The following is a 115343-nucleotide window of genomic DNA, read 5'->3' as shown; positions in this document are numbered from 1 at the left end:
GACTGGGGTTCGTGGGACGCTGCGTTCAACGGCATCACGCAGAGCGTCTGCAACGATCTTGTCGAGATCGTACACGGAGCAAATGAGTACGTCTGCGTGCCGCTTCAGGGCAGCGGCACGTTTTCCGTCGAAGCCGCGTTGGGCACGCTGGTGCCGCGCGACGGCCGCGTGCTGGTGCCGAACAACGGCGCGTACTGCGCGCGCATCATCAAGGTGCTGCAACGCCTCGGCATCGCGTGGGTGGAACTGCCGCTACGCGAGGACGAGCCGGCCAGCGCCCGCGCTATCGAAGACGCGTTCAACCGCGATCCGCGCATCACGCACGTCGCGCAAGTGCATCTGGAGACGAGCGCGGGCCTGCTCAATCCGCTCGACGAGATTGCGGCCGTGTGCAGGCACCACGGCAAGAGCCTGATCGTCGACGCGATGAGTTCGTTCGGCGCGCTGCCCATCGATCTGCGCAATGGCGGCATCGACGCGCTGGTGTCGGCGAGCGGCAAGTGTCTGGAAGGCGTGCCGGGGATGGGCTTCGTGATCGTGCGACGCAGCGTGCTGGAGGCATGCGAGGGCCGCTCGCCGTCGCTCGCGCTCGATCTGTACGATCAGTACGCGTACATGCAAAAGACCACACAATGGCGCTTTACGCCACCGACGCACGTGGTCGCCGCGCTGCGCAGCGCGCTCGACCAGTTCATCGCGGAAGGCGGCCAGCCGGCGCGCGGCGCTCGCTATGCGCGCAACTGCGCGGCGCTCGTCGACGGCATGAAGGGGCTTGGCTTCGACACGTTCCTCCCGGCCGACGTGCAGGCGCCCGTGATCGTCACGTTCCATGCGCCGCGCGATCCGAAGTGGCGTTTTGCGGAGTTTTATGCAGCCGTGAGGGAAGCGGGCTACATCCTGTATCCGGGCAAGCTCACGGAGGTGGAGACGTTCAGGGTCGGCTGCATCGGCTCGATCGACACGAACGAGATCCACAACGCCGTTGCCGCCATCGGCCGGACGCTGGCGCAGCTCGATCTCAGCGTGAAATGAAGCGACGCGCGGCACTCACGCGATCAGGAGTTCCGGACCGCGTGCGGTGATTGCCTTGGCGAGCGCGCGATCCGGTGCGAGTTCCGTCACGACGTAGCGCGCCTTCTCCAGCCCCTCGATGCGCACGGGCGTCACGCGGCCGAACTTCGAATTGTCGGCGACGACGATCACCGTGTTGCCGGCGTCGATCATCCGGCTGCGCACCTCGGCCGCCATGCGCGAATAGTCGGACAGCTGCGCGTCCGGCGTGATGCCGCCCGCGCCGATCAGCGCAAAGTCCGCGTGATAGTGCGAAAGCTGGTGAATCGTATCGAGGCCGAACGCGGCGTCTTCGTTGTCCGACAGCTCGCCGCCGAGCAGCGTCACGCGATTGTCGTTGCGGCGTCCGAGCAAAAGCGCGATGCGCCAGTCGTTCGTGTAGACGGCCAGCCGGTGGCGGTCCATCAGCGCGCGCGCGACGGCGTGCGTCGTGCTGCCGGAATCGATGATGACCGACGCGCCGTCGGGTACCAGTTGTGCCGCGCGCTCGCCGATTGCGCGCTTCGCGCTCGCGTTAGCGGCCTCGCGCGTGTCGAGATCGGGCTCGCGCCGGTCGCTCGACAGCGCGCCGCCATGCGTCGTCACGATCAGGCCGCGCTCGGCGAGCGCGTTCAGATCGCGGCGGATCGTTTCGCGCGATACGTTCAGCTCGCGAACCAGCTCGGCGACCGACAGTGCGCCCGTCTTGGTGACCTGAGCCAGAATGTATTGGTGACGTTGTTCTGCCAGCATCGGTTGGGGGCCGCCGCGAGGCGGCGAGCAGGGGTTCAGGGATGGGATCGGCCCGCCGGATTGTCGCCGGTATTGTATTACGCATGGGAATCCGACGCGGATGGAATGTAACGAAAGCCTTGCAGGCGGTGCGGCGCCTGTCGGCTGATCGTATGGCGATGTTCGCCGTATGCCGACCATGTGCCAATGCTCGCCGTATGTTGAGGCTGCCCAAATGCCGATGTTCGCCACATGCCGATGTTCGCCGTATGCCGATGTTCGCCATATGCCGACGCTGGCCGTATCCAGCGCCCGGCAATCGCCGTGCGGGTGTTCCCGGCGGCGCATCCCTGCTAATCTGAGCGGTCTTTTCACGCATCGCCGATGCGTCCTGCCGAACGATCCGCCGATGCCTCCCCTGTTTCGCCGACTACGACTGCTGTTCCATACGCTGCGCTACGGCGCGCGTCTCGTCTGGCTCGCCGCGCCCGAACATCACAAACTGCACTGGTTCATCACGCTCGCATCGCGTGTGCACGCGTCGCCGGGCGCGCGCGCCGGCGTGCATCGCGCGCTGCCCAATCTCGGCCCGCTCGCGAGCGCCTTCGCCGAAGCGCTCGCGCGCCGCCCGGAACTTGCGACGGGCACGCTGCACGACGCGATCGACGCCGTCGGCCACCTCGAAACGCCGCTGCCGCCGGACGAAGTCGAACAGGCGATTGCCGCTGCCCTCGGCCGTCCCGTATCGACGCTCTTCGCGTCGATCGACCTGACACCCGCGCGCAACGGCTTTGCCGAGCAGACGCATGTCGGCCGCCTCGCCGAGCCGATCAATGGACATCGCGACATTGCGATCAAGCTCGTGCGCGCCGCGCAGCTCCAGCAAATCGCCGATGAAGCCGCGCTGCTGCGCTGGGTCGCGCGCTGGATGGAGAAGCTGTCGAAGAACGCGCGGCGTCTGCAGCTGCGCGACATGGCGGACGCCTTCACGCAGGACATTCTGCGGCGCTTCGATCTGCGCGCCGAGGCCGCGAACCTGAGCCAGACCGCGCATCACTTCGCCGACGACAGGCGCCTTGCGATTCCCGCTGTGATCTGGGAGCTCTGCACCGACCGCACGCTCGCGATGCAGCACGTCGAGTCGCTGCCCGCGCTGGATCTCGCGGGGCTGTCGGCGCGCGGCGTGAAGCTCATGCCGCTTGCCGAGCACATCATCGAAGTCGTCACCGAACAGGCGTTCGAGCACGGCTTCTTCCACGCGACACTCGACGCGCGCCGCGTGCGCGTGAGCATCGAGCCGGATACGCTCGGCCGTATCGTGCTCGCGGATTTCGCGGTGATGTCGAGCCTGTCGACGCACGAGCGCGAGTTCTTCGTGCAAGGCGCGACGGCTCTCTTCGACCAGGATTACGGACGGCTCGCGCTTCTGCATCACGAAGCCGGGCACGTGTCGAGCGACACGCGCCCCGAGAAGCTCGAAGCCGAACTGCGCACGCGCGCCGAAGCGCACTTCGCGCCGCAATCGCACGAGCGCTCGGCGGGCGCGCTGTTCCATCATCTGCTGTTCGCCGTGCATCCGTTCGGCGGCGACGTGCCGCCACGCCTCGTCGCCGCGCAACGCACATTCGAGCAGGCCGAGATGCTCGCGAACGCGCTGCATCCGGGCGTCGATTCGTGGAAGATCGCGCGCTCGGTGCTGGCGACGCTCGCGCGCCGCGAGTTCGATCATCGCGGCTGGGTCAGGCACATCGCGCAGGAGATGCCGCATCTCGCGCATCTGGTGCCGCGCATTCCGCAGCTCGCCGTGCGTTATTTGCAGCATCAGCACGAGGCGGCGAACGTGAGGCAACAGGCGCAGCTTGTCAGCGACGTGCTGACCGAATATCGCAGGACGCGTGTGCTGCTGTGGGCATGCACGATTTGCGGCGGGGTGCTTGGCGCGGTGGCCGTGCTGCTCACGTATTGAGCGGTGCGTATCGATACACGCTGATCGGCGCATAGGTCGCACGCGGGCTACGGGACGCGCGGTTTGCGCGGGTCGCGCGGGTCGCGTGGGTCGCGTGGTTCGCTCGGTCCGTTCGGTCCGTTCGGTCCGTTCGGTTCGCTCGGTTCGCTCGGTTCGCTCGGTTCGCTCGGTTCGCTCGGTTCGCTCGGTTCGCTCGGTTCGCTCGGTTCGTTCGGTTCGTTCGGTTCGCTCGGTTCGCTCGGTTCGTTCGGTTCGTTCGGTTCGTTCGGTTCGTTCGGTTCGCTCGGTTCGCTCGGTTCGCCCGGTTCGCCCGGTTCGTTCGCACGGCTCGCGTGCCTCGCGCCGGCCGCGGCAATGCAGCCTCGAACAAGACGGCCCGCCCCTCTTGCATCGATACTGCGGGCTTCGTCCGCTTCCGATGCTTTCCGATGCTGGCTTTTCTCAATGCGGTTGTGTTCGTCGTCCTGTGGTCGACGGGTTTCGTGGTCGCACGTGCGATCACCCCTTACGCCGATCCGAATCTCTTCCTGCTCGCGCGCTTCGGCGGCACTGCGCTGCTGTTCATGGCAGCCGCGCTGGTGGCGCGCGTCGAATGGCCGACGGGCCGTGCGCTTGGCAAGCATCTGATCGCGGGCGCGCTGCTGCAAGGCGTCTATCTGGGCGCGGGCTACTGGGCCGTCGCGCAAGGCATGAGCGCGGGCATCATGGCGCTGCTCGGCGCGTTGCAGCCGCTTCTGACAGCCGCCGTCGCCGCGCCGCTGTTCGGCGAGCGTCTGTCCGCGCGCGGCTGGACGGGAATGCTGCTCGGCCTCGCAGGCGTCGCGCTCGTGCTGGAGCCAAAGCTCGCGGCCACGGATCTGAGCGTCGCACAAGGCGATGTGCCTCAGTGGCTGGTCGTCGCCGTGTCGATACTCGCCGTTTGCGCGATCACGGCGGGCACGCTGATCCAGAAGACGTCGCTATCGAAAGCCGATATCCGCAGCGCGAGCGCCGTGCAGAACTTCGGCGCGGCCATCGTCGCGCTCGTGTTCGCGCTGGCGCTCGGCGAGCACAAATGGATTCCGTCGCCGGCGCTGTGGGTGTCGCTGGCGTGGGGCATCGTGATGCTGTCGGGCGTGAGCGTCACGCTGCTCGTCTGGATGGTCCGGCGCGGCGACGCGTCGCGCGCGACGGCGCTGCTCTTTCTCGCGCCGCCGCTTGCGGCCGTCGAAGGTTACGTCGGGTTCGGCGAAACGCTGACAGTCGTGCAAGTGGCGGGCTTTGTCGCCGCGCTGATTGGCGTGTTGCTCGCGCGGTCGTGAATGGGCTGCTGTGATTGCGTGGTCGTGGATGTGTGGTCGTGGATGTGTGGTCGTGGATGTGTGGTCGTGGATGTGTGGTCGTGGATGTGTGGTCGTGGATGTGTGGTCGTGGATGTGTGGTTGTGATTGCGTGGTCGTGATTGTGAGGTCGTGATTGCGTGGTCGTGATTGCGTGGTCGTGATTGCGTCGTCGTGATTGTGAGGTCGTGATTGTGAGGTCGTGATTGTGAGGTCGTGATTGTGAGGTCGTGATTGCGTGATCGTGGATGCGCGGTCGCGACGGCGCGATCGTGAATGCCCAAAGCCGACCGCGATGCGCCGCCAAAGCGTCATCCGGCGTCAATCCGCCGTATCGGCGCCGGGCGGCACCTGCGCGCGGACCTTCCTGCTCGGCGGCGGCGACCAGACGGGCCGCGCCTTGCGCTGCGAATCGACGACGACGATATAGCGTCCCGCCCACGGCGTCGCGATTCGATCAGAATGCAGCACCCACAGCGACCTGCCGTCGTCGATGAGCGCCTCGTATTCTCGATCGAGAATGCCGTAGTGATCGAGAAACACGTTCAGCGAGGCTGGCATCCGCACGCAGCCTTTCGAGTGCCGGATGCCGAGAATCGGCTCGAGCTTGTCAGGATCGGTCGCGTGCATCTGAAAGCGCATCTGCGAGATGCCGCCCTTGCCCCAGCCGCGCTCGGCCTGCGCCCAACCGAGGTCGAAAACGCGCATGTCGTGCGCGCCGTAGCCGCGGATGCCGTTGTCGTTCATCGTGCCTTCCGCGCGGAAATCCATGTTGTCCGGCGTGTGCTCGAACACGCCGAGCGGCGTGATGAAGTGATCGTACTGGCCCGGCCGTCCCGTCGCGACGGGCGATGCGCCGATCATCTGCCATGTGTCGGCGGGTATCGCGCGAAAGTAGATGAAAAGCGCCTGCACGTTTTCATTGCGATCGACGAGCACCACATACTCGCCCGACAGATTCCCAAGCTCGTCGTCCTCGAGCGCCTGTTGCACGCGATTGCCATACGCGCGCTGCTCCGCGACGGGCACCTTCAGACGGCGCGTCACGTCGCGCGCGAACACGTCGCGCATCAGCAGCGCGCGACGCGGGTCCGCGCCACCCGCGGCATCGCGCGCCGCGACGGCCGACGCATCGACGGCGGGATTCGCCGGGTCTTGCGGCGCATCGGCAGCATGAGCGGCATGGAAGCTTGCGACGAACGCCGGCACGGCCAGCGCCGACGCAGAGAAAAAGCTCAACGCGAATCGCGCCGCGACGACGCGCGCACGCCGCCGCGCTCCCGCGATCTTCCCGCTTAGCCTCGCCCCGTCGGCACTGCGCACTTCATCGTCTTGTGATTCCGCCCTCTCTCGTGCAGGCGGACGAACTGCCATGTTCTCTTTTTTGCTGTTCATTGTGGTCGAACATCACTGCCTGTTGCCCAACCCGCACAGCCGCTTGTGGCGTGCCGCCGGGCGTTTCCGGATTCGGCGGCAACGCGCCCCGATCCCGCCTGCTGAAAAATGACAAACGTATAACGCAGGGCCTCGCGATGATTGACGGCCATACGCCATCGATTTAAAGCCTTAATCGTCGACACTTGATTATGGTTATTCGACATTAAACCAGACAACGCATGACGGCGCACCCAATCCGGCGCATTCATGCAATCATCGACGCTCATGTGAACGCGCTTTCCAGGGGGCTTCGATGGACCAGCACGAACGCGCCGCGCGTCAGCGGCGGATCGCAGCGGAACTGCACGTTGCCGGAACGTTCGATGCCGCGCACGAGATCGAGCAGCGCGTCGCGTTTCTCGCCGACTACCTTCGCGCAAGCGGACTGTCGACCTACGTGCTCGGCATCAGCGGCGGCGTCGATTCATTGACGGCGGGTCGCCTTGCGCAACTCGCGGTGGAGCGGCTGCGCAGCACGCAGTACGAAGCGCGCTTCGTCGCGATGCGTTTGCCTCACGGCGTCCAGCACGACGAGACGGACGCGCAGCAGTCGCTGGCGTTCATCCGCGCCGACGAAACGCTGACCGTCGACGTCCGTCCCGCCGCCGACGCGATGCTCGATTCGCTGCTAGCGAGCGGCTTGCGATTTGACGACGATTCGCAACGGGACTTCGTGCACGGCAACATCAAGGCGCGCGAGCGGATGATCGCGCAGTACGCGGCAGCGAGCGCGCGGCACGGCATCGTGATCGGCACGGATCACGCGGCGGAATCGGTGATGGGCTTCTTTACGAAGTTCGGCGACGGCGGCGCCGACGTGCTGCCGCTCGCGGGGCTGAACAAGCGGCGCGTGCGCGCGCTCGCGGCTGCGCTCGGCGCCAGCGACGCGCTCGCGCACAAGGTGCCGACCGCCGACCTCGAGATGTTGCGCCCTCAACGTCCGGACGAGGACGCGTACGGCATCCGTTACGATGACATCGACGATTTCCTCGAAGGCCAGCCCGTCAGCGAAGCGGTATTCGAAACCGTCATGCGCTTCTACGAAAGCACCCGGCACAAGCGCGCGCTGCCTTATACACCGTTCGGCTGAGCGCGCGTTTGACGGAAGCCGCATGCAGGCGCTATTCGCGACGCGGCGGCGTCGGCGGCGTTTCGTTGCTACCGAACGGCACGGCGCTGACCTGCAGCGGAACGCCGCCCAGGAGCTTGCCGTTGAACTGCTGCGCGATGATATCGGCGACATACGGTTCGTCGGCGTCGACGTCCACGTTCGCATAGGCGTTCGGCGTGCCCTGCTCGAACACTTCGATCTCTTTTGCATAGTGGCCGAGTTCGCGGCCGAGAAAATCGCGCACTTCCTGCTCGGAGCAGGACTCGGGAATGTTCCACACGATGATCTTCATACGCGCGACGCCCTCCGTTGATGATGGTCACGCACACCAGCGACGCATGGTTTTGCTGTCGACCAGAGTTAGTGCTTTAGCACTTACTCTGGTCCCACGCAAAGCGGTCGACCAGAGTTGGCACTTTAGCTGTCGGCTGGAGTTAGTGCTTTAGCACTCACTCTGGTCCCACGCAAAGCGGTCGACCAGAGTTGGCGCTCTGGCTGTCGACCGGAGTTAGTGCTTTGGCACTTACCCTGGTCCCATCCAAGGCTGCTGGCCTCGACTCACAGTCTCCCAGCGTAGCCACAATCGCGCCGCGCAGCAAACGACGCTCACAGCACGGCGCCTGCGAAATCAATCCGCGTCCTCGACGTTCGCCGCGCTCACCCACCACGCCATCTTGCCTCGCGGCACATGCACGAGCACGGCCGTCGGATCGGCGATACCGTCGTCGGCGATCTCGCATACGTCGAGCCCGTCAGGCAGACGCTTCACCGTGCCCGCTTCCTGAAAGAGCGCGAGACGCCGCGCCGTGAGAGGCCGCAGCTGGCTGTACACGTCGTAGCTGATCGCACCGGGCGCATCGCCGCGAATCTGCAATGCGTCGTCCTTGCCGCACGGCGGCGGCGACGCGGCGAACGCGGCGTGGCTGGCGGCAAGGCAGCCAAGCGTGGCCACGACGGCCGCGACGGTTGCGCGAAAGAGTTGCTTCATGTGGATTCTCCAGAAAGTGACGGTTCGCCGGCGTTCCGGCCGCCGGAAAGGCGGACTCGCATCCGGCAGCCGACGCAGCGAGCCTCAGGAGCCATCGTTGCCGCCGAGCGCGACGCCTCGATCGTCGCCGCAAGGCGCGCTGCCGAAGCCCGCATAGTGAGCGGACCAGTTGCCCGCGATGGCGGCCTGCGCGTCGCTCAGCGACATGCGCCCTTCGCAGACGCAGCGCTTGAGCTTCGCCGTCAGCAGCGCCTTGCGTCGCTCGCCGCGATGCCCGCCCCACGGCAGAAGATCGAGATTGTCCGGCGCATCCGGCGAGCCGCCGAGCACGACGGGCACGCGACGGTCCAGCGCATAGCGCGTGCCGTGGTCAGGATCGATGCCACGCTCGGAGAGCAGCCGGTCCTTGTGCGCCATCAGGTCGTCGAACGGCGGTGACACGGTGTCGGCGTAACCCGGCTTGCAGATCGTATCGGCGATGGTCTCCTGCGTGACGCGCTCGTCGAGCATCGACGCGTCCTGTGCAAACGCGACGGGCCCATGCAGATGCAAGCCCGCCACCATCGCGGCGAGCATGAGGCAACGCTTGTGCATCGTTTGCGCGACGTCCGCAGCACGCGTAGCGCGACGCGCGGGTGATTTGATTCCACTCGTGTGCGCCTCGTCGAGCGCGTTCTCCTTTGCTGCAGTCATTGATCAGCGCGCGTCGCCACGACGCGGAAGAGTTAATTCAGCAGACAATTAAAACACATCCAGGGTGCATGACGTAAATACACCCGCCTTGAATCACTTCGGCTTTTCAATTCCGCGGGGGTCAAAGACATCGCGGGCATCGCGAATCATTCCGCGATGCCCTTGCCTTTGCGCTCCAAACACGGCGCCGGCGCAGCCGCGCAGACGCCACGAGGCCGCTAGTGCGTGCCTGCTGTTCTCGACGCCGTTCGCGCCTGCAGTGCGCGCACGCGCCCGAGCGCCTCCGTATTGCTCACCGTCGATTCGTACATCGTCGCGAGATCGGCCTTGAGCGCGGTGCGCGAGCCGCCGTCGAGATACACCATATGCCCCGACGGATAGAAGCGCGCCGACAGGTTGTCCCGCACCTGCTGGCTGAGCAGCGGCATCTGCTGCAAGTCGATCACCGTCTGATAGAACGGCGTGACGAAATCGTAGAAGCCGTTCGCCGACAGCACCTTCAGGTCCACGTTGAGCGCCATGACGGCCGCGAGATCGCCCGCCGTATAGAGGATGATGTTGCCCTTGCTGTCGACGCCCTTCTGCTCGCCCGTCGGATCGATATGGCTGAAGTCCCAGTACTTGAACGCCTGGTCGTTCAGATCCGTGAACGCTGAGTTCGACGTGAATTTCAGCTGCTCGTTCAGATAGACGTTCCACATCGTCGTGTAGACGCCCGAGACGGCCGTCATGGTCGGATCGTTGCCGCCCGAGTTCGGGTCGATCTTGCCTGCAATGCCCGTTTCGATCGCGGTCACGCGGCCGTCATACGCGCCGAGCGCAAGCCCTTGCGACTTCAGCAGCGTGGTCAGGAACAGCGAATTGCCGCGGCTGTCGTAGCCGGCGATGTCGAGGCTCCACGCGAGCAGCGTCGCCTTGTCGATGCCCGTGTACTCGCTCAGTTTTTCGACCACTGCATTGTCGGTTGTCGGGAACTTGCGCAGCGCGTTCAGATAGTCGGTGCGCGCGAACTGCGCCACTTCTTCGACGAACTGGCCGAGGTCCGTCGGCCGTGGCGCGATGCCGAGTTTCTTGTGATACCACGCGTCCGCGGCAGCCGTGGGCAGCGCGCCGACAGGGTTGCCCGCCTGCGTGTAGTCGAGAATCGACGATTGCAGCGTGACGCCGTTCAGATCGACGCCGTCTTCATGCAGTTTGTACGCGAGCACGCAACTGCGCGCCGTGCCGTATGACTCGCCGAACAGGAATTTCGGCGAATTCCAGCGGTTGTTTTTCGTCAGAAAGCGTTTGATGAATTGTTTGATCGAGTCCGCGTCCTGGTCGACGCCCCAGAAGTCGCGGTTCTTGCGCGGCGCGACGGCAGCCGAATAGCCGGTGCCGACCGGGTTGATGAACACCAGGTCGCTCTTGTCGAGCAGGCTGTCCGGGTTGTCTTCCATCTGATACGGCGCGGGCGGCGTGAAGCCCGGCATCGACGTCTTGATGCGGCGCGGCGCGAACGAGCCGAGCAGCACGAACACCGACGACGACCCCGGCCCGCCGTTGTAGAAGAACGTGAGGGGTCGCGTCTCTTCCTTCTGGTCGTCCTGCGTGAACGCGACGTAGAACATCTTCGCGCTCGGCTGGGAACTCGACGGATCGACCGTCACCAGATGGCCCGCCGTTGCCGTGTAGCTGATCTTCTTGCCGCCGATCGTAACCGTGTGCTTCGTGATCGCGGCGCCCTCGCTGGTGTCGGTGACCGAGTCGTCGGGCCCGTTGCCGTAGGCGACGGAATCGAAGAACGGCTGGTCGCCGGTGGCGTGCGGCACGCTCGCAGCCGTCGACCCATGCGTGGCCTGAGAGTTGTGAGGCGACTGCAAACTGCCGGAAGCTGATTCGGTATTCGTCATGATCGCTCCATCGAATGCGTACACATGTTGCCTGGTCTTGTCTTGCGATGCGTTCATCGCCGCCCGAAGCATGGCGCCCGACATATGAGCGCCCGCTGATCAGACTATAAAGCCGCCGCCACCTTCACACCATTGGGACTACCCAATCCCGTGCAGGCGTCCCACCCCGTGGTTGCCGCATAACTGCCGTTGTTGCCCTGCGTGATGTCGTTGCAGGCGCCCGCCGCCTTGTACAGCTTCGGATTGACGAAGCCGACGGGCGTACCCTTCGCGCCGTTGATGCGCGCGATCAGCGCCGCCCACAACGGCGCGACGGCGCTCGTGCCGCCGACGACCGTGTTGCTGCCGTCGACGAGCACGTCGTAGCCGGTGAGCGGCGACGCATCGCCCGCGACATCCGGCACGCCGCGCCCGGTCAGCGCCGTCTTTCCGCCTTGGGTGCCCTTCGTGGACAGGCCTTCCTGCCAGGCGGGGACAGGGAATGTGCCGCTCACGCCACCGCCCGTGGAGCCGCCGTCCGCGCCATCGTTCCACACCACTTCATGCGTGACCTTGTGCCCCGAGCCTTGCACGCTCGTGCCGCCGCACGCGAGCACATAGGGGCTCGACGAGGGGAAATCGACGTGATCGCCGCCGTCGCCTACGCCGTCCGTCGAGCCGCTGTCGCCCGACGCCGCGCACACCGTCACGCCGATCGCCGCCGCCGACTGGAGCACGTCGTTGAAGGCCGTCATCGATTGCGCCGTCCACACGTTTTCGGGCGCGCCCCAGCTGATCGAAATCACGGAAGGCTTGTTCTTCGTGTCATGCACTGCGCGGCTGACGGCGTCGATAAAGCCGGCGTCGCTGTTGACCGTGAAGTACACGGCTATCGTAGCGGCGGGCGCGATTGCGCCGGCGATCTCGATGTCGAGCGTGACTTCGCCGTCCGGTCCGTTCGGGTCGCCCGTCGGATGGTTGCCGCCCTGGTCGACGCCGACGGCAACGACCTTCGGCGAGCCCACGCCAAGGCTCGAAAAATAGCTGGTCAGATCGGCCGTGCGATAGCCGCCGCCCAGTTCGATGATGCCGATGCATTGGCCGCTGCCGTCACCCTGCGGGAACTGATACATCGACGCGAGCTGCAGCGGCGTAAACGACGCCTGGCGCGCCTTCGCCGGCGCGAACGGCGGACGGATGCGGAAATGCGGCCTTGCCTGCGGACGGTTGTCGAGACCGAGCACGGCCGTCACGACGCCATGCAGGTCGTCGGGCACGCTGATCGCGCCCGTGCGGCCGCGAAACCGGCCCATCGAATGATGCTCGTAGTGCTGCAGCTTGACGTCGAACGCGGCCTGGAACTGCGCGATCGTGCCGCTCAGCACGACCGTGCGCGCCGAAGCATCCTCGCGCACGACGGTCAGCCCATGCTGCGACGCGAACGTCTTGAGCTTCGCGATGTCTTCAGCGGCCGCGCCAAACCGCTGCTCGAGCTCGTCGCGCGACAACGGCTTGGCATCCGGCGCGCCCGCCTCGATCTTCTTCATCAACTGCGTGAACTGCTGCTCGTCCTTGCGGCGCAGCACGACGACGACCTGAATCGTTTCCGACGGGTCGCACTGTGCGACGACCTTCGAACCGGCTGCGACCTGGCGTTCGCTGCCGGGCAATGGATGCTTCGTCATGGTTTCGATTCTCCCAGTGCATGGCGGGGCCACGGGTTAGACACACGACGGGCGCATGGCGGGCACATGCAGACGGGCACGCCGCAAAACCCGTCGCGCCGTGAACACGCCGTCGTCGTGAGACAGCAAACCAACCGTCCGACCAATCGATTCGAACACAGTTCCTGCACGCTCGACACCTGGCCGAACGGCTAGCTTTTGCCGTGCGTCGGAATCGCGGTACGCTGCTCCAGCAGCAAATGCGCCGTTGCGTTACGCTATGCGACCGCGTGCCGGAGGGCGCGCGAGAACCCCGAATTCGAGGACCACCCATGACCATCTCGATGTATCAGGCATCCATTCCCGTGCTGATTCGCGGCCTCACGAACCTGCAGGCAATTCTCGGCAAGGGCCAGGCGCACGCGGCGGAAAAACAGGTCGATCCGTCCGTGCTCACGGGCGCGCGGCTCTTCCCGGACATGCTCCCGCTGGCCCGTCAGGTGCACATCGCGACGGACACCGCGAAGGGTTGCGCGGCACGTCTTGCGGGCGTCGAAGCGCCGAAGTACGAAGACGTGGAGTTCGCTTTCGACGAACTGCACGCCCGCATTCAGAAAACGATCGATTATCTGAAGGAGTTCAATGCCGCGCAGATCGACGGTTCGGAAACGCGCGAAGTGACGCTGAAAATGCGCAGCGGCCCGGTCGAGTTCACCGGCATGTCTTATCTGCTCGGCTTCGCAATGCCGAATTTCTATTTCCACATCACGACGGCATACGACATCCTGCGTCACAACGGCGTCGAGCTTGGCAAGCTCGATTACCTCGGCAAGCCGAACAGCTAACGCTGATTCTTGCCACGGTTTGAAGCGCGAACCGGCTCGCCGCCCGTTCGCGCTCACATCATGAAGAGGCGGCGAACAGTGGCATTGAATGGGCGGCCGTCGAGGAGACGCGTGACGCGGGCCGTCAAACGAGCCGCAAAACGAGCCGCAAAACGAGCCCTCAGAAGTAACATTAAACCCGCGGCTGGAACGCGATGATCCCCATGCCCGCCAGCGTGAGCGCCGCGCCCGCAAGATCCCACGCGCTCGGGCGCACGTGATCGACGCCCCAGAGCCAGAGGATCGCGACGGCCACATACACGCCGCCATATGCAGCGTAGACGCGGCCGGCCGCCGTGCCATGAAACGTCAGCAGCCACGCGAACAGCGCGAGGCTCAACGCGCCCGGCACCAGCAGCCACGCGGGGCCGCCGTCCTTGAGCCAGCGCCAGGGCAGATAGCAGCCGACGATCTCGGCGATCGCGGTCACGACGTACAGCAACAGGGTCTTCATCGTCAGGTGTGGGAGTGATCGATCGACGCGCACGCGGCGTGCGCAAAAGCGTCGGCGAGGACTTCTGCCCCGCCGTCTATCGCTCTTATTAACACAATCACTTTGCCCGTGCCCGCAGCGCCGTGCGACAGTCGTCGCTCCCCGCCCCTTCAACGATCGCGAGCAAGCCAGCATGAGTATCAAATCGCCCTGTATCGACGTCTGCAAGTTCGACAGCAAGACCGGCTATTGTCTCGGCTGCCTGCGCACCCGCGGAGAGTGCAAAGGGTGGAAGAAGATGAAGGACAAGCATCGCCGCAAAGTCATCGACCAGAAGTCGGAGCGCGCGGCGATGATTCGCAAGTAGGCGGGAGCCGCGCGCGGCGGCGGCCGCCTAGTCGAGCGACAGCCGCACCGCGAAGCCGATCAGCGCCGCAGAAAATGTCCAGCGCTGCAGTGTCTGCGCAAGCGGATGCGAGCGCACCCAGCCGGAGATGCGCGCCGCGCCGACAGCATAGGCGGCATCGAAGCACGCGCCGATCACGACCAGTACGACACCCAGCTCGATCACCTGCCACGCGACGTGGCCCGCCTCCGGACGCACGAATTGCGGCAGCAGCACCGAGCAGAACAGAAGCGCCTTCGGATTCAGCAGGTTCGTCAGCAGCCCCTTGACGAACGCCGATCGCAGCGGACGGCTTCCGCCCAGCTGCGCGCCATCCGTCGGCATCGCAAACACGGGCGAGCGGAAAATCTGCACGGCCACCCACGCCAGATAAATCGCGCCGCCATAGCGCACGACTTCGTACAGCCACGGCGCGTTGCGCAACAGCGCGGCGACGCCGCATGCAGACAGCGTCACGTGCGTCGCGCGCGAAATGCCGAGTCCGGCGGCGGCCGCGAAGCCGGTGCGCGCGCCACGGCCGATGCTCGTCTGAAGCACGAGCGCCATGTCCGGACCGGGCAGCGCAAAGACCACGACGAGCGCGGCCACATACATGATCAGAAGATGAGCGGAAACCATGACGACCTCACATTTAGAGGCGTTCATAATGCCTTCGCCCGGCTAGCGGATACTGGCGATTTTCGGTCCGGCAGGCCCGTCGATTAGTGCAATGCCCTAAAATCCACCCACTCTCAACGGCATTCCACCCACCATGAACGACCTCGACAAAACAGACCTCGCGATCCTCGCGGCCTTGCAATCGGATGGCCGGATGTCGAATGCGAAGCTCGCCGAAACGGTCGGGCTCAGCGAAACGCCGTGCGCGCGGCGGCTCAAGCGGCTCGAAAGCGATGGCACGATCGAGCGCTATCGCGCGGTGCTGTCGCGTGCGGCGCTGGGACTCGGCGTCGTATCGTTCGTGTACGTGCGCTTCGCCGTGCACGATCGCGCGACGGCGACGCGCTTCGAGCGCGAGGTTCTCGCGATCCCGCGCATCCTCTCGTGTCACAACGTGTCGGGCAGCGCGGACTATATCCTGCAGGTGGTCGCTCGCGACCTCGACGATTACGGCACATTCATGCGCGACGAGTTGCGCAGTCTTCCGGGCGTGACGTCGGTGGAATCGTCGCTGTCGTTGCGCGAAGTGAAGGCCAACGGAGGCTTGCCGCTTCTTTGACGACGCATCGCAAGACGCGGTCAAAGCGAAAGGCCCAGCGACCGCGTCGGGAACTCGCGAACTCGTGGCATAGTGGGCGCCTCGCCATTGCGGCACACACCGAATCACGGAGCATGAGCATGGATCACGAAGCGGCGCGAGCCGAAGAAACCCGCGCGATGGAGCGCGTCCTGAACGCGACGAAGCAGGTGCAAACAGCGTTCGCCGCGCTGCAATCGCAGTTCCCTCCGGCCGGCAGCGGCCGGCCGTCACAGATGGCGCTGCAGACGTTCGACGCCGCGCTACAGGAACTCGAAGACGCGCAAGCCGAATTCGATTCGATGCTGAACGATCTGCTTGACGGCAACCGTTGAGCGGTCTATGCGCCGGACGTTGATGACGTTCGGCGTGTCTCGCGGGCGAGGGACGTGGCACTCGTCGAACGCCCGCCGCGGCGAAGGCGGGATTGCAAAGCGACTGACAGTTAGTTGCGCATACTCATCATCATGATGAATAGCTTCAGATTCACCAAATAAACTTCAGGAATGCACGACCCGCCGCTATGCTGGCCTCACCTTCTGCAAGCGAAGCAAGCGATGGCGGAACTCTATCTGGTACGGCATGGCCAGGCGTCGCTGGGCGCGGATGACTACGACCGGCTCTCGGCGATTGGCGAACGGCAAGGCATCTGGCTCGGCGAATACTTCGCGCAGCGCGACATCGCGTTCGACCGCGTGATGGCGGGCACGCTGCGACGCCACGCGCAAACCGTCGACGCGATCTGGCGCGGCCTGGGCGCGCCGCCCGTCGAATGCGAAGTCCACCCGGGTCTCGACGAATACGATTTTCACGCGCTCTTTCGCGCGCTCGGCGATCAGCACGCCGACCTCGCCCAACGCGCGACCGGGAGCTCGCGCGATTTCTTCAAGGCGTTGCGGCAAGTGCTGCATCTGTGGGCGGAAGGCGCGCTCGATGACTGCGCGCCCGAAACGTGGCGCGCCTTCCAGCAGCGCGTCGCCGATGCGCGCGCCGCGATCCAGCACGGCGGCGGACAGCGCGTGCTGGTGGTCAGCTCGGGCGGCGTGATCGCCGCGCTGACGCAGCAGATCCTGCATGCGCCCGCCGAGACGGCGATCGCGCTCAACATGCAGATCCGCAACAGCAGCGTGAGCCACTACTTCTTCAACCGCGACACGCTGCAACTGTCGAGCTTCAACGGCATCGGCCATCTCGATGATCCTCAGCGTCGCGCTTTTCAGACTTACGGTTAGCCCGGCAATACATCGAACGACATGACATCGAACGACATGACTCGTGATCGACACGACACCACGCTCGATATCGAGCGGCTTACGCAATATCTGAAGCAGCACATCGCGGGCTTTCGCGGCCCTGTGAGCGCGACGAAATTTGCAGGCGGCCAGTCCAATCCGACCTGGCTCATCGACGCACAAGGCGAACGCTATGTGCTGCGCCGGCAGCCACCCGGACAACTGCTCAAGTCGGCGCATGCCGTCGACCGCGAATATCGCGTGCTGCGTGCGCTCGCCGACACGCCCGTGCCCGTCGCGCGCGCGTTGCATCTGTGCGAAGACCGCGACGTGATCGGCAGCATGTTCTATCTGATGAGCTACGAGGAAGGCCGCATCTTCTGGAACCCCGCGCTGCCGGAACTTGATCGCGATGTGCGGCGCAGCTATTACGCGGCCATCGTGCAGACGCTCGCGGCGCTGCACGACGTCGATCCGCAAACGGTGGGGCTCGGCGACTACGGGCGCGCCGGCAACTACTTCGAGCGTCAGATCGGCGTATGGACGAAGCAATACCGCGCCGCCGAAACGGAGCGCATCGCGGCGATGGAAGCGCTGATCGACTGGCTGCCCGCGCACTGTCCCGCCGACACACCGGACATGCGCCCTTCCCTCGTCCACGGCGACTTCCGCATGGACAACCTGATCTTCGCGAACGACGCGCCACGCGTGCGCGCGATTCTCGACTGGGAACTGTCGACGCTCGGTCATCCCCTCGCCGATCTCGCGTACTTCTGCATGTGCCTGCGTCTGCCGTCGGACGGCCATATTCCGGGGCTGCGCAGCCAGGACCGCGCGGCGCTCGGCGTGCCCGAAGAGGACGAGATCGTCGCGCAATACTGCGCGCTGCGCGGCCTGCCCTCGATCGTCAACTGGCCTTTCTTTCTCGCGTTCAGCTTCTTCCGGCTCGCTGCGATTGCGCAGGGCGTGAAGGCGCGCGCGCTGCAAGGTAATGCGTCGAGCGCGCAGGCACATGACGTCGGCGCGATGGTCGAGCCGCTCGCGCAACTCGGCGCCGGACTGATCGCCTAGCCGTTCATCGCATTCATCCCGTTCATCGATAAAGACATGGAGGAGACACCTATGAGCACGAACCTTTTCGACCTCACGGGCCGCATCGCGCTCGTCACGGGCGCAAGCCGCGGCATCGGCGAAGCGATTGCGAAGCTGCTCGCCGGACAGGGCGCGCATGTGATCGTATCGAGCCGCAAGATCGACGAGTGCGAGCAGGTGGCGGCGAGCATACGCGATGCAGGCGGCCGCGCCGAAGCGCTCGCGTGTCACGTCGGCCGCATGGAGGACATCGCGGCGACGTTCGCGCATATCCGCGAAAAACATGGGCGGCTCGACATTCTCGTGAACAACGCGGCGGCCAATCCGTACTTCGGGCATATCCTCGACACGGATCTCGCCGCATACAACAAGACCGTCGAAGTGAACGTGCGCGGGTACTTCTTCATGTCAGTGGAAGCGGGCAAGCTGATGAAAGAGCAAGGACGCGGCGCGATCGTCAACACGGCGTCCGTCAACGCGTTGCAGCCCGGCGACATGCAAGGCATCTACTCGATCACGAAGGCAGCCGTCGTCAACATGACGCGAGCGTTCGCGAAGGAATGCGGACCGCTCGGCATCCGCGTGAACGCGCTGCTGCCCGGTCTCACGAAAACGAAGTTCGCGGGCGCGCTGTTCGACAACAAGGACATCTACGACCACTGGATCAGCAACATTCCGTTGCGCCGCCACGGCGAGCCGCGCGAAATGGCGGCCACGGTGCTGTATCTCGTGTCAGACGCGGCGAGCTACACGAACGGCGAATGCATCGTCGTCGACGGCGGCCTGACGATCTAGCCCACACAAAGAAACGCAAAGGACACACATCATGAATTTCGGCTACAGCCCCAAGGTCGAGGACCTGCGCCTGCGCGTGCGCACATTCATGGACGAGCACATCGTGCCGCGCCAGCGGCAATGGCTCGATGAAGTGCATGCGGGCCGCTACCCCGTCTCGTTCATCGAAGAGTTGAAGGCGAGAGCAAAAGCCGAAGGCCTGTGGAATCTGTTCCTGCCGCACCTGAAGGACGACGAGCCCGGCACGCGCCTGACGAACCTCGAATACGCGCCGCTCGCGGAGATCATGGGGCGCATTTCGTGGGCGTCCGAGGTCTTCAACTGCAACGCGCCCGACACCGGCAACATGGAGTTGCTGCACATGTTCGCGACGCCCGCGCAACGCGAGCAGTGGCTCGTGCCGCTGCTCGAAGGCACGATCCGCTCCGCGTTCGCGATGACGGAGCCGGACGTGCCTTCGTCGGACGCGACGAACATCACGACGTCGATCCGCCGCGATGGCGACGATTACGTGATCGATGGACGCAAGTGGTTCATCACGAACGCCGCGCATCCGAACTGCAAGATCTTCATCGTGATGGGCAAGACCGATCCGGATGCGGAAAGCCATCGGCAGCAAAGCATGATTCTCGTACCCGCCGACACACCCGGCCTGAAGATCGTGCGCAACATTCCCGTGCTGAACCACATTTCGCCGGAAGGCCATTGCGAGGTCACGTTCACGAACGTGCGCGTCCCCGCATCGAACCTGCTCGGCGAAGAAGGCGGCGGCTTCGCGCTCGCGCAGGCGCGGCTCGGGCCGGGGCGCATTCATCACTGCATGCGCTCGATCGGCGCGGCCGAACTCGCACTCGAACTGATGATCGAGCGCGCGCAGGAACGCAAGACGTTCGGCAAGTATCTGCATCAGCACGGCGCGGTCGGCGAGTGGATCGCGAAGTCGCGCATCGAAATCGACCAGGCGCGGCTGCTTGTGCTGAAGACCGCGTGGCTGATCGATGAAGTGGGCGCGAAGGCGGCGCGCAAGGAAATCTCGATGATCAAGGCGCTGATTCCACAGCTGCATACGACCGTCTGCGACCGCGCGATGCAGGTGTTCGGCGCGATGGGCGTGAGCCCCGATACGCCGCTCGCCGATCATTGGACCTGGGGCCGCGCGCTGCGTTACGCGGATGGTCCCGACGAAGTCCATCTGCAGGCGATCGCGCGCATGGAGATCAAGGCGAGCAAGGAGACGTTGGGCGCGTGCGCTGCGTATCTGAACGTGCCACCGCGCGATTGACCTTTGCAGCGCCGCAAGAGGACGCATCGCCCGCCACCCGTCGCTTATGATGTCGGGCGAAAGGAGACTGTGCGATGCGTCCACCGAAGCTCGATCTGAACCTGTTCGTCGTATTCGAAGCGATCTACGACAAGCGCAACCTGACGCGCGCAGCGGAGACGCTGTTCATCACGCAGCCCGCCGTCAGCAATGCGCTCGCGCGCATGCGCAAGGCGTTCGACGATCCCCTCTTCGTCAGCACGCCGTCGGGCATGGTGCCTACGCCACTGTCGGAAAACATCATCGGCCGCGTGCGCGAAGCGCTGCAATTGCTGGAGACGAGCGCGACGGAAGGCGACGTGTTCGTGCCCGCCGCGTCGGAGCGCACGTTTCGCCTCAGCATGCCCGACCTGATGGAAGCGATCCTGCTGCCCGCGCTCGGCGAAGTGTTGCAGCAGCAGGCGCCGGGCATGCGCATCGAAAGCTATTTCACGCCGCGCAGCGAAGTGGCCGCCGCGCTCGCAGCAGGCAAGATCGATTTCGCAATCGACGTGCCGCTCATCGACGATCCGCAGCTGCATCAGTCGCCGCTCGGCAGCGACCGTTACGCATGCATGCTGCGCCACGACCATCCATTTGCCGGCGACACGCTGACGATGGACGACTATCTCGCGCTCGGCCACATCCAGGTATCGAGCCGCCGCCAGGGCAGCGGGCTCGTCGACGCCGAGCTTCACAAGCTCGGCAAGCGCCGGCAGTTGCAGATGCGCGTGCAGCACTACATGGTCGCGCCGCTGGTCGCGCTGCGCACCGATCTCGCGCTCACCGCGCCCGTACAACTGCTGCAGCGCTACGACGCGCGCATTCTCGAACTGCCGTTTCCGCTTGCGCAGCTCGAATGGCACATGTACTGGCATCGCAGCGGCGAGCAGGATCAGGCGAACCGCTGGGTGCGCGGCGAGGTGATCCGGCTGATGGACGAAATGCGCGAGCCGCCGCGCGAATCAAACGTCCCCGCGCGTTGAGCTTCGGATCGGGCCACGCTTCCTGTTCCGCAAACCGTTTTATCGTTGCCGCCACATGCAGTGTGCGGGAACGCCTCAGCCACGAGTCGCGGCACGGTTTGTGCGAACCGACATGACGCTGAAGAGCGACGGGTTATTCGAGGCTTACCGGTAGCGTTGTGCAGCGTTGCGCACCGTTTTCATGCGCACCGCATCGCACGCTTTCGCATTGCGCAGCGATCGACGTCGCTGCCGGGAACTGTCTCCCGTTCTTCCGTTACGAAGTGAAGACGCGAGGACATTGCATTGATGCTTTCCTTTGACGACATCGAGCGCATCGTGGATGCGCCGATGCACTCCTGGCCCGGCGGCGCCGTCGTGTCGATCATCGCGATGGCCATCGCGCTCGCCGTTCAACGTATCGGCGCGCGCATCGTCACGCGCATTGCGCGCCCCTATCCGCTCGCGACCATCGTGCTGGCTCATATCGACGTGCCGACGCGCGTGCTGCTGATGATGCTAGGGCTCTTATCCGTGTTCTGGGTAGCGCCCGACACGCTGCGCTACATCGTCCCGTTGCGCGACGTCGCGGCTTTCGTGCTGATCGCAACCGTTACATGGCTGGCCATGCGCCTCGCCGCATCGATCGGCGAGGCGATCATCCAGGCGCATCCCCTCGACACCGCCGACAACCTGCAGGCACGCCGCATCCACACGCAGGCGCGGGTGCTCGCGCGCTCGGTGATGGTGGTGATCGTTATCGTCGGCGTCGGCGGCGCGCTGATGATGTTCCCCGCCGTGCGACAGATCGGCGCGAGTCTGCTTGCGTCAGCGGGAGTCGCGGGACTGGTCGCCGGTATCGCGGCACGGCCCGTGCTCGGCAATCTGATCGCGGGTTTGCAGATCGCGCTGTCGCAGCCGATCCGGCTCGACGACGTCGTCGTGATCGAGAACGAGTGGGGTCGCATCGAGGAAATCACGGGCACCTACGTGTCGGTGCGGCTGTGGGACATGCGGCGGCTGGTCGTGCCGCTTCAGTGGTTCATCGAGCACCCGTTCACCAACTGGACGCGCAGCAGTGCGCAGATCATCGGCACGGTGTTTCTCTATGTCGATTACCACATGCCGCTCGCGCCGCTGCGCGAAGAACTGGGACGGCTGCTGAAGGAGGCACCCGAATGGGATGGCAGCGTCCAGGTGCTGCAGGCGACGGATGCGACCGAGCGCGCGCTGCAGTTGCGCGTGCTGGTCAGCTCGATGGATTCAGGACTCAACTGGGACTTGCGCTGCCGCGTGCGCGAAGGACTGCTCTGTTTCATCCAGAACCGCTATCCGCAGTATCTGCCGCATGCACGCGCCGAAGTGACGGCCGAACTGGAGCGAAGCAGCGAGTTTCCGCCTGCACCGCAACCGCCCGCCCACGATGAGCCGGTCGCATCGAGCACGGCGGCGGACACGCCGGCTGATCCCGTTGCGGCCACCGGCGGTGCGCGAGTCCGGCGCAACAGTCATGGGAACGGTCAGCGCCACGTGGAGCGGCGCGTGCCGCCGAGTACCGACGGCGTGCATCGGGGACGCGCGCGCGCATCGCCCGCGCACTAGGCGCGCGGACAACTGCATTCACGCGCAGCGCGTGTCGCAAGCGTGGCGAATTGCAGAGCTCGCGACGGCGGCGCATGCATCGCTACCGGCCGCCGCGAGCTAACTACGTATCACTTGTAGAGAACAGCCGCGATCTTCGGATCGTCGATGTTGCCCTTGTCGTACCAGTAGAAGCCCGTGTCGATGCGCTTGGGCAGCTTCTTGCCCTGAAGCGCTTCGACGGCCGCCTGGACCGTGTCGTAGCCGATGCCGATCGGATTCTGCGTGACGGCCCCCGCCTCGTCGCCGCTGCGGATCGCGTCGAGTTGCTTCTCACCCGAATCGAAGCCGACCAGCACGATCTTGCCGTTCACCTTCATTTCGCGGGCACCGTTGACGACGCCGATCGCCGATCCTTCGTTCGTGCCGAAGATGCCTTTCAGATGCGGATGCGCGGTGATGATCGACTTCGTGATGTCCGTCGATTTCAACTGGTCTCCGCCGCCGTACTGAACCGTGACGACCTTGATCTTCGGGTACTTCGACTTGATGCGCTCGACGAAGCCGTCGCGACGGTCAATGCCCGTTCGGCTCGTCTGGTCGTGAGCCACGACGGCGACTTCGCCCTCGTTGCCGATCAGCGCGGCCATCTTGTCCGCTGCGACGGCGGCTGCCGCCTTGTTGTCGGTTGCGGCTGTCGAAAGAGGAATGTCGCTGTCGACACCCGAATCGAATCCGATCACAGGAATCTTCGCGGCCTGCGCCTTCTTCAGCAGCGGCGTCGCGGCCTGGCTGTCGAGCGCCGCGAGACCGATCGCGGACGGCTTGCGTGCGAGCGTCGCCGAGAGGATGTCGATCTGCTTGTCGACCATCGCCTCCGTTTCAGGGCCCTCGAACGACACCTTCACATGCAGGTCCTGCCCCGCCTTCTCCGCGCCTTTCTTCACGGCTTGCCAGTACTGGTGCTGAAATCCCTTCGACACCAGCGCGACATACGGAACGTCGGCCCATGCGCCCGTGGAAAATCCCAACGCCAGGCTCAGTCCGAGCGCCGCGCCGATCAGTTTCGGTTTGATCATCTACAAGTCTCCTCTATGGTTGAAAGTACGACACGCGACGATGCGCGCGCCGTCACCCGGTGCGAATGCGACGTAGGCGATACGTCGCGTTCGGCTTGACTCGCGGCTCGCCCGCCAGCGCATCGCGCAGCGGGCCGGCCTCACGTTCTTGCCACTGCTGCTCTTGCCACTTCTCTTACCGCTGCTTCTTCCGGCGCAACATGTCGAGATACACGGCGGAGATGATGATGACGCCCGTCACGACGATCTGCCACTCCTGATCGACCGACATCACGCGCAGGCCGTTGACGAGCACGCTCATGATGAACGCGCCGATCATCGTGCCCGTGATCGTCCCGACGCCGCCCGACAGCGAAGTGCCGCCGATCACGACAGCCGCGATCGCATCCAGTTCGTAGCCCTGGCCGAGGGCGGGCTGAGCCGAATTGAGACGCGACGACATCACGAGCGCGGCAATGCCGCAGATCGCGCCGCCCATCGTATAGACAGCGATCTTCCATCCGTCGACGTTGACGCCCGACAGCCGCACGGCTTCTTCGTTGCTGCCCAGCGCGAACGTGTAGCGTCCGAAGAGCGTCTTGTTGAGCGCGACAGCGGCGAAGATGGCGAGACCGAAAAGGATCAGCACCGAGTTCGGGATCGGCAGCGCAGGAATGAAATTGCCGATCAGCGAATCCTGCGAAATGCTCGTGAATCCCGGCGTGTCGTTGAAGTAAATGGGCCGCGTTCCCGAGATGACGAGCGCGAGGCCTTTCATCAGCATCATCATGCCGAGCGTCGCGATGAACGGCGGGATACGCAGCTTCGCGACCAGCACGCCCGACACGGCGCCGCTCAGCGCGCCGAAGCAGATCGCAGCCAGAATCCCGACATAGAGCGGCATGCCCCAGTTGGTCAGCACGACGCCTGTCATGACCGAACAGAACGCCATCAGCGTGCCGACCGACAGATCGATGCCGCCCGTGATGATGACGAACGTCGACGCAATCGCGAGCACGCCGTTGACGGCCGTGGCCTGCAGGATGCTGACGAGGTTATCGACTTGCAGAAACTGCGGCGACGCGACGCCGAAGAAGATGATGAGCACGACGAGGCTCGCGAACGCGAGGAGCTTCTGGCGCGCACCCGAATGAAACAGCTTCGCGGCGACGTTCGAGGCGTTGCGCTCGCGCGCGAGCGGCATCGCCTGCTCGGCCGACGGAATGGGGTTAGGTGTGTTGGTCATGGTCATCCTCGTGAATTCATTCAGTAACGACAGATTCGCGCTGCGTCGCGAGCTGCATGATTTTTTCCTGCGTGGCCTCGCCGGCCGCGAGTTCGCCCGTGATGCGCCCTTCGCACATGATCAGCACGCGGTGGCTCATGCGGAGAATCTCGGGCAGCTCCGACGAGATCATCACGATCGCCTTGCCGTCCGCCGCGAGCGCATCGATCAGCTTGTAGATCTCCGTCTTCGCGCCGATATCGATGCCGCGCGTCGGTTCGTCGAAAAAGAGAATGTCGCAGTCTCGCAGCAGCCACTTCGCGATCACGATCTTCTGCTGGTTGCCGCCCGACAGCAGGCGTACCTGCTGGTGCACGGACGGCGTCTTGATGCGCAACTGGCTGACGTATTGATCGGCGGTACGCTGAATCGCTGAATCGTCCAGAAACAGACCGAGCGACGAGAATCGGCCCATGCTCGCAAGCGCGACGTTGCTCTTCACGTCCATGCCCGTCGCGAGCCCGAACTGCTTGCGATCCTCGGACAGATAGCCGATGCCGTGACGCACGGCATCCTGTGTGGACCTGATCGATACCTTCTTGCCATGCACGCGGATTTCGCCGCGCTCGACGGGATCGGCGCCGAAGACGGCGCGCGCGACTTCCGTGCGGCCCGCGCCCATCAGGCCCGCGAGGCCGAGTACTTCGCCCTTGCACAGCGTAAAGCTGACGTCGCGGATCACCGAGCCGCGCGTGAGCCCCTTCACTTCCAGCGCGATCTCGCCGTTCGCGCGCTGCACGGGATGGCGCGGCGAAGTGTCGAGCTGGCGGCCGACCATCATGCTGATGATCGTCTCCATCGGCGTCGTTTCCGCCGGCACGGTGCCGACATACTGGCCATCGCGCATGACCGTGATACGGCCGGCAATCTGCTTGAGCTCGTCCATCTTGTGCGAGATGTAGACGATGCCGACACCGTTCGACTGAAGCTGTCGAATGATCCGGAACAGGTCGTCGATCTCGACGTTGTTCAGCGCGGCCGTCGGCTCGTCCATGATCAGCACGCGCGAATCGAAGGACAGCGCCTTGGCGATTTCCACCATCTGCTGCTTCGCGACGGTGAGCTGCGAAACGGGCGTACGCGGATCGAGCTTCAGATGCATGCGCTCGAAAATCTCCGCGGCCTTGCGATTGAGCGCGCGTTCGTCGATGAAGATGCCGCGGCGCGGCTCGCGCCCGATAAAGATGTTCTGCGCGGCGCTCAGGTGGTTCATCAGGTTCAGCTCCTGATGAACGATGCCAATGCCGAGCGCCTGCGCCGTGCGCGGATCGGGAATGTCGACGGGCCGGCCGTCGATCAGGATCTCCCCTTCGTCCTTCTGATAAACGCCCGACAGCACCTTCATCAGCGTCGATTTGCCCGCGCCGTTCTCGCCCATCAACGCGTGCACTTCGCCCGGCAGCAGCTCGAACTGGCAATTGTCGAGCGCCCGCACGCCAGGAAACGACTTGCTCAGATTGCGGATCGACACCAGCGCGCGACCAGGACGGCTGTCCTGTCGTGTTTCTGTCTCACTCATCTCTTCTCGTCCAGTTTTTGCGGCATGCAGGTCTCGACGCCGCGCGTTCCAGCGAAACGTTTAGTGAAACGTTTCGGCGAGAATGTAGATGGCTGAGTTGTCCGTGTCAACACGGTCTTTGGCAATATCGGGTTAACCATGCCGCGTCGCAAACGAAACGTTTCGCTAAACGCTTTACCAAGCGAATCGAAAGCGGATATGATTCGCTGACGCCCCATAAAAAGGGCATGCGGCTCATGTTGAGATTGCGCAAGATCGACGTGGGCATGACGACAGTTGTTGCAACAGCGTGGCGACGTTTCCCCGTTCGACGACGGGCGGCGTCAGGTGCGGCAGCCCGCGATGGCGGGCATTCATTGATATCGGAAAACGACGTGGCATCAACGATGAAGGATGTAGCGCGCCTTGCGCAGGTCAGTCTCGCGACAGTCTCCGCAGTGCTGTCGGGATCGGCCTATGTCAGCCCCGAGCTGACCACTCGCGTCAAGAAGGCTGTCGCCGCGCTCGGCTACGCGCCCAATACCGTGGCGAGCAGCCTCAAGAAAGGCGCGACCCGGATCATCGGGCTCGTCGTGCCCGACGTCACGAACCCGTTTTTCACGGAGCTCGTGCATTCGGTGCAAAAGCGCGCACGCGAGCAGGGCTACGCGGTCCTGCTATGCGACAGCGAACGCGATATCGAGCAGGAGCGCTCGTATCTGAAGATGCTTCGCGCGCATCTCGCGACGGGCACCATCATTTGCGCAGCAGGGCCCGACGCGTCATACAAGGACTTGCACAATGACGTCGGCATCATGCCGATCGTCACCGTCGATCACATCATTCGCGCCGACGACTACGATTCGGTCGTCCTCGACAACGTCGCGGCATCGCGGATGATCATGCAGCACATCATCGGTCTCGGTCATACGCGCGTCGCGATCATCGCGGGGCAGCAGCACCTCGTGCCCGGCCGCGATCGTCTGGCCGGATTCGCCGAAGCGCTGCGCGGCGCAGGTCTCGACGTGGTGCCCGAGTTCGTGCGGCACGGCGCGTTCAATGGAAACGATGCATTCGACTGCGCGCACGCCCTTCTCGCGCTGCCCGAGCGGCCTTCGGCGATCTTCGCGACCAACAACCAGATGCTGATCGGCGTGATGCGCGCGATCTCCGAGTCGGGCCTGTCGTGTCCGCGCGACGTGTCGGTTGCCGCTATCGACGATTTCCCCTGGGCCGCCGCATTCTCTCCCGCGCTGACCACCGTTCGCCAACCCGTCGATGCCATGGCCGAAGCCGCGTTCAACCTGCTGCTGGAGCGCATCAACGGAACGAACACTGCGCCCAAGCATCTCGTGTTCGCACCCGAGCTGGTGATCCGGCAGTCGTGCGTCGCGCCGCCCGCACCGAGCGGGCTTGCGCTTGCCGCACAGAAAGCGGCCGCGAAGCCCACAGCGCGGCGAGCGAAAAGCGCAGGCAAGGCGCAGCTTTCCGACGCGTAATTCGACATGAAGCGGCATGAGTCGGTATGAGTCGGCGCATACGCGCGGCGAGCGGGACCTATAACAACCTTGCGAGGCAATCCGTGAACAACAGGCAAGCCCTGATTCCGCCGGGACCGTTGGGTTTCGGCGCGGCCCCATTGGGCAACCTCTTCGCGCGCGTCAGCGAAGAAGCGGCTGAAGAGACATTGAGCGCGGCATGGGAAGCCGGCATGCGCTATTTCGATACCGCGCCGTTCTACGGCATGGGACTCTCCGAACAGCGTCTCGGCCGGGCGCTCGCGCATCGTGCGCGCGACGAATTCATCGTCTCGACGAAAGTCGGGCGCCTGCTGATTCCCGATGCGTCCGTTCCCGAAGTCCAGCACGGATATGTCGGCGCGCTGCCGTTCCGCGTCGAATTCGATTATTCGGCGCAAGGCGTGCTCCGTTCGATCGAAGCGAGTCTCAAGCGACTTTCACTCGATCGCATCGATATCGTCTATATCCACGACGTCGCCGAAGATGCGCATGGCGAAGACTGGCTGCGACAATACCGTATCGCCGTCGAAGGCGCGATGCGGGCGCTGAGCGATCTGCGCGATCAACGCGTGATCGGCGCGTGGGGGCTCGGCGTCAACCGGGTCGAGCCGTGCCTGATGACGTTGAACGACGTCGACCCGGACGTGTTTCTGATCGCAGGACGATACACGCTGCTCGACACATCGGCGCTCGATGCGCTGATCCCCGCTTGCGATGCGCGCGGCGTGCAACTGGTCGCGGGCGGTCCGTTCAACTCGGGGCTGCTCGTCGGCGGCACGACGTTCGAATATGCGGAGGCGCCGGCGGAGATGCTCGACAAGCGGCGCAGACTTCTCGCGCACTGCGAGCGCTTCGGCGTGGACCTGAAGGCGGCCGCGCTGCAGTTCACGCATGCGCCGCGAGCGGTCGCGTGCGTAATCGCGGGCGCGAGGAACGCGAGCGAGATCAGACAGAACTGCGCGGCAATGACCGAGCCGATTCCGTCGGCATTCTGGGCGGCATTGAAGGCTGATGCGCTGATTCCCGCCGATGCGCCGGAGCCTCTTGCTTCAGGTGGCGCACTCCACGCGACGACACACGAGCCTGTGTAATCGCGAGGGCTGCGGCACGCTCTTCGCGTTCGAGCGCGTGAATAACGTGTGCAGCGCGCCATCGACCAACAAACGCGCCGCCCTCACCGTTAATGCGCCGCTGCGTTGCCATCACGCGTGGGACTTCTCCGCGACCGAGCGCAAGATCGAAATGAACGCCTGCATCGGTTCCGACAGCAGCTCGTTCTTGCGCGTGACGATTCCATAGTGCGGCATCGTCCGGCGGATGGGTACATCCAGTCGCCCGAGCAACCCTTCGTCGACGTACTTTTCGACGGCCGCACGCGGCTGAAGCGACAGCATGTCGGTTGTCTGCAGCAGCGCCAGCGCCGAGAAGATCGACGGCGTCTCGACCATGCCGACCAGCGAACGGATTCCGGCCGCGGCCACGGTCTCCTCGAACAGATGCCGGATAGCCGTCGCTGGCGGATACAGAATCCACGGCCACCCGGCGAGATCGGCCACTTCGGGCCTCGCGAGGCCCAGCAACGGATGGCGTTTGCCGCAGACGACCCACACCGGCTCGAGCGACAGCTTCTCGAAATCGAACAGCGCCTGATGATGCGGTTCGGTCAGGCGCCCAACCATGATGTCGATCTTTCTCTCCTCGAGCCACACGACCAGCTGATCGCTACTCTGCTCGACGAGCCGGATTCGCAACAGCGGGCGCTCGCGCAGGATATCCCGCATCGCCTCGGCCACCACCCCGGCCGCCGACGCCGAGATCGCGCCGACCGTCAGATGACCGTGGCCGCCCATCCGCAACGCATCCAGCTCGTTCACGAACTTGCCGAGATCGGCGACGGCAGCGCCCGCGTAGCGCAACGCAAACGTCCCGAGTTCGGTGGGGCGCATCTCGCGAGGCAGGCGCTCGAACAGCCGTGCGCCCAATATGGCTTCCGTATCGCCGAGTATCTTGGTCGCGGCGGGCTGGGTGATGTGCATCTGCTCGGCGGCGATGCGCAGGTTGCGCGTGCGCCCGAGAATATCCAGCAGTTGCAGGTGCCGGAAGCGCAATCGGGTCAACACGGACACCGACGGAACGGCGGAAGCGGAATGTTTGGCCATACAGGTAAACCACGCCTTACTCATAACGAAACGGAATCGATATTACCGAATAAACGATTGGATGTTTATGGGAGCCGCGCGTACCGTTGCACCTTACCCTTGCACCTACTGGTACGCCGCCACGATGCTGGCGGGTGACCGGGCGACAACAAGAATCCATGGAGATAACGATGACTACCCCGCTAGTGCTGAACATCAAGGACACGCTTCCCGACGACGGCTTCACGGGCACGCTGGTCGGACGCGCATGGCTGCCGCCGACGGATACGACGCCGGGCGGCCCGGCCGTGGTCGTGCTGCGCGCCGATGGCGTTTTCGACATTTCCGACGTCGCGCCGACCATGAGCAGCCTGCTGGAACACGACGACCCGGTGGCGACGGTGCGCAATGCCGCTGGGCGCTGGATCGGCAGTCTCGAGTCGATCCTTGCGGGCGCGCCCGCGAGCGTAGGCGATACAGGCAGCGATACCAAGGCGCATCTGCTCGCGCCCTGCGACCTCCAGGTCATCAAGGCGGCGGGCGTCACGTTCGCGGGCAGCCTGATCGAACGCGTGATCGAAGAACAGACCAAGGGCGATCCCGCTGGCGCCGCGCAGATTCGCGCGAAGATCCAGGCGCTCGTCGGCGACAGCCTCGCGAGCATTCGCCCGGACTCGACCGAGGCGCGCGAACTCAAGGCCCTGCTGATCGCGCAAGGCATGTGGTCGCAATACCTCGAAGTGGGCATCGGTCCCGATGCGGAGGTCTTCACGAAGGCGCCCGTGCTGTCCGCGCTGGGCACGGGCACGGAGATCGGCTTGCATCCGAAATCGGAGTGGAACAATCCCGAGCCCGAAGTGGTGCTCGCGATCAACAGCCGTGGCGAGGTACTGGGCGCGACGCTCGGCAACGACGTCAATCTGCGCGACTTCGAAGGACGCAGCGCGCTGCTGCTCGGCAAGGCGAAGGACAACAACGGGTCCACGGCCATCGGTCCGTTCCTGCGTCTGTTCGACGAGAGCTTTTCGATCGATCACGTGCGGCAAGCGGAAATCGGCTTGCGTGTCGAGGGCGACGACGGCTTCGTGCTGGTCGGCACGAGCTCGATGAACCAGATCACGCGCGATCCGCTCGATCTCGTCGCGCAGACGATCGGCGCGATCCATCAGTACCCCGACGGCGCGATGTTGTTCCTCGGCACACTGTTTGCGCCCGTCGAAGACCGCGATGCACCCGGCGGCGGCTTCACCCACAAGGAAGGCGATATCGTGCGGATTGCCACGCCGTCGCTCGGCACGCTTGTGAACCGCGTCGGCCGCAGCGACCGTATCGCGCCGTGGCAGTTCGGCACGCGCGCGCTGATCAACAACCTCGCGCAACGAGGACTGCTCGGCAAGCCGCTCTGAATTCGACTTCTGGCAGCTCGCGATACGCGTCACTCGCATTTCAAAGTACGTCCACCGACCGCGCGCGTCGGCGGACTATCGATACGCATGACGTGGCCATGCACAGCGACCATCCTGCATGACACAGGAGACAAACAATGCAGACCCAGGCTTCAAATCACGACGCGCTCGCCAGCGCGATCAGGAAAGCGCGCAACCGGCTGGCGCCGTTCCTCGCGCTGATGTTCGCGCTGTCGATGCTCGACCGCTCGAACGTCGGCTTCGTCAAGCAGGCGCTGATGGTCGATGCGAACATCGGCGACGCGGCGTATGCGCTCGGTGCCGGCATCTTCTTCATCGGCTACGCGGTGTTCGAGATTCCCAGCAACCTGATCATGCATCGCGTGGGCGCGAAGGTCTGGATGAGCCGGATCATGGTGACGTGGGGCCTCGCGTCGGCGGCGATGATGTTCGTCCACAACGAAACGTCGTTCTACCTGCTGCGCTTCATTCTCGGCGTGGCCGAGGCGGGCTTTTCTCCCGGCGTGATCCTGTACTCGACCTACTGGTTTCCGGCGAGCCAGCGCGGCAAGGCGCTCGGCGTCTATTACTTCGGCCTGCCGCTCGCGCTCGTGCTGGGCAGCCCGCTCTCCGGTCTGCTGCTGGACGTGATGGGCGGTCAGCTCGGGCTGCACAACTGGCAATGGATGTTCATCATCGAAGGGATCGCGGCGACGGTGGTCGGCGTCATCGCGTTTTTCTATCTCGTCAGCAAGCCGCGTCACGCGAGCTGGCTCAGCGCCGATGAAAAGGCCGCGCTCGAAGCAGCCATCGCCGCCGAAGACCGTCACAAGGTCGCACACGGTCCCGCCAGCGCGCTCGCGGCGCTGCGCAACTGGCAGGTGATGCGCTTCGTCGCGATCTACTTTGCGATACAGGTCAGCGTCTACGGCGTCATCTTCTATCTGCCGACGCGCCTTTCCCAGTTGACGGGCACGGCCGTCGGTCTGAAAGTCGGTCTGCTAACCGCGATTCCCTGGCTGTGTGCGCTGATCGCGCTGCGCGTCGTGACGGGAATCGCCGATGCCAGCGGCAAACATCGGCAATTCGCGATCGCGATGCTGGTGATGGCCGCTACGGGTATCGCACTGTCGACGCTCGGACACGAGCTCGTCCCCGTGCTGCTGGCCTTCTGTGTCGCCGCCATTGGCTTCGTGGTCGTGCAACCGCTGTTCTGGACGCTTCCCACGGCTTATCTGAGCGGAACGGCAGCAGCAAGCGGTATCGCGCTGATCGGCGCGCTCGGCAATCTCGGCGGCTTTCTCGCGCCGACGCTGAAAACGGCAGTCGAATCGGGCTTCCATAGCCAGCAGGCCGGCATGCTGGCGCTCGCGATCGCGGGCGGCTGCGGCGTGCTCCTGCTGTTGACCATCGGCGCAGCGGCGCGACGTTCGTTTGCGATCGAGCAGGGTTCGTCCGGGTCCGAGAGGGCATGACGGCCTCGCTCTACAGATTTCACTTCCACGTTTTAATTCGATGATCCTTGGACACCATTACATCGCCGGAGAGCGCCATGCGGCCGGCACCCCGTTGCACAGCATCGATGCGATCACGGGCGAGCGCTATGCCGTCAGCTTCCACGAGGCAACGCAAGCCGAAGTGACCGCGGCCGCACAGGCGGCGCAGCAGGCGTTCCCCACCTTTCGCACGACGAGCCCGACCGTGCGCGCCGCGCTTCTCGAAGCGATCGCCGATGAAATCGACGCGCTGGACGCGTCGTTCATCGTCGAAGCGAATCGCGAGACGGCGTTGCCCGTCGCGCGTCTCGAAGGCGAGCGCAAGCGCACGAGCAATCAATTGCGGATGTTCGCCGCCACGGTTCGTCGCGGCGATTTTCTCGACGTTCGTATCGATCGTGCCCAGCCGGAGCGCACGCCGCTGCCGCGTCCCGATCTGCGGCAATATCGCGTCGCCGTGGGCCCCGTGGCCGTGTTCGGCGCCAGCAATTTCCCGATCGCCTTTTCCGTCGCGGGCGGTGATACGGCATCGGCGCTCGCGGCCGGTTGTCCCGTCGTCGTCAAGGCGCATCCGGGCCACATGGTGACATCCGAACTCGTGGCGGACGCGATCATGCGCGCCGTCGCGAAGTCGGGCCTTCCCGCCGGCATCTTCAACATGGTCTACGGCACGGCCGCGACGGGCGCGGCGCTCGTGAAGGCGCCGCAGATCAAGGCCGTGGGCTTCACCGGCTCGCTCGCTGCGGGCCGCGCGCTCTTCGATCTCGCGCAGGCGCGGCCCGAGCCGATCCCCGTCTTCGCTGAGATGTCCAGCGTGAATCCCGTCTTTCTGCTGCCTTCGGCGCTCGCCGAGCGTGGCGCGCAGATCGCGCGGGAACTGGCGGCATCCGTCACGTTCGGCTGCGGCCAGCTCTGCACGAATCCCGGCCTGGTGCTGGGCGTGCGCTCGCCTGCGCTCGATACGTTCAAGGCGGCGTTGCGCGACGCGCTCGAACAGACCGCGCCGCAACCGATGCTCGGCGCGGGCAGTCGCGACAACTTCATGCGCGGCGTGGCGGGACTGCGTGCGTTGCCGGGCGTCGAAGCGCTGCTGGCGGCCGGGCAGGATGAACGCGTCGGCGGACATCTGTTCGTTGCCGGGCGCGACGCATTGCTCGGCGGCGACGCGCTCGAAGAAGAAGTATTCGGTCCTTCGACGATCCTCGTCGAACTCGACGACGAGCGCGATTTCGTCGCCTTCGCCGACAAGATGCAAGGCCAGCTAACCGCGACAGTGCTCGCGAACGGGACCGATCTCGCGCAGCAAGCCGCGTTGCTCGCGGCGCTGGAGACCAAGGTCGGACGACTGCTCTTCAACGGCTATCCGACGGGCGTGGAAGTGAGCGATGCAATCGTCCACGGCGGACCTTATCCTGCTACGACGGATGCGCGCGGCACGTCGGTGGGCAGCGCCGCCATCGAGCGCTTCCTGCGCCCCGTGTGCTACCAGAACTATCCCGACGCCAGCCTTCCCCCCGCTTTGCGCGATGCGAATCCGTGGAACCTGCCACGCCTCGTCGACGGCGTAGCGACAAGCGGCACGATGTCCGTCGACACCTGCACGGAGGCCATCTGATGCCTACGACCACGGAATTTGCAGCGGGCGCACCGCTTGCCACGCTTGCCGCATCGACGGAGCCCATCATCCGGCTGCATCCCGCTGACGATGTCGTGATCGCGCGGCATCAGCTGGTTGCGGGCATGCGTCTGGGCGATGGCGTCACGGTGCGCGGCCTGATTCCCGCTGGACACAAGGTCGCGGTTCGCGCTGTCGAAACGGGCGCGCCCTTGCGACGCTACGGGCAGATCATCGGATTCGCGACGCGCGCCATTGCGTCGGGCGAGCACGTGCACACGCATAACCTCGCAATCGGTTCATTCGAACGCGACTATGCGTTCGGCGCCGACATCCGGCCGACCGCGCACATAAGGCCGCCCGCGCAATTTCAGGGCATCGTCCGCAGCGATGGCCGCGTGGCGACGCGCAACTACATCGGCATTCTCACGTCGGTGAACTGCTCGGCCACGGCCGCGCGTGCGATCGCCGATCACTTTCGGCGCGACATCAACCCGCAGGCGCTCGCCGACTATCCGAACGTCGATGGCGTCGTGGCCCTCACGCATGGCCAGGGCTGTGCGATCGATGCGAACGGCGAAGCACTCGACGTGCTTCGGCGCACGATCGGCGGCTACGCGCGCCATCCGAACTTTGCGGCTGTGCTGATCGTGGGGCTCGGCTGCGAGACCAACCAGATCGACGGGCTGATGCAGGGGCAAGGACTGGAAGGAGGCGCATCGCTGAAGACGCTGACGATCCAGAGCAGCGGCGGCACCGCGCGCACGGTCGCCGCGGGCATCGAGCAGATCAAGGCCATGCTCGCCGACGCGAATCAGGTACAGCGTCAAGCCGTCGACGCAAGTCACCTGGTGATCGGCCTGCAATGCGGCGGCTCCGATGGCTACTCGGGCATCAGCGCGAATCCCGCTTTGGGCGCAGCCGTGGACCGGCTCGTCGCGCACGGCGGCACGGGCATTCTTTCCGAAACGCCGGAGATCTATGGCGCCGAGCATCTGCTCACGCGCCGTGCCGTCTCGCAGGCAGTCGGCGAAAAACTGATCGCCCGCATACGATGGTGGGAAGCGTACTGCGCGCGGATGGACGCGAGTCTCGACAACAACCCGTCGGCGGGCAACAAGGCGGGCGGGCTGACGACGATCCTCGAAAAGTCGCTTGGCGCGGTGGCCAAGGGCGGCACGACAAATCTGGTTGACGTGTACCGCTATGCCGAGCACGTCGATGCACGAGGTCTCGTGTTCATGGACACGCCCGGCTACGATCCCGTCTCCGCCACAGGTCAGGTTGCGGGCGGCGCGAACCTGATCTGCTTTACGACAGGACGCGGATCGGCTTATGGATGCGCGCCGTCGCCATCGTTGAAGCTCGGGACCAACACGGCGCTCTGGCAGCGGCAGCAGGAAGATATCGATCTGAACTGCGGCGCGGTCGTCGACGGTACACGCAGCGTCGATGAGTTGGGCGAGGAGATTTTCCGGCTGATGCTCGCGACCGCTTCCGGCGAGAAGTCGAAGAGCGAGTTGCATGGCTATGGACAGAATGAGTTCGTGCCCTGGCAACTCGGGGCTATCACCTGAGTTTGGCTTTCGTCGGCGTTCGGGCGCTGTCCGAATGCCGATTGAAACCCGGTTTATCAAATAGCACGAGGTGAATCGAAAATGCTAAAGGGAATCTCTCCGCTATTGTCGCCGGATCTGCTCTTTACGCTAGCCTCGATGGGTCACGGCGACGAGATCGCGCTGGTCGATGCCAACTTCCCCGCAGCCTCTCACGCGCGTCAGTTGATCCGGTTGCCGTCTTGCACATCGGCGGAACTCGCGAACGAGGTGCTGCGTCTTTTCCCGCTAGACGAGGCAGTGCCCTGCGCCGCATGGATCATGACGCCGATCGATCCGTTGTCCGCGCCTCCGCCCGCAACGCTCGACCTTCAGCGCGTGTTGAAGCTCCACGGCGCCCCCGAAGCCGAGGGGCTAGCGCGCAATGAGTTCTACGCGCGAGCGAAAGCCGGCTTTGCGATTGTGCAGACGGGCGAGACGCGGCCCTACGGCAATCTGCTGCTCAAGAAAGGGGTCGTGCCGCCAGTGGCCGGTTGAACCTGTTGAGTCTCTTGCAAGCACACGACAAAGCCTGCACTCGAATTTGCAGCGTGCTGCAGCGCTTCAAGCGTGCCGGATATCACACGGAGGCCGCGGCATCGGCTCTTCGTCGACGAATGCGGTACCGCACTTCACGGCAAACGCGAATGCCGATTGCCGGTTCGCAAAATGCCCCAGATCGCCAAGCGAGGTGAGTTCGCCATCTTCCTCGAGAATGGATACGCGCGCGACAAAAGTATTGCCGCTTCTTGCAACCGCCGGTTGAATCGCTACACCGTGGTGATAGAAGTGCATAACGTCTCCTGGTAGGGGACAGCCTGGTAGAACCCGTTCAAACATCTCCATCGGGATTGCGGCCACCTGTTCCCAGGCGAGCATCACTAAGCTCCTGGGATATAGCGATCCGCATGCGGACGCTGCACGTCTGAGGCAAGCATCTCACTGCGGACGGTGTACGCAAAACCCATGATGCGCGCCGGAAGTGGCACGCACATGACGGGTGATTTTCAGGTGCTCAAGCGAGATTGGTTCGCTCGTCGCTCATCTTCGGAACACATCGCGCGTACAACGAACGGCGATACGCCCGCCGAAAACGCCTTGCGAGATGACTCCGCGGATAAGGGTCCGCGCGAGCTTAGTGTTTTCGGGCAATGGCCTGAAGGACCGATACCCCATGGACTGTGAGACGGGGACGCCGCACTTCGGACGCCAATTTTTCCAGCACTACCGGTTGACGCTCCAGAAGCGTATCCAGTTCTTCGCGACCAAGGTCGATCTGTTCGGGCGCAGCCTTGACCAGCATGAGAGTAGCGAATTCGTGAGGGCTCAGCATGTTTGTCTCGCTCCGTATTATCTGGACTAAACGTTACCTGCAAGCATTAATTACCCATCGATGCAAAAGGCCGTTTGATATTTCGGTAGTTTGTTCCAGTCTTTTATTGTCCGGCCTGCGACTTCGGTAGCTCGGGCCGGGCCCCAAATGTTAAATCGGAATTCCGGACGGCACCGCATGAAAATAATGCATTAGAACCACATCGTTGATAGAGCGTTTTTCGTCATACAAAGATCTGCTGCAACCGCTGCCCGACGCGCTTTTTGGGCTGCGCGACCAAGAAAGGCAAAGAGATCCCCGAGAACCTGAATACCCCTTCCCCACAATTCACTGAATTCCAGATTCAAAAGAAGCTCATTGATTTCGCGCGCTTTTTGCACTGAATTAATTCTTTCTTTTTCGAATTTTCGCGCAAGGCTCTGCCACCTTTAGTTATCCAGATTTTCTTGCGCACTCTGGCCTGGGTATATGGGTTTTCTCCAAATCGGTTCTCTCGCATCACGTCCCCACGAATCGCTCACCGAGTCGAGTCCGTCACGCGTGGGGCGCAGACCAGCTCTGTTGGATCGGACCAGACAGCGGGACCGGGAAGTGTTAGCCGGCAGCCGGATATCGGCACTCCTCGGGTTCGCCGGAAGAGGTTGCCATCGAGCCCGAATCTTCTTTATTTTTCAGGGCTTACGTTGCCCCCGAGCCCGATAGATCCCGCTTGGCACAACCCGTGCGTTTGCAGCGATGGGCGCGACAACGACCGGTTCCTTGCTTTCGCTGCGGCGTCAGCAATATTGCCTGGGATTCCAGCGATTGTTCGTTCAAGCCTCTCTGTCTGCGCGCGGCGGGCATTTGCATCATTCCATCAACGTTGAATCGCGCGCCCCAATGATCCTGATCCGGTTGCATTCGGGCATTCAATTATTCATATAGGACTACCTATGAACACGAAACTTATCGCCACTCTGCTGATTGCAAGCTCCGCCTCGTTGACCGCACCCGCTTTCGCAAGCGGCTACGGCCCCGCGCCGTACTATCGCCCCGATGACGGCGGACCTGCATCGCAACGCGGTCAAAGCGCTCAAACGTTGTCCGTGGAAGAAGCCCAGGCACGCATGATGGACGAACGCCATGGGGGTGTCGGCGGGAACGAGCCCGCTCAATACGAGTCGGGTGGCCCGTCGATGGCCGATAACGCCAACCCGATGTATCGCGGCAATTGATCAGCCGGTCGCGGGGCGCAGGTCCGCCAGCGCCCCGCACCGCACTGAACCGCACTGCTCAACACCCGTCACTTCGCGTCCGGGTACCGACTGTCGACGCCTGCGCGAAACCTGACTGCTTTCCCTGCAATTCCCGCTCGATCGAAACACCCGCCCGCCGTTCATTCGGCACAATGGGCCGCCCTCCCGCGCCTCGCTCTGACTGCACGTGATTTGCAGTTCAACCGGGGTTTGCCGCAAACGGACCAGGAGCATAATCTTCAAATAATGGCGCTCGGCATGGGACGGGAGTATGCGCTGCGCAAACTGCGGATTCGAAAATCTCACCGGGGCGCAATTCTGCGAAGCGTGCGGGGCCGTGCTGTCGCGCACATGTCCGCGCTGCGGCCATGAGGCGAGTCCCTCGGCCAGATTCTGCAATGCATGCGGCGCCCCGCTGACGGATGCATCCGCGGCGCCTGTCCCGCGTCCGCAGTCTGTCTCGTCGCCGTCTCCGGCGCCTATCCATTACACGCCGCACCACCTCGCCGAACGCATCCTGGCCGAACAGGCCGCGATGGATGCGCGGGGCGAAACGGCCGGCGAGCGCAAGACCATCACCGCGCTGTTCGCGGACATGGCCGGCTCCACCGCCTTGATCCACGACCTGGACCCGGAGGAGGCCCATCGCCTCATCGACCCCGTCGTCGCGCTGATGATGGAAGCCGTTCACTACTATGAAGGCTATGTGGCGAAGTCACTCGGCGACGGCATCCTTGCGCTGTTCGGCGCGCCCATCGCCCATGAGGACCATCCGCAGCGCGCGCTCTTCGCGGCGCTGCGCATGCAGGCAGCGATGCGCCGCCACGCCGACCGCATCCGTCTGGAGAAAGGGATTCCGCTGCAGATCCGCGTCGGCGTCCATACGGGCGAAGTCGTCGTGCGTTCGATCCGCACAGATGACCTGCACACCGATTACGATCCCGTCGGTCATACGATCCACATTGCGTCGCGGATGGAGGGCATTGCCGCCCCCACGTCCATTCTGGTCAGCGAGTCCACCCATAAGCTGGCCGAAGGCTATTTCGAGTTCAAGTCATTGGGAGCGATCCAACTGAAGGGCATCCCCGCGCCGCTGTCGGTGTATGAAGTTGTCGGCCCCGGCGCGCTGCGCACACGCCTGCAATTGGCAGCGCATCGCGGACTGGCCCGGTTCGTCGGCCGCGACGTCGAAATGGAGCACTTGAACAGGGCGCTTGAGATGACCCGTGACGGGCGTGGACAGGTCGTCGGCGTGGTCGGTGAAGCAGGTGTCGGGAAGTCGCGGCTGTTCCATGAATTCAAGGAGCGTTCGCGACACGGCTGTCTGGTGCTCGAAACGTTCTCGGTATCGCACGGCAAGGCTTTTGCCAATTTGCCGCTGATCGAGCTGCTGAAGAACTATTTCCAGATCACCGCGCGGGACGACGAGCGTCGATGTCGCGAGAAGATGATGGGCAAGGCGCTCATACTCCAACGCAGCTTCGAAGGTCTCGTGCCTTACCTGCTCTTTCTGCTGGGCATCGGCGAGCCCGGTTCGGCACTGGAGGAGATGGACCCCAGGATCCGGCGGGACCGGACCTTCGACGCGATCACGCAACTCCTCGCGCGCGAGAGCCAGGACCAGCCGATCGAGTTGCTGTTCGAGGACCTGCAATGGCTGGACAGCGAAACGGAAGCCTTCCTCGCCTACCTGATCGAACGCGTGCCGAAAACGCGCATTCTGCTTCTCGTCAACTATCGGCCCGAGTACCGGCCCGGTTGGCAACACGAGAATCAATACACGCGGCTACGGCTCGAACCGCTGGGTCCCGCCGAAGCACAGGGACTGCTTGCAGCGCTGCTCGGCGATGACCCGGGCCTCGCGCCGCTCAAGCAGCTGATCCTGGAGAAGACGGAAGGCAATCCGTTCTTCATGGAGGAAGTGGTCCAGACGCTCGCGGAGGAAAAATCGCTGCTCGGCGAGCCGGGCCACTACCGGATCGAGCGCCCCCCTGCCGCGTTGCATATTCCGACGACCGTCGAGGGCGTCCTCGCGGGCCGTATCGATCGGCTCCCCGTCGCCGAGAAGGAACTGCTGCAGACGCTCGCTGTGATCGGCAAGGAATTTTCGTTCAGCCTGGTGCGGCTCATCTGCGGCGATCAGATCGCGCGTGCGGACAACGATCTGCGCCAGCTTCTCTCCCATCTGGAGGCCGCCGAGTTCATTTACGAGCGGCCCGCGTTTCCGGAGGTGGATTATTCGTTCAAGCATGCGCTGACTCAGGAAGTCGCCGGGCACTCGCTGCTCACCGAGCGGCGCAGCGCGCTGCACGAGCGAACGGCGCAGGCAATCGAGGCGCTGTTTCCCGCCAGCATCGCCGATTACAGCAGCGAACTGGCGCACCACTACAGCTTGAGCGGAAACCTTCCGAAGGCCGTCGAGTATCTGCATCGCGCCGCGCAACTGGCGCTGCGCCATGCATCGCATCTCGACGCGATGCATCACCTGGAAGCGGCGCTGACGTTGCTCGAGCGTCTGCCCGACTCACCGGAGCGCAGGCAAAGGGAACTGGCGTTGCGGCTCTCATTGGGGCCGGCGTTGATGTCCGTGCGGGGCTACGGCACGCCGGAGGTTGCTGCGGCCTATACCCGCGCGCTGGCGTTATGCGAGCAGACGGGCGACGCGACGCAGCGCTTCGCAGCGCAACTGGGCCTGAGAATCCATTTCATGACGCACGGAGAGTACGCGAAGGCGCGCGAACTGGGTAAGGAGATGCTCGACGTGGCGCGGCATGCAAAGGACCCGGCCCTGCTCGTCGAGGCCCATGGCGCGCTTGGCGCATGCCTGTTCCTGCAAGGGGGCCTCGCCGATGCACGCAACCATGCCGAACAGGCGCTCGCGATCTACGATCCGGAGCAGCATCAGGCCCATGTGTTCTCGCACGGCGTGGACCCCGGCATCCGGGCGCTGAACTTCCTCGCGCTGACCTTGTGGCTTCAGGGATACCCCGATCAGGCGCGCAAGCGCTGCCAGGAGGCGCTTGCCCTCGCGCATAAGCTCGCCCACGGGCCGAATGTGGCATTCGCCCTCGCCTACGCGGCCGAGTTGCATCAGCTTCGGCGCGAATCGTCGCTGGCCCGCGAGCATGCCGAAGCCATCATCACGCTGTCGACCGAACAGGGATTGCCCTACTGGCTCGCGTGGGGAACCATTTTCTGCGGCTGGGTGATGAGCGAGCGGGGAAATATCCACGAGGGCATCGCCCAGATGCGGCGAGGCCTCGACGCCGACCGCGCGGCCGGTGGCGAAGACCATCGCTCGTATTTTCTGGCGCTCCTCGCCGACAGCTACGGGCGCGCGGGTGACACGGCGAGCGGCCTCGGCGCACTCGAAGAGGCAATGGCGATCGTCGAAAAGTCGAACGAGCATTGGTACGAGGCGGAACTGTATCGGCTCAAGGGCGACCTGTTGCTTCGCAAAAATGGCGACGATCGCACATCGGCTCGCCGTGACGAAGCCGAACACTGTTTTCGCAAAGCGCTCGACGTGTCTCGCCGTCTGGGCGCGAGATCGCTCGAGTTGCGCGCTGCGTCGAGCCTCGCCCGTCTGTGGCAAGACGAGGGCAAGGCGGACGACGCACGGCAGGTGTTGTCCCAGGTGTACGACGGCCTGTCGGAGGGCTTCGATACCGCCGATATGCGAGAGGCCAAAGCATTGCTCGATGCACTGGCGCCGGGCACAGGATGACGGACCCTGATCGAGCCTTGATCGGGCCTTGATCAGCCGATACCGCCGGCAAGTCGAGCGGCGCATCGGCGCGAGACTGGCTGGCGCACCGTGCCGGATGCGCAACACGATTCGCAGCGACCGACGAGACAGAAAATGACGACGAAGAACACAAGACCTCAAGGCGACGACACGGTCAAGCCGGTCGCGCTGGCGTTGCAGGGCGGCGGGATGCACGGCGCGTATACGTGGGGCGTGCTCGACCGGCTGCTCGAAGACGACCGACTGACGATCGAGGGCGTGAGCGCGACCAGCGCCGGCGCGATGAATGCCACGGTGCTCGCGTACGGCCTGTCGAAAGGCGGCGCGGACGGTGCGCGCAAGGCGCTGCACGACTTCTGGCGCGCTGTCTCGCATTCCGCCGACCGCTACAACCCGCTGCGCTGGGCGCCCTGGCTGAAAGGGACGCACAGCTTCGGGCTCGATCACTCGCCGCTCTACGCGTTTGCCGACATGATGCTGCGCGTCTTCTCGCCGTACCAGTTCAATCCAAACAATCTGAATCCGCTGCGCGAGGTGCTCGAAAACCAGGTCGACTTCGCCGCATTGCGCAAGCACTGCCCCATCCGTCTCTTCCTGTGCGCGACCAACGTGGAGACGGGGAAGATCCGCCTCTTCACGGGCGACGATGTCTGTGTGGACGCCGTGCTCGCGTCCGCGTGCGTGCCGACGCTGTTCCAGGCGATCTCCATCGACGGCGAGCACTACTGGGACGGCGGCTACATGGGCAACCCTGCCATCTACCCGCTGATCTACAACTGCAACACGCGCGACATCGTGATCGTCCACATCAATCCGCTCATTCGCCGGGGTGTGCCGACGTCGGCCGCCGAGATTCTCAATCGCATCAACGAAATCAGCTTCAACTCGTCGCTGATGCGTGAAATGCGAGCGGTCGCATTCGTGACCGAGCTGATCCAGCAAGGCAAGATCGAGCGCGGCGAGATGAAGGAAATGCTGATCCATTCCATTCGATCCGACGACGCGATGTGCACGCTGAGCGTGTCCAGCAAGTACAACGCCGATTGGGATTTCCTGTGCGGGCTGCACGACAAGGGAAGGCACGAGGCGGACATGTGGCTCATGCATCACTACCGCAACATCGGGCAACGATCGAGCATCGACATTCGCAGGGAGTTTCTTTGACCATCGCGACGCGTTCGCCGCAGGACAGCGACGCCGCGTTGCGTGCCGCACCGAACGAGTGCGCGTCGGTACATGACGGGAATCGAACGGAATGACGCAAACCCAGTCGCGCTTCATCGCATTGTGGTCACGCAGCGGCGGCGTGCGTGCCGAGGCCGCATGCGCGGACCTCGCGCAGCGCTATGCGGAACCGGCGCGTCGATATCACACGCTGCTGCACGTGCGCCGCTGCTTGCGCGATTTCGACCAGGCGCGCGACGCGATTCCGCATCCCGATTCCGTCGAGCTAGCACTGTGGTGCCACGACGTGATCTACGCGCCCGGCGCGCGCGACAACGAGCAGCGCAGCGCGAACTGGTTACGGCAATGGGCGGACGGCCGTATCGCGGCAAGTGAGCACATCTGCGACATGATTCTCGCGACGCGGCATACGAACATGCCGGCCGGCCTGGACGAACGTTTCGCATGCGATATCGACCTTGCCGTGCTCGGCGCTTCGCGCAGCCACTTTCGTCGGGACGGGGAACGCCTGCGCGCCGAGCGGCCGGACCTCGACGATCGCGCGTACGACCTGCACGAACGGGCGATCCTGGGCGACCTGCTGGCGCGTCCGCGCATCTATCTCACCGACTTTTTTCACGCTCGCTGCGAAACGCGCGCGCGCAGCAATCTGACATGGCGACTGGGCCTGCCGATGCCGCGATGAACCGGCAAGCCGCATTGCGGCACTTACGTCGTCACGCATTGGATAAGCAATCAGGTCAGCGGCGTGTCATGGCGAACTTACGTCAGGCTCACGCATGAGGCCGATGTCAGCGGGGAACGTGATTCGCCAGGTACCGTGCAGATGCGGGCAGGCGTCGCCGAAAGCCGGTACGGCATCCTCAAGACCGGCCAGAAGGTGCCATTGGCGTCGCGCGCGACGCTCAGCACGTCCGCGAGAAAATCGCCGTCTGTAATGACTTCGTGCACGCGTGCGACGGGCACCGCGCGTACGCCGGCATCAGCCAGCGCGGCAATGGCGGACGCTCGTGTCAGCGAAGCGCATCGCATCCGCTTTGCGCACTCGACGAGCGCATCCGCCGAAAGACGCTCGTCGCTCTCGATCCACACATGGCCGTCGATGCACATGACGACGATTCCCTCGCGCGCGGGATTGCCCGACGCAAACAGCGCGCACCACGCGGCAACGTCCTGCATCGAAATTTCAACGAACGTCCCCGGCTGTCGCGAAGGCCCGGCGAGATTCGCGACAATGGCGAAGAGCGCCGCCTGCCCGCCGAGAATATCGGCGCCCGATGCGCCGAGCTTGACGGGCTCGCCGTTGCTGCGCGTCAGATCCATCAGACCGCTCATCGCCTGAATGACGGTGTCGAAGGCAGGTCTTGCGCTGTGGCACTCGTCACCATTCTGTCGACCTGAACGGAAAGGTACGGGTGCACAGGGCTTACGCTCGCCGCCTGATGCAACGCAAGCGGCGCAGCGATCGATCAGGTTCACGCCGACGGTTGCGGGACTCGACGCGCACATGAGTCCCGCCCGTATCGCCGGGATACGGACGCCGTCTATGCGCGCATGCGCGATCATCCCGTCAGCGTCGCGGCGGGATTGCATACGCCTTCGCTTCACGACGGCCGTGATAGAGTCGAGTAACCTTCTCTATCGCGTAGCCTTATGTCGCCACGCATCATCGAACAACAGGACATGGAAAGCGCCGCCGAGGCGCACGGTATGGAGATGCCAATTCCGTCGATCGTTCCAGCACAAACCGCTCTGGTGGTCATGCACTATCAGACCGACATCCTTGCGCTATTTCCATCAGTCGCGCCCACTTTGCTCGCCAATACGCGCAAGCTGTGCGACGCCGCGCGGGCCAAAAGCGTCAGTGTCTATTTCGCCAAGATCCACTTTAGTCCGGGCTATCCGGAAGTCAGTCCGTTGAACAGGAACGGCCAGGGAATCAAGCAACTCGGTCTTTTCATCGACGACCAGATCGCGCCGGAACTCGGCCAGCAGGCTACCGAACCGCTCATCATCGCGCATCGCGCCAGCGTGTTCTTTGGTACCGATCTGCAGGCGCGGCTTTGCGCCCAAGGTATCGATACACTGATCATGGTGGGCATTGCGTCGACGGGTGTCGTGCTGTCGTCGGTTGCGTACGCGAGCGATGCGGACTTCCGCCTGTTCACGGTCAAGGATTGCTGCTACGACCCGGATCAGGTCGTGCACGATCATCTTTTTTCAACGGCGTTCGATTCGCGCACAACGGTGCTCTCGCTCGCCGATGCGTTGTCGTTGCTTGCCTAGCGTTTGCTGGCATTTTGATCGTCCTGCAAGCAAAGCAGCCGATGCACTTCGCGCTGTGCGGCTTCGTCAATGGCGGCCTCACGGTAGATCTCTGCCTCACGCCGCGCCGTGAAATCCACACTGCACCTGCCCGGCTACCCATTTGGGTGGTGTGCGCCCTCTCTTCTTCTGTCATTGTGAATCCGTCGTCACCACACTGTCCGCGCGGATAGCCGCGCGATCGATGACGCGACGCGCAAGCAGGTCGCATTGCAACTGGCAGGAGACTTGAAATGGAAACCACATCTTCGAGCGGAAATCCTTTGATGGATTTCTCGGACAATCTGGCAGACATTGCCGGGCGAATCGGAAGAAGTGTCGTGGCAGTACACGGCCGGCATCGCATGCCGTCAAGTGGGGTAATCTGGCGACATGGCGTGGTCGTGACAGCTGCACACACGATCAGGCGTGAGGACGGGATCAAAGTCACGTTGCCCGATGGACGTACAGTCTCCGCACTCCTCGCGGGCCTGGACCCGGGCACCGATATCGGCGTGCTGAAACTGGACGGCGTGGACCTGGACCCAATCGACTCCGGCGATGCACGCTCACTGAAGCCCGGTCATCTTGCGCTCGCCGTCGCGCGCGCGGACGAACTCGGCGTCAGCGCTGATTTCGGCGTGATCGGCAGCACAGGAGGTTCCTGGCGCACATGGAGAGGCGGACAGCTCGATGCGTTCGTGCGACTGGACGGCGGCCTGCGCCCGGGTTTCTCAGGCGCAGCGCTCGCGGATATGCGCGGGCAAGTCATGGGCATCTGCACATCGGCACTGATGCGCGGCGCCGGCATGGTGATTCCCGGCATGACCGTGGAGCGCGTCACCGATGAGCTGTTGGCCAAGGGGCGCGTCGCACGGGGCTATCTTGGCGTCGGCACGCAGCAGGTCAGCCTGCTCGACGCATGGGTCGACAAAATGAGCCTGCCGTTCAGCAGCGGATTGCTGATCAATTCGCTGGCGCCGGGCGGTCCTGCGGAACAGGCGGGCGTGCTGATCGGCGATGTGCTGATCGAACTGGACGGCAAGCCTTGCCGCGACATGAACGACGTGCACGCCGCGCTGGGCTCCGCAAGCATTGGACAGCAGTTGCAAATCGCGTTGATCCGAGGTGGCGAACGCCATGCGTGTTCTATAACGGTGGGCGAACGCCCTCAACGGAATGCGTGCAGATGAGGTCCGGGAAGCGGCGAAATGTCGAATGGACAGAGGGTACACATGGCGCCCGTGAGGGTCGCGGTGATTGCGGCATCGTCGCAGGTGCGCACGAGCCTGCAAACGCTTGTCAAAGCGCTTGTCGAGGCGAACCCGGCACTTGAGTTCCTCGGTAGTGCAGCCGATGCTGAAACACTCGTCGATTGCCTCGCCGGTTCGGTGCCGGATGTGGTCGTGATCGACATCGAGCCGGACGTGAGCGACGCGCTCAAGACGTTATTCGAACTCGCGCACGCGCCACCGGCGCTCGTCCTGTTGAGCGCCGAGACGGACAGTGACTGGATTCTCGATGCACCGCCCGCCGATGCGTTGGCGATCCTGCCGCGCAGTGCGATGCCGGCCGAAATCGTCGCGTCGATCGAAGCCGTCGCCGCGGGCCTTTGCGTGCTGTCGCCCGACATCCTCGCAAAGCTGCTGGCCGAACGAAAACCAGCGCGCGAGACGGCCTCCGGCGAACCGTTCGAAGCGTTGACGTTGCGCGAGATCGAAGTGCTGGCGATGCTCGCCGACGGACTCGGCAACAAGGAGATCGCGCGGCAACTCGACATCTCGGACAACACCGTGAAATTTCACCTCTCCTCCATCTTCGGCAAACTCGGCGCGACCAACCGCACGGAAGCGGTGATGCTCGGAATGCGGCGCGGATTCATCATGGTGTAGACAGACACGACAAGCCTGCCAGGCACATCGAGTCGATTGTTGCTGGCCGGAAACGTTGAACATTTGCACGTACCGTTATCGCGCGAACCGGTATTTGGCGTCTACTATTTCAACGGCGAAAAGCTGGTGCCGCGGCTTCAGTGAGAGGCGGTCGCGTTGTCCGAAGAGACAGGCAGATGGAAAGAAAACGGCGAAACATGGCGACGGCTGAAAGTCACGTTTCCGGACTCTTGTCACTTTTCACGGTGCGGCGGGAACCAGCCCGGCGCGCTATCTTGCCTGCTCCTGAGTCTCGCCTTGTCTCTTCTTCTGCCCACGGATCGTCGCCGCCGCGCACGCTGCGCCGAGCAACGCGCATGCTGCGGACGTCAACGCAACCGCTCGCAAGCCCGCATCGATCGCTTCCGCCTGCGCCTCGAGCATGCGCGCGGGCACGGCGTGTGCGCCCGCCAGCGTCGACGTGTCGGGTTCGAGCAGTTGCCCCGTGCGATGCAGGTCGGGCGGAATGTTCAGCCGTTCGAGGCGCATCGCGAGCGCCGCGCCATGCGACCACATGAACACGATGCCGAGCACGGCGATTGCCAGCAGGCTCGCGATGCGCGCAACGGCATTGTTGATGCCCGACGCGACGCCCGCGCGCGTGGCGGGAACGACCGTCATCACGGTCGTTGTCAGCGGAGCCACGGTGATCGTCATGCCGAGGCCGAGCACGACGAGCCCAGGGAAAAAGCTGGTCCAGTAGGTTTCGCGATCCGTCTCGAAGAGCGCAGGCAGCGCGAGCAGTGTGAAGCCGACAGCCGCGATCAATGGGCCGACGGTCAATAACGCGCGCGGCCCGAGGCGCGTCGCGAGCCCGCCTGTGAAGCGCGACAGAGTGCCCATCACGACGGGCAAGGGCAACAGCGCCGCGCCAGCTTCCGTCGCCGAGTACCCGTGCGCGCGAATCAGCGTGAACGGAAGAAAGAACAGCGCGCCACTGAGCCCGAAGTACAGCAGCAACGTGACGAGGTTCGCGCCGCTGAAGTCTCGCGAACGAAACACGTCGAGCGGCATCATCGGGTCTTCGCTGCGCGCTTCGATCGCGATGAAAACCGCGCAGACCAGGATTCCGGCGACGATCGAACCGATCACTGTTTCATCGTTGAAGCCATGCGAGGAGGCGCGCGTGAGGCCGTACGTGAGCGCGCCGAACCCGGCAGCCGCCGTGAGCGCGCCTGCCCAGTCAAGACGACGCGTGGCACCTTCGTTGCGGCTGTCCGGTACCGACCACAGCGCGAGCGCGATCGTCGCGGCCGCGAGCGGCACGTTCAGATAGAAGATCGCGCGCCACGAGAATGCATCGACCAGCCAGCCGCCCGCGACGGGACCTACGGCCGACATGACCGCGCCAACGCCGGCCCATGTGCCGATCGCACGGCCGCGCTCGCGCTCGTCGAAAACCGCGCCGATGATCGCGAGGCTGCCCGGCACAAGCAGCGCCGCGCCGACGCCTTGCACTGCGCGCGCGCCGATCAGCGCGCCGGAGCTGGGTGCCAAGCCGCACGCCACCGACGCTGCGGTGAACAACCCGATGCCCGCAATAAATATCGTGCGCCGCCCAAGCTTGTCGCCCATCGCTCCCCCCACCAGCACCAATGAGCCGAGCAGCAACAGGTACGCATTGACGATCCATTGCATCGCCGCGACGTCCCCGCCGAGTTCCCTCTGGATCGACGACAGCGCGACGTTGACGACCGAGCCGTCGATGAAGGCCATGCTGGAGCCGAGAATCGTCGCTGCGAGGGCGAGCCGCTTGCGGTGACACGGGCGATCGCCGGCGGGTTGCGCGAGAATCGCCAGACCGTCGCAGGGGGCGGCCTGAGCGGCGAACGCATGCCGCTCGTTGCGAGTTTTTTGGAGAGGCGGGGCGGCGTGATCGGCCATCAGACGTGTCCACTCGTTGCGGGCTGTCAACTATGTGATGGACAAGCAAAGCCGTCGGCCGTTCAGTGCGGGCTGAACGCGTTTGGGAAGTTGCGGCTTGGCCGTTGCAGAAAGCTGCCGGTCAGTGCGTTGGCACACTATACGCAGACTCGCGTAAGAACCATCGAACGTATTGAGTCTGACACTAAGCGGCAATCGATCTGTCACCCTCGCGTAGGCCTCGCTAATCGCTGTCGCACAATATTCAGAACGGCAGCAACGCGACGAAGATTTCGCGGATGGGTCGGCCCCAATCCGCGAAACCACAGCATCGACCTGCGCGTTAGTGACCGCTATCAGCGTTGCATTGAGGCAGGTGGCCACACGTGCCTTGTCCCCACCGGGTCAAATTGCCACTCGCACCGTTGCTCCCGGATACACCACCATACCCGGACGAGTCGCGAGACGCACTGGAAGATGCGCTGGCGCTGGTAGTGGTCGATGACGATTGAGCATCTTGCTGCGGGGACGTGTCCTGCGCTTGAGCGACGCCCGCCAACGAGAAAGCGCCCACGACCACCGCGGGCACGAGAAACGTTGTCTTCATGGCTTACTCCTTCAATTCGAAATCAGGTTTCAGGTTTTGCGCCCGCTTTCACATACGCAATGGGCGAAGCGTCCGGCACGCGCGCCAGGATGGCCGCTGCCAGCAACTCCGACTGCTGCGGGGGGAACCGGTTGCGGGAACGTTCTTTCTGGCTTTACCGGATGTATGGAAGAAGCTAACGCGGCAAATCCGCGAGTGGCGTTCGAGACGACAGGAGCATCCGAAGAACCGCCAAAGGGCCGGTAGGCCCGGTACGCAAAGAGAAAGCGCACGTCTTTACCCTATATCATCGCCCGGCAAAGGCTACTAAGTCTTTTGTAATATACGGGTTCACGATTCGCATTCGATACGGGGGTCACGCACTTTCTTTCGATTCGGCGAGCAATTACTCACGATTGAGTTTTATTGTTCTCCGACTTCGAACCGCTCTGCGCATAGAACGATGAGTAGATACATAAATCTCGAAGCGCGATTCCGTTGTTCATCCACGGTAATGAATCGGATAGTCGACGTTTCTTCATTGCGTATGTCCCTCTGCCATAGCGGCAGGCAAGTCGCAGACCACCGACATTGGCCATGTCCTTCACTCCCATGCGGCATCCCGCGACCGTTTTGCACAATGCGTGATGCAAAGAAGCATCGGCGCGATTTTCGATGAGGCGCAAAGCCTGGTAGCCGCTACAACCCCCACCTTAGCGACGGCGTATGCACGGGGCTATCCCAATGCCGCGTCATTTCATCGTCCAACACGCACAAGCTGATCGACGCACCCGCCATTTCCAGCGAGGTCGTTAGCGAACCGACCTGCACGCGCGAGATTTTCAGATCGCGCTGCTGCAACCATAAACGCGCGGAATTGAACAGCAGGTACAGTTCGCCGAGCGGCGTACCGCCCAACCCATTGATCAAGACCAGCAACTCCGAGTTGCTCCCTGGTTTCAGATCAGCGACGATCGCCGTCAGCAGTTCTTCCGCAATAGCATCGGCCGCGGCAAAACGCGCACGTCGCCGCCCAGGTTCGCCATGAATTCCGACGCCCACCTCGATTTCATCGTCGCCGATCTTGAACGTCAGCGTGCCCGCCGCGGGCACCGTGCAACTGGAAAACGCAACACCCATTGACGCCGTATGCTTGTTGATCCGGTCGCCGAACGCCTTGCATTGCTCGAGATCAGCGCCACTTTCTGCAAGGCTGCCCACCATCTTCTCGACGATCACGGCACCCGCCACGCCGCGCCGCCCCGTCGTGTAGCTGGAATTTTCGACTGCGACATCGTCGTTGATCAGCACCATCGCATTCGGCAACTCCGACATCTCAGATGCCATTTCGAAGTTCATGAGATCGCCGGAATAGTTCTTCACGATGAAGAGCGTCCCCGCGCCCGTGTCGACGGCCTGGGCGGCCGCCATCATCTGATCGGGCGTCGGCGACGTGAAAACCTGGCCAGGGCACGCAGCATCCAGCATCCCGTAACCGACAAAGCCGCTATGCAAAGGCTCGTGTCCCGAGCCTCCGCCCGAAATCAATGCAACCTTGCCGGTCTTCAGCGTCTTGCGCCGAACGAATACGGGCTCCTGGTTGAGTGTGACAAGATCGCTATGCGCGGCGGCGAACCCAGCGAGGCTCTCGGTCAGGAAGTCGTCGACGTGATTGATAAATTTCTTCATGGCTACGCTCCTTTCATTCTCTGTCCTGCGCGAGCCGCGCGCACACCGCCTCGATCATCAACTGGCTTGACCGCGCGCCCGGATCAATGTGGCCACGCGAGCGCTCGCCGAGAAACGACGCGCGTCCTTTTGTGGCCAGCATGTCGCGTGTGGCGAGCATGCCCGTTTCGGCGACCTGCGGCAACGCATCGAGCACGGTTTCCGGAGCCGCGTCGTCGTCAGCCAGTTCCGCAAAGCGCGACGCTACAGGGATCAGCACGTCCATCATCGTCTTGCTGCCGATGCCGGCCTTGCCGCGCTGAGTAACGGCATCGACACCTGCCGCGAAGATACGTGCCGCATCCTCGACGCTCATCGGGCCCGCGTTTTCCGATGCCTTCGCCATGCCGTGCAGCAACGAAAAGAACAACGGCCCCGACGAACCGCCAACCGTCGACAGCAGTTTGGACGCGGCGAGCTCCAGCGCGGGCGCAAATGCCTCGGCCTCGATGTCGGCGCGCATGGCGAACAGCGCATCGGCGCCCCGCAACAGGTTGAAGATATGATCGCCGTCGCCGATCTGCTGATCGAGCACTGCGATCTCGTCGGTGTGTTCTTTCAGCGCGGCATGCGCTGCCTCGATGCACACCATGACCGTTTTCCCGTTCATGCCGGAATCCTCCTGCCGTCGGAGCGGAAATAGAGAAGGCTGCGCGGCGGCAGCGATACGCCGACCGTTTGCCCTGGCGCGAAGTTGCGCTCGGTCATCGTTGTCGCGACGATTGCGGTGCCGTCGCGGTCCAGAATCAACAAATGCCGAAGCGGCGAATACTCGAGCACGCGAAGGTTGAGCACGTCACGCGTATCAGGCGCGTGCAGCACAATATCTTCTGGACGGATCGCGACCGTCGACGTACCCGCGGGCATCGCGGAAGGATCGAACAATCCGGCCGGCAGCAAGTTGATCGGCGGCGAGCCGAGACGTTGCGCCGCGCCTAGCGAAGCCGGATTGCCATACACCTCGCGCGGCGCGCCCATCTGCACGATGCGGCCGTGTTCGAGTATGCCGATGCGATCCGCAAGCGTCGTGGCTTCGACCTGATCGTGCGTCACGTAGATGATCGTCGCACCAATCGTGCGATGCAGCCGCTTCAGTTCGATCCGCAGCTCCTCGCGCAACTTTGCGTCGAGCGACGACAGCGGCTCGTCCATCAGAAATACTTTAGGCTGCCGCACGAGTGCGCGTCCGATGGCCACGCGCTGCATCTCGCCGCCCGATAGGCGTGTCGCGAGGTTGCCCAGCTTCGACTCGATATGCAGCATCTGCGCGACCGCCTGCACACGCGCGGCAACTTCCGCTTCGCTGACGCGCCGGCGTGGGGAACGCAACGGAAACGCCAGGTTGCCGAATACGGTCAGATGCGGATACAGCGAATACTGCTGAAAAATGAAGGCGACGTCGCGGTCCGCGGGATGCATATCCGTCGCAGCTTCACCGCCGATGAAGATCTGGCCATCGTCGGGCCGTTCGAGACCGGCGATGAGCCGCAACGTGGTGGTCTTGCCCGCGCCGCTCGGGCCGAGCAACACGACGAACTCCCCCTCCTTCACGTCGATCGATACATCATCTACTGCAACGATTTCGCCGAATCGCTTCGTCACTCCATTCAAGCGGATATCAGACATGAGCGCCTCCGTTGCCGTTTCCATTGACGGCCATCTGACGCGCAGCGCCGGGCAGCAGCTTGCCGCTCGCTGCGTCGTACAGAAGCGTGCGCTCCCTGCGAAACGACAGCCCGACCTGCGATCCCGCCGCCCGCCCATCGTCCTTCCCGACTCTCACACGCACAACGCCGAGCGCTGTTTCGACGACCAGGATCTGATGTGAGCCGAGATACTCGTCGGCGATCACACGTCCGCGCACCGCACCGCGCTCGTCGATCACGACATGCTCGGGCCGCACGCCCAGCAGCGCTTTCGCAGCAGACGCATCGGTGCGCGGCACGGACACGGCCATCCCGCCCAGCGATACCGATTCCGCGCCCGCGTCGACGCCGCCGTCCACGGCCAGAAAATTCATCGGCGGGCTGCCGATGAAACTGCCGACGAACACGGTCGCGGGAAAGTGATAGATCTCATGCGGCGACGCCGATTGCAGTACTTCGCCACCATTCATCACGACGATGTCGTCGGCCATCGCCATCGCTTCTCTTTGATCATGTGTGACATAGACAGTCGTTGCATTGAGCGCGTTGTGCAGCTTGCGCAATTCCAGGCACATCAGCTCGCGAAAGTCCGCGTCGAGCGTGCCGAGCGGCTCGTCCATCAGAAACGCCTTCGGATGCCGCACGATCGCGCGCCCCAACGCGACGCGTTGCCGGTCGCCGCCTGACAACCCGCCCGTCTTTCGTCCAAGCAGACTTTCGATCCGCAACATGCGCGCAGCCGCATCGACGCGGGACGCTATTTCAAGGCGCGTAATGCCCTCGTTCTTCAGCGGAAACGCGATGTTGTTACGCACTGTCATATGCGGATAGAGCGCGAACATCTGGAACACAAACGCAATGTCGCGTTGCCGGGCCCGCAATCCCGTCACATCCTCTCCGTCGATCAGGATACGGCCCGAAGTCGGCAGTTCGAGCCCCGCGATCATGCGCAATGTCGTCGTCTTGCCGCAGCCGGAAGGTCCGAGCAACACGACGAAACGACCGTTGCTGACAGTGAGATTCGTATCACGCACGGCCGTGAAGTCGCCGAAGCGTTTATGAAGATTCGACAAAGCGATCGTCGACATGGCTCACTCCGGAAAGTGACTGGTCACGACGAAAGCCAGCGCGCCCACCAGAATCACGGGAAACGACCATGTGTAGAGATCGACGGCGAATGGCTGGACGAGCATCGCGATGCCGATGCCGATGAGCACGGTCGATGCGCCCTCACAATAGCGCCTGCGGAAAAGGCGACGGCGCGGTATGGTCGGTTGGAGTTTCATTTGCGCACCGCTCCAAAGGTGATGCCGCGCAACAGGTGCCTGCGCAACACGACTGTAAAGATCAGGATGGGCAGCACGAACAGCGTCGTGGCGGCCGCGACAGCCGGCCAGTCCTGGCCGCCCTCGCCAATGATGAACGGAATGAACGGCGGCATCGTTTGCGCGTCGCCGCTTGTCAGCAGCAACGCAAATGCGTACTCGTTCCAGGCGAAGATCAGGCAAAAGATGGCCGTCGCTGCGATGCCCGTAATCGCTTGCGGCAGCACGACCTTGACGAAAGCCTGCAGGCGCGTGTATCCGTCGACGAGTGCAGCTTCCTCGTACTCACGCGGAATTTCATCGATGAACCCCTTGAGCAGCCACACCGCCAGCGAAACGTTCACTGCCGTATACAGCACGATCATGCCCAGATAGCTATCGGCCAGGCCGAGCGCGCGGTACATCAGGTAGATGGGAATCGCGACGGCGATGGGCGGCATCATCCGCGTAGACAGGATGAAGAAAAGCAGATCGTCGGCGAGCGGGACCTTGAAGCGCGAGAAGGCATACGCTGCAAGCGTGCCGAGAAACACGGCAAGAAACGTCGAGCCGAAGCCGATCACGAGAGAATTGACGAAGCGCGGCAAGACTTTCGACGGCCCCGCAATCACCATATTGCGCTTGCGCACATCGCGGTCATACCAGGTCTGTGCGGGCGGCAAGCTCGCGATGAACTCCGGCGTCTGCCGCGAGCGGATCGTGAAGAGGTTCACGTAGCCCTCCATCGACGGCTGAAACAGGACGACGGGCGGATACGCAATCGCGTCTTCCTGCGTCTTGAAGCTGGTCAGGATGATCCAGACGATCGGCAGCGTCGCAATCAGTGCATAGGCGATTACGACGGCTGCGGCAAACGTCTTGCTTCGCGGAGATGCAGCCACCACCGACTGTTGAAGTGCAAGATCTGTCATCGCTGTTTCACCCGGTTGAGGGCTTTCACGTAGATGTTCGCGGCGCCGAACACGACGACGAACAGAATGATCGCGAGTGCGGACGAATAACCCGTCTGCCACTTCTCGAATGCAGCGCGCTTAAGCGTGATCGACACGGTTTCCGTCACCGAGCCCGGACCACCCGATGTCAGCAGGTTCACCATGTCGAACATCTTGAAGTTCTCGATACCGCGAAACAGGATCGCGAGCATCAGGAACGGCAGCGTCATCGGCAGCGTGATCGACCAGAACTGCCGCCACGGCGAAGCACGGTCTACTTCGGCTGCTTCATAGATGTAGTCCGGGATCGAACGCAGCCCCGCAAGACAGATCAGCATCACGTATGGCGTCCACATCCATGTATCGACCATCACGATGGTCCACGGCGCGAGGGGAACGTCGCCGATCATCTGGAATGAATTCGGCGCAATGCCCGTAAAGAAACCGACGATGTCGTTGAACAGGCCCGTTTGCGGTTGCAACAGAAAAGTCCAGAAGTTGCCGACGACGGCGGGCGAAAGCATCATCGGCAGCAGAATCAGCGTCGTCCAGAAACTATGGCCGCGAAACTGCCGGTTGATCAGCAGCGCGAGTCCGAAGCCGAGCAGAACTTCGAGCCCGACTGACCAGAACACGAAGCGCGCCGTCACCTGCATCGCGTACCAGATGTCTTCGTCGGTGAGGATGTCCGTGTAGTTGCCAATGCCGACAAACCGCGCGGGCACGCTCGGCATGTTCGACTTGAAGTTCGTGAACGACAGCCGCAATGCCCAGATCAACGGAAAGATGTTGATTGCGAGCAGCAGCACGATAGTCGGAAGAATGAACAGCCACGCGATAGTCCGGTCAGACAATCCGTGCAGGCGCGCGGCCGCGCGCGTCTGGGGTTTCGCCTGCAACCCTTCCGGAGGAAAAGGCTTGTTTGCCAACATGCCCGACTCCTTTTCTGCGCGGATCGGCAAGATCGGTCGGCCCGCCGGTCCGCGCGTTCATGTCTCTTTACTTTAGTTCTTCCCTTCCGCCTTGAAGACCTTGTTCCAGTCCTTGACCAGCAGATCGAGTGCTTCTTTCGCGTTGCCTTTGTCGGCAACCACATAGTCGTGCACGCGCTTTTGCATGTCGAGCAGCAACTCGGCATAGGCAGGCTCGGCCCAGAAGTCCTTCACGATCGACATCGATTTCAGGAACGCGGGCGCAAATGGCGCGCTTTTCGGAAAGTCCGGCGCATCCACGACTGACTTCGCCGCGGAATAGCCACCGAGCTGCCACCATTTCTTCTGTACGTCGGGCTGCGCAAACCACTTGATGTATTCGAGCGCATCTGCCTTGTGATCCGAATACGACACCACTGAAATGCCTTGCCCGCCAAGCTGCGTGAACTGCTGCACTTCCTTTGGATTGACGAAAAAGCCGATCTTGTCGCCGCCGACATTCGGGTCTTTGTACAGTCCAGGGAAGAACGCGAACCAGTTCATCTGCATCGCGACCTGCCCCGACTTGAAGGCATCGAGTCCTTCCTGCATGTAGGCGTTCGTCATGCCGGGCGCCGTGCAGCACTTGTAAAGCGCCTTATAGAATTCGAGCCCCTTGACGGCACCCGGTGAGTTCACGAAGCCGTCGAGGTGATACGGCTTCTTTGGATCCTGGTATTCGAAGCCAAAGTTGTAGAGCGTGTTGGTCACGCCCATTGTGATCCCTTCCGAGCCGCGTTCCGTAAAGATATACACGCCATACACAGTCTTTCCGTCGATCTTGCGTCCCTGAAAGAACTCGGCTGTCTGCCTGAGCTCGTCCATCGTGGTCGGCGGTTCGAGTTCACGCTTGTACTTCTGCTTGAACTCGGCGCGCAGCTCAGGTCGTGCAAACCAGTCTTTGCGGTACGTCCACCCCACGGCATCCGCCATCGCAGGCAGCGCCCAATAATTCGGCGAGTTCTTCGGCCATTCCGCATAGCCTACGACGGTCGCCGGCACGAAGTCCTTCATCGATATCCTGTTCTTGTCGAAGAAGTCGTTCAGCTTCACGTAGTGTCCATTGACAGCAGCACCACCGATCCACTGACTATCGCCGATGATGAGATCGCATAGCTTTCCATGGGAATTCAGTTCGTTGAGAAAGCGGTCTGCGTAGCTCGTCCACGGCACGAATTCGAACTTCATTGCAATACCGGTTTTTGCCGTAAAGTCTTTCGACAATTCGACGAGCGCATTGGCCGGGTCCCATGCTGCCCAACATAGCGTCAACTGCTTGCCTTGCGCGTGCGCTGCCGATCCGAAGCTTAGTCCCACCGACGCCAGGACCGCCGCGATTACCCTTGCTGACGTAAGACGTAACATGTGTCTTCTCCTTGTCTCTGTCGGGTCTCCAACCTGATGACAGTCAGCGCCCATGCGCCGGACGCTGTATTCGGCTCTGGCGGACTCAGCGAACCGTCCGCGTGTCGCGAGCTTCAGGCATGCGCATTCTCACGAAGATAAATACGGGTTTCGGGCGTCGGGATGGCGAGCACACCGCGCACGTCGTTCAGAAAGTTGATGGCGGCGAGCCCCGCCCAATGGACGATGCCGCGCACGTCCTGATCGAGGATGACGTCGATTGCCCGCTCTGATAGTTGGACCCGCGTGTCGGCCGTGCACTCGTGGCCGATCAGTACGACGCGCGCCTTGTCGCCCGATTCCTGCAACGTCGCCGCGATGCCGGAAATGCCGCCGCCCGTCACGTACACGCCGACGAGATCCGGGTGTCCGGCGATCAGTCCTTGCACGGCAAGACCGGCGCTGTCGTCGTCTTCGGCGAAATCGGGCTCGGTCAGCCAGCGCAGGTTGCGAAAGTCCTCTTCGAGAACCTGGGAGAAGCCAGTGCGCCGCTCAAGCTGATCGTGCAGACGCGACGATGCCGACAGCACGGCAACCGTGCCAATGCGAGAGCCGACAAAGCGCCCCATCAGCAGCCCCGCTGTTCGTCCAGCGATGCGGTTATCCACGCCAACGTACGCAGCGCGCGCACTCGACGGCAAATCCGAAAAAACCGTCACGACGGGCACATTTGCATCGGTCATGTCCTGAATCATCCGCTCGATCCACGGGTAATCGAGCGGCACGAGCACAAGCGCGTCGTAGTCGATCAGTTGCTGGGCGAGCGCCGTCGCGTCTCGCTGGGTGGACAGGTCGCAACGATAAAACGACGGGACGAGACGATGCTCGCGAAAAAAACTAGCCGAGAGCGCGATATCGCGCTCGACCTGATCGAGAAAGCGGGAGTTGATTTGCGGTAAGACGAACGCGACCCGGAACGAAGTGGTTTTCGCGGGCCGGCCGCGGCTCGCGCGCTCATCTCGCAGCGTCGCAAGCGCGAGATGAACGCGTTCGGCTGTTTCGGGGCGTACTCCGTGGTCGTCGCGAAGCACACGGTCCACCGTAGCGACGCTGACGCCGGCACGACGCGCAATCATCATACGTGTGGCCGGCATGGGTCTCCTCCAGCGCTGGCAAAGAGTCGTTTTGTTAACTCAAGATAGTTTTCCGCGTCTGAAATGCAAGCTTTTTTATGGCTTTAAATGCGTCATTTTTTTCTGGCGGGCGCCGGACAGATTCTCTGTATGCGCTTACTGTCGCTGCTCTTTCGGCATAACCGATCGCGTTGAGAGCATCGATTCAGATGACGTTCTCGATGGAGGAACGGGATTGAAATGGCAAGACGGCTAATCACATATCGTCATCCAATCAATTCGTCATCCTTATCGTATGGCGCTCCGATACGGCATGAGTCAGATACGTTTTCTAAAACGAGCGCGTGCGAAACAGTGCGGGCGTTGTTGAATGTCGAGAGCTATCCTGTGCATACAAAAAACTACGCACTTCACCTTCCAGTGGCGACGCCGGTGAGCGCAAATGCGTTCCCCCTTGCCAAACCAGCAAAACTGCACACTTAGTCCGCCAATCTTATTCGGCTGATGTCGTTTTCGGAACACAACTTCGCACCTACCGCGCCTAGCCATGTCTGGAGCGGCGGAATTATATAGGGTCATATCATTGGGCAGTCTGTGCCAGTATGATGGCCGCCATGGAAGTGCGCGGTTAGAAACGAATGAGCCGTAATGCGGGAAGGCGAACTTCCAAACTTCCGAACTTCCGCTCGGCGACAATTGCTCAGCCGACCCCGAGATCGGCAAGCTCCCTGATCGTCCGAACGCGAGCGAAATCAGGCAGTGCCTCGCAAATTCAACCAATCACTCCCGGGAAATTGGAAGGCGATCGGTAGAGACGATGCCTCGAACCCTCAAGGTCATGATTGTCTCAGCGGCACTCTTGCAGAATGCCTTGATCCACTCTTCATGGAGCACCTAGCCACCCACCGCGAGATCAGAGGCTGAGGCTACTAGACGCATGCGATTAGGTGAAGCGCCTTCGGGACCGGAAGCGTGAAATTAGCCCCACGCGACTGATAATAGGCACTCGAGCGGCTTATGCCTAACAGCCGGGCCTGCTGCGTCACCGGCAGGGCGTGATCACGATCGATCATCGCTTTACGCCCAGCAGTCCCGCCTTGCTGAGCGAGCTTTCTAAGAAATCGTTCTCCAACGTCAACTGTCCGATCTTCGCGTGCAACACCTTCACGTCGATTGGCGGTGCAGTTGGGGTCGCGTTGCCCGCGTCGAACACATCCGCAACCCGCTCCTGCAACTGCTTTTTCCAGTCCGTGATCTGGTTCGGATAGGCATCAAATTGCTGGGCCAACTCTGCCAGCGTCTTGTCGCCCTTGAGCGCCGCTAGTGCCACCTTTGCTTTGAATGCCGGTGAGTGTGTCCGTCGGTTTCGTTTCGTCATCTTCTGGTCCCTTGTCGCCGGCCATTATGACCGACTCACGCCCCGCCTTTTCCACTCAATGAACTGTCCGAATCTCCGGAGCCACCTCTCTAATCAGCGGCACCTTCGGCAACGAGGTCATAGACCTGTCTAGGGGAACGCTTCGCGCCGGAGATTCAGAAAGAAGGAAAGAGCTACCTGTTGAGTAGTCGCCATCGCGGCAACCGTGCCCTTGCCGACCGAGGATGGTGAAGCCGTGATTATCGATCTCCACGTGGCCGACGGCCAGCCGCCTGATGACATGAAAAAGTTGGAGGACATCGCTCGAACATCACGCGAGGCGCGTAGCCGGATGCACCCGGCTTCTTCGCCTCGCGTCACTCACCTTCAGCTGCACGAAAAGCTCGCCGCCGAGTTAACGCCGCCGCCCTTGTAACGCGCAACCTTCGGATACGGGCAAAGCGGCCGCGTACGCCCCGCACCCCAGTCGGCAGGCACTTCGCTGTTCGGTATCGCGTTGCTGGCGTCGCGCGCCGTCGCGATCACGCTGTCAGGTGCCTTGCCCTGCTCGACCCATGCAATCATCGGCGTCAACATATCGAACTGGTCTGCCGTAGGGCCGCCCGAGCAATGGTTCATACCCGCTACCGTATACAGCCGCGCGAAGTTGCTCGCATCGCCGCCGTTCGCGGCCATCAGCCGCTGATACCAGTTGGCCGTATCGTTCGATGAAAACACCGGGTCGCTCGTGCCGTGATAGACGATCAGCTTTGCGCCACGCTGCTTCAATGCGCTGAGATTGGTCTCGTCGGGCGGGGCCATGAACGACCATGACGATTCCGCGTACACGCCGCTCGTCGCGAAGATCTTCGGCGCGTCGTTGTCCATGCTGAAGTTCAGCGCATACGAAGACAACCCGCTCAGCAGTGATGCACTTTGCGGCGGGGTCGTGAACGTGAATGCGGCGGCGGCAGGATCGAGCGTGATCGAGTTGCTCTGCTTCCACTGCGCCCAGTTCGCGCCGTTTACGCCGACGTCATACGGGAAGCTCGCATAAAGCGCCGTGCCCGCGCTGTTGCGCGCCCCCGAGAACACATTGCCGATCGCATCCTTCTGTGCAGCCGTCAGACAGGTGCCGTCGCGCACGTTGCTGGAACACGTCGGCACGTCATTGGCGAGACTGAAGTTCGCCTGACATGCCTTGATGTCCTGCACCATGCCATCTGTCACGCCGTCGAGTGCATCGCACTTCGCAATGATCCGCGACGCCACCAGATGCCGCTCCGCTGCCGTAAAGCCGGTCGTGATGTCGGGCAAGCCGGTCGATGTGGTCGCGGTAGCAACCTTGGCGAACTGCTGCGCGCCCCACATTTCGCCAATCGCTGCCTTCGGCAGATGAAAGCCGGGATCGCCTGCAATGATGCCGTCGTACTGCGCCGATGATCTCGCGGCAGCGACCATCGCGTGCCGGCCGCCGTTCGAGCAACCGTCGAAGTAACTGCGATCGGGCGCCTTGCCATAGGCCGTCCTGATCGTCTGCTTCGCCATCGGCGTGAGCGTCGCGACGGCGTTGTAGCCGTAATCGATGCGTGCCTGCGGATCGAGACCGAATAGCGGATTCTGTGCCGACGCATGTCCCGCGTCCGAGCTGATGACAGCAAAGCCCATATTGAGCGCATCGTTGAGCGGACCGCCACCGCCGATTTCGCCCGTCGCCGTCACGACGTTGCCATCGAGCCCGCCATTGGCCTGATAGAAGAAGCGGCCATTCCACGCGATGGGCAGACGCATCTCGAAGCCGATCGCATACGTCTTTCCGTCGACGGGGCTCACGCGCTGGTTCATCTGCCCCTCGATCACGCAATGCCCGGCAATCGGCTTGCCCGCCACCTTCAGCGTGCCTGCGGGCACATCTGTCACGGACGTGAACGACGTGTTCGCGAACGACAGCTTCGCGGCGAGCGCCGCGCAACTCCCGATGAGCGTCGCAGGTGTCGCGGCGCTCAACTGCGGCAGCGCCGACGAAGTGGTGTTCGACGAGCCTCCGCAGGCGGCGAGCGTGGCCGACACGCATACAGCAATCGCAGACTTCTTCATCCCCGATATCTCCTAAAACGTGTGTTTGATGCCGACCATCACGCCCGTCTGTCCCATGCCCGCGCCGGGCGTCGTGCCGCCACCGCCGCCGCTCACCGAATAGCGTGCCTTTGCGCTGTTGGCGAGATACGCGGCCTGTGCGTACACGGAAGAGCGCTTGCTCAGCAGGTAAGTGGTACGCAGCGTACCCATCGTCGCGCGCGTATCGTGGTCGCTGTTGACGATGCGAAAGACTTCGCCGTCGATGAGAAACGCGGGCGTCACGAGATACGACGCGCCGATGAAGAAGAGGTCCGAACGCACATTCGGCACAGCGGGTGAATCGGTCACCACGCGACGCCCAAGCCAGCCCGCGCCCAGCTTCATGCCGGCGTATTGCGCATACGCGCTGACGTGCGTGCGCGCATCCTTGTCGGCGGCGTTGGTGAGTGGCGTGGGTGCCACGCCATCGAAGAAGTTGGCGGCTGCATTGGTGCCGCCGCGCTGCTCTTCGTACGACGCAGCAATGCCGAAGTACTGCGCGTCGTACTTGAGCATCACCGACCAGTCGCGGCACTCGGTTGCGTGACCGGGTACCGAGCCCGTGCACGTGCCCTGCCCCGGCGAGTTGCCCGTACCGGCCGAATCGCGTCCGAATGAATAGCCCGCGCCCAGCGTGAAGCCCTTGTAGCTGCCCATGTAGGTCACGGCATTGTCGGCGCGCGCGTTGGGCACGTATGCATCGAGCGACCCCATGCCGTAGATGTCCGGCCCGATGATGTCGGCGCCCTGCAACGCGAGGTAGGTCATCGTGTATTGCCGGCCGAACGCGACCGTGCCGTACGTCGCGCTCTTGAGGCCCACAAACGCCTGGCGCCCGAACAACCGGCCGCCCTGTCCCGAACTGCCGTCGCGGACGTTGAAACCGCTTTCGAGCGTGAATACCGCGCTATAGCCGCCACCCAGATCTTCAACGCCGCGCAATCCCCAGCGCGACGGCAATTCGCCTGTCACAGCAGGCATACGGAACACGTGGTCGCCGGCGGCATTCGCATGCGACACGTATTCGATGCCCGTATCGATGATGCCGTACAGCGTGACGCTCGATTGCGCAAAGGCGCTCGTCGCGAACGCGCAGAGCGCGCCGCACAGGGAAAGCCGGATCGTTGATGCGTGCATCTCGTTGTCTCCAAACGTCGTGTGTTGTTATCGAAAAGGGGATTCAGTCCGCCGCACGCGGACGGCGGATCAGCAGCAGCGCGGCGACGGCGGCGATCAGCGTGACGGGGATGCTCGCGCCGATCACCGTCGACGAACTGCGGCCCATCGCCAGCAACTGCCCTGCCGCGAGCGGCCCGACCACGGAGCCGATGCGGCCCACCGCCACCGCGGCGCCGACGCCCGTGCCGCGCATCGTCGTGGGGTAGAACACGGCGGCGAGCGCATAGAGCACCGATTGGCCGCCGATCACGAACATCCCGGCGAAGAAAGCCGAAACGGCAAGCTCCGCGAAACCCGGCGCAACCGACAAGGCCGCGAGCGACGCGATGATGCCGAGGTACATGCCCGACACGACCACGCCGCCGCGCAGCCGGTCCATCAACATGCCGATGAAGAGCGCGCCCAGGCCGCCGCCGATGTTGAAGAAGATCTGCACATAGCCGACTTCCGCACGCGCGAGACCGCGCGCCGCCATCAGCGACGGCAGCCAGTTGAGCAGGAAGTAGAGGACGATCAGCGTGCAGAAGTAGCTGATCCAGATTTGCAGAGTGGACAGACCGCGATTCGCGCCGAACAGCACTTCGCCGACGGGCGACGGTTGCGCGTTCGCTCCACGCGATGCTTTTCGGAACGCACTGGATTCAGGGAGGAAAGCGATCAGCAACGGCACGAGCACCAGTGGCCCCGCGCCGCCGACATAGAAGATATGCCGCCAGTCCGTGTCGCCGATGCTGATGATTCCAATGATCGATGCGATCACGCCGCCAAACGGAATGCCGCAATACATCACGCTCACGGCCGTATTGCGCGCTTTCGGCGACACCGCCTCCGACGACAGCGCAATCAGGTTCGGCAACGCGCCGCCAAGTCCCATGCCCGTCAGCACGCGTACGATCACCAGCATGCTGAAGCTCGACACCATCGCCGTCGCGATCGACAGCAGGCCGAAGACGCATGCCGACAGGATCAGCACACGCTTGCGTCCGATGCGGTCGGCGAGGCGCCCTCCGAACATCGCACCCGGCAGAAGTCCGAAGGTGCCGGCGCTGAACGCGATCCCCATCTGCGCAACGGTCAGTCCGAATTCACGCGCCATGCGCGGCGCCGCGACGCCGACGGATTGCAGGTCCAACCCTTCGAGCAGAGCGATCGCGAAACAGAGGCTCAATGTCATGAATACGCCTGTGCTCGCGGCGGGCTGCGTCGTGATGCTGTCTCCTGGCAGTGCAGTTCTCGTGGATTTCATCTCTGTCACCTGTTGTTGTGTCGGTTCTCGAACGATTTCAGCAGCTTTATATCAGGCAACCTGACATAAAGGCCGAAGAAAAGCGCGTTCGTGAGAACACGCTGGCCATCGTCGCGATGGAGCGCATTTAATATCAGGGCACCTGACAACGCAAGGTTAATGTCTTTGGTGAATACCCCAGGACGTGCAGGCATTCGGTGCGCATGTTGCCCTGTGAGCGCCGCACGAACGCGCTCCGTGCGTAAATTGCCGCTCGAAGCTTTGCCGCCCAGTTCCGCAACCAGGGGTTTTCACCGACGAACAGAAGATTGTTTATCAGGCAGCTTGATAATAGACTTCGTATCAGGCTACCTGATACAAGATGAAGCGTATCGGGTGACTTCAGAAACATCGCAACCATTGATGCGCGCAAGGCGCGCTGGAGCTACGAACATGGCAAGTTATGAGGATCGCTGGAAGACGGTCGACGTTAAAGTGCAAGAGGGCATCGCGTGGGTGACGTTCAATCGCCCGGAGAAGCGCAACGCGATGAGCCCGACGCTCAACAGCGAGATGGTGCAGGTGCTCGAAACGCTGGAACTCGACGCCGACGCACAGGTACTCGTCCTCACGGGCGCGGGCGACGCATGGACGGCGGGCATGGACCTGAAGGAGTATTTCCGCGAAGTCGACGCTGGGCCGGAAATCCTGCAGGAAAAAATCCGGCGCGATGCGTGCCAGTGGCAATGGAAGCTGCTGCGCATGTATTCGAAGCCGACCATCGCCATGGTCAACGGCTGGTGCTTCGGCGGCGGTTTCTCGCCGCTGGTCGCATGCGATCTCGCGATTGCCGCCGACGAAGCCGTGTTCGGCCTCTCCGAAATCAACTGGGGCATTCCGCCGGGCAATCTCGTCAGCAAGGCAATGGCCGATACCGTCGGGCATCGTCAGGCGCTCTACTACATCATGACGGGTGAAACGTTCACCGGGACGGAAGCCGCCGCGATGGGCCTCGTCAACAGGAGCGTGCCGCGCGAGCAGCTGCGCGCGGAGACGATGGCTCTCGCCGCGAAGCTGCTCGAAAAGAATCCCGTCGTGCTGCGCGTCGCGAAGCATGGTTTCAAACGCTGCCGTGAACTGACGTGGGAACAGAACGAGGACTATCTGTACGCCAAGCTCGATCAGGCGCAACTGCGCGATCCCGAGAACGGGCGTGAAGAAGGACTGCGGCAGTTCCTCGACCAGAAGTCGATCAAGCCCGGACTGCAGACGTACAAACGCGCCGACTGACACCCGGGACGCCCGGCCTTTCATCGCCCCGGGCGTGCGATAGAACAAAGGAGACAGTCATCGTGACGGAAGTGAGTATGCTGATTGGCGGCAAGGACCGCCTCGCCCCGAACGGCGCGACGTTCGAACGCCTGAATCCCGCGACGGGCAAACTGGCCTCGCGCGCACCCGCGGCCACGCTCGCCGACGCGGATGCGGCAGTCGAAGCCGCCGCAGCGGCTTTCCCCGCATGGTCGGCTCTGTCGCCCACGGAGCGTCGTATGCGCCTGCTGAAGGCAGCTGACATCATGGATGCGCGAACGAGCGCGTTCATCGAAACAGGTGTGGCGGAAACGGGTGCAATGGCGAACTGGTACAGCTTCAACGTGCATCTGGCGGCGAACATGCTGCGCGAAGCCGCCGCGATGACGACGCAGATCGACGGAAGCGTCGTGCCCACCGATATGCCCGGCAACCTTGCCCTTGCCGTGCGTCAGCCGTGCGGCGTGGTGCTCGGCATTGCGCCGTGGAATGCGCCCGTGATCCTCGGCACACGTGCAGTCGCGATGCCGCTCGCGTGCGGCAACACGGTCGTCCTCAAGGCGTCGGAAGCGTGTCCGGCGGTTCATCGGATGATCGGCAGCGTGTTGCAGGAAGCCGGTCTCGGCGACGGCGTGATCAACGTCGTGACGAATGCGCCCGACGATGCACCCGCTATCGTCGAGCGGCTGATCGCGCATCCCGCCGTCCGGCGCGTGAACTTCACGGGCTCGACGCACGTCGGCCGCATCATCGCGATGCATGCGGCGAAGCACCTGAAGCCCGCGTTGCTCGAACTCGGCGGCAAGGCGCCCGTACTCGTGCTCGATGACGCGGATCTCGACGCGGCCATCGAAGCCATCGCGTTCGGCACGTTCTTCAACCAGGGGCAGATCTGCATGTCGACGGAACGGGTGATCGCGCATCGCGCCATTGCGAATGCGCTCGTAGACAAGCTCGCCGACAAAGCGCGCAAGCTGGTCGCGGCAGAACCGACTGCGCCCGGCGCCGTACTCGGCGCGATGGTGAGCGTGCAGGCCGCACAGCGCGCAACGGCGCTCGTGCAGGACGCCCGCGATCACGGCGCGACAATCCACACGGCCGGCCCGACAGATGGTGCGATCATGCAACCGACGATCGTCGATGACGTGCGCCCCGAGATGCGGCTGTATGCGGAGGAATCTTTCGCGCCCGTGGTGACCGTGCTGCGCGTCGATAGCGACGACGAAGCGATACGGGTCGCGAACGACAGCGAGTTCGGCTTGTCGGCGGCCGTGTTCAGCCGCGACATTGCGCGCGCAATGCAGGTGGCGAAGCGTGTCGAATCTGGCATCTGCCATATCAACGGCCCGACTGTGCACGACGAAGCGCAGATGCCGTTCGGCGGCGTGAAGAGCAGCGGATACGGCCGCTTCGGCAGCAAGGCGTCGATTGCGGAATTCACCGATCTGCGCTGGATCACGATACAGACGGGCCCGCGTCACTACCCGATCTGACTTCGCCGGCGCAAGAAGGCCATTCACGCATACGAATCGAATTCGGGCATGCTTCGCATCAGGCGAAGACCTCGCGCCGGGCTCTGGCCTGCCGCGCGAGCGAGCCCACACAGGAGACAACAAGGTGAATTCCCAGCCGACGCAACCCGGTGCCGACAGAGAAACATCCACGCCGTATCGCGCGGTGCTGATCGGTTCGGCGCCCGTTCGCGTGCGCCGCGAGCACGACGTCTGGTACATGGAGTCGGGCGCCGCGCCCGGCGCCTATCCGAAGCGCTTGACGGACCGGCTCGCGAGCGGTGCGCAGGCGCATCCTGACCGATGGCTGGTCGCTCGCCGCAGCGCCCACGGCGAATGGCAAGGCATCAGCTATGCGCAGATGCTCACGCACGCACGCGCGATCGGACAGGCGCTGCTCGATCGCAACCTGTCGGCCGGGCGACCCGTCGTGATTCTTTCGGGCAACGATCTCGAACACATGATGGTCGCGCTCGGCGCGATGTGGGCGGGCGTGCCCTACGCGCCCATTTCGGCTGCATATTCGCTCGTATCCAGCGACTACGGCAAGCTGCGTCATACGCTCGATCTGCTCACACCGGGCCTCGTGTTCGCGACCGAAGGCGAGAAGTTCGCCAAAGCAATCGACGCAACCGTTGCCGACGGCATCGAACTGGTCACAGCTTCCGGTCCGAGCGGAGGACGCAACGCTACGCCGCTAGCGGAACTGCTCGCCACGGTACCCACGACGGTCGATGCCGCGCACGAGGCGATCGATCCCGATGCAATAGCGAAGTTCCTCTTCACGTCCGGCTCGACGATGCTACCGAAAGCCGTGCCGACGACCCATCGTATGTTGTGCAGCAATCAGCAGATGCTGCTCGACACGTTTCCCGAGTTCGCCGTCGAACCGCCTGTGCTGGTCGACTGGCTGCCGTGGAATCATACGTTCGGCGGCAGCCACAACGTCGGCATTGCACTCTACAACGGCGGCACGCTGTATATCGACGACGGCAAGCCCGTCGGGAAGAAGTTCGACGAAACACTGCGCAATCTGCGGGACATCGCTCCGACCATCTACTTCAACGTGCCAAAGGGTTGGGAAGAACTGACGAGCGCTCTAGAAACTGACGCGCAGTTGCGCGAGACGTTCTTCTCGCGCGTGAAGGTGTATTTCTTCGCGGGCGCGGGACTTTCGCAAGCGGCGTGGGATCGTCTGCAACGCGTCACCGAGCGCTTTTGCGGCGAGCGTATCCGCATCATGGCGGGCCTCGGCATGACGGAGACGTCGCCGTCGTGTCTGTTCACGACTGGCCCCGTACTCGGTGCGGGCTACGTCGGCGTGCCGGCGCCCGGCTGCGAAGTGAAGCTGGCGCCTGTGTCGGGCAAACTCGAAGCGCGCTTTCGCGGCCCGCATGTGATGCCCGGTTACTGGAGAGCGGACGATTCGAAGGCGGCCGCTCCGTTCGATGACGAGGGCTATTACTGCAGCGGCGACGCCTTGAAGTTCGTCGATCCGCAACGGCCGGAACTCGGCCTGATGTTCGACGGGCGCATCGCCGAAGATTTCAAACTCAGTTCCGGCACCTTCGTGAGCGTCGGACCGATGCGTGCAAGGGTCATTTCAGCGGGTGCGCCTTATGTGCAGGATGTGGTCGTGACCGGCCTGAATCGCGACGACGTCGGGCTGCTCGTTTTTCCGCGACTCGATGATTGCCGACGGCTCGCACAATTGACTACGTCCGCGAGCGCATTGGAGATCATCGGCGCACCCGCCGTGCGCGCATTCTTCGCTGACCTGCTTGACCGGCTGAACCGCGATTCGACGGGCAGCGCGACGGCGATTGCACGCCTTCGAGTGCTCGATGTCGCGCCGTCGCTCGACCTCGGCGAGATCACCGACAAAGGATCGATCAACCAGCAGGCCGTGTTGACGCATCGCGCAAAGCTGGTTGAGGCAATGCACGATGCGCAGCGCCACGATGCTGCCGTGATCTACGCGTCGCATTGCAGGTTATGAAAGCGCCGGGCACGGTGGATCGGCCGAACGACGCGGTAACATGGCGTCTTCCACGACAGCAGCAGACCAATCTGATGACGGGCAAATCTCCCACGAAAGCATTGAGCGTCCCAAAAGCAACACCCGCGACGGCGGCTCGTCAGCGCGCACCCTCGGCAAGACGCAAGGCGGCGGCACGTCCCCGGCTGACCTATCTGATCGGCAGCCTCGACAGAATCCTGCGCCGCAAGATGACGGATGCGCTCGCACCGCTCGGCCTGACGCTCGCGCAGTTCACCGCGCTATCCGTGCTGGAAGCGCGGGGCGAGGCGTCAAACGCGCAATTGGCCGAGCGGTCTTTCATCACGCCGCAATCGGCTAACGAAGTCATGAGCGTCATGGCGTCGCGCAACTGGATCACGCGCGAGCCCGACCCGAATCATGGACGCATCGTCGTGCTGCGTCTAACGGACGAAGGACGGGAGGTGCTCCATCGCTGCATGGCGACGGTCCATGTTCTCGAGGCCCAGATGCTCTCAGGTATAGAGCCACGTGACGCGTTGGCTGCCCAAGGAATGCTGGAACTGTTCGTCCGCAATCTGCGCGGATAACGAATGATCCCGAGTCAACCACATGTCCACAAGCAAACGATTGGGTAGTCACACCTACCTTGTTCACAAAAATGGATCGGTCGAGAGCTTAAAGGTCTCCTGCCGATGCGGCCGCAATCCGAAGGCACGCCAGATCCGCGACACGGCTGTCTGCGACATTCCCATTTCGCGGGCCATTGTGCACGTGCTCCAGTGAGTCGCGCCCGTGGGTACAAATTCGAGCGTGCGTGCGACGACCGCCTCCACCCGCGTGTCCACGATCGTCCTCGGTGCTACGGGTGCGGTGCATCGAGCAAGCCGTCCACCCGGTGATTGATGAATTGCGAACGCCACTCGAATCCCTCGGCCACGCCTGGTTCCTTTGGCGCTGCACCGACGTTGGCGCCCGCACCGTCGTTGCAGTGCGTCCCGATCGCGGCGATCCGAACTGGTATCGGGGCCCGCCGTATGTCGCAACGGAAGAGGTGTTCGACGAACGCCAGATCGAGAGTTGCCGCCTGACTGAGGGTAACGCGCTGCGTGCGGCTGTCGAAGAAGCCGATACGCCAGGCCACCCCGGTTACTCCCCCCATGACATCGTCAATCGCATGATGCGCGCCCTTATGTGAAGGCGGCCTCCCGTCTTCACATAAGGGCGTGCTGCGCTTCGATCGACGCGCACCCGACGGCGAAATCCTCATCCGTACGCCGCTCCTCGAGCGGGTGATCAATGGTTCGTACTGCTATATCTGCCGTTCCCACAGACGTTCGACAAATTGCCGGAGTGGGATTTCATCACCTTGCCGATCGCGACGGTCGTGGACGTGCGCACACGCGCAAAGTGCCAAACTTGAGGCAACCGATCCGGACATAGGCTGGGCGATCGTCTGGCCTGGCAGCATATCTCTCGAGTTCATCTCGGCGTTAGTCTCGCACGGCCGCCGGCGGGGGGCGCGCGGGCACCGGTTCATATCATGCCGGTTGCCAACGCGATCGAGTCGACGTTCGCGCCTGTACCAACCTTCCTCGGATCGAATCGTGGGCGATATCCCTGCGACATCGAGAACAATCATCGAGCGCAGATACACAGCAGTTGCGTAGCGATCGAACGGCACCGCCCGACGCTGCCTGCCATCAGATGACCGGCGTCGCCGGTAGCAATGTCAAGCGGCTGCAGAAGTGGCGGGAAGCTCAAGCCGAGCTTTACTCAGATGCGCCGAAGAACATTCTCATAAAGACATTGCTTAAAACCGCTTCGGCCGAAGCACCCGGCAGGTCATTGGGCATCGTCATGGCGAAGTAGAGGACGCCATCCAGCAACGCGATGGTGGCAAGCGCGTGGTGGGCCGGAGAGCCTGGCAGCTGCACGTTAACGCGCTTGCTGAACTGCTCGATCAAGGACGCGATCAGGTCGCGCTTTTCCAGGCACAGGGCGTTTATGCGTTCCCGGAATTTCGCGTCACGCATGGCGTGCAGACGTGCCTCGGCCCAGATGACGTAGTGGTTGTCGTCCCGATAGCATCGGGCGTACAACGAGGTGAGCTGCTTGTGCATGTCTTCGGTGGACGCGGCGTCTAGCAGCTTCTGTAACTGTTCCCGGATGTACTGGTGATCCAGGCGGAGCAGTTCGATGAACAGGTCGCTCTTGCTGTCGAAGTTCGAGTAGAACGCGCCGCGAGAATAGCCGGCCTGAGCCGCGATGTCCTCCACGCTGGTCGCGGCCAGCCCTTTCCTGGCAATGCTCAAGGCCGCTGCGTCGAGCAAACGGCAGCGAGTCTGTTCGCGATGTTCTTCGCGCGTCAATCGTTTGCGTGGCATGTGAGAAGGTGTTCGGCCATCTGGGACATGGGTTTCGTTGCGCTATTGGATCTGGACGTCCGGTCCTGCAATGCAAGCCGTTCTCCGATTTCACGGGTCGATATGCCGGGTGTCGACCGGGTACTTGCCTCAGCGCATCCCACACATGAATTACTCCCGTGGCGAGAGGAATCTCAGCAACGGCCATGGAGCAACGATATCCGCGTTCCTCCTTCGGCACTATGGGTGCGTTCGGTCGCTACCTGATGGCTACGGCAGCCCCGGATTCGCGGTATTGCCAACCACCGCCGAGCGCCTTGAAGGCCGCGACCGCTGCGCGTGCTGATTCCGTTTTCGCCTGCACCCGCTCGTCCGACGCGCGTAGCAGGTTTTCGTCGGCCTGCAGTACTTCGATGAGACTGACCACGCCTTTTTGATAGGCTGCAAACGACGCCGCTCGCGCGCGACCCAGCGAGTCCACGCCCTGGTTGAGCACAGCAGCCTGTTCCTCGCGCTTGACCAGTGCAGAAAAGGCGTTCTCTACGTCTTCGGTTGCATGGAGCGAGGCAAGCCGATACGCCGCCAACATCTCGGCCTCCTGGCCCTTGGCCTGGTTGATCTGCGCATTGATGCGACCGAAGTCGAACAGACGCCAGCGCAGCCCCAGCACGCCTGCAGCCTGATTGGCGCCGCTCGTGAAAAGATTGCCACTGGCCACGGATGTCGCGCTGCCGATCAGTCCACTCAGGGAGAGCTTGGGGTAATACTCAGCGATGGCGACACCAATACGCGCATTCGATGCGGCCAGGCGCCGCTCGGCCACGATCAGGTCAGGCCGACGCCTGAGCAACTCACCCGGCGATCCGGTGGCCGCGATCTGCGGGGCGACCGGAATGTCGCCCGCTTCGACCAGCTCTGCCCGATGCGTGCCGGGCTGCACGCCGAGCATCACATCCAGTGCGTTCATCGCCGCATCCAGCCCCGTCTCGAGGACCGGGACGGAGGCTCGAACCTGGGCAAGCGCTCCCTCGGCCTGGCTGACCTGAAGTTCGGCAGCCAACCCTTTGCCATACAGAAGGTTGATGGTTGAAAGCAGTTGCTGCTGCGTCTGCACCTGATGCCGGGCAACGTTCAGACGGGCTTGCAGTCCACGGATGGTGATGTAGATGTCGGCGGTCTGCGCCGCTACCGCCAGGCGCGTGGCCGCTGCGCCCGCTTCCGAAGCCCGGTACTCGGCTAGCGCCGCTTCCCGCCCTCGACGCAGGCCTCCGAACACGTCCAGTTCCCAGCTCGCGCTGAGATTGGCTTCGTAGTCGTTGCCGTAGCGGTCGAAACCGGGCGTCGAGTTCAAGACTCGTCCAAGGGGCGTTTCTACGGACTGGTAGACCCTGGCCGCCTGGCCGCTGACATCACCGGAAGGCAGCAACGCAGCATTCGCTGCCCCAAGTCCTGCACGCGCTTGTGCAATGCGAGCGGATGCCTGCGCGAGGTCGAGGTTTTGCTCCAGCGCAAGCGCGACGAACCGTGTCAGTTGCGGATCGCCGAAACCCGTCCACCAGGTGGCGAGATCGGCACTGGCCGTTGCGGGCCGCTGATCGACCGCGACCTGGCCCTGGAACCGTTCCGGCATGGGTACGTCGGGCCGGACGTAATCGGGGCCGACGGCGCAGCCTGCCGAGAGACTGGCGACAATGAGTACGGCAAGGAGTTGTTTGGGCAGCATGAGCTTCTTCCGGCGAAGGAGAACAGAGCGAGTGACTGTGACTATAATACATTTTAGTCACTTGTTGTTGATTCTTGAGAGCGGCGGTAAGCTGCGAACCATGAAAAATGCAATCACCTATCCCGTTTCGGCCCGTGGCCCGGCCGACCATGAGGTGCGCGATCAGATCGTCGCTGCCGCCACCGAGCACTTCAGCCGGTATGGCTACGAGAAAACGACCGTCTCCGATCTCGCCAAGGCCATCGGCTTTTCCAAGGCCTACATCTACAAGTTCTTCGAGTCCAAGCAGGCCATTGGCGAGATGATCTGCGCGAACTGTCTGCGCGAGATCGAAAGCGAGGTCAAAGCGGCCGTCGAGGAGGCCGACCGGCCGCCGGAGAAGCTGCGGCGGATGTTCAAGGCGATCGTCGAGGCCAGCCTTCGCCTGTTCTCCCAGGACCGCAAGCTTTACGAGATTGCCGCGTCGGCCGCCACCGAGCACTGGCAGGCGACACTCGCCTATGAGGAGCGCATCCAGAAGCTGCTTCAGGACATCCTGCAGGCGGGCCGGCAGAGCGGAGACTTCGAGCGCAAGACGCCGCTGGACGAGACCGCGATGGCGATCTACCTGGTCCTGCGCCCCTACCTCAACCCGCTCATCCTGCAGCACAGCTTCGATTACACCGAGGAAGCGCCGGCGAAACTGTCAAGCCTGGTGCTCCGTAGCCTCTCACCCTGAAGCGAAGCGTATGTGACTGTTGACTATATTGGTCACTAGAACCATAATGAAAGCCATCATCACTTCGTCGATGGGACTTTCATGCGCTCGCGCCGCCTCGCCACCTCTACCGTCGTCTGTGCCTTGCCGTTTGCGCTGCTCGCCTGCGGCGGCAAAGCCCCCTCCGATCCGCGCACCGAGGCACCACTGGTGCGCGTCGCAGTCGTTCAGGGCGCCATCCCCGCGTCACGTTCGTTTACCGGAACCGTAGCCGCCCGCGTGCAGAGCGACCTGGGGTTTCGCGTATCCGGCAAGGTGCTGGAGCGGCTGGTGGATGCGGGTCAGATCGTCAAACGCGGCCAGCCGCTGATGCGCATCGACCCGGTCGATCTGAAGCTTGCGGCACAGTCGCAGGAAGAGGCAGTTGCGGCCGCACGCGCGCGGGCGCATCAGACGGCGGAGGATGAAGCCCGCTACCGCGACCTGCGCGGCACCGGTGCGATATCGGCTTCGGCCTACGATCAGATCAAGGCGGCGGCGGATGCGGCCAAGGCCCAGCTCAGTGCGGCCGAAGCACAAGCCGACGTGGCCCGCAATGCGACCCGTTATGCGGAGCTCGTCGCGGACGGCGATGGTGTCGTCATGGAAACGCTGGCCGAACCGGGCCAGGTTGTCAGCGCGGGACAGACCGTGGTGCGCCTGGCCCACGCCGGGCGTCGCGAGGCCGTGATCCAGTTGCCGGAAACGCTGCGCCCCGCGATCGGTTCCGTTGCACAAGCCACGCTCTTCGGCAAAGACGGCGTTGGCGTTCCGGCCACACTCCGCCAGCTTTCGGATACGGCGGATCGCCTTACCCGCACCTTTGAGGCGCGGTACGTGCTGGAAGAAGCACTGGCGAACGCCCCGTTGGGCGCCACGGTGACGATCCAGATTCCGGATGCACGTGCGTCCGTGCAAGGCGGCTTGCAGGTGCCGATTGGCGCGCTGCTGGACGCGGGCAAGGGACCCGGGGTGTGGGTCATCGACGGCAAGCCTGCAAAGGTGTCCTGGCGGCCGGTTGCGATTCAGCATCTGGACGACGATGGCGCACGCATCGCCGGTCAACTCCGGCAAGGTGACCGGGTCGTCGCGCTCGGCGCGCATCTGCTGCGCGAAGGCGAACAGGTCCGTGTGGCGGGCCAGACGACCGCCACTTCGACCGAGGGAGTCCGTCCGTGAGCGAAGGTCGTTTCAACCTGTCGGCGCTCGCCGTGCGCGAGCGCTCCATCACCCTGTTCCTGATCTGCCTGATCTCGCTGGCCGGGCTCCTTTCGTTCTTCAAGCTGGGCCGGGCGGAAGACCCGGCCTTCACGGTCAAGGTGATGACCATCGTCACCGCGTGGCCTGGGGCCACCGCGCAGGAAATGCAGGACCAGGTCGCCGAGAAGATTGAAAAGCGCATGCAGGAACTGCGCTGGTACGACCGGACCGAGACCTACACAAGACCTGGCCTGGCGTTCACGACCTTGACGTTGCTCGACAGCACGCCGCCTTCGCAAGTGCAGGAGGAGTTCTACCAGGCCCGCAAGAAAGTCGGCGACGAAGCAGCCAACCTTCCGTCTGGCGTGATTGGGCCGATCGTCAATGACGAATACGCAGACGTCACCTTTGCGCTGTTCGCGCTCAAGGCCAAAGGCGAACCGCAGCGCCTGCTGGTGCGCGATGCGGAGACACTGCGTCAGCGGCTGCTGCACGTACCGGGCGTGAAGAAGGTCAACATCATTGGCGAGCAGGCCGAGCGGATCTATGTCGAGTTTTCGCATGACCGTCTGGCCACACTGGGTGTGAATCCGCAGGACGTGTTCGCCGCGCTCAACAGCCAGAATGTCCTGACGCCGGCAGGCTCCGTGGAGACCAGGGGCCCTCAGGTTCTCATTCGCGTGGACGGCGCCTTCGACGCATTGCAGAAGGTCCGCGACACGCCGGTTGTGGCGCAGGGTCGCACACTGAAGCTGTCGGACATTGCCACCGTCAGTCGTGGCTATGAAGATCCGGCGACATTCACGATCCGCAACAACGGCGAACCGGCCTTGCTGCTCGGCATCGTCATGCGCGACGGCTGGAACGGGCTCGACCTGGGCAAGGCGCTGGACAGGGAGGTGGGCGCGATCAACGCTGAACTGCCACTGGGCATGAGCCTGAGCAAGGTCACGGACCAGGCCGTCAACATCAGCTCGGCGGTCGATGAGTTCATGATCAAGTTCTTCGCTGCTTTGCTGGTGGTCATGCTGGTGTGCTTCGTGAGCATGGGCTGGCGCGTGGGGGTTGTGGTGGCTGCGGCCGTGCCGCTGACGCTCGCAGCTGTCTTCATGGTGATGGCCGCGACCGGCAAGAACTTCGACCGCATCACCCTGGGCTCCCTGATCCTGGCGCTGGGTCTGCTGGTGGACGATGCCATCATCGCCATCGAAATGATGGTGGTGAAGATGGAAGAAGGTTACAGCCGCGTGGCCGCCTCCGCCTATGCCTGGAGTCATACGGCTGCGCCTATGCTATCGGGCACGCTGGTGACGGCCGTCGGCTTCATGCCCAATGGCTTCGCCCGCTCCACCGCAGGCGAATACACCAGCAACATGTTCTGGATCGTTGGCATTGCACTGCTCGCGTCCTGGGTGGTCGCCGTGGTGTTCACGCCTTACCTCGGCGTCAAGCTGCTGCCCGATTTCAAGACGGTCGAAGGTGGCCACGACGCGCTCTACGACACGCCGCGCTACAACCGCTTCCGCCAGTTGCTTACGCGTGTCATCGGGCGCAAATGGCTGGTCGCCGGTTCGGTCGTGGCGCTCTTTGTCGTGGCCATCCTCGGTATGTCGGTGGTCAAGAAACAGTTCTTCCCCATCTCCGATCGTCCAGAAGTGCTGGTTGAGGTGCAAATGCCCTATGGCACGTCGATCGCCCAGACCAGCGCCGCCACGGCGAAGGTTGAAGCCTGGCTGGCCAGACAGAAGGAAGCCAGGATCGTCACAGCCTACATCGGTCAGGGCGCCCCACGGTTCTATCTGGCAATGGGCCCCGAACTGCCTGATCCGTCGTTTGCCAAGGTCGTGGTCCGTACGGATAGTCAGGATGAGCGCGACGCGTTGAAGCAGCGACTGCGACAAGCCATCGCCGACGGTCTCGCGTCGGAGGCGCGCGTACGCGTCACACAACTCGTATTCGGCCCGTATTCGCCGTTCCCGGTCGCCTACCGGGTCACGGGTCCGGACCCGGACAAGCTACGCGGTATCGCGGCTGAAGTCCAGCACGTGATGGACGCGAGCCCGATGATGCGCACGGTCAACACCGACTGGGGTACGCGCACGCCTACACTGCACTTCACCTTGCAGCAGGACCGATTGCAGGCGGTGGGGCTGAGTTCCAGCGCCGTGGCGCAGCAGTTGCAATTCCTGCTCACCGGTATTCCTGTCACCGCAGTACGTGAGGACATTCGCACCGTGCAGGTCATGGCGCGTTCGGCCGGCGACGTCCGTCTCGATCCGTCCAGGATCAGCGACTTTACGCTGGCGGGCGCCAACGGGCAGCGCATCCCACTGTCACAGGTGGGCAAAGTCGACGTGCGCATGGAGGAGCCGATCATGCGCCGGCGCGACCGCATGCCGACGATCACCGTGCGGGGCGACATCGCCGATGACCTGCAGCCGCCGGATGTGTCAACGGCGATTACCAGGCAGCTTCAACCCATCATGGCCAGGCTGCCGGGCGGCTACCGCATCGAGCAGGCCGGCTCCATCGAAGAGTCAGACAAGGCGACGGTAGCCATGTTGCCGCTCTTCCCGATCATGCTGGCGATTACCCTGCTGATCATCATCTTCCAGGTGCGCTCGATCTCCGCGATGGTCATGGTGTTCCTGACCAGTCCATTGGGGCTGATCGGCGTCGTGCCAACCCTGATTCTGTTCCGACAGCCATTCGGCATCAATGCGCTGGTCGGCCTGATTGCGCTGTCGGGCATCCTGATGCGCAACACGCTGATTCTGATCGGGCAGATCCGCCAGAACGAACAGGCGGGGCTGGATCCCTTCAAGGCAGTCGTCGAGGCAACCGTGCAGCGGGCCCGACCGGTGATCCTGACCGCGCTGGCGGCGATCCTGGCCTTCATCCCGCTGACCCATTCGGTGTTCTGGGGAACCCTTGCTTACACGCTGATTGGCGGTACGTTTGCCGGGACGATTCTGACCCTGGTGTTCCTGCCTGCCATGTATTCCATTTGGTTCAGGATCAGGCCGGGCAGTACAGCTGAACCGCAAGGAGGCAAGCATGAACGGGCACAACCTGCGGAACAGATGTTTGAGGACTCGTCGGCCAACCAGCGATAAACAACGCCACCCTCCAAAGGAACTCCTATGTCGAATTCGATTGTTGTCGTTGTTACCGGCGTGTCATCGGGGATCGGACGTGCTACCGCAGAGAAATTTGCCAAACGGGGCTGCAAGGTATTCGGCACCGTACGCAACCCTGCCAATGCACACCCCATACCCGGTGTTCAGTTGATCCCGATGGATGTCCGTGACGATGTTTCCGTTCAACGTGGATTCCAGACCATCATCACTCAGGCCAGGCGCATCGATGTGCTAGTCAATAGTGCGGGGGTGACCCTGCTCGGTGCGACGGAAGAAACGTCGCTTGCCGAAGCGCAGTCGCTGTTCGATACCAACGTTTTTGGAATCTTGCGCACGACACAAGCGGTGCTGCCGAAGATGCGCGCGCAGGGTTCGGGAAGAATCGTCAACGTCAGCTCCGTGCTGGGCTTTCTTCCGGCTCCGTACATGGGGCTCTATTCGGCTTCCAAGCATGCTGTTGAGGGAATGTCCGAAACCCTGGATCACGAGGTGCGCAAGTTCGGAATCCGCGTGGTGCTGGTCGAGCCGTCCTATACCCGGACCCATCTGGATCTCAATGCGCCCCATGCGGCTTCAAAAATTGCGGCCTATAACGAGGACCGCGCGGTCGTGTCCCGTGCAATTCAGAAAAGTGTCAATGAGGCCCCGGCACCGGATGGTGTCGCCACTACGATCGTCGATGCTGCTCTGGGTGAATGGAAAATGCGCCGCACGCCCAAAGGCGAAGCCTCCCTTCTGAGAAAATTGCGCCGCTTCATGCCAGCTGGCCCAGTCGATGCAAGCCTGCGGAAGACATTTGCGCTGGCTTGAAATCATGCTCCTTACCAGTCACGGACGATGCGAGACATCATGTCGTTACGCGCATGGCGGAGCCAAAGCTGGTGCAAACCGGCAGCCCTTGAAGTCGTCGGCAGTTGAGGACGCGAGGTCGTAACATGCTCAAGGCCGGGGCGGACAGCGACTGGCCCCCGCGCCCATCAACTGATCACCGCAAGACGATGGACTGTCTGGGCTGGGTCAGCATCGCTGGCTGAAGAATTTCATCCAGTTGTACCCGCGTGAGAAGGCCACGCTCAATGACGATCTCCGCGACGCTCTGGCCGGAAACGAGCGCCTGCTGCGCGACCTGGGTTGCATTCACATATCCGATGTAGGGGTTCAGCGCAGTCACAATTCCGATTGAGTTCTCGACAAGTAGCTGCAGTCGCTCACGGTTCGCGGTAATGCCGTCCACGCATTTTGATGCCAATGTCAGACATCCCGCCCGAAGATGCGCGACGCTCTTGAAAAGACTGTGCGCAATAACCGGTTCGAACGCGTTCAACTGCAACTGACCCGCTTCTGCCGCGAAACTGACCGTGACATCGTTACCGATCACTTCGAAAGCAATCTGGTTCATCACTTCCGGGATAACCGGGTTCACCTTGCCCGGCATGATGCTGGACCCCGCCTGAACGGGAGGGAGGTTGATTTCCCCAAAGCCAGCCCGCGGACCACTGGAGAGCAACCGGAGGTCATTGCAGACCTTCGAGAGCTTGACGGCTACGCGTTTCAGCACACCCGACAGTTGCACGAACGAGCCGACGTCCTGTGTGGCCTCAACGAGATTCGGCGAAGTGGTGACGGGAATTCCTGTGACCGAAGCAAGGTGACGGCATACAAGAGGCGCATACTCAGGCGACGTGTTGATACCGGTGCCGATCGCGGTCGCCCCCAGGTTGATTTCGCAGATCAGCTTTGATGCCTCCATCAGGCGGTCTTCGTCTTCGCCCAGCATCACGGCAAAGGTACTGAACTCCTGGCCCAGCGTCATCGGCACCGCATCCTGCAACTGCGTCCGCCCCATCTTGAGGTCGAGTTTGAACTCCTCGGCCTTTCGTTCGAACGAGGCACGCAGCACACCCATTGCATGGACGAGTTGAACAATACCCATATAAGCAGCGATTTTTAGCGCAGTCGGATAAACGTCGTTGGTACTTTGCCCCAGATTGACGTCCTCGTTGGGGTGCAAAGCTGCATAGTCGCCGCGTTGACAACCGAGGTACTCCAGCGCGAGATTGGCCACTACTTCGTTTGCATTCGTGTTCGTGGATGTGCCAGCGCCGCCCTGAATGACGTCGACCACGAACTGGTCATGCGCCACGCCCTGACGAATCGCCTGGCAGGCCCGCACGATGGCCGTCAGTTTGTGCTCCGGCAGCAGGCCCAGCTCGTGATTGGCGAGTGCTGCTGCCTCCTTGACGCTGGCGAGCGCGTTGACCAGATTCGGGTATGTCGAAATAGGAATGCCCGTGATCGGGAAATTCTGGAGCGCGCGCAGCGTATGGACGCCGTAATACGCCTCTTGCGGAACCGGCAGATCGCCAAGAAGATCGTGCTCGATACGATGAGTCGAAACTGACATTTGATGCTCCAAAGGAAAAGGCCAAACCGATGACGCGCCCGGTCCGTTTTCGAACCGGGCGACGAAAGCTTTGGGGGCGAGCCGGTGTCAGCTCAGTTGGTGGCACCGCCCTTCGCGTAAGCAATGCATTGCCTCGCGAGGACTTCAGTCGGGTCAACCAGTTGCACGCGCCCGCCGTTACTGTCGACGAATTCGCCAGCGGGAAGGAGGATTGGGAGCTCTGTGCATCCAAGGATGATCACTTCAACGCCCTCTGCAATCAGTCCTTCGACTGCCGCGATGATGTCTTCCTGACATTGACCGGTCGTGAAACCTGCCTTGACGCCGTTCTTTCCGTAGATGGCGTCCATCACACGCGCCTGCAATGCGGCGCCAGGGGCAATCTGGTGCAGGCCCTGCGATTCGAGAGCCTTCTGGTAGACACCGCTACCGATCGTGCCTAAGTCACCATGCCATGTCGTAGTTCCAACGGTGGCAGTCGCCGTAACGCCTGGTTATCGCCCGTCTTCACGCGCTCGCGGGAGTCTTACCCGGCGAGCAAACACCAGGAGCAGTCAAGTCTGCTTCACGACCTGCCAATGTTTTCTCGCTCGCTGAGCGGGCAATGTCGCCGTGCAGCCATCCGGCAAACGCATGAATCGCGGTTTCGTTTCGCGAAAAAATAATCCACTGCCCCACGCGTTTCGCGTTGACGAGGCGCGCTCGTTCCAGCTGCGACAGATGCACCGATACCGTGGACTGTGACAGTCCGCTTTTCGAGCGAATCATTCCTGCCGACACGCCTCGCAATGGCGCGTCCTCCGCGTCCAGAAAGTGGCTGGCAGGATCGGCCAGCCATTGCAGCACCTTTCGCCGGAACGGATGAGCCAGCGCGCGGACCATCGCATCGAAATCGTTCATCGCGTGAATCATCCTCTAGAACATATTCGCAGCTTCCTGAGTCCGCTTCGTGCTCCCGCCTGGACGGGAAGGAATAAACGGTCCCGTGATCATGTCCGCGTAGGTCTGCCCCGGGCCCACCATCGGAAACACGTCGGCGTTCTCGTCGATCATCACTTCGAGAAACGCTGGTCCGTCGAATTCCAGAAACGCCTCCAATTGCCCTGCGAGTTCGTCTTTCGCATCGACGCGACATGCAAATTCGAATCCGTCCGCCTTTGCCGCCATGACAAAGTTCTTCCGATGCAGCGCCTTGTCGCTGACGACCAGCCGCCCTTCGTAGAAGAGGCGCTGCCATTGGCGGATCATCCCGTCGCCGAGATTGTTGAGCAACAACACCTTGACGGCGACGCGATATGTCGTTGCTGTCTCCAGTTCGCCGACGTTCATGCGGATGCTGCCATCGCCGTCGATATCGATCACAAGCGCGTCCGGTCGTGCCAGTTGCGCGCCGATTGCTGCTGGCAACCCAAAACCCATTGTCCCCATGCTGCCTGACGTGAGAAGGCTCCGAGGCTCGATGAAGTCAAAAAACTGCGCAGCCCACATCTGATGCTGACCGACGCCTGTGCAAACGATCGCGCGTCCACCCGTCAGTTCGCTGAGCTTTTCGATCACGAATTGCGGCTGGATCTTCGGGCTTGCCCTGTCGTAGTTCATCCCACGGGTCTGTTTCAGCTCCATAACATGAGCCTTCCAGGCGGAAGGAGGCAGATCACAGGGTCCGTATTCCAAGAGCGACCGCAGCGCATTTTTCGCGTCGCCCACATGCGACCAATGCGCCCGTTTAACTTTGCTGATCTCGGCTTCGTCAATATCGATGTGCGCGACGTAACGCGCGCCCGGCGCAAACTGCTCGGGACGGCCGCCGGCGACACGATCATCGAAACGCGCACCAACGGCGATCAGGAAGTCGCAATCCTGTACGGCATAGTTTGCACACGCGGTGCCGTGCATGCCAAGCATGCCGAGGTGCAGCTCGTGAGTCGCGGGTATCGCGCCGAGGCCCATCAGTGTCGTGACGATGGGTATTCCGTAGCGCTCGGAAAACTGCCTCAGTTCAGCTGCTGCACCTGACGCAATCACACCGCCGCCCACATACAGGAGCGGACGCCGGCTCTGTTCAAGAAGCGCGAAGAATGCGCTGCGCTTCTCCGCATCGAGTCTTGCGCCCTTCGCGACCATTCTAAGCCGGTCGGAATAGCCGCGGAACTTCAGCGTGCCTTGTCCTTTGTAAGTGCCTTTCCAGTTCTGGATATCTTTTGGCACATCGACCACCACAGGACCTGGACGACCCGTGCGGGCGATCTCGAACGCGCTGCGTAAGGTCTGTTCGAGCTTATCCGGATCGGTGACCAAAAACACCTGCTTGGCACACGCCGACATGATGTTGAAGACGGGCGCTTCCTGAAACGCGTCGCTGCCAATCGCCGCGCGCGGCACCTGACCGCATATCAGCACGACTGGAATCGAATCGCCATTGCAATCGGCAATTGGCGTGAGTGCATTGGTCGCGCCCGGTCCCGACGTCACCGTAAACACGCCAACCTTTCCGCTGGCACGCGCATAGCCTGCGGCCATGAATCCTGCCGCCTGCTCGTTGGCTGGCACGACCAGCCTGATCTGGCGTTCCGGGTTTCCCTCGTGCATTTCGTTGAAACGAAACACGGCATCGTAGGTCGGCAGGTTTGCACCGCCGCTATATCCGAAGATGGTGTCGACGCCCTGCTCGCTTAGTACGCGAAGGATGATGTCAGCGCCGGATATCGTTTCGTCGCTGTTCTCAGGTTCAAGCTGCGGTGTCGATGCAGCAGGTGCGTTTTGTGCCATAGCCGGCCTTCGTCAAGATGATTCCGTTTTCGGTCGGAGGCGCATGGTTCATCCCAGGCGCGTCCATACGACAAAAGTCTACTGAGCGGACCAGAAAGCCGGAACAACGACGTAGCACGTTCATAGGCCAAACGATGCGCGATTCGGGCCATCGCAGTGGCATATCGGAGGCTCGCGATACCGGCACAAATGCGCCCAATATTTGCACGTCATGCCACAGTTGCAGTACTGTACTTGCGCTATGCTGATCGGCTGCACGCGCTCGGGATTGACGAGGGCTGTTGCTTACAATCGATCAAGGTCATGAGATGAAAGTCGCCATTGTTCTCTTTGATGGTGTGCAAGCCCTGGATGTCGCGGGTCCGCTGGATGTGTTTGCCGAGGCCAATGCGTCGCTCGCCGCGCACCAGTGCTACGAGGTATCCCTCGTCGGATTTCAGCGGGGTACGGTGACCTGCTCGAACGGAATGCAACTCGCCGTGCCTTTCGCCTATGACGACGTCGACACCCAGTACGATCTGTTGCTGATCGCGGGTGGTCCGCGCTTGCCCGACTTTCAGCCGCCAGCCGAATTTCTCGCCTGGCTAAAACGTCAGGCAAACGGGGCATCCCGCTTCGGCTCCGTGTGCAACGGTGCATTTTTGCTCGCGCATGCCGGGCTGCTCGATAACAGAGAAGTCACCACGCACTGGGAAGACGCCCCTCGCCTGGCCGACGCCTTTCCGCAAGTCTGCGTGCAATCCGACCGCATTTTCATTCGCGATGGCCGATTGTTCACGTCGGCGGGCGTGACGGCAGGTATTGACCTGTGCCTGTCGCTCGTTACGGAAGACTGGGGACACGAACTCGCCGTACGCGTAGCAAAGCGGTTAGTTGTTTATATCCAGCGCGAAGGCGGCCAATCGCAGTACAGCCCCTATATCGGCGTGCGCAAGGATGATGATCCGATCATCGGCAAGGTACATCGCTACGTGGTCGACCACATCACCGACGTTCTTTCGATCGAACAACTTGCCAGCGCAGTGTCGGTCAGCCGGCGTACCTTCTCGCGGCTGTTCGCGAAGTATGCGAAGGTAACGCCGTCGGCATTCGTCGAACAGGTGCGAGTGGATACTGCACGAAAACTGCTCGAAGAATCGGATGCACCGCTCAAGACCGTCGCATTCAACTGCGGATTTCATAGCGCGACGCACATGCGGACCACATTCGCACGACGCCTTAACGTCACACCGAAACAGTATCGTCTGCGGTTTCGCGGCAATGCGGGCGAAACCCAGCTGGCGCTCGACGCGTTGGCAGAATGAAGCCGATCAGTTCCTCTGAATCGCATCGAGGTCTTCCTGACATTCTGGAAGCCGGTTTATCGGTGGTCTTTTGCGGGATCAATCCAGGTCTTCGTGCGGCGGCGACGGGCCATCACTTCGCAGGCCGAGGCAACCGGTTCTGGCGCGTGCTTTATCTGGCAGGCTTTACACCTGAAGTCCTATCTCCCGACAATGACCGCATGCTGCTGCGATACGGCTGCGGTCTGACGGCGGCGGTCGCGCGTCCAACAGCGCGAGCCGATGAGTTGTCGCGATCGGAGATCAGAGAAGCGGCAGCAGGATTCGAGACAAAGATCGAACGCCATGTGCCGCGCTACGTCGCGTTCCTCGGCAAATTGGCAATAGCGCAAATGAGCAGATCGCGTGATATTCAATGGGGACTTCAAACGGCAGCATTCGGTGGTGCGCTAGTCTGGGTGTTACCGAATCCCAGCGGATTGAATCGCACCTTCAGCCTTGATGCACTGGTTGACGCTTATCGGGAGCTTTATGTTGCCGCGTTTCGGGAAACTGAAGCTGCGCGTTCCTGCGCAACGTCTCCGTGACGAACTCGACGAACGAACGCACCTTAATACTCTTGCCGCGCCGCTCGACGTGCAGCAGATTGACAGGAATCGATTGCGGCTCGAAGGGCGTCAATACAGGCTGAAGTTTTCCGCTTAACACTTCAGGCGCCGTCTGATACGAAAGCAATTGCGTGATGCCCACGCGATCAACAGCAGCCATCACGGCAGCAGGCGCCAGATCGACAATCATCCGTGGGCGCAGCCGCACAGCCAGTCTCGAACCGTTTTCGCAATACATCCACTCCAGCGGATGAGTCACGCCCGTGTAGGACACGCAGTGATGCCCGGCGAGATCTTTCGGATGCAGAGGCTCACCCCACGCGTCGAGATAACCCGGCGCCGCATAGGTTCGACGACGCACGAAGCCGAGCGGAACAGCGAAGATCGAAGAATCGCCAAGCAGGCCAATACGTATCGCTATATCGACACCTTCGTCGATTAGCCGCGTCGGCCTGTCGACATACACGACATTCACGCTGACGTCCGGGTATAAGTTCGCATAGGCGTTGACCAGCGGCGCGACAAAGCGCTGACCAAAAAGAACCGGTGCAGAAACCGTCAACGTGCCGACAGGCTTGCTTTGATCGGCAAAGATATTCGCCTCTGCGTTGGCGATTGTACCCAGCGCGTTGCGGCAGGCATCAATGTAAATCATACCCGCATCGGTCGGACGGATGGAGCGTGTCGTGCGCGATATCAGTTGCACACCGACACGCGCTTCCAGGGAGTTCAGCGCACGCGAAACGGCAGGCGCCGACATGCCGAGCCTCTCCGACGCGGCCGTTAAGCTGCCACGATCAACGATGGCGACGAACACCTCCATCTCACGATATTTGTCCATCTCGATTCCTGACTTGCGACTTCTGCTGAGGTCTGATTCTACGAGTCCTTCTCGCGCTGCGTTCCGGCTTCTTTGGATTGACCGATGAAACATGTCATCTGGCCTGAAACTGACTCAATCGATACGACCCGCTCGCGGTGTGGCTCAAATCGAATACTGAATGGCCCAAGACGTTATTCCCACATGCTTCAGTAAATCGGCCGCATCTTCGACAATAAAATTCCCACCGGGTGGCAGTGCCCACTCTAACTGTCGAAAGGATTTGCCATGTTCTCCGCAATGCTTGAAGTTAATCCGATTCCCGAACAGTTCGATGCTTATCTCGGTATGGCGAAAATGCTGCGTCCAGAACTGGAGAAAATCGATGGCTTCATCGATAACAGTCGCTACGCAAGTCTCACGCGCGACGGCTGGCTCCTGTCACTTTCCAGTTGGCGCGATGAAAAGTCGCTGATTCGCTGGCGCATCGAATCGAAACACTTCAAGGTTCAACAGGCCGCCCGCGATCGCGTGTTTGCAGACTACCGGCTGCGTATCGGCCAGACGGTTGCGGATACCCACGTTCCCGCAGGCTACACGCTGACTGAACAACGCCTCGACGAAACGGAAACGGGCGCCGGCAAGGCGGTCATGTTGATCGACGCTCAACGCCCGGCGGACTGGATGAAGCAATCGGGCGCGGAGGCCGTCGCGAAGTCGCTCAGTCTTGACCTGACGGCTTCCGGTCTGATCGCGTGGGATGTATTCGATGCGCTGTTGGCGCCGGGCGATGTGATCGCCGCAGTTACGTGGCGCGACCTCGCTGCCGCTCAGGCGTTCGCGCAGAACATGACGGTACCCGAGGGTGCACGTCTGCGGCATATTCGTGTGATCCGCGAGTACGGCATGTACGATCGCCGGGAAGCGCCGCAACACTTTGCCGCGGCACGGCGTAATGCGTAAAGCTGCGGCCGGTTTCAACTGCTATGGCAAGAAACCGGTCGCATTCATCGACCTATCCCTCGATAATCCTGACGCTATAGTCTTCGTCCTGAAACGCGACGAAGAACTCCTCCGGCATCAGCCACGAATCGACACTAACACTATTCGCGTCGATATCGATATCGACCTTCGCATCGACATCGACACTCTTCATCGCACGTTCGATTCTGGATATGTCGTCGGAACCGATCGCTTCACTCACTGAGAATTTCATCGCCATCTCCATCCAATAACAGTTCAATTCACTCGACTGGCAGGCGCTCCAAAAGCGCCGTCGCTGGGAGTGATTCTATCTACGAGCTTGTCGAATGACGACGCGTACCGAGCAACAATCTTTTTCAAATCTGGACGATTTACCCCGTGTAATAAGACCTTTTCCATGCGCTCAATCAAAACCATGAAAGTTCCGGCAATGGCCAGATTCCTGAATGAATTGGCCTGAAACGATTCGTCCATCGACTTCAAGAAATGCGACGTCGCTCCTAGAATCCATCACATCATCACGCTGTAAAGAAACCGCGAAAGTCCAGGTGAAGCAGATACGTCATTGCCCGGATTTAATGCATTGTTGAGGACTATTAGCCGGGTGCGATTTTATGAAGACGACTGTCGATTCCCTGACGATTGAAGCGGTCGCGACGGTTGAGCCGGCCGCGCCGTTAGCGCCCGCGCCTGCTGCACAAACGCCAGCGCCACAGGCGCAAGCGCAGCCAGCGTTTTCGCTGCGCCTGGCCATCGGTCTGATCGGGATGCTGCTCGCGTCGCTACTCGCGATACTGAATGAGCAGGTCACTGCACAAGCAATGAACGACATTCGTGGCGCGCTATCGATCGCGCATGACGACGGCAGCTGGCTGACCGCGCTTTTCGAAGCGACCAACGTGGCAACGATGGTTTTCGCGCCGTGGTTCGGCATCACATTCACGTTGAAGCGCTTCACGCTCGGCGCGCTCATCGCCTCCATGCTGTTCGGCTTTCTGTGTCCGCTGTCGCCTGATCTGCCTGCGTTCTATCTGCTGCGCGTATTGCAGGGCATCGCCGGAGGATGTATTCCTCCGATGCTGATCATCGTGGCGCTGCGTTATCTGCCACCGAAGATCAAGCTCTATGGGCTCGCAGGCTATGCGCTCACCGCGACCTTCGGCCCTTCGGTGGGAACCCCGCTCGCCGCGCTGTGGACCGAGTACGTGAGTTGGAAAATGGCCTTCTGGCAGATTGTGCCGCTTGGCGTGATCAGCGGCATCGCAATCCAGTTCGGCCTTCCACAAGACCCGCTCAAGCTCGAACGATTCGGATCGTTAGACTGGTTCGGTCTGTTGACCGGTTTCCCCGCCGTCGCGATGCTGGTAACCGGTCTGCTGCAAGGTGATCGCCTCGACTGGCTGAATTCCTCGTTCATCTGCGTGATGCTCGGTGGCGGCGCCATGTTGTTCGCGTTGTTTCTGATCAACGAGTGGTATCACCCGGTACCGTTTTTCAAGCTGCAGATGCTGTCGCGCAGGAATTTTTCGCACGGTCTTTCGACACTTGTCGGCGCCGTTGTGCTGCTCGTTGGTGTGGCCGCGATTCCAGGTCAATTTCTCGCGCGAGTGCACGATTACCGGCCGCTTCAAACGACACCTCTGTCTCTGCTGGTCGCCCTTCCGCTGCTCGTCACGCTGCCGCTGACGGCTGCGTTGCTGAATCTTCGCCGTGTGGATTCGCGCTGGGTGATGGGGCTCGGACTACTGATGATCGGAATCACCTGCTTCCTTGGCAGCTTCATGACGTCGGAGTGGATCCGCGACAACTTCTACTGGTTGCAATCATTGCAGATCGTCGCGCAACCGATGGTGATACTCGCGATCCTGATGGGTGTGACCACCGGCTTGCCGCCCACCGATGGCGCCTTCGCTTCCGCGATGTTCAACTCGCTCAGAGGCTTCGCGGGCGTCATGGCAACCGCGCTGATCGAGGGTCTCGGCACCGCGCGCGAACATTTTCATTCGAGCATGCTGGTCGATCATCTCGGCAACAACGCGTTGATCACCACTCAGAGCTTCGACGCGGCGCGCGGATATGGCGGGCTTGCGCAACGTATCCACGAACAGGCCGTGGTGCTCACCTCTGCGGACCTTTATCGCGTGATGGCCTGCATCGCCATCGCCGTGCTTCTTCTCATTCCTGTGCTACCGGTACGCATCTATCCGCCGTGGAGCACAACGCCGCCCACCCCTCGCTAATGGTTGATCGCCATGTTATCCGTCACCCGTCCCTCGCCCAGAATGGTTCGCATTGCCGCAGCTGTCGTCGTGCTCGGCGTCGCCGCATGGGGCAGCACGAAGCTCTTCGTCAGCCCCGGCACCGAATCCACGAACGACGCCTACGTCACCGCCGATTTCACGCTGGTTGCGCCGCGCATTGCTGGGCAGGTCACGGAGGTCTTCGTCGACGACAACCAGCAGGTGAAAACCGGACAGCTGGTGATGCGGATCGACGATCGCGACTATCAGGCCGCATTGCTCAGCGCGCAGGCCGACGTAACGGCAGCGAAAGCCGCCGTTGCGAACTACGATGCCGAGATCGCGCGACAGCCGTCGCTCGTCGACCAGGCACGTGCCACGCTGCGTTCCGATGAAGCGTCGATCGCCTTTGCGCGCGAAAACGCAGCGCGTTATCAGAATCTCTCGGAGTCGGGTGCCGGCACGACGCAGGAACAGCAGCACGCTGCCAGCGCGCTCGCCGAGCAGCTTGCGCAGCGGGCGCACGATCAGGCGGCCTTGTCCGCAACCGCACAGAACCACGATGTGTTGCGCACGCAGCGCGACAAGGCGGCGGGCGCGCTGGCGCATGCCGAAGCCGTGCTCGAACAGGCAAAGCTCAATCTCTCATACACCGAGATTCACGCGCCCGTCGACGGAAAGATCGGCCGGCGGTCCGTGCGTGTCGGCGCATTCGTGACACCCGGCGCACCACTCCTCGCAATTGTGCCGCTCGCGGATGCTTATGTCGTCGCGAACTTCCAGGAGAACCAGATCACGCACTTGCGGCCCGGCGAGAGCGTGAGCATCAAAGTCGACAGTTTTCCCGGCGTCGTCATCAAAGGCCATATCGACAGTCTGGCCCCCGCCACCGGCGTGAGCTTCGCGCCGATCGCGCCGGACAACGCAACGGGCAACTTCACGAAGATCGTCCAGCGGGTGCCCGTCAAGATCAGGATCGATCCGAACCAGCGAGCCGCGTCCGAGCTCAGCGTGGGGTTGTCGGTAGAAGCAGAGGTGGCAATCGGCAAGCGCGCCGATATGGCGATAGCAGGAGTGGACGCAAAATGAACACGCGTGAATTTTTTATCCGTGCGCCGGCGTTGGCGCTGACGTTATTGCTCTCGCTCGCGCTGAACGGCTGTCTGGTCGGGCCGAATTTCGAACCGTCGACCTCTGCAACGCCGGATGTATTCGACCGCACTCAGACTGCGCTGTCGCCGAGCAAACCCGTCGAATCCGGTTTCAATCCGGACTGGTGGACGCTTTTCAACGACCCGATGTTGAACGCGCTCGAAAAGCAGTTGACCGATGCCAACCTCGATGTCGCTGCGGCTTCTGCGCGCCTGCTGCAAAGCCGCGCCGGGCTGCGCGTTGCCGGTGCAGCGCGATATCCGACGCTGGATGGCGCGGCCTCGTATAACCGCGAACGCGGCAGCGAGAATGGCATTCTTTCGTTGCTCGGCGTGACACCGACAAGTTCGAATCCGCAATCTGCATCGGGCAGCGCGCCGCTGGGCGTATCGGCGATGCCTGGCTCGAAAGGCTCGCCCGCCTACAACCTCTATCAGTTCGGTTTCGACGCCTCATGGGAAATCGACATCTGGGGCCGTGTGCGGCGCGGTGTCGAAGCGGCTTCGGCATTGACCGATGCCTCTTATGAGGATCGCAATGCGGTATTGCTCTCGGCGCGCGCCGAGCTTGCGCGCGACTATATCCAGCTACGCGATACACAAGCCTTGTTGCAGATCGCGCGACAGAATCTCGAACTGGCAAACAATACGACGAAACTCACACAAACGCGCAAGCGCGAAGGCGTCACAACCGATCTCGACGTGGCGAATGCATCCGCACAGGCCGCGTCCATTGAAAGCCTCATTCCGACGCTCGAATCGCGCAAGGAAACGACTATCAACGCCATCGGGGTGTTGCTTGCCGAAGAACCGGGTGCCTTGAGCAAGACGCTCGACGTGCCGCAGGATGTCCCCGCTCTGCCTGCGCAGGTGCCAATCGGGTTCCCGTCCGAGCTGGCACAGCGCCGGCCCGATATCCGCCGGGCCGAGGCGCAGCTCCATGCGGCCACGGCGGCCATCGGCATGGCCAAGGCCGACTTTTATCCGCGCATCACGTTGAATGGCAGTGCCGGATTCCAGAGCCTTCAGCTTTCGAGTCTCGCCAATTGGGCATCCGGCCAGTTCGTCGTGGGACCATCGATCACGCTGCCGATCTTCGAAGGCGGACGCCTGAAAGGCACGCTTCAATTGCGCGAGGCACAACAGCAGGAGGCCGCCATCGTCTACAAGAAGACGGTTCTCGATGCATGGCGCGAAGTGGACGATGCCCTCATTACCTACGACGCGGAACAGCAGCGGCACAACAAGCTTCAGGAGGTCGTGAACCTGAATCTGCGTGCGCTTTCGGTTGCACAGCAGCGGTATAAAGCTGGTGCGCTCGATTATCTGGACGTGTTGAATGTCCAGAAGCAGCTGCTCGATGCACAGAGCAACCTCGAACAGAGCGGCGCCGATGCTGATGCGAACCTCGTCACACTGTGCAAGGTGCTCGGGGGCGGCTGGGAATCGACGTATGGTAAGCCAGCAACGCCTCAAGACAACGAAAGTACACAGTCGACGGCGCAACGCTGATCCGCACCCGCGTTCCCGGACAGAGTCTAATCGCGTCGCCCAGGCAGCCTCGCTTGGCTCCTGGTCGACATTTATTTGGGGGCAGCTCGCAAGCCCCCGTGTAGCTGGACATGTGACAGTTTTATCGTTTTGCTGCGTTTTCAATTTGACGAACACTGCAAGGGCGGGCACTTGCCATGACGCCGCGAGCAAACCGTCCTAGCATGTGAGGGCGCAGTGCGCGTGGAGGGTTCGCGATGATCGGGTCGAATGATTTCCGCAGCGGGACGGTGGCGCTGCGTGACGGCGGACACATGCCCGTCATCGGTTTTGGTACGCTGATCGCCGATCCGGCGACGACGGTCAGTGCCACGCGCGACGCGATCGAAGCGGGCTACCGGCACTTCGATTGCGCCGAGCGCTATCGCAACGAGCGAGAGGTAGGCGCTGCGCTGGAGTCGGGACTATCGGCGCGTGGGATCGCGCGGGATGCGATCTTCGCGACGACTAAACTGTGGAATTCAAACCACCGGCCCGAGCGCGTCGGCCGCGCTCTCGACGGGAGTCTTGAAAGGCTGGGACTCGACTATCTGGACCTTTATCTGGTCCACACGCCCTTCGCGTTTCAGGCGGGCGACGAACAGGACCCGCGTGACGCAAACGGAAATGTGCTTTACGACGTAAGCGTGACATTGCTCGACACGTGGCACGCGATGGAAGAACTCGTCGACCGAGGACGATGCCGCGCGATCGGATTCTCCGACATCACGCTGAGCGAGCTTCAGCCGCTGTATGACTCCGCGAAAAACAAGCCTGCGGCGATTCAGGTCGAATCGCATCCGTATCTGCCTGAAACGGAGTTGCTGGCATACTGCAACCAGCGGGGCATCGTCTTCACTGCGTTCGCGCCGCTCGGGCATGGAATCAGACCGGGGCCGCTCGAAGATCCCGTCATTGCGCGTATTGCCGCCCGTCTGGAAAGAACGCCGGCGCAAGTGCTGCTCGCGTGGGCCGTGCAGCGCGGCACGGCGGTTCTCACGACGCCAAAAACGGCGGCGCGAGCACGGGAGAATTTCGACATTTCCGCGCTTCCTTCCGATGCCTTCGATGAGATCAACGCAATAGAGACGCGACAGCGGTTCAACGAAGTCGTGAAGACGGGCAGTCCGGGTTTCATTCCACCGTCAACCGCGTGAGGCGATTCGTGTACGACAGACAAATGCGTCAAGTGCTCGATGCGCACTGGCGTGCTTCGTCGGCAGGTAATCTGGGTATCGGAGTGGAACGGTCATTCCCTTGTCCACCAGGCGACGGCAAGTCATCGGCCTCTGCGGACGCTCAGACCCGTGAGTTGGTGAGGCGGCTTACGCCGTGCAAGGATGACGTCTTGCTCCACCCACGAATTGCTCCCGAGCGTAAGTTTGATTTCTCTGTATCCAGTCAGCTTGTCGTTCACGAGATCGAAAGAAAGCACCCGCAAGGTTAGGGATGGTGTTCAGAACTCGTTTTGCCGCACTGAGCCATCAACATAGGGCCGATGCGGTGCAAGCGGTGCGGCACCTGGCTCGAATGCAGCGCGACGTTCGGCATAAAGAAGGCGCCGATTGCCTGCCCGCACGGGCGGCTTTTGTGCTCATGCAATGGCCTCGCCCATCAGTCGTCCACGCATCATCCATAGGTTGCTCAGGGCGAACAGCGTATGCAATTGCTGCGTGTTCTTCATCGGCCACGATAGCGCACCTTTAGATGCCACCGTGCGCGGCGATGAACATGGCGACGGCCGACCGGCAATAGGATTCGATTTCGTTGTCGTCCGCCGCTCTCGCCTGATCGAAGCGTGCGATCATCAGGAGATCGGATCCTTTGAAAAGCGCGGCAAACAAGCGGGCGGACCATAGAGGATCGGGCACGTTCAGAAGCGCCTTCGCGTGCAACTGACGCAACAGGGCCTCGATTTGATCGATGACATGGGCGGGGCCAGCTTCGTAATGGAGCTTGCTTAACGACTTCTGATTCGTCTTCTCGGCCATGACCATGGCTTCGACACTGCGGACGTCTGATCTCAACAGCGTGCGAAGCAGTGATGATCCCACCGCCATGAGCTGATCGTCGACCGAACCGTCGACGCCTTCAAGAAGGGCCTGTGGTGCAAACAACTGATGGCAGCCGGCCGCGATGGCCGCGCTGAATAGCGCCTCCTTGTTCTCGAAGTGCCGATAGATGCTGAGCTTGGATATCTTCGCCCGCTGGGCGACCTTGTCCAACGTCGTCGCTTGAAAACCCAATTCCACAAAGAGCTCGCCCGCGGCGTCGACGATCGTTTGGGCAAGCGCCTCGTTGGCGGGCCGGCCGCGCCGGCCCTGGCTGTTTTCGGTCACGACAATTCCAGTACTTGACAGTATTCAAATTCTCGAATTACGATACCACGAAGTATCTGAAATCTGCAAGCCAATGGCCAGGTTTCAACCTGTTGTCCAGATTCAAATTTCCCTGGGCCGCCCGGCGATATCGAATGCGGCATTGTCGGCCGGTCAACACAGTGACGGGCGACTTTCTCGCCGATGCCGAAACCCTGCCCGCTGGCCGTCTTGAGCGCGTTTCGCTGGACGATATTGCGCGCCAGGCCCAGCCCACCCCCTCCATCCACAACACGGAGCCCATCGCCATGAATGACGTCATCATCATCGGCGGCAGCTTTGCCGGCCTCGCCGCCGCCCTGCAGCTCGGCCGTGCCCGCCGCAAGGTCACCGTTCTCGATACCGGCCTGCCGCGCAATCGCTTCGCCGGCCACTCGCATGGCCTGCTCGGCCACGATCACAAGCCGCCGGTGGACATCCTGGTCGAGGCGCGGCAGCAGCTGGCGCGCTATCCAACGATCAGGCTGGTCAATGCGCGGGCGGAGAGCGTGTCTGGCGCCATCGACAATTTCTGCGTCGTCACTGACGATAACGAAAGCCTAAGGGCGCGCCGCCTGATCCTGAGCTATGGCGTCGCCGACCAGATGCCTGATGTTCCGGGCTTTGCCGAAAGCTGGGGCACGTCCATCGTGCCCTGCCCCTATTGCGACGGCTTTGAAGTCGCCGGCCAGCATTGGGGCCTCGTCTGGTCCGGCCCGCAGTCCTACCAGTCTGTCAGGCTGTTCCGCGATTGGACTGACAAGTTGACTGTTTTTGCCGATGGTCATGACATTGCGCCCGATATCCAGGCCGATCTGGCGCGCCGCAACATACCTGTGGTCGATGGCCGGATCGTCGAGATCGCCCATCACAAAGGCCATATCACTACCGTCAATCTCGATACCCGCCGCAATGTCGCGGTTGACGTTCTGTTCGCCCATCCGCGCAACAAGCCGTCCGCGAGCCTGCATGAATCGCTGGGCCTTGCCACGGTCGATACGCCTGTCGGCATCGCCCTCAAGGTCGACGAGCGCCGCCAAACCAGCATGCCTGGCATTTACGCCGCCGGCGACCTCGCCACGGCCTTCTTGCCCTCGGTCACCCAGGCATCATCGCAGGGCGCGATGGCGGGTATCTTCGCCCAGCAGTCGATGCTGGTTTGAGAGCACAGACTCCCCAAAGGATAGGCGGGTGTTCCGATTGAGAATGTGGCTGAGCCCCATTCGCTGATCAAAGAGTTGAGGAAGAGAACGATGTCGAAACAACCAATGAACAGCTTCGCCGGAAAATGGGCTCTGATCACCGGGGCATCGAGTGGCCTCGGCCTTGAATTCGCAGATCTACTGGCTGCGCACAAAGTCAATCTCGTATTGGCGGCCCGACGGCAGGAGTCGATGGAAAAGCTTGCCTCCGATCTACGCCGCAAATACGGGGTGGATGTACTGGTCGAGCCGATCGATCTTGCCTCGCCGGGCGCGGCCAGCCGCTTGAAATGCAGTCTCGACGCGAGGTCGGTGACCGTCGACATCTTGTTGAACAACGCCGGATACGGCCTGCACGGCGACTTATTCGAAACGCCGATCGAGCGCACCGCGAACATGATCCAGCTCAACATCACGACGCTCACAGAGCTGACCTATCTCTTCGGCCGCGATATGGCCAAGCGGCGATCTGGACATATGCTTCTCGTCGCTAGCCTCGTGGCCTTCCAGGCCATTCCCAGCTACGCTGCCTATGCGGCGACCAAGTCATATGTACTCGCCCTTGGCGAGGCCCTGCACGACGAACTCCGCCCGCATGGTGTGGTTGTTACCAGTCTCTGCCCGGGGCACACCGCGACGGGCTTCGATGAGGCAGCCGGCGCAACCACCTCGGCCATGCTGCGCCTCCTCACGATGAAGCCTCGTCCAGTCGCCGCGAGCGGTATTCGGGCGTTGTTGCAAGGAAAGGCTATGGTGGTCGCGGGGCTGTCGAACAAGATTGCAGCCTTTTCAAATCGTCTGACGCCGCGATCAATGCAAAGGGCCACGTTGAAAAGAATAGTGGACGCTTAACTCCTGGAGCGCTGGCGTGAGGCGTTCCTCGAACAAGCGGGGGCTCTGACTGCGATGCGCGCTTTGGCATCGGACAGCTTAGTTAAGAGCGAATCGGAACAAGGAGATGACATGGCAGAGCAAAATGCCTATCAGGTTGCCGACTGGAATGGTCAAAGCGGGGAGCGCTGGGTCGCCAACCAGGCCCGGCTCGACGCCATGGTGGCGGTCTTCGGTGAGGCCGCGATCGAAGCCGTTGCGCCCGCGGCGGGCGAGCGCGTGCTGGACGTCGGCTGCGGCGCGGGCGCGTCGAGTCTGGCTCTGGCCGCCCGCGTCGGCGCGCGAGGGCAAGTGCTGGGCGTGGACATATCCGCACCGCTGATCGGCCGAGCGCGCGCGCTTGCGCCACAGGATACGCAGGTCCTTTACCAGGTGGCCGACGCCAGCAGCGCCGAGCTGCCCGAGGGCGCGTTCGACATCCTGTTCTCGCGTTTCGGCGTGATGTTCTTCGACGATCCGACAGCGGCGTTCGCCCATATGCGACGCGCGCTGCGGCCAGGCGGGCGGGTCGCTTTCGTCTGCTGGCGCGGCGCGGCCGAGAACGATTGGGTGCGCCTGCCGATGGGCGCGATCAAGGGCATCCTCCCGCCGAGCGCGCCGCCCGATCCCGAAGCGCCCGGCCCATTTTCGTTCGGCGACCGGGGGCGGGTGTCGCGCATCCTGACCGCAGCCGGCTTCGCCGATATCGCTATCGCGCCCTTCGATGCTTCCGTACCGTTCGGCGAGGGCGGGACGCGGGACGCTGCGATCGACGACGCGGTGAAAATGACGCTCGAGGTCGGCCCACTGTCGCGCGCGCTCGCTGATCAGCCCGACGACATCCGCGCCCGCGCGTCGGCCGCGGTTCGCGCCGCCTTCGCGGGCCTCCCCGGCGAGCGGTCGGTGATGATCGACGGCGCGGCGTGGATCGTCATGGCACGCAATCCGGCAAGCTGACAGGGATTAACAGAGGAGTCGCTCCCGCTCGGTGGAGCTGGGCGTCGTTGGGCGCTCAGATTGATGTCCTTTCTGGCCGATGACCGAGCGCTCGCCTTGTGACAATCAGATGGCCGGTTGCGAAGCAGAGCCGACGCCTGAGCGGCCTGCCGGCGGCGCATGTGACCGGCAGTTTGTGGCCGAAAGCACCAGTTCCGTGAACCTTCCACAGAGCTGACGTTCGAGTCTCAACGACAAATTTCCGGCGACGTAGATGGACGCGTAACCCCGGCCAGGAGCGACCTTTGGTCGCAAGCGATTGACGTCCGCTTCGACTCATTACCGGCAGTTCATGATGTCGGCAAAGTGTGCATCCAGCTTGCTCCGGTGCCGTGGTTCCGGTGGGATATCCGACGCGCTATCCCGCGTACGAACGTGATGCTGATCTATCTATCCGCTGGATACGCGACGAGATGTCTGCCGCGCAGGGTCAAGTCGATGGGCGTCGTCGCGACCTGCCGACGCTGTTTCCGCGTTCCGGCTCGCTTCGGGCAGCGCCCACGGTGCCGGGCGATTGGGCCGCTCACCACGCTCACGAAACAGGCAGTCGAATTCGTGCGTCCCTTCCTCCACCGGTGGCCGGCCGTGCGCCGATGCGCGTGAACACCAGCCAGGCGAACAGCACCACGCTGATGCCGACGACAACGGACGCGAGGCCGATCACCGGCTCGGCCGCCGTGTAGCCCTTGAGCCGCAGCGCCAGCGCGCCCAGCATCACGGGCACGCCGATGTTGTGCAGCCAGAACTGTGCGGTCGCCACCCGGCCCTCAGCGATGGCCGGATGGACCATGCCGATCAGCGCGAACAGCACCATCGAGACCCAGCCGAGGAGGTTGAGGTGCGCATGCACAGCGGTGAGCGTGTGGTCGCCAGACGCGCCCATCACGATGCCCAGCGCCACCGCGGCGGCAAAATAAACGACGGCCACGCGGAGCCAGGCGCGGCTGCGAGCATTGTCGGTCATGGCATTGCTCCCCGATGATCAGCGGCCGTCACGAAGCGGCCGGGACGGCGCCCAATTGCTGCATGATCGAAGCGAGATCGATCCACACGTTCTCGCGCCGGATCAGGCCGTCGGGCGCCATGTCGAACACGTGCAGCAGGCGAAAGCTCAGGCGCCGCCCACCGCCCGAAATTCCGAAGGGCGTGCCCGGCGCGGTGCCCTCCCACAGGCTCTCGTCGACGACGAAGTCCGGCCCGTAATAGCGGCGCAGCGAGGTCACCTTCTCGCCGGAAAGATCCGCGAACAGCGCGTCGTAAAAGGCGCGCGCTTGCTGCCTGCCGTGCAGCGGGCCGGTGGGCGAGCCCACCACGTCATGCTCGACATCCGGGACCATCGTGCTCAGCACGCCCTCGACGTCGTCTTCCGCCTCGAAGCGGAAATGACGATCGATCATGCGATCGAACTGCTCCTTCTGGATCGGCTCCATGATGCTCCTCTATCGTGCGACAATGACGTATACTGAGACGGTATCTTTTGTTGAGACAGCAGTCTCATTAATAGACGATGAAAACCAATACGTCAAGCCGGAACGCGTGCCCCGCGTCGGCCGGCGAAGGCCGCACCAATCAACGCCGCCGCACGCGGCGCGCGCTCATCGATGCGGCGCTCGCGCTCTGCGAAGGTGGCCGCAGGCCCAGCTTCCCCGAGGTGGCGGAGCGCGCGATGGTGTCCCGCGCCACGGCTTATCGCTATTACTCCTCGGTCGAGGACCTGATCAGCGACGCGATGTTCGAGCGCGCGGTGCCGCCGCTTGAAAGCTTCTGCCGTCCCGGACACGACGATCCGGCAGAGGTGGCTACCCGCGCGGCGCGCACCATGAACAAGCTGTTGCTCGACGATGAGGTGGGCCTGCACGCGGTGGAGCGTTCGTTCATGTCGGCGTGGCTGGACAACCCGCCGGAATCGCGACCGCCGCGGCCTGCGCGGCGCATGCAGTATGTCGATCCGATCGTGGAGGCATTGAAGAACGAGTTGACACCGGCTGCGCGTCGACGGCTCGCCCATGCGTTGGCCATGCTGATGGGAACGGAGGCCATGCTGTCGCTGCGCGATGTCGTCGGTGCAAGCATCGACGAGGCGCTGGCCGCCAGTGGCTGGGCCGCGCAGGCCGTGGTCCGCCAGGCGCTTGCGGAGGCCAGCGAGCGCCCCCGCAAGCGCAAGGCAAGGTCTGCGAAGAGCGACGGCTCTCGCTTGGGAAGTGGACAGTAGCGTCCATGAGCGGACGTGGCAACGGCTCGAGAGTGTGGGTTCGCTCGCAGCGACAGCTGACGTTCGCCGCCACCGCAGGTGCGAATGTCGGCACAGCTCCTGATATCAGCCGGACTGACGCGACACCCGAATGTCGGCAAAGGCCGAAAAGCCGGCAGCTATGACCTGCCCTCCCGCGCTCGCGGTGCCCCTCCGGCGCTTGCCGCGATAAGCGCGCGTTATCATGGCGATCACGCTCACGTCGATGCGTCATCGGGCTGTGTGTCGGGGCGTGCAACGGCCGTTCAACTGGGTGTCCGGTACGGCAAGTCATCGGCGTTATGCGAACCTTTCCATAAGGCCGACGCGATCTGTCGGCTGCGCTGAACGAATTGACAACTTGCATCCGACGATGCGAATCACTTTAGACCGGCCTTAGCTTCGATTCCATCTAGCGTATATACGCTTCCACCGCAGTCGTGCGACACCCGTCATGCACAGGCTCTACGTCGACCTTTCACACTAGATACTATGGAAGGGCCGCTCAGTAAGCCCGGATTGCATAATCGAAATCGCGCTCTGTGGACAGATGCCTGTGATCTACGGACACGAGCCAGACATTGTTAGCGTTTCGCCACCGAATCGGTGAATCTTCCCTGCTGCGCCTCACTTTTCAGGCGCACTCGCTTGCGTTTTTCATCTGCCCTTTGGCGGTCGTATGCATGAGTTCAACGCCGCTCAACAAGATGCGGGCACAACGAAAAACCTTGACTCCCAACATGGATCAGGTACGTCGCTTGATCACCCGGTGGTCTTGTTCCACGATATTGTCGAAAAACAAAGGCGTCAGAACGCGGACGCTATTTTGAATACACTCACCAGATTTTCGAGTTCCTGTGACTGATGCCGCAGGCTTTCCGCTGCGGCGGCCGCCTCTTCGACAAGCGAAGCATTCTGCTGTGTGACCTGATCCATTTGTCCCACTGCCTGGTTCACCTGTTCGATCCCCGTTCCCTGTTCCAGACCAGCCGCGGCGATCTCGGCAATCATCCCTGCCACCTGCCGGACATTCGTAACAACTTCGCCGATCGTGGTGCCAGCGATCTCGACTTGCTGACTGCCCGACTCCACACGTGCGACCGAGTTCATTATCAGCACCTTGATGTCTTTCGCGGCTGAAGCGCTGCGCTGTGCAAGACTGCGAACCTCGGATGCGACCACGGCAAATCCACGCCCCTGATCTCCTGCTCTCGCCGCTTCGACCGCTGCATTCAGCGCGAGAATGTTGGTTTGAAACGCAATCCCCTCAATAACCCCGATAATCTCGACAACCTTGCTCGACGATGCGCTGATCTCATGCATCGTGCCGATCACCTGCGACATGACATCACCACCCTTCGCTGCGACGTCGGAAGCGGATGAGGCCAGGCGATTGGCGTGCGTCGCGTTGTCCGAGTTGTTCCGCACAGTCGTGGTCAACTCCTCCATTGATGCGGCAGTCTGCTGAAGCGAAGCCGCCTGTTCCTCGGTGCGAGCGGAGAGGTCGAGATTGCCCGCTGCTATCTCGCGCGACGCGCTGGCGATTGCCTGAGTGCCGTTGCGCACGCGCCCGACGATCTGGGCGAGGTTATCGCGCATCGCGCTGATGGCGGCAAGCAGGCTCGATTCGTCGCCAGCCCGGATCCGCACGGCGGTGGCAAGATCACCTGCAGCGATCCGCTTCGCAACTGCGACCGCGTACGCTGGCTCTCCACCCAGTTCACGCAGCAGATGGCGCACAATCAGTGTGCCGAGAGCAGCCACGATCGCTAGCGTCAAACCGGCTGCAACCAGAATCGTCAGGAGGACGTGGTTGACGATTTGTGCCGCGATATCGCTGCCCTGCTGCCCGAGCTGAACGTTATAGGCGCGGTGCGCGACGATCGCGGCATTGAGCTTTTCCGCAGTCGGGAACAGCTGTGTCTGTGCCTGGCTGAATGCAGCCGACGTATTCGTTCGTGACAGGGCAAGCACGCTGTCACGCAGCGATTCAAAACTCGTTAGCAGTTCCCGATCTGCCGACAGCATTGACCGGTCCTTTTCGTCCGACGTCAGGGGTTCGTAGCGTTTCAACGCATCGATGATCCGCTCATGCTGTGCGCCAATCTTTTGCTCGATCTGCTTTTTCTCAGTATCGCCTGCGGTCAACAACTGCTGATAAACCAGTACGCGCATGGTATCAAAGCTCGTCTGCGCTTCGTCGAGCACCACCAGGCTGGGAACGGTATTCACGCTTGCATAGGTCGCAGAGTCGTAGACCTGCCTTATTTCGTAAAACGCCACCGCCGTGATAAACGCAAGACCAACCGCCGCGCTCACAATGAGAATGGTGAGGCGCTTCGCCACAGTAAGTCCGTAAAACCAGCTCATGTCATACCTCATTCACGCATCGTTGGTTTGTGATGTGTCATGCCGCCGCCCGTGCAACCAGGCGTATTGCATATGGCTGCATCCGGCTATGTCGGCAAATACGGTTGACACTGAAGGCTGGGGTTAACGCAGAGGGGCCCAATGCCCTCTCGTGCCGCCCTGGGATATGAATGACAGTGGAGAGTTCGCAACGGATACTAAAAGGAAGCTCAAACGTTTTGAATGCAGCCGACGTCATGTCCTGATGCGAACAACCTCCGATGAGTCCGCTTCGGACATCACGTTGCGGCTGTGGCAAAGATTTTCACGCCGCGCGGGTTCCCTTGCAAGTCTATAAGCCTGGCGGCGTGATGGGACACGACAATTGCCGACGATCCTGTACGTGCCTTCGCCGAGCCGCCGCTTATCGATGATGCGGCTGAGCTGCTCGCCTCAGCGCCTCTCGATGCGATCGTCTACGCGTTCACTAGTAGTAGCTACGTTCGCGGCCGCGCCGATGACGCGATGCTGAAAAAGCGTCTCGAGACCCGCACACGGGCATTCCAATCGTTATTTCCAGTGCGGCCGCGGTCGCCGCCCTGGAAGTCCTCAATGCAACAAAGCTCGCATTGGTCAGCCCGCCCTGGTTTTCGGCAGAAATGGACCGGCACGGCGCCCGATACTTTCAGGCTTGCGGATTCGATGTGATTCACAGTGGGCCCGCAGGCCTGCCATCTGATCAGCAAGCCATTCGACCCGGCGATCTTGATGATGTTGGCTGACCGCCGGTTTGGACCATGCGCCGGTGACGATGGTCGCTCAGGTGCGAACGTATGGAGCGATGGCCCGCCGGCGGGAGCGATGTCCGATCACCTGCAGACCCACTTCAAAACTTCGTTGACTGGTCCCGCCTCCCGCGCCGTAACTAACGACGACCCATGCCACGCCCTCATCGAACGGCCTGATGTCCCAGCCATAGCCAACAGAACAGCTGCACCATGCGGTGCTATCGAACCGCGCCTGGTGCCGTCATCTCCACAAAGACCTCGAAGTTTCCTGGAAATTGTGTTTGCAAAGCAAGCCATTAAGATAACCTTTCGTTTTTCAACAGCAGGGTCTTGCTGCATAACTTGACTATGCAATCTAAAGCTCAACATCCATTGTCATCAATCCGTGAGTAGGTAACACGCGTGCATTTCTTGACTAAGTAATAAGGACTTCAAAATTATTGTTTAATAATTCTTGCGACGAGCGGCGGGCGTACTCCTTTACCTTTGGAGTCCATACTATCTACCCCGTGGAAGTCAATCTTTTCGGGGCCCGATCCGAGCCCGCGGCACAGCAATCGAGTCGCAAAAATGTCCACATTGAAACAATGATTTATGGCTATTTTCATGATTCGAAATGAAAAATGCGGACCTTTTTGTGTGTTTTTGCGCCGCACTGAAAAGTGCGGACCTTTTTGTACGTCGAGACCTATCACCCCCATTGAGCCTAGGGCCTTGCCCGCATATCGCAAAAACACGATATAAGATTCGGTCCATAGCGATGCAGATGCCGACTTCCCGGCTAAAGAGTCTGCTCGCCGTTTGTCGTCTTGTTTGTCATCTGTTTCATGAGCACGAAGCCTAACCCGAAGACTATCGACATCGACGCGATCCACAAGGCGCTGGCGAACCCGGCGCGCCGCGCGATTCTTGCGAAGCTGCGCGAACCGGAGAAGTACTTTCCGGATCAGGAGCTCTCGTATGAACACGGCGTTTGCGCAGGCCAGTTCGACGCGTGCTGCGCCTTGTCGCAGTCGACCACATCGGCGCATCTCGCCGCGTTGCAGCGCGCCGGGCTCATAACGTCGAAACGCGTGGGCCAATGGGTTTTCTTCAAGCGCAACGAAGCCGTCATCGCGGCATTTCTCGCGCACATGAACACAGATCTCTGACGGGCGCAGATGCGTCTTCGCACGCATCCGCGCTTTTTCCCCGAATGCAGTTTCGATACATACACACGGGCTCTATGCCCGCAAGGATTGGACGTTATGCCGACTCTTTTCGACCCGCTCCAGATTGGCGACCTGACACTGAAAAACCGCATCGTGATGGCGCCGCTCACGCGCCAGCGCGCCGGCAAGGTACGCGTGCCGAATGCGCTGATGGCAAGGTACTATGCCGAGCGCGCGAGCGCCGGGCTGATCCTCTCCGAGGCAACGTCCGTGACGCCGCAAGGTCTCGGTTACGCGGACACGCCCGGCATCTGGTCGGACGAACAGGTGGAAGGCTGGAAGCTCGTGACGGACGCCGTCCACCAGGCGGGAGGCAAGATCTTCCTGCAACTGTGGCACGTGGGCCGCGTGTCGGACCCGATCTTCCTCGACGGTGAACTCCCCGTCGCGCCGAGCGCGATTGCACCGCAAGGACACGTGAGCCTCGTGCGTCCGCAGCGTCCTTTCGTGACGCCGCGTGCGCTCGACATCTCGGAGATTCCGGGCATCGTCGCCGCCTATCGCAAGGGCGCGGAGAACGCGAAGAAAGCGGGCTTCGACGGCGTCGAAGTACACGGCGCGAACGGCTATCTGCTCGACCAGTTCCTGCAGGACAGCACCAACAAGCGCACCGACGCCTACGGCGGCCCGGTCGAAAACCGCGCGCGCCTGCTGCTCGAAGTGACGGACGCGTGTATCGACGTATGGGGCGCGGGTCGCGTCGGCGTGCACCTCGCGCCGCGCGGCGACGCGCACACGATGGGCGACTCCGACCCGGCCGCGACGTTCGGCTATGTCGCGCGCGAACTCGGCAAGCGCAAGATCGCGTTCATCGCCGCGCGTGAAGCGGTCGGCGACGATCGACTCGGCCCGCAACTGAAGAAGGCATTCGGCGGCGTCTATATCGCGAACGAAAGCTTCACGAAGGACAGCGCGCAAAAGCTGCTGGACGCAGGAGACGCAGATGCCGTCGCGTGGGGCAAGCTGTACATCGCGAATCCCGATCTCGTGCGCCGCTTCGAACTGGATGCGCCGCTCAACGAGCCGGTCCCCGCGACCTTCTATGCGGAAGGCGAAACGGGCTACACCGACTATCCGGCGCTGGAAGCGGTGAACTGATGCTTCAGTTGCACGCGCAAGCGCAATAGCGGGTAGCACGACGACGCGGCCGGAACTGTTCCGGCCGCGTTTGTTTTTTTATATCGTGCATCAGTCGACAGCCTTCACAGCGCGACGCATGAACACGCGCTTCGTTTCATCGACGCCGCGCGCAATCCGCAGCGCGCGGATACGCTTCAACGCCACATCGAGTTCGTGGTCCTCGAGTACGCTGAAACCGAGCCGCCCATAGTACGGCGCATTCCAGGGCACATCGCGAAACGTCGACAGTACAACTTGCGTCGCGCCCCGCTCGCGTGCGCGCGCATCGACGTGATCGAGCAGGGCCGCGCCGATGCGCCGCCCCGCATGCTCGGGCAGCACGTCGAGCGCTTCGACGTAAATGCGCGTGCGCAGCATCGCGAACATCACGAAGCCGACACACGCGCCGCCGCATTCCGCGACGATCACCTCGGCGGCACGCACCTTTTTCAGCACGAACGGCGCATCCATCGGCCGCGCAGCCGCGATGCCCGTCAGGCCGACGTTCACGAAACGCTGCGCGGCCTCGGATTCGACGAAGAGAATCGACGCGACGTCGTCGGGCACGGCGGGCCTGTAATGGACAGCGGGCGCTTGCATCGGGCTATGGGGTTGCATACGGCGGTTGCAGTGAACGGTTGCGTACGAGCGGACATATTGACATCACCGACCCTCGCGAAACAACCCACCCGTCACGCCGATATAATGCCCAGCACGACAGCACGCATGTCAGGAGTCGCTCAATGGCACTTTCAGGTCTTCTCGTCTTTGCGCTCGCGCTGATCGTCGCGGCGGGCTCTCCCGGTCCGAGTATCGCGGCGCTCGTCGCGCGCGTGCTCACCAACGGCTTGCGCGACGTGCTGCCTTTTCTCGCCGCGATGTGGCTCGGCGAAGCGCTATGGCTCAGCTGCGCTGTGGCCGGGCTCGCCGTCGTCGCGCGCACGTTCGCGCTCGTGTTCATCGTGCTGAAGTTCGCCGGCGTCGCCTATCTGCTGTTTCTCGCGTGGAAGATGTGGCTCGCGCCCACGGACGTGCACGAAAGCACGCTGCCGAGCGGCCAGTCGCCGTGGCGCATGTTCGTCGCGGGCATGATGGTCACGCTCGGCAACCCGAAAATCATGGTGTTCTACCTCGCGCTCCTGCCGACCATCATCGACCTGTCGCGCGTCGGCACGCTCGCGTGGCTCGAACTGACGCTGACGATGCTCGCCGTGCTGATGACGGTCGACTTCGTCTGGGCGCTGCTCGCCGTCAAGGCACGCACGCTGCTGACGAGCCGCCGCGCCGTGAAGATCGCGAACCGCGCCAGCGCGACGATGATGGCGGGCGCGGCGGCCGCAATCGCGACCCGCTGATTTTCTTTCTTCTCGACCGAGCCCGCGCATGCGCGCCCATATGTTCAAGCAAACGGGCCGCGACGCGCTGCTCGCGCTCGGCCGCGAACTGAAGGCCTGGAAGCCCTCGCCCGAACGCGCGCTGTTCGGCATCGAGGCGATGATCTCGGTCGTGCTGTCGGTGGCGCTCGCGCATTTGCTGGATCTGCCGAACACGTGGTGGGCCGCGATCAGCGGATTCGCCGTCATGCAGACGCGCTTCTCTGCGTCGGCCGAACGCGCGCTGCATCGCGTGCTCGGCACGATAGTCGGCGCCGTGTTCGCCGTGCTCGCGGGGTCCATCATCGGCGATCGTCCGTGGCTCTTCGTTCCCGTGCTGGGCGTGATCGGCGGCGTGTGCGTGTATCGCGCGAACGGCTCGTCGGCGTCATATGCGTGGGTGCTCGGCGGCGTCACGTCCGTGATGGTCCTGTATCAGGCGCATGAACTGCTCAGGTTCGGCCCGACCGCGTCGTTCGCGATGCTGCGCGTCGCCGAAGTATGCGTCGGCACTTTCGCGTGCCTCGTCGTGTCGGGCGTGTTCCATCTCGGCATCCGCTGGTATGAGCGACGCCGTCCCGCATCGAAAGCAGCGGCGGCCGCCGCGGCATCCGCCGACGCGGAACGTCCGACGTTCGAAACGCTGCGCCACGCGCGCATCGTGCTCGCCGTGCAGGCCGGCATCACCGTGTCGATCCTCGCCGCGCTCACCTATGCGCTCGCGCTGCCGGGCTTCGCGCAGGCGCTCGTGACGGCCATCGCAGTGCTGATCCTGCCGCCATCGTCGCTCGTCGTGCGCTCGCAAAAGCCCGTCGCCGACAAGATGGTGCAACGCGTGGCCGGCTGCCTGATCGCGGGCGCGGTCGGCATCGCGTTGCTTCCGCTGATGCACGGCCAGATCGTGCCGTGCCTGCTCGCGCTGGCGGCGGGCGTGTGGGCTGGCTGTCACGTGCAGACGGGCAAACAGGGCGCAAGCTACATCGGCCGGCAGTTCACGATCGCGTTCATCATGGTCTTCGTGCAGGATCGCGCGTGGTCCGCCGATCCGCATCCCGCGCTGCTGCGGCTCTCGGGCATCCTGATCGGCATCGCGATTCTCACGTGCGTGATGCTCGCCGCCAGCCGCTTCTCTTTTCTGCCGCAATCCGAAGAAGCCACGCCCTGAGCGCGACGCTTTCGTTGTTCACGGCCCGCATCTGCGGTTCGCTTTCATGGCTCACATTCGCGGCTCGCCGAACAGCGCCTCGCAGAGTTCGAGCCCCTCGGCCGTCAGCGCCGCCGAGCCGTACCCTTCCTCGTCCATCTGCACGCGCACGACGCCCGCCGACTGCAATTGCGTCAGATAGCGCCGCAGCGTGCTCATCGGCAGATCGGCGCGCTTGCTGAGCTTCGCGAGCGACCACGATTTGGCCGACGATTCGCGCGCCGCTTCCCACAGCAGCATCAGCAACTGCTCGACGACGGGATCGAGTTCGCCGTCCCCGTCGGTGTCGTCGCAGTGCTTGTCGTGTGCCGGGTCATTCGGGTTCAAGTCGAATCTCCTCTGGTCTGTCTGCGGCCCATCCGTGGTCCATGACTCATTGCCGCAAGCTCGCCGCCGCCAGCTTGCCGATCGTCGCCAGCGCGCGTTCGATTTCCGGCGACCATGCGTAACTGTAATTCAAACGGATGCAATGACTGTACCCGTTCGTCGTCGAGAACATATAGCCCGGACCGACCGTGATGCCGTGCTCCAGCGCGAGCTTGTACAGCTGCATCGAATCGACGCCGCGCGGCAGTTCGACCCACAGCACGTAGCCGCCCATCGGATGCGACACGCGCGTGCCTTCGGGAAAGAAACGCGTGACCATCGCCGTCATCAGCCGCGCGCGCTGCGCAAAGCCCTTGCGCAGCCTGCGCAGATGATGCTCGTAGCCATCCTGCTTCAGATATTCGGCGATCGCGAGCTGCGGAATCGACGGCGTGGTCAGCGTGTTGAGGAACTTGAGTTTCTCGACCTGCTCGCGATAGCGCCCCGGCATTGCCCAGCCGATCCGGTACGCGGACGTGAGCGTCTTCGAAAACGACGCGCAATGCAGCACGAGTCCCTTGCGGTCGTAGTTCTTCAGCGCGCCGGGATGCACGTCGCCGAAATACAGTTCGTGATAGACGTCGTTCTCGATTACGGGCACGTCGTGCCGCACGAGCAGCTTGACGAGCTCGCGCTTCTTCTCGTCGGGCATCTGGAAGCCGAGCGGATTCTGGAAGTTCGGCATCACCATGCACGCGGCGATGCGGCGCTTGTCGAGTATCTGCGCGAGCGCGCCGAGATCGATGCCCTCGCGCGGATGCGTCGCCACTTCGATTGCGCGCATGCCCATGCGCTCGATTGCGTGCAGCATCGCGTAGAACGTCGGCGACTCGACGGCCACCGTGTCGCCCGGCTTCGCGACCGCCTGCAGACACAGATTGATCGCCTCGGTTGCGCCGACCGTGACGACGATCTCGTTCGGATCGACGGCGACGCCGTTCTCCAGATACCGCCGCGCAATCTGGCGGATCAGATCGGGATTGCCGGGCGGCAACTCGTCGGTGACGCCCCATTGCGTCTTGCGCCGGCCGACGGCATGCGCGTAGCGGTTGATCTTCTGGAACGGAAACAGCGCAGGATCGGGATACGGCGAGCCGAGCGGCACCGCCTCGTCGCTGCCGATAGAGCGCAGCGTCGACAGCACGAGCCGGCTCACGTCCACCTGCGCGGACACGGCAATCGGCTTCGACACATCCAGTTCCTGCACAGGCGCGGCGTCGTTCGCGCCGAGCCGCACGAAATAGCCGGACTGCGGGCGGCTCTGGATGATGCCCTTGCTCTCCAGCAGCAAGTAGGCGCGCAGCACAGTCGTGATCGAAATCTGCCGGTGCTGGCTGGTCTGCCGCACGGAGGGCACGCGCTCGCCCGGACGGAACACGCCTCGCCTTACCTGCCCTTCGATTTCCTTCGCCAGTTCTTCGTAGAGCTTCAACGGATGCCTTTGACGTGAGCGCGGCCGCCGTGCGTCGAACGCATGACAAACGCGCGCGATGAACGAGCCGCACCAAACGAACTGCACAAAACACGCGAACCGCATGAACTGCGTGAACTGCGATTGTGCGCGCCGCCCGCTTTTTAAACACAGTTCATCGCGATTGATCATTTCCTTCGATAACAGTCGAAACTGTACTCTTTTTCTTTCGCGCATTGTGTACACGCCGGCTACGTGTGATCCCCACTACGCTTTCGTCAACATCAAGCACCACCGGACGCATCATGGACAAGACCACCAAGCCAGGCCGCATCGAACCGTACACAGGCCCCGCCGCCGGATGGGGCGCTCTGAAGTACGTGGCGATCAATCTGATCAAGGAAAAGGTCGCGGGCGGCAACTACAGGACGCTCTTCAGGCAGAACCAGCCGGACGGCTTCGACTGTCCGGGCTGCGCGTGGCCGGACCGGCAGCACGCGTCGACGTTCGAGTTCTGCGAGAACGGCGTGAAGGCTGTCGCAGCGGAAGCGACGACCAAGCGCGTGACGCCCGAATTCTTTGCACGGCACACGGTCGACGAGTTGATGAAGCAGGACGATTACACGCTCGAACAACATGGCCGGCTCACCGATCCGATGGTGTTCGACCCGCTGACGGACAAGTACACGCCGATTTCGTGGGACGACGCGTTTCAACGGATCGCGAAGCATCTGAAGGGGCTCGACAGTCCACATCAGGCCGCGTTCTATACATCGGGGCGCGCAAGCAACGAGGCCGCGTTCCTGTACCAACTGTTCGTGCGCATGTACGGCACGAACAATTTCCCCGACTGCTCGAACATGTGCCATGAGGCGACGAGCCGCGGCCTGCCCACGACCGTCGGCATCGGCAAGGGCACGGTGACGCTCGATGATTTCGAGCACGCCGATACGATCCTGATCTTCGGCCAGAACCCCGCGACGAACCACCCGCGCATGCTCGGCGAACTGCGCGAATGCGCGAAGCGCGGCGCGACCATCGTGTCGGTCAATCCGTTGCGCGAACGCGGGCTCGAACGTTTCGCGAGCCCGCAGCACGTCGCGGACATGCTGTCGCCATCGGGCGTGAAGATCGCGTCGACGTTCGTCCAGCCGAAGATCGGCGGCGATTTCGCGCTGCTCAAGGGCGTCGCGAAGCGCGTGCTCGAACTGGACGATGCCGCCATCGAGCAGAACGCCGAGCGCGTGCTCGACGTCGCGTTCATCGAAGAACACACGGCCAACTTCGAAGCGTTCGCCGCCGATCTGCGCGAAGAAAGCTGGGACGCGCTCGTCGAAGAATCGGGCGTCGCGCGCGAAGACATCGAAGACCTCGCGCGCATCTACGCAAGCGGCAAGCGTGTGATCTCGACGTGGGGCATGGGCCTCACGCAGCACAAGAACTCGGTGGCGACGGTGCACATGCTGTCGAACCTGATGATGATGCGCGGCAATATCGGCCGCCTGGGCGCGGGCCTGTGCCCCGTGCGCGGCCACTCGAATGTGCAGGGCAATCGCACGGTCGGCATCGAGGACAAGCCGACGCAGGAATTTCTCGACCGTCTCGGCACGGTGTTCAATTTCGAGCCGCCGCGCATGCACGGCTACGACGTCGTCGAGACGATCGAAGCGATGCTCGAAGGCCACGTGAAGGTGTTCATCGGACTGGGCGGCAACTTCTCGATTGCAACGCCCGACACGCCGCGCACATGGGACGCGTTGCGCGCGTGCGATCTGACCGTGCACATCACGACGAAGCTCAATCGCAGCCATCTCGTGCACGGCAAGGACGCGCTGATCCTGCCGACGCTCGGCCGCACCGAAATCGATCTGCAAAACGGCGTGCCGCAAGGCGTGACCGTCGAGGACTCGATGAGCATGGTGCATGTCTCGTACGGCATGAACAGGCCCGCTTCGGAGAACCTGATGTCGGAGACGCGCATCGTCGCGCAGATCGCGCACGCGACGCTCGGCAGCAAGAAAGTCGACTGGCTCGCCTATGCGAACGACTACGCAAAGATTCGCGACGCGATCGAATGGTCGATCGACGGCTTCTACGACTACAACAAGCGCATCGCGCACCCGGGCGGCTTCCATCTGCGCGTCGCTTCGCGCGAGCGCGACTGGAAGACGGATACGGGCAAGGCGAACTTCGTCGTGCATCAGATTCAACGCGACACGCCTATCACGCGCGCGCGCAAGCTGCACGGCGAACGCGCGATGACGCTGATGACGACGCGCTCGCACGACCAGTACAACACGACGATCTACGCGCTCGACGATCGCTATCGCGGCGTCTACAACCAGCGCCGCGTCGTGTTCGCAAACGCCGCCGATATCGCGATGCTCGGCTTCAGGCCCGGCAACTGGGTCGACATGGAAACGGTCTGGGATGACGGCATCGAGCGTCGCGCGGAGCGCTTCCTGCTCGTCGAATATGACATTCCGCGCGGCTGCCTCGGCGCTTATTACCCGGAGACGAATCCGCTCGTGCCGCTGTCGAGCGTCGGCGATGTGTGCAATACGCCGACGTCGAAGTCGATTCCCGTCCTGCTGCATCCGTCCGCTGCGCCTGCCGCTGCCGCGTGACGAAACGGCGCAGCAGCATAGGCCGGCTGCTTTACACCGAGCGCTCGACCAATTGGCGAATCACGGCTTCTACCGTCACGCTGCCCTTCAGCGACGACGCGGGCGCCTCGAACTCGATCCACCCTTCGTTGAAGCCATCGAGCATCTGCATGCGCGGCAACGGGTTCTTCATTCCTTGCGCGCGAAAGAGCGCTTCCCATTGGGCGCGCGGCACGATCTGCATGCGCACCGGCCGGTCGAGCGCACTCGCGAAGGCGGCCGCGATTTCATCCGGCGTCACGCGACGCGGGCCTTCGAGTTCGACGACGCGCGCGCCTGTCCACGTGTCCTGAAACAGATGCGCGGCGACGCGGCCGATATCGTCGGTGGCGACCATCGGCACGGGCTTGTCGAGCGGTTGCAGAAACGCGGGGATCACGCCCGACGTGCGCGCCGGCTCGACATCCCACGCGCAGTTCTCGAAGAACCACGCGGCGCGCAGAAACACGACAGGCATGGGCAACATGCGAAGCTCCTGCTCCATGATGCCGAGCTGATTCAGCAGATTCGGCTGCGCGGCTTGCGCGCCGATCGTCGACAGCACGACGACGCGCGATGGCTTCGCCGCGTTCAGCGCCGCGCGCAACGCCGCGATATTGCGGCGCGACTCCGCGAAATCCGGCGACGGATCGAACACGGGCGGCAGCAGCACGAACACGCCCTCGGCGCCTTCGAATGCGCGGCGCAGCGCCGCTGCATCATGCATCCCGGCAAGCGCGACTTCGCAGCCGCGCGCCGCCCACGGCGCGCCCTTCTCCGCGCTGCGCACCACCGCGCGCACAGGCTTGCCCTGCGCGAGCAGCGTGTGCGCGACCACGCCGCCGACTTGACCCGTAATACCCGTAATAGCGAACATGTGCAGACTCCCGTTCAATTGAAAATGCTTGCGACGGGATGCATTGTGGTCGCGGGAAGCGCTTTACACCATGACATGAATATCATTTGACTCATGACACAATGGCATCACGAGCAACGTCATGCATGACGCGGAAGAAAGGAGCGCGCGATGTCCTTCGACGAACGTATTCTCAATGGCATGGGCGTGCTGACGGCGATCGTCGACAGCGGGTCTTTCGCGGGCGCAGGCGAACGGCTCGACATGTCGCAGTCGGGCGTGAGCCGCTCGGTTGCGCGGCTCGAGGCGCGGCTCGGCATACGCCTGTTCGACCGCACGACGCGCACCATCACGCTGACCGACGAAGGCCGGCGTTTCTACGAGCACATCGTGCCGCTGCTGGGCGGGCTCGAAGAAGCGGCGGCCTCGGCGGCGGGCGGCGCGACGGCCGTGCGCGGGCGGCTGCGCGTGAACGTCGATCCGTTCTTCTCGAAGATCGTGCTCAGCCCGCAAGTGGGCCGGTTCGTCGAGCGCTATCCGGAACTCGATCTCGATCTGATCACGCGCGACCAGTTGGGCGACATGATCGCCGACGGCTTCGATCTCGCCCTGCGTTTCGGCGAGCCGCGTCCGTCGACGCTCGTCGCGCGCAAGCTGCTGGAAACGCGCATCGTGACGGCTGCGTCGCCGGGCTATCTGACGAAGTACGGGCGTCCCCTCAAGCCAGCCGATCTGGAGCGCGAGCCGCACAACTGCATCCACTATCGCGACCCGGAAACGGGACGTCCGTTCGTATGGGAATTTCACCGGCCGCGCAAGAAAATCGTCATCGCGGCGCGCGGCCGGCTGGTGGTCAACGACGTATCGACGATGCACGGCGCGTGCCTCGCGGGACACGGCATCGCGCAGATTATGGCGCTCGGCACGCAGCCGCTGTTCGACAGCGGCCGTCTCGTCGATCTCTTTCCCGACTGGCCCGACGAGCGTTTTGCGCTTTACGCGCTTTATCCGTCGCGGCGTCATCCGTCGGCGAAAGTGCGCGCGTTCCTCGACTTCATCGTGAAGATCACGGGCTCTGCGCTCG

101 protein-coding genes and 5 pseudogenes (2 of these 106 only partly in view) are annotated in these 115343 nt (G+C 62.7%); 54 read left to right on the top strand and 52 right to left on the bottom strand.

Annotation, left to right across the window (positions count from 1 at the left end; all coding sequences use genetic code 11):
- Positions 1 to 1032, top strand: partial view of a 2-aminoethylphosphonate--pyruvate transaminase gene (locus tag BMW76_RS20405; protein ID WP_090868343.1) — the 3' portion only. Its footprint begins 78 nt before the window's first position; 1032 of the gene's 1110 nt are visible here — the last part of the coding sequence; its start codon lies off the left edge, out of view; the stop codon is at positions 1030 to 1032.
- 15 nt (positions 1033 to 1047) lie between these two features.
- Here the strand turns inward: BMW76_RS20405 and BMW76_RS20400 are convergent, their stop codons facing one another.
- Positions 1048 to 1803 carry a DeoR/GlpR family DNA-binding transcription regulator gene (locus BMW76_RS20400; protein ID WP_090868290.1) on the bottom strand — a complete coding sequence of 252 codons (756 nt, stop codon included), beginning with the start codon at positions 1801 to 1803 and terminating at the stop codon, positions 1048 to 1050.
- Between the two features lie 388 nt (positions 1804 to 2191).
- Here BMW76_RS20400 and BMW76_RS20395 point away from each other — a divergent pair, with 388 nt between their 5' ends.
- Positions 2192 to 3748 (top strand): ABC1 kinase family protein, encoded by a 1557-nt coding sequence (locus BMW76_RS20395; RefSeq protein ID WP_090868288.1) that lies wholly within the window; start codon positions 2192 to 2194, stop codon positions 3746 to 3748.
- A 428-nt stretch (positions 3749 to 4176) separates the two neighbouring features.
- The gene (locus tag BMW76_RS20385) at positions 4177 to 5049 is read left to right on the top strand and encodes a DMT family transporter (protein WP_090868286.1); all 873 of its coding nucleotides are present in this window, start codon (positions 4177 to 4179) and stop codon (positions 5047 to 5049) included.
- A gap of 339 nt (positions 5050 to 5388) precedes the next feature.
- On the opposite strand, the gene BMW76_RS20380 is transcribed toward BMW76_RS20385, so the two are convergent.
- Positions 5389 to 6462, bottom strand: coding sequence for a L,D-transpeptidase (locus BMW76_RS20380; protein ID WP_090868284.1), 1074 nt, complete (start codon positions 6460 to 6462; stop codon positions 5389 to 5391).
- Complete coding sequence (locus BMW76_RS40410; protein ID WP_143062289.1) at positions 6459 to 6731, bottom strand: hypothetical protein; 273 nt, start codon at positions 6729 to 6731, stop codon at positions 6459 to 6461. The genes BMW76_RS20380 and BMW76_RS40410 overlap by 4 nt, the downstream gene beginning before the upstream one ends.
- Positions 6732 to 6757: 26 nt before the next feature.
- Here BMW76_RS40410 and nadE point away from each other — a divergent pair, with 26 nt between their 5' ends.
- The gene (gene nadE, locus BMW76_RS20375) at positions 6758 to 7594 is read left to right on the top strand and encodes an ammonia-dependent NAD(+) synthetase (protein ID WP_090868282.1); all 837 of its coding nucleotides are present in this window, start codon (positions 6758 to 6760) and stop codon (positions 7592 to 7594) included.
- 31 nt (positions 7595 to 7625) lie between these two features.
- Here nadE and BMW76_RS20370 read toward each other — a convergent pair whose 3' ends face one another.
- The 5 genes from BMW76_RS20370 to BMW76_RS20350 form a co-directional block, all read right to left on the bottom strand.
- Entirely contained in the window at positions 7626 to 7907 is a 282-nt protein-coding gene (locus tag BMW76_RS20370; RefSeq protein WP_090868280.1) for an RNA-binding protein, read from the bottom strand.
- Positions 7908 to 8243: 336 nt separating this feature from the next.
- Entirely contained in the window at positions 8244 to 8603 is a 360-nt protein-coding gene (locus BMW76_RS20365) for a hypothetical protein (RefSeq protein ID WP_090868278.1), read from the bottom strand.
- An 84-nt stretch (positions 8604 to 8687) separates the two neighbouring features.
- Positions 8688 to 9296 carry a hypothetical protein gene (locus BMW76_RS20360; protein WP_090868276.1) on the bottom strand — a complete coding sequence of 203 codons (609 nt, stop codon included), beginning with the start codon at positions 9294 to 9296 and terminating at the stop codon, positions 8688 to 8690.
- A 218-nt stretch (positions 9297 to 9514) separates the two neighbouring features.
- On the bottom strand, positions 9515 to 11188 hold the full coding sequence (locus tag BMW76_RS20355; RefSeq protein WP_090868341.1) for a S10 family peptidase: 1674 nt from the start codon (positions 11186 to 11188) through the stop codon (positions 9515 to 9517).
- A 104-nt stretch (positions 11189 to 11292) separates the two neighbouring features.
- Entirely contained in the window at positions 11293 to 12852 is a 1560-nt protein-coding gene (locus BMW76_RS20350; RefSeq protein WP_090868274.1) for a S53 family peptidase, read from the bottom strand.
- 311 nt (positions 12853 to 13163) lie between these two features.
- Here BMW76_RS20350 and BMW76_RS20345 point away from each other — a divergent pair, with 311 nt between their 5' ends.
- Positions 13164 to 13676 (top strand): DUF1993 domain-containing protein, encoded by a 513-nt coding sequence (locus BMW76_RS20345; protein WP_090868271.1) that lies wholly within the window; start codon positions 13164 to 13166, stop codon positions 13674 to 13676.
- Between the two features lie 172 nt (positions 13677 to 13848).
- On the opposite strand, the gene BMW76_RS20340 is transcribed toward BMW76_RS20345, so the two are convergent.
- Positions 13849 to 14169: a YnfA family protein gene (locus BMW76_RS20340; RefSeq protein ID WP_090868269.1), complete on the bottom strand. Its 321-nt coding sequence runs from the start codon at positions 14167 to 14169 to the stop codon at positions 13849 to 13851.
- Positions 14170 to 14341: 172 nt separating this feature from the next.
- Here BMW76_RS20340 and BMW76_RS20335 point away from each other — a divergent pair, with 172 nt between their 5' ends.
- Complete coding sequence (locus BMW76_RS20335) at positions 14342 to 14515, top strand: DUF1289 domain-containing protein (protein WP_090868267.1); 174 nt, start codon at positions 14342 to 14344, stop codon at positions 14513 to 14515.
- A gap of 27 nt (positions 14516 to 14542) precedes the next feature.
- Here the strand turns inward: BMW76_RS20335 and BMW76_RS20330 are convergent, their stop codons facing one another.
- A complete protein-coding gene (locus tag BMW76_RS20330) occupies positions 14543 to 15172 on the bottom strand; it encodes a LysE family translocator (RefSeq protein ID WP_090868265.1) in 630 nt (209 codons plus the stop codon).
- Between the two features lie 133 nt (positions 15173 to 15305).
- Between BMW76_RS20330 and BMW76_RS20325 the strand changes: the two genes are divergently transcribed.
- The 8 genes from BMW76_RS20325 (at position 15306) to BMW76_RS20290 (ending at position 22774) form a co-directional block, all read left to right on the top strand.
- Positions 15306 to 15770, top strand: a complete 465-nt coding sequence (locus BMW76_RS20325) for an Lrp/AsnC family transcriptional regulator (protein ID WP_090868263.1) — start codon at positions 15306 to 15308, stop codon at positions 15768 to 15770.
- 119 nt (positions 15771 to 15889) lie between these two features.
- Positions 15890 to 16123: a hypothetical protein gene (locus BMW76_RS20320; RefSeq protein ID WP_090868261.1), complete on the top strand. Its 234-nt coding sequence runs from the start codon at positions 15890 to 15892 to the stop codon at positions 16121 to 16123.
- A 222-nt stretch (positions 16124 to 16345) separates the two neighbouring features.
- A complete protein-coding gene (locus BMW76_RS20315) occupies positions 16346 to 17020 on the top strand; it encodes a histidine phosphatase family protein (RefSeq protein WP_090868339.1) in 675 nt (224 codons plus the stop codon).
- Positions 17021 to 17056: 36 nt separating this feature from the next.
- Complete coding sequence (locus BMW76_RS20310; protein ID WP_090868338.1) at positions 17057 to 18091, top strand: phosphotransferase family protein; 1035 nt, start codon at positions 17057 to 17059, stop codon at positions 18089 to 18091.
- Between the two features lie 51 nt (positions 18092 to 18142).
- Positions 18143 to 18907, top strand: coding sequence for an SDR family oxidoreductase (locus BMW76_RS20305; protein WP_090868259.1), 765 nt, complete (start codon positions 18143 to 18145; stop codon positions 18905 to 18907).
- 31 nt (positions 18908 to 18938) lie between these two features.
- Positions 18939 to 20189, top strand: coding sequence for an acyl-CoA dehydrogenase family protein (locus BMW76_RS20300; protein ID WP_090868256.1), 1251 nt, complete (start codon positions 18939 to 18941; stop codon positions 20187 to 20189).
- A gap of 74 nt (positions 20190 to 20263) precedes the next feature.
- Complete coding sequence (locus tag BMW76_RS20295; RefSeq protein ID WP_090868254.1) at positions 20264 to 21193, top strand: LysR family transcriptional regulator; 930 nt, start codon at positions 20264 to 20266, stop codon at positions 21191 to 21193.
- Between the two features lie 288 nt (positions 21194 to 21481).
- A complete protein-coding gene (locus BMW76_RS20290; RefSeq protein WP_090868252.1) occupies positions 21482 to 22774 on the top strand; it encodes a mechanosensitive ion channel family protein in 1293 nt (430 codons plus the stop codon).
- Between the two features lie 110 nt (positions 22775 to 22884).
- On the opposite strand, the gene BMW76_RS20285 is transcribed toward BMW76_RS20290, so the two are convergent.
- From BMW76_RS20285 to BMW76_RS20275, 3 genes are all read right to left on the bottom strand, one after another.
- Entirely contained in the window at positions 22885 to 23832 is a 948-nt protein-coding gene (locus BMW76_RS20285) for an ABC transporter substrate-binding protein (protein ID WP_090868250.1), read from the bottom strand.
- A 175-nt stretch (positions 23833 to 24007) separates the two neighbouring features.
- Entirely contained in the window at positions 24008 to 25057 is a 1050-nt protein-coding gene (locus BMW76_RS20280) for an ABC transporter permease (RefSeq protein WP_090868248.1), read from the bottom strand.
- A 16-nt stretch (positions 25058 to 25073) separates the two neighbouring features.
- The gene (locus BMW76_RS20275) at positions 25074 to 26615 is read right to left on the bottom strand and encodes a sugar ABC transporter ATP-binding protein (protein WP_090868246.1); all 1542 of its coding nucleotides are present in this window, start codon (positions 26613 to 26615) and stop codon (positions 25074 to 25076) included.
- Here BMW76_RS20275 and BMW76_RS20270 point away from each other — a divergent pair.
- Positions 26597 to 28093: a LacI family DNA-binding transcriptional regulator gene (locus BMW76_RS20270; RefSeq protein WP_143062288.1), complete on the top strand. Its 1497-nt coding sequence runs from the start codon at positions 26597 to 26599 to the stop codon at positions 28091 to 28093. The genes BMW76_RS20275 and BMW76_RS20270 overlap by 19 nt on opposite strands.
- A 26-nt stretch (positions 28094 to 28119) precedes the next feature.
- Positions 28120 to 29205, top strand: coding sequence for an aldo/keto reductase (locus tag BMW76_RS20265; RefSeq protein WP_090868242.1), 1086 nt, complete (start codon positions 28120 to 28122; stop codon positions 29203 to 29205).
- Between the two features lie 111 nt (positions 29206 to 29316).
- Here BMW76_RS20265 and BMW76_RS20260 read toward each other — a convergent pair whose 3' ends face one another.
- Positions 29317 to 30273, bottom strand: coding sequence for a LysR substrate-binding domain-containing protein (locus BMW76_RS20260; protein WP_090868240.1), 957 nt, complete (start codon positions 30271 to 30273; stop codon positions 29317 to 29319).
- A gap of 170 nt (positions 30274 to 30443) precedes the next feature.
- Here BMW76_RS20260 and BMW76_RS20255 point away from each other — a divergent pair, with 170 nt between their 5' ends.
- From BMW76_RS20255 to BMW76_RS20235, 5 genes are all read left to right on the top strand, one after another.
- Positions 30444 to 31658 (top strand): fumarylacetoacetate hydrolase family protein, encoded by a 1215-nt coding sequence (locus BMW76_RS20255; protein WP_090868238.1) that lies wholly within the window; start codon positions 30444 to 30446, stop codon positions 31656 to 31658.
- Between the two features lie 137 nt (positions 31659 to 31795).
- Positions 31796 to 33133, top strand: coding sequence for an MFS transporter (locus tag BMW76_RS20250; protein WP_090868236.1), 1338 nt, complete (start codon positions 31796 to 31798; stop codon positions 33131 to 33133).
- A 40-nt stretch (positions 33134 to 33173) separates the two neighbouring features.
- Positions 33174 to 34769, top strand: coding sequence for an aldehyde dehydrogenase (NADP(+)) (locus BMW76_RS20245; RefSeq protein ID WP_090868233.1), 1596 nt, complete (start codon positions 33174 to 33176; stop codon positions 34767 to 34769).
- Positions 34769 to 36346, top strand: coding sequence for a UxaA family hydrolase (locus BMW76_RS20240; protein WP_090868231.1), 1578 nt, complete (start codon positions 34769 to 34771; stop codon positions 36344 to 36346). The genes BMW76_RS20245 and BMW76_RS20240 overlap by 1 nt, the downstream gene beginning before the upstream one ends.
- Before the next feature lie 81 nt (positions 36347 to 36427).
- Positions 36428 to 36862 (top strand): RbsD/FucU family protein, encoded by a 435-nt coding sequence (locus BMW76_RS20235; protein WP_090868229.1) that lies wholly within the window; start codon positions 36428 to 36430, stop codon positions 36860 to 36862.
- A gap of 66 nt (positions 36863 to 36928) precedes the next feature.
- Here BMW76_RS20235 and BMW76_RS20230 read toward each other — a convergent pair whose 3' ends face one another.
- The 3 genes from BMW76_RS20230 to BMW76_RS40400 form a co-directional block, all read right to left on the bottom strand.
- A complete protein-coding gene (locus BMW76_RS20230; RefSeq protein WP_407668985.1) occupies positions 36929 to 37243 on the bottom strand; it encodes a hypothetical protein in 315 nt (104 codons plus the stop codon).
- A gap of 256 nt (positions 37244 to 37499) precedes the next feature.
- Complete coding sequence (locus BMW76_RS20225) at positions 37500 to 37697, bottom strand: hypothetical protein (RefSeq protein ID WP_090868225.1); 198 nt, start codon at positions 37695 to 37697, stop codon at positions 37500 to 37502.
- A 191-nt stretch (positions 37698 to 37888) separates the two neighbouring features.
- Complete coding sequence (locus tag BMW76_RS40400; RefSeq protein WP_143062287.1) at positions 37889 to 38077, bottom strand: hypothetical protein; 189 nt, start codon at positions 38075 to 38077, stop codon at positions 37889 to 37891.
- Positions 38078 to 38629: 552 nt separating this feature from the next.
- Between BMW76_RS40400 and BMW76_RS20220 the strand changes: the two genes are divergently transcribed.
- The 4 genes from BMW76_RS20220 (at position 38630) to BMW76_RS20205 (ending at position 44550) form a co-directional block, all read left to right on the top strand.
- Entirely contained in the window at positions 38630 to 38911 is a 282-nt protein-coding gene (locus BMW76_RS20220; protein WP_090868223.1) for a hypothetical protein, read from the top strand.
- Between the two features lie 292 nt (positions 38912 to 39203).
- Positions 39204 to 42659, top strand: coding sequence for an adenylate/guanylate cyclase domain-containing protein (locus BMW76_RS20215; RefSeq protein WP_090868221.1), 3456 nt, complete (start codon positions 39204 to 39206; stop codon positions 42657 to 42659).
- Between the two features lie 135 nt (positions 42660 to 42794).
- On the top strand, positions 42795 to 43844 hold the full coding sequence (locus BMW76_RS20210) for a patatin-like phospholipase family protein (protein WP_090868219.1): 1050 nt from the start codon (positions 42795 to 42797) through the stop codon (positions 43842 to 43844).
- A 91-nt stretch (positions 43845 to 43935) separates the two neighbouring features.
- Positions 43936 to 44550 carry an HD domain-containing protein gene (locus BMW76_RS20205; protein ID WP_090868217.1) on the top strand — a complete coding sequence of 205 codons (615 nt, stop codon included), beginning with the start codon at positions 43936 to 43938 and terminating at the stop codon, positions 44548 to 44550.
- A gap of 77 nt (positions 44551 to 44627) precedes the next feature.
- On the opposite strand, the gene BMW76_RS20200 is transcribed toward BMW76_RS20205, so the two are convergent.
- A complete protein-coding gene (locus BMW76_RS20200) occupies positions 44628 to 45374 on the bottom strand; it encodes a CoA transferase (protein ID WP_281248537.1) in 747 nt (248 codons plus the stop codon).
- Positions 45375 to 45548: 174 nt separating this feature from the next.
- Here BMW76_RS20200 and BMW76_RS20195 point away from each other — a divergent pair, with 174 nt between their 5' ends.
- The 3 genes from BMW76_RS20195 to BMW76_RS20185 all read left to right on the top strand — a co-directional run bounded on the left by BMW76_RS20195 (position 45549) and on the right by BMW76_RS20185 (position 48061).
- A complete protein-coding gene (locus BMW76_RS20195; RefSeq protein ID WP_090868336.1) occupies positions 45549 to 46151 on the top strand; it encodes an isochorismatase family cysteine hydrolase in 603 nt (200 codons plus the stop codon).
- Between the two features lie 305 nt (positions 46152 to 46456).
- The gene (locus tag BMW76_RS20190; protein WP_090868213.1) at positions 46457 to 47362 is read left to right on the top strand and encodes a S1C family serine protease; all 906 of its coding nucleotides are present in this window, start codon (positions 46457 to 46459) and stop codon (positions 47360 to 47362) included.
- A gap of 18 nt (positions 47363 to 47380) precedes the next feature.
- Positions 47381 to 48061: a LuxR C-terminal-related transcriptional regulator gene (locus BMW76_RS20185; RefSeq protein WP_090868211.1), complete on the top strand. Its 681-nt coding sequence runs from the start codon at positions 47381 to 47383 to the stop codon at positions 48059 to 48061.
- A gap of 270 nt (positions 48062 to 48331) precedes the next feature.
- Here BMW76_RS20185 and BMW76_RS20180 read toward each other — a convergent pair whose 3' ends face one another.
- From BMW76_RS20180 to mhpT, 14 genes and pseudogenes are all read right to left on the bottom strand, one after another.
- A complete protein-coding gene (locus BMW76_RS20180) occupies positions 48332 to 49984 on the bottom strand; it encodes an MFS transporter (protein WP_090868209.1) in 1653 nt (550 codons plus the stop codon).
- A 1264-nt stretch (positions 49985 to 51248) separates the two neighbouring features.
- On the bottom strand, positions 51249 to 52238 hold the full coding sequence (gene dhaK / locus BMW76_RS20170; RefSeq protein ID WP_090868205.1) for a dihydroxyacetone kinase subunit DhaK: 990 nt from the start codon (positions 52236 to 52238) through the stop codon (positions 51249 to 51251).
- A gap of 13 nt (positions 52239 to 52251) precedes the next feature.
- Complete coding sequence (gene dhaL, locus BMW76_RS20165) at positions 52252 to 52887, bottom strand: dihydroxyacetone kinase subunit DhaL (protein WP_090868203.1); 636 nt, start codon at positions 52885 to 52887, stop codon at positions 52252 to 52254.
- Positions 52884 to 53903, bottom strand: a complete 1020-nt coding sequence (locus tag BMW76_RS20160; RefSeq protein ID WP_090868201.1) for an ABC transporter ATP-binding protein — start codon at positions 53901 to 53903, stop codon at positions 52884 to 52886. The genes dhaL and BMW76_RS20160 overlap by 4 nt, the downstream gene beginning before the upstream one ends.
- Positions 53896 to 55011: an ABC transporter ATP-binding protein gene (locus tag BMW76_RS20155; RefSeq protein WP_090868199.1), complete on the bottom strand. Its 1116-nt coding sequence runs from the start codon at positions 55009 to 55011 to the stop codon at positions 53896 to 53898. The genes BMW76_RS20160 and BMW76_RS20155 overlap by 8 nt, the downstream gene beginning before the upstream one ends.
- A 3-nt stretch (positions 55012 to 55014) precedes the next feature.
- Positions 55015 to 55209: a hypothetical protein gene (locus tag BMW76_RS20150; RefSeq protein WP_090868197.1), complete on the bottom strand. Its 195-nt coding sequence runs from the start codon at positions 55207 to 55209 to the stop codon at positions 55015 to 55017.
- Positions 55206 to 56159: a carbohydrate ABC transporter permease gene (locus BMW76_RS20145; protein WP_090868195.1), complete on the bottom strand. Its 954-nt coding sequence runs from the start codon at positions 56157 to 56159 to the stop codon at positions 55206 to 55208. The genes BMW76_RS20150 and BMW76_RS20145 overlap by 4 nt, the downstream gene beginning before the upstream one ends.
- Positions 56156 to 57112 (bottom strand): carbohydrate ABC transporter permease, encoded by a 957-nt coding sequence (locus BMW76_RS20140; protein ID WP_090868193.1) that lies wholly within the window; start codon positions 57110 to 57112, stop codon positions 56156 to 56158. The genes BMW76_RS20145 and BMW76_RS20140 overlap by 4 nt, the downstream gene beginning before the upstream one ends.
- A gap of 72 nt (positions 57113 to 57184) precedes the next feature.
- On the bottom strand, positions 57185 to 58516 hold the full coding sequence (locus BMW76_RS20135; protein ID WP_090868192.1) for an ABC transporter substrate-binding protein: 1332 nt from the start codon (positions 58514 to 58516) through the stop codon (positions 57185 to 57187).
- 113 nt (positions 58517 to 58629) lie between these two features.
- Positions 58630 to 59649, bottom strand: coding sequence for a LacI family DNA-binding transcriptional regulator (locus BMW76_RS20130; protein WP_177200433.1), 1020 nt, complete (start codon positions 59647 to 59649; stop codon positions 58630 to 58632).
- A 965-nt stretch (positions 59650 to 60614) separates the two neighbouring features.
- Positions 60615 to 61006 (bottom strand): annotated as a pseudogene (locus tag BMW76_RS20125) (transposase); the annotation flags it as partial.
- A 366-nt stretch (positions 61007 to 61372) separates the two neighbouring features.
- Entirely contained in the window at positions 61373 to 63082 is a 1710-nt protein-coding gene (locus tag BMW76_RS20120) for a tannase/feruloyl esterase family alpha/beta hydrolase (protein ID WP_090868189.1), read from the bottom strand.
- 12 nt (positions 63083 to 63094) lie between these two features.
- Complete coding sequence (locus BMW76_RS20115) at positions 63095 to 64240, bottom strand: porin (protein WP_090868187.1); 1146 nt, start codon at positions 64238 to 64240, stop codon at positions 63095 to 63097.
- Positions 64241 to 64283: 43 nt separating this feature from the next.
- Positions 64284 to 65528, bottom strand: a complete 1245-nt coding sequence (gene mhpT, locus BMW76_RS20110) for a 3-(3-hydroxy-phenyl)propionate transporter MhpT (RefSeq protein WP_090868185.1) — start codon at positions 65526 to 65528, stop codon at positions 64284 to 64286.
- A gap of 432 nt (positions 65529 to 65960) precedes the next feature.
- Between mhpT and BMW76_RS20100 the strand changes: the two genes are divergently transcribed.
- The 4 genes from BMW76_RS20100 (at position 65961) to BMW76_RS20085 (ending at position 70918) form a co-directional block, all read left to right on the top strand.
- Positions 65961 to 66797 (top strand): p-hydroxycinnamoyl CoA hydratase/lyase, encoded by an 837-nt coding sequence (locus tag BMW76_RS20100; RefSeq protein ID WP_090868181.1) that lies wholly within the window; start codon positions 65961 to 65963, stop codon positions 66795 to 66797.
- Between the two features lie 62 nt (positions 66798 to 66859).
- Positions 66860 to 68311, top strand: a complete 1452-nt coding sequence (locus BMW76_RS20095) for an aldehyde dehydrogenase (protein WP_090868179.1) — start codon at positions 66860 to 66862, stop codon at positions 68309 to 68311.
- 124 nt (positions 68312 to 68435) lie between these two features.
- Positions 68436 to 70328: a feruloyl-CoA synthase gene (locus BMW76_RS20090; RefSeq protein WP_090868177.1), complete on the top strand. Its 1893-nt coding sequence runs from the start codon at positions 68436 to 68438 to the stop codon at positions 70326 to 70328.
- 74 nt (positions 70329 to 70402) lie between these two features.
- The gene (locus BMW76_RS20085) at positions 70403 to 70918 is read left to right on the top strand and encodes a MarR family winged helix-turn-helix transcriptional regulator (RefSeq protein ID WP_090868334.1); all 516 of its coding nucleotides are present in this window, start codon (positions 70403 to 70405) and stop codon (positions 70916 to 70918) included.
- A gap of 72 nt (positions 70919 to 70990) precedes the next feature.
- Here BMW76_RS20085 and BMW76_RS41890 read toward each other — a convergent pair.
- A pseudogene (locus BMW76_RS41890) lies at positions 70991 to 71250 on the bottom strand (IS630 family transposase); the annotation flags it as partial.
- Here BMW76_RS41890 and BMW76_RS41885 point away from each other — a divergent pair.
- Complete coding sequence (locus tag BMW76_RS41885; protein WP_245763292.1) at positions 71227 to 71526, top strand: hypothetical protein; 300 nt, start codon at positions 71227 to 71229, stop codon at positions 71524 to 71526. The pseudogene BMW76_RS41890 and the gene BMW76_RS41885 overlap by 24 nt on opposite strands.
- A gap of 574 nt (positions 71527 to 72100) precedes the next feature.
- Here BMW76_RS41885 and BMW76_RS20070 read toward each other — a convergent pair.
- Both BMW76_RS20070 and BMW76_RS20065 read right to left on the bottom strand, forming a co-directional pair.
- Positions 72101 to 72715 carry a TetR/AcrR family transcriptional regulator gene (locus tag BMW76_RS20070; protein WP_090868174.1) on the bottom strand — a complete coding sequence of 205 codons (615 nt, stop codon included), beginning with the start codon at positions 72713 to 72715 and terminating at the stop codon, positions 72101 to 72103.
- A gap of 238 nt (positions 72716 to 72953) precedes the next feature.
- Positions 72954 to 74417, bottom strand: coding sequence for an efflux transporter outer membrane subunit (locus tag BMW76_RS20065; RefSeq protein WP_090868172.1), 1464 nt, complete (start codon positions 74415 to 74417; stop codon positions 72954 to 72956).
- A 100-nt stretch (positions 74418 to 74517) separates the two neighbouring features.
- Here BMW76_RS20065 and BMW76_RS20060 point away from each other — a divergent pair, with 100 nt between their 5' ends.
- The 4 genes from BMW76_RS20060 (at position 74518) to BMW76_RS20045 (ending at position 80303) form a co-directional block, all read left to right on the top strand.
- Entirely contained in the window at positions 74518 to 75135 is a 618-nt protein-coding gene (locus BMW76_RS20060) for a TetR/AcrR family transcriptional regulator (RefSeq protein ID WP_090868332.1), read from the top strand.
- An 81-nt stretch (positions 75136 to 75216) separates the two neighbouring features.
- Positions 75217 to 76332, top strand: coding sequence for an efflux RND transporter periplasmic adaptor subunit (locus tag BMW76_RS20055; RefSeq protein WP_090868170.1), 1116 nt, complete (start codon positions 75217 to 75219; stop codon positions 76330 to 76332).
- Entirely contained in the window at positions 76329 to 79469 is a 3141-nt protein-coding gene (locus BMW76_RS20050; protein WP_090868167.1) for an efflux RND transporter permease subunit, read from the top strand. The genes BMW76_RS20055 and BMW76_RS20050 overlap by 4 nt, the downstream gene beginning before the upstream one ends.
- Positions 79470 to 79496: 27 nt before the next feature.
- Complete coding sequence (locus tag BMW76_RS20045) at positions 79497 to 80303, top strand: oxidoreductase (RefSeq protein ID WP_090868165.1); 807 nt, start codon at positions 79497 to 79499, stop codon at positions 80301 to 80303.
- 175 nt (positions 80304 to 80478) lie between these two features.
- Here the strand turns inward: BMW76_RS20045 and aspA are convergent, their stop codons facing one another.
- The 4 genes and pseudogenes from aspA to ilvB form a co-directional block, all read right to left on the bottom strand.
- Positions 80479 to 81897, bottom strand: coding sequence for an aspartate ammonia-lyase (aspA, locus tag BMW76_RS20040; RefSeq protein ID WP_090868164.1), 1419 nt, complete (start codon positions 81895 to 81897; stop codon positions 80479 to 80481).
- Between the two features lie 92 nt (positions 81898 to 81989).
- Positions 81990 to 82337 (bottom strand): annotated as a pseudogene (locus BMW76_RS20035) (aspartate/glutamate racemase family protein); the annotation flags it as partial.
- Between the two features lie 67 nt (positions 82338 to 82404).
- A complete protein-coding gene (locus tag BMW76_RS20030) occupies positions 82405 to 82797 on the bottom strand; it encodes an ArsR/SmtB family transcription factor (protein ID WP_218162544.1) in 393 nt (130 codons plus the stop codon).
- Between the two features lie 15 nt (positions 82798 to 82812).
- Complete coding sequence (gene ilvB / locus BMW76_RS20025) at positions 82813 to 84666, bottom strand: biosynthetic-type acetolactate synthase large subunit (protein WP_177200432.1); 1854 nt, start codon at positions 84664 to 84666, stop codon at positions 82813 to 82815.
- 308 nt (positions 84667 to 84974) lie between these two features.
- On the opposite strand from ilvB, the gene BMW76_RS20020 reads away from it, so the two are divergent.
- Positions 84975 to 85970, top strand: coding sequence for a GlxA family transcriptional regulator (locus BMW76_RS20020; RefSeq protein WP_090868160.1), 996 nt, complete (start codon positions 84975 to 84977; stop codon positions 85968 to 85970).
- On the top strand, positions 85967 to 86536 hold the full coding sequence (mug, locus tag BMW76_RS20015) for a G/U mismatch-specific DNA glycosylase (RefSeq protein WP_090868158.1): 570 nt from the start codon (positions 85967 to 85969) through the stop codon (positions 86534 to 86536). Before BMW76_RS20020 ends, mug begins: the two co-directional genes overlap by 4 nt.
- Here mug and BMW76_RS20010 read toward each other — a convergent pair.
- A complete protein-coding gene (locus BMW76_RS20010; RefSeq protein WP_090868156.1) occupies positions 86442 to 87398 on the bottom strand; it encodes a LysR family transcriptional regulator in 957 nt (318 codons plus the stop codon). The genes mug and BMW76_RS20010 overlap by 95 nt on opposite strands.
- Positions 87399 to 87665: 267 nt before the next feature.
- Here BMW76_RS20010 and BMW76_RS20005 point away from each other — a divergent pair, with 267 nt between their 5' ends.
- Complete coding sequence (locus BMW76_RS20005; protein ID WP_090868154.1) at positions 87666 to 88340, top strand: antibiotic biosynthesis monooxygenase family protein; 675 nt, start codon at positions 87666 to 87668, stop codon at positions 88338 to 88340.
- 52 nt (positions 88341 to 88392) lie between these two features.
- Here the strand turns inward: BMW76_RS20005 and BMW76_RS20000 are convergent, their stop codons facing one another.
- Both BMW76_RS20000 and BMW76_RS41650 read right to left on the bottom strand, forming a co-directional pair.
- Positions 88393 to 88593 (bottom strand): hypothetical protein, encoded by a 201-nt coding sequence (locus BMW76_RS20000; protein ID WP_090868327.1) that lies wholly within the window; start codon positions 88591 to 88593, stop codon positions 88393 to 88395.
- Positions 88594 to 88616: 23 nt separating this feature from the next.
- Positions 88617 to 88835 (bottom strand): hypothetical protein, encoded by a 219-nt coding sequence (locus tag BMW76_RS41650; RefSeq protein WP_218162543.1) that lies wholly within the window; start codon positions 88833 to 88835, stop codon positions 88617 to 88619.
- A gap of 140 nt (positions 88836 to 88975) precedes the next feature.
- Between BMW76_RS41650 and BMW76_RS19995 the strand changes: the two genes are divergently transcribed.
- From BMW76_RS19995 to BMW76_RS19980, 4 genes are all read left to right on the top strand, one after another.
- On the top strand, positions 88976 to 90601 hold the full coding sequence (locus BMW76_RS19995; RefSeq protein WP_090868152.1) for an MFS transporter: 1626 nt from the start codon (positions 88976 to 88978) through the stop codon (positions 90599 to 90601).
- 12 nt (positions 90602 to 90613) lie between these two features.
- Complete coding sequence (locus BMW76_RS19990) at positions 90614 to 91690, top strand: HlyD family secretion protein (RefSeq protein ID WP_090868325.1); 1077 nt, start codon at positions 90614 to 90616, stop codon at positions 91688 to 91690.
- Positions 91687 to 93264, top strand: coding sequence for an efflux transporter outer membrane subunit (locus BMW76_RS19985; RefSeq protein ID WP_090868151.1), 1578 nt, complete (start codon positions 91687 to 91689; stop codon positions 93262 to 93264). Before BMW76_RS19990 ends, BMW76_RS19985 begins: the two co-directional genes overlap by 4 nt.
- A 236-nt stretch (positions 93265 to 93500) precedes the next feature.
- Complete coding sequence (locus BMW76_RS19980; RefSeq protein WP_090868149.1) at positions 93501 to 94439, top strand: aldo/keto reductase; 939 nt, start codon at positions 93501 to 93503, stop codon at positions 94437 to 94439.
- Between the two features lie 437 nt (positions 94440 to 94876).
- Here BMW76_RS19980 and BMW76_RS40395 read toward each other — a convergent pair.
- Positions 94877 to 94995 (bottom strand): annotated as a pseudogene (locus tag BMW76_RS40395) (IS5/IS1182 family transposase); the annotation flags it as partial.
- Complete coding sequence (locus tag BMW76_RS19975; RefSeq protein WP_090868147.1) at positions 94986 to 95621, bottom strand: TetR/AcrR family transcriptional regulator; 636 nt, start codon at positions 95619 to 95621, stop codon at positions 94986 to 94988. The gene BMW76_RS19975 and the pseudogene BMW76_RS40395, both read right to left, overlap by 10 nt.
- A 287-nt stretch (positions 95622 to 95908) precedes the next feature.
- On the opposite strand from BMW76_RS19975, the gene BMW76_RS19965 reads away from it, so the two are divergent.
- The 3 genes from BMW76_RS19965 to BMW76_RS19955 all read left to right on the top strand — a co-directional run bounded on the left by BMW76_RS19965 (position 95909) and on the right by BMW76_RS19955 (position 98668).
- Positions 95909 to 96802, top strand: coding sequence for an NAD(P)/FAD-dependent oxidoreductase (locus BMW76_RS19965; RefSeq protein ID WP_090868143.1), 894 nt, complete (start codon positions 95909 to 95911; stop codon positions 96800 to 96802).
- 90 nt (positions 96803 to 96892) lie between these two features.
- Positions 96893 to 97693 carry an SDR family NAD(P)-dependent oxidoreductase gene (locus BMW76_RS19960; RefSeq protein WP_090868141.1) on the top strand — a complete coding sequence of 267 codons (801 nt, stop codon included), beginning with the start codon at positions 96893 to 96895 and terminating at the stop codon, positions 97691 to 97693.
- A gap of 111 nt (positions 97694 to 97804) precedes the next feature.
- Positions 97805 to 98668: a class I SAM-dependent methyltransferase gene (locus BMW76_RS19955; RefSeq protein WP_090868139.1), complete on the top strand. Its 864-nt coding sequence runs from the start codon at positions 97805 to 97807 to the stop codon at positions 98666 to 98668.
- 571 nt (positions 98669 to 99239) lie between these two features.
- On the opposite strand, the gene BMW76_RS19950 is transcribed toward BMW76_RS19955, so the two are convergent.
- Both BMW76_RS19950 and BMW76_RS19945 read right to left on the bottom strand, forming a co-directional pair.
- Complete coding sequence (locus BMW76_RS19950) at positions 99240 to 99671, bottom strand: hypothetical protein (protein WP_090868137.1); 432 nt, start codon at positions 99669 to 99671, stop codon at positions 99240 to 99242.
- A gap of 28 nt (positions 99672 to 99699) precedes the next feature.
- Entirely contained in the window at positions 99700 to 100137 is a 438-nt protein-coding gene (locus tag BMW76_RS19945) for an ester cyclase (RefSeq protein ID WP_090868135.1), read from the bottom strand.
- A gap of 77 nt (positions 100138 to 100214) precedes the next feature.
- Between BMW76_RS19945 and BMW76_RS19940 the strand changes: the two genes are divergently transcribed.
- Positions 100215 to 100919: a TetR/AcrR family transcriptional regulator gene (locus tag BMW76_RS19940; protein ID WP_090868133.1), complete on the top strand. Its 705-nt coding sequence runs from the start codon at positions 100215 to 100217 to the stop codon at positions 100917 to 100919.
- A gap of 652 nt (positions 100920 to 101571) precedes the next feature.
- Here BMW76_RS19940 and BMW76_RS19935 read toward each other — a convergent pair.
- Both BMW76_RS19935 and BMW76_RS19930 read right to left on the bottom strand, forming a co-directional pair.
- Positions 101572 to 101730 (bottom strand): annotated as a pseudogene (locus tag BMW76_RS19935) (IS6 family transposase); the annotation flags it as partial.
- Between the two features lie 14 nt (positions 101731 to 101744).
- Positions 101745 to 103307 carry a methyl-accepting chemotaxis protein gene (locus tag BMW76_RS19930; RefSeq protein WP_177200431.1) on the bottom strand — a complete coding sequence of 521 codons (1563 nt, stop codon included), beginning with the start codon at positions 103305 to 103307 and terminating at the stop codon, positions 101745 to 101747.
- Positions 103308 to 104901: 1594 nt separating this feature from the next.
- Between BMW76_RS19930 and BMW76_RS19925 the strand changes: the two genes are divergently transcribed.
- Together BMW76_RS19925 and BMW76_RS19920 are read left to right on the top strand one after the other, a co-directional pair.
- On the top strand, positions 104902 to 105225 hold the full coding sequence (locus BMW76_RS19925; protein ID WP_090868129.1) for an ArsR/SmtB family transcription factor: 324 nt from the start codon (positions 104902 to 104904) through the stop codon (positions 105223 to 105225).
- Positions 105226 to 105321: 96 nt separating this feature from the next.
- Complete coding sequence (locus BMW76_RS19920; RefSeq protein WP_090868127.1) at positions 105322 to 106383, top strand: alkene reductase; 1062 nt, start codon at positions 105322 to 105324, stop codon at positions 106381 to 106383.
- A 90-nt stretch (positions 106384 to 106473) separates the two neighbouring features.
- Here the strand turns inward: BMW76_RS19920 and BMW76_RS19915 are convergent, their stop codons facing one another.
- Positions 106474 to 107022 (bottom strand): GNAT family N-acetyltransferase, encoded by a 549-nt coding sequence (locus tag BMW76_RS19915; RefSeq protein ID WP_245763287.1) that lies wholly within the window; start codon positions 107020 to 107022, stop codon positions 106474 to 106476.
- Positions 107023 to 107147: 125 nt separating this feature from the next.
- Here BMW76_RS19915 and BMW76_RS19910 point away from each other — a divergent pair, with 125 nt between their 5' ends.
- Complete coding sequence (locus BMW76_RS19910; protein WP_090868122.1) at positions 107148 to 107759, top strand: LysE family translocator; 612 nt, start codon at positions 107148 to 107150, stop codon at positions 107757 to 107759.
- A gap of 28 nt (positions 107760 to 107787) precedes the next feature.
- Positions 107788 to 108942, top strand: a complete 1155-nt coding sequence (locus tag BMW76_RS19905) for an FUSC family protein (protein WP_090868120.1) — start codon at positions 107788 to 107790, stop codon at positions 108940 to 108942.
- 51 nt (positions 108943 to 108993) lie between these two features.
- On the opposite strand, the gene BMW76_RS19900 is transcribed toward BMW76_RS19905, so the two are convergent.
- Together BMW76_RS19900 and BMW76_RS19895 are read right to left on the bottom strand one after the other, a co-directional pair.
- A complete protein-coding gene (locus tag BMW76_RS19900) occupies positions 108994 to 109308 on the bottom strand; it encodes a helix-turn-helix domain-containing protein (RefSeq protein ID WP_090868118.1) in 315 nt (104 codons plus the stop codon).
- Positions 109309 to 109354: 46 nt separating this feature from the next.
- Entirely contained in the window at positions 109355 to 110779 is a 1425-nt protein-coding gene (locus BMW76_RS19895) for an aminotransferase-like domain-containing protein (protein ID WP_090868323.1), read from the bottom strand.
- A 284-nt stretch (positions 110780 to 111063) separates the two neighbouring features.
- On the opposite strand from BMW76_RS19895, the gene BMW76_RS19890 reads away from it, so the two are divergent.
- A complete protein-coding gene (locus BMW76_RS19890; protein ID WP_090868116.1) occupies positions 111064 to 113385 on the top strand; it encodes an FdhF/YdeP family oxidoreductase in 2322 nt (773 codons plus the stop codon).
- A 31-nt stretch (positions 113386 to 113416) separates the two neighbouring features.
- On the opposite strand, the gene BMW76_RS19885 is transcribed toward BMW76_RS19890, so the two are convergent.
- Positions 113417 to 114280, bottom strand: coding sequence for an NmrA family NAD(P)-binding protein (locus BMW76_RS19885; RefSeq protein WP_090868114.1), 864 nt, complete (start codon positions 114278 to 114280; stop codon positions 113417 to 113419).
- Positions 114281 to 114430: 150 nt separating this feature from the next.
- Between BMW76_RS19885 and BMW76_RS19880 the strand changes: the two genes are divergently transcribed.
- Positions 114431 to 115343, top strand: partial view of a LysR family transcriptional regulator gene (locus BMW76_RS19880; protein WP_090868112.1) — the 5' portion only. Its footprint extends 20 nt past the window's final position; the window shows 913 of its 933 coding nt (coding positions 1–913); it begins with the start codon at positions 114431 to 114433; its stop codon lies off the right edge, out of view.

Origin of the sequence: Paraburkholderia diazotrophica, from assembly GCF_900108945.1 — a bacterium.
GTDB lineage: Bacteria > Pseudomonadota > Gammaproteobacteria > Burkholderiales > Burkholderiaceae > Paraburkholderia > Paraburkholderia diazotrophica.
This window is presented reverse-complemented; position numbering and strand designations above follow the sequence as displayed.

Excerpts from the sequence above, each read along its gene's own strand:
- BMW76_RS20400 (WP_090868290.1), bottom strand. The coding sequence starts at position 1,803 with ATGCTGGCAGAACAACGTCACCAATACATTCTGGCTCAGGTCACCAAG.
- BMW76_RS20395 (WP_090868288.1), top strand. The coding sequence starts at position 2,192 with ATGCCTCCCCTGTTTCGCCGACTACGACTGCTGTTCCATACGCTGCGC.
- BMW76_RS20385 (WP_090868286.1), top strand. The coding sequence starts at position 4,177 with ATGCTGGCTTTTCTCAATGCGGTTGTGTTCGTCGTCCTGTGGTCGACG.
- BMW76_RS20380 (WP_090868284.1), bottom strand. The coding sequence starts at position 6,462 with ATGAACAGCAAAAAAGAGAACATGGCAGTTCGTCCGCCTGCACGAGAG.
- BMW76_RS40410 (WP_143062289.1), bottom strand. The coding sequence starts at position 6,731 with ATGAGCGTCGATGATTGCATGAATGCGCCGGATTGGGTGCGCCGTCAT.
- nadE (WP_090868282.1), top strand. The coding sequence starts at position 6,758 with ATGGACCAGCACGAACGCGCCGCGCGTCAGCGGCGGATCGCAGCGGAA.
- BMW76_RS20370 (WP_090868280.1), bottom strand. The coding sequence starts at position 7,907 with ATGAAGATCATCGTGTGGAACATTCCCGAGTCCTGCTCCGAGCAGGAA.
- BMW76_RS20365 (WP_090868278.1), bottom strand. The coding sequence starts at position 8,603 with ATGAAGCAACTCTTTCGCGCAACCGTCGCGGCCGTCGTGGCCACGCTT.
- BMW76_RS20360 (WP_090868276.1), bottom strand. The coding sequence starts at position 9,296 with ATGACTGCAGCAAAGGAGAACGCGCTCGACGAGGCGCACACGAGTGGA.
- BMW76_RS20355 (WP_090868341.1), bottom strand. The coding sequence starts at position 11,188 with ATGACGAATACCGAATCAGCTTCCGGCAGTTTGCAGTCGCCTCACAAC.
- BMW76_RS20350 (WP_090868274.1), bottom strand. The coding sequence starts at position 12,852 with ATGACGAAGCATCCATTGCCCGGCAGCGAACGCCAGGTCGCAGCCGGT.
- BMW76_RS20345 (WP_090868271.1), top strand. The coding sequence starts at position 13,164 with ATGACCATCTCGATGTATCAGGCATCCATTCCCGTGCTGATTCGCGGC.
- BMW76_RS20340 (WP_090868269.1), bottom strand. The coding sequence starts at position 14,169 with ATGAAGACCCTGTTGCTGTACGTCGTGACCGCGATCGCCGAGATCGTC.
- BMW76_RS20335 (WP_090868267.1), top strand. The coding sequence starts at position 14,342 with ATGAGTATCAAATCGCCCTGTATCGACGTCTGCAAGTTCGACAGCAAG.
- BMW76_RS20330 (WP_090868265.1), bottom strand. The coding sequence starts at position 15,172 with ATGGTTTCCGCTCATCTTCTGATCATGTATGTGGCCGCGCTCGTCGTG.
- BMW76_RS20325 (WP_090868263.1), top strand. The coding sequence starts at position 15,306 with ATGAACGACCTCGACAAAACAGACCTCGCGATCCTCGCGGCCTTGCAA.
- BMW76_RS20320 (WP_090868261.1), top strand. The coding sequence starts at position 15,890 with ATGGATCACGAAGCGGCGCGAGCCGAAGAAACCCGCGCGATGGAGCGC.
- BMW76_RS20315 (WP_090868339.1), top strand. The coding sequence starts at position 16,346 with ATGGCGGAACTCTATCTGGTACGGCATGGCCAGGCGTCGCTGGGCGCG.
- BMW76_RS20310 (WP_090868338.1), top strand. The coding sequence starts at position 17,057 with ATGACTCGTGATCGACACGACACCACGCTCGATATCGAGCGGCTTACG.
- BMW76_RS20305 (WP_090868259.1), top strand. The coding sequence starts at position 18,143 with ATGAGCACGAACCTTTTCGACCTCACGGGCCGCATCGCGCTCGTCACG.
- BMW76_RS20300 (WP_090868256.1), top strand. The coding sequence starts at position 18,939 with ATGAATTTCGGCTACAGCCCCAAGGTCGAGGACCTGCGCCTGCGCGTG.
- BMW76_RS20295 (WP_090868254.1), top strand. The coding sequence starts at position 20,264 with ATGCGTCCACCGAAGCTCGATCTGAACCTGTTCGTCGTATTCGAAGCG.
- BMW76_RS20290 (WP_090868252.1), top strand. The coding sequence starts at position 21,482 with ATGCTTTCCTTTGACGACATCGAGCGCATCGTGGATGCGCCGATGCAC.
- BMW76_RS20285 (WP_090868250.1), bottom strand. The coding sequence starts at position 23,832 with ATGATCAAACCGAAACTGATCGGCGCGGCGCTCGGACTGAGCCTGGCG.
- BMW76_RS20280 (WP_090868248.1), bottom strand. The coding sequence starts at position 25,057 with ATGACCAACACACCTAACCCCATTCCGTCGGCCGAGCAGGCGATGCCG.
- BMW76_RS20275 (WP_090868246.1), bottom strand. The coding sequence starts at position 26,615 with ATGAGTGAGACAGAAACACGACAGGACAGCCGTCCTGGTCGCGCGCTG.
- BMW76_RS20265 (WP_090868242.1), top strand. The coding sequence starts at position 28,120 with ATGAGTCGGCGCATACGCGCGGCGAGCGGGACCTATAACAACCTTGCG.
- BMW76_RS20260 (WP_090868240.1), bottom strand. The coding sequence starts at position 30,273 with ATGGCCAAACATTCCGCTTCCGCCGTTCCGTCGGTGTCCGTGTTGACC.
- BMW76_RS20255 (WP_090868238.1), top strand. The coding sequence starts at position 30,444 with ATGACTACCCCGCTAGTGCTGAACATCAAGGACACGCTTCCCGACGAC.
- BMW76_RS20250 (WP_090868236.1), top strand. The coding sequence starts at position 31,796 with ATGCAGACCCAGGCTTCAAATCACGACGCGCTCGCCAGCGCGATCAGG.
- BMW76_RS20245 (WP_090868233.1), top strand. The coding sequence starts at position 33,174 with ATGATCCTTGGACACCATTACATCGCCGGAGAGCGCCATGCGGCCGGC.
- BMW76_RS20240 (WP_090868231.1), top strand. The coding sequence starts at position 34,769 with ATGCCTACGACCACGGAATTTGCAGCGGGCGCACCGCTTGCCACGCTT.
- BMW76_RS20235 (WP_090868229.1), top strand. The coding sequence starts at position 36,428 with ATGCTAAAGGGAATCTCTCCGCTATTGTCGCCGGATCTGCTCTTTACG.
- BMW76_RS20230 (WP_407668985.1), bottom strand. The coding sequence starts at position 37,243 with ATGCTCGCCTGGGAACAGGTGGCCGCAATCCCGATGGAGATGTTTGAA.
- BMW76_RS20225 (WP_090868225.1), bottom strand. The coding sequence starts at position 37,697 with ATGCTGAGCCCTCACGAATTCGCTACTCTCATGCTGGTCAAGGCTGCG.
- BMW76_RS20220 (WP_090868223.1), top strand. The coding sequence starts at position 38,630 with ATGAACACGAAACTTATCGCCACTCTGCTGATTGCAAGCTCCGCCTCG.
- BMW76_RS20215 (WP_090868221.1), top strand. The coding sequence starts at position 39,204 with ATGCGCTGCGCAAACTGCGGATTCGAAAATCTCACCGGGGCGCAATTC.
- BMW76_RS20210 (WP_090868219.1), top strand. The coding sequence starts at position 42,795 with ATGACGACGAAGAACACAAGACCTCAAGGCGACGACACGGTCAAGCCG.
- BMW76_RS20205 (WP_090868217.1), top strand. The coding sequence starts at position 43,936 with ATGACGCAAACCCAGTCGCGCTTCATCGCATTGTGGTCACGCAGCGGC.
- BMW76_RS20200 (WP_281248537.1), bottom strand. The coding sequence starts at position 45,374 with ATGTGCGCGTCGAGTCCCGCAACCGTCGGCGTGAACCTGATCGATCGC.
- BMW76_RS20195 (WP_090868336.1), top strand. The coding sequence starts at position 45,549 with ATGGAAAGCGCCGCCGAGGCGCACGGTATGGAGATGCCAATTCCGTCG.
- BMW76_RS20190 (WP_090868213.1), top strand. The coding sequence starts at position 46,457 with ATGGATTTCTCGGACAATCTGGCAGACATTGCCGGGCGAATCGGAAGA.
- BMW76_RS20185 (WP_090868211.1), top strand. The coding sequence starts at position 47,381 with ATGTCGAATGGACAGAGGGTACACATGGCGCCCGTGAGGGTCGCGGTG.
- BMW76_RS20180 (WP_090868209.1), bottom strand. The coding sequence starts at position 49,984 with ATGGCCGATCACGCCGCCCCGCCTCTCCAAAAAACTCGCAACGAGCGG.
- dhaK (WP_090868205.1), bottom strand. The coding sequence starts at position 52,238 with ATGAAGAAATTTATCAATCACGTCGACGACTTCCTGACCGAGAGCCTC.
- dhaL (WP_090868203.1), bottom strand. The coding sequence starts at position 52,887 with ATGAACGGGAAAACGGTCATGGTGTGCATCGAGGCAGCGCATGCCGCG.
- BMW76_RS20160 (WP_090868201.1), bottom strand. The coding sequence starts at position 53,903 with ATGTCTGATATCCGCTTGAATGGAGTGACGAAGCGATTCGGCGAAATC.
- BMW76_RS20155 (WP_090868199.1), bottom strand. The coding sequence starts at position 55,011 with ATGTCGACGATCGCTTTGTCGAATCTTCATAAACGCTTCGGCGACTTC.
- BMW76_RS20150 (WP_090868197.1), bottom strand. The coding sequence starts at position 55,209 with ATGAAACTCCAACCGACCATACCGCGCCGTCGCCTTTTCCGCAGGCGC.
- BMW76_RS20145 (WP_090868195.1), bottom strand. The coding sequence starts at position 56,159 with ATGACAGATCTTGCACTTCAACAGTCGGTGGTGGCTGCATCTCCGCGA.
- BMW76_RS20140 (WP_090868193.1), bottom strand. The coding sequence starts at position 57,112 with ATGTTGGCAAACAAGCCTTTTCCTCCGGAAGGGTTGCAGGCGAAACCC.
- BMW76_RS20135 (WP_090868192.1), bottom strand. The coding sequence starts at position 58,516 with ATGTTACGTCTTACGTCAGCAAGGGTAATCGCGGCGGTCCTGGCGTCG.
- BMW76_RS20130 (WP_177200433.1), bottom strand. The coding sequence starts at position 59,649 with ATGCCGGCCACACGTATGATGATTGCGCGTCGTGCCGGCGTCAGCGTC.
- BMW76_RS20120 (WP_090868189.1), bottom strand. The coding sequence starts at position 63,082 with ATGAAGAAGTCTGCGATTGCTGTATGCGTGTCGGCCACGCTCGCCGCC.
- BMW76_RS20115 (WP_090868187.1), bottom strand. The coding sequence starts at position 64,240 with ATGCACGCATCAACGATCCGGCTTTCCCTGTGCGGCGCGCTCTGCGCG.
- mhpT (WP_090868185.1), bottom strand. The coding sequence starts at position 65,528 with ATGAAATCCACGAGAACTGCACTGCCAGGAGACAGCATCACGACGCAG.
- BMW76_RS20100 (WP_090868181.1), top strand. The coding sequence starts at position 65,961 with ATGGCAAGTTATGAGGATCGCTGGAAGACGGTCGACGTTAAAGTGCAA.
- BMW76_RS20085 (WP_090868334.1), top strand. The coding sequence starts at position 70,403 with ATGACGGGCAAATCTCCCACGAAAGCATTGAGCGTCCCAAAAGCAACA.
- BMW76_RS20070 (WP_090868174.1), bottom strand. The coding sequence starts at position 72,715 with ATGCCACGCAAACGATTGACGCGCGAAGAACATCGCGAACAGACTCGC.
- BMW76_RS20065 (WP_090868172.1), bottom strand. The coding sequence starts at position 74,417 with ATGCTGCCCAAACAACTCCTTGCCGTACTCATTGTCGCCAGTCTCTCG.
- BMW76_RS20060 (WP_090868332.1), top strand. The coding sequence starts at position 74,518 with ATGAAAAATGCAATCACCTATCCCGTTTCGGCCCGTGGCCCGGCCGAC.
- BMW76_RS20055 (WP_090868170.1), top strand. The coding sequence starts at position 75,217 with ATGCGCTCGCGCCGCCTCGCCACCTCTACCGTCGTCTGTGCCTTGCCG.
- BMW76_RS20045 (WP_090868165.1), top strand. The coding sequence starts at position 79,497 with ATGTCGAATTCGATTGTTGTCGTTGTTACCGGCGTGTCATCGGGGATC.
- aspA (WP_090868164.1), bottom strand. The coding sequence starts at position 81,897 with ATGTCAGTTTCGACTCATCGTATCGAGCACGATCTTCTTGGCGATCTG.
- BMW76_RS20030 (WP_218162544.1), bottom strand. The coding sequence starts at position 82,797 with ATGAACGATTTCGATGCGATGGTCCGCGCGCTGGCTCATCCGTTCCGG.
- ilvB (WP_177200432.1), bottom strand. The coding sequence starts at position 84,666 with ATGGCACAAAACGCACCTGCTGCATCGACACCGCAGCTTGAACCTGAG.
- BMW76_RS20020 (WP_090868160.1), top strand. The coding sequence starts at position 84,975 with ATGAAAGTCGCCATTGTTCTCTTTGATGGTGTGCAAGCCCTGGATGTC.
- mug (WP_090868158.1), top strand. The coding sequence starts at position 85,967 with ATGAAGCCGATCAGTTCCTCTGAATCGCATCGAGGTCTTCCTGACATT.
- BMW76_RS20010 (WP_090868156.1), bottom strand. The coding sequence starts at position 87,398 with ATGGACAAATATCGTGAGATGGAGGTGTTCGTCGCCATCGTTGATCGT.
- BMW76_RS20005 (WP_090868154.1), top strand. The coding sequence starts at position 87,666 with ATGTTCTCCGCAATGCTTGAAGTTAATCCGATTCCCGAACAGTTCGAT.
- BMW76_RS20000 (WP_090868327.1), bottom strand. The coding sequence starts at position 88,593 with ATGAAATTCTCAGTGAGTGAAGCGATCGGTTCCGACGACATATCCAGA.
- BMW76_RS41650 (WP_218162543.1), bottom strand. The coding sequence starts at position 88,835 with ATGGACGAATCGTTTCAGGCCAATTCATTCAGGAATCTGGCCATTGCC.
- BMW76_RS19995 (WP_090868152.1), top strand. The coding sequence starts at position 88,976 with ATGAAGACGACTGTCGATTCCCTGACGATTGAAGCGGTCGCGACGGTT.
- BMW76_RS19990 (WP_090868325.1), top strand. The coding sequence starts at position 90,614 with ATGTTATCCGTCACCCGTCCCTCGCCCAGAATGGTTCGCATTGCCGCA.
- BMW76_RS19985 (WP_090868151.1), top strand. The coding sequence starts at position 91,687 with ATGAACACGCGTGAATTTTTTATCCGTGCGCCGGCGTTGGCGCTGACG.
- BMW76_RS19980 (WP_090868149.1), top strand. The coding sequence starts at position 93,501 with ATGATCGGGTCGAATGATTTCCGCAGCGGGACGGTGGCGCTGCGTGAC.
- BMW76_RS19965 (WP_090868143.1), top strand. The coding sequence starts at position 95,909 with ATGAATGACGTCATCATCATCGGCGGCAGCTTTGCCGGCCTCGCCGCC.
- BMW76_RS19960 (WP_090868141.1), top strand. The coding sequence starts at position 96,893 with ATGTCGAAACAACCAATGAACAGCTTCGCCGGAAAATGGGCTCTGATC.
- BMW76_RS19955 (WP_090868139.1), top strand. The coding sequence starts at position 97,805 with ATGGCAGAGCAAAATGCCTATCAGGTTGCCGACTGGAATGGTCAAAGC.
- BMW76_RS19950 (WP_090868137.1), bottom strand. The coding sequence starts at position 99,671 with ATGACCGACAATGCTCGCAGCCGCGCCTGGCTCCGCGTGGCCGTCGTT.
- BMW76_RS19945 (WP_090868135.1), bottom strand. The coding sequence starts at position 100,137 with ATGGAGCCGATCCAGAAGGAGCAGTTCGATCGCATGATCGATCGTCAT.
- BMW76_RS19940 (WP_090868133.1), top strand. The coding sequence starts at position 100,215 with ATGAAAACCAATACGTCAAGCCGGAACGCGTGCCCCGCGTCGGCCGGC.
- BMW76_RS19930 (WP_177200431.1), bottom strand. The coding sequence starts at position 103,307 with ATGAGCTGGTTTTACGGACTTACTGTGGCGAAGCGCCTCACCATTCTC.
- BMW76_RS19925 (WP_090868129.1), top strand. The coding sequence starts at position 104,902 with ATGAGCACGAAGCCTAACCCGAAGACTATCGACATCGACGCGATCCAC.
- BMW76_RS19920 (WP_090868127.1), top strand. The coding sequence starts at position 105,322 with ATGCCGACTCTTTTCGACCCGCTCCAGATTGGCGACCTGACACTGAAA.
- BMW76_RS19915 (WP_245763287.1), bottom strand. The coding sequence starts at position 107,022 with ATGCAACCCCATAGCCCGATGCAAGCGCCCGCTGTCCATTACAGGCCC.
- BMW76_RS19910 (WP_090868122.1), top strand. The coding sequence starts at position 107,148 with ATGGCACTTTCAGGTCTTCTCGTCTTTGCGCTCGCGCTGATCGTCGCG.
- BMW76_RS19905 (WP_090868120.1), top strand. The coding sequence starts at position 107,788 with ATGCGCGCCCATATGTTCAAGCAAACGGGCCGCGACGCGCTGCTCGCG.
- BMW76_RS19890 (WP_090868116.1), top strand. The coding sequence starts at position 111,064 with ATGGACAAGACCACCAAGCCAGGCCGCATCGAACCGTACACAGGCCCC.
- BMW76_RS19885 (WP_090868114.1), bottom strand. The coding sequence starts at position 114,280 with ATGTTCGCTATTACGGGTATTACGGGTCAAGTCGGCGGCGTGGTCGCG.